The following is a 115343-nucleotide window of genomic DNA, read 5'->3' on the forward strand; positions in this document are numbered from 1 at the left end:
TTGAAAAAAAGGGGATTGAGTTTGAAAGGGTTGCCGGAACAAGCGCAGGAGCGATTACAGCAGCTTTTATTAAAGCTGGTTTTACCAGTGGGGAAATATTTGACCTTTTTGAAGAAATGGACCTTCGCCAGCTTCTCGATCCACGAAGGTCGATGTTTCCGTTTCCTTTTTTAAGATGGCTGACAATGTATAAAAAAATTGGACTTTACAAAGGAAATGAATTTGAAAAGTGGATGGTAGAAACGTTGAAGTCCAAGGGGGTATCTACTTTCGAGGATCTGCCTGCGGGCTCGCTGAGGATGGTGGCATCAGATATTACAAACGGGCGTTTTGTCGTTCTCCCTGACGACCTTCCTCTATACGGGAGAATCCCTGAAAAGTTCTCTGTCGCACGGGCTATTCGGATGAGCTGCAGTATACCCTTCTTCTTTGAGCCGGTTAAAATCTATGATGGTACAGCAAAGCCTTCTTATGTTGTAGATGGCGGTGTACTCAGCAACTTCCCCATGTGGGTTTTTAAGAAAAGAAATCAAAAAAGGCTTACAAGACCGGTTCTTGGCTTTCGCCTGAGCCCGACTCTCGAGGAGGAGAGTGAGAACCCAAGAAAGATTAAAAACGCCATGCAGTTTACCTATGCCATGGTTGAAACGATGCGAACGGCTCATGATCAGCGTTATATCTCAAGAGATCTGGCAAAGGATATCGTATTCATACCTGTAAAGGATGTAAAAACAACAGATTTTGCCCTTACGGATGAGCAGAAACAATCCCTGATTCAGTTAGGGGAGACCAGTACTTTTGATTTTCTGAAACGCTGGAGCAACTAACGTGATTCAAGAATCTGGGTAACCCCTTCTTGTTTATAGAACTTTGTTACAACAAGCAGGAGAGGGACAATGAATGTAATCCACAGCCCGATAATGACGCCCATTGTAAACAGAGGGAGTGGGAGCCACGAGAAAAAAAACGGAGCAAATATTTTAAAAAGCGCGATACCGAAAAGACCGAATGCACTTGCCGTGAGCCGTTTTCTTAGAGTAGCGGAAGGAATACTCATTCGGACTTTAATAAATTCCAGAGAAATACCCACTCCTGCACCGAGGAGGTAACCGGTATGCAGAAGAGCCTGGGTGTTTGGATAAATGACGGCCGTAAGAAAAACTGGGAGGATAATGGAAAAGACCATCACATACCTGTCAGGCATAGAGCCGATCCAGTCAAAGCTTCTGTAAAATGCATAAACAATAAATCCGCCAATGATAATGGCACCTACGATTGAAAACACTGATGCATTTGTAAAAAAGAGAAACGTAATTGAAAACGCGAGTATAGGGGCGACTGATGCTGAAAGTTCGAGTTTGTTCCTTGTAAGCGGTATAAAAAAAGCAAAAAAAGTCATTACTGCCTGCACTGGCAGATGTGTAAGCGGCACCCAGGTGCTGCCGATGATAACGCCTGGAAAGAAGAGCTGAATGATGTTACTTATGGTTACAGAAAAAGCGAGAAGAAAAAAGAGCTGAAATCCGATCGTTTTGTTTACAGCCCAGAAAATAAGTCCGATTAAAACAAGAAAAATGATTTCAAGTTCAGTAACTAAGATGAATTCAGAAGTAAGGTAGGGGAGAGATTCGTTAAAAGGTGTCATCGATTTTCCTCCTGATATGGAAATTTAAGAAGAAAAAGAACCAAGCGTTTAGAATAATGCTCGGTTCTTTTTCTTACTCTTATTTTTCTTTCCCTCAATTACACGAAGCTGAACGTCAGATTGCCGCTTAATAAGCGGTCTCTGGCTCCGCTTTTTTTCCTGCTTTACTTTTCTGCTTTTTGCGGCTTTTAATGACGACGTTCCAGGACTCGGCTGGGCTTTGTGGGCAGTTGCAGCGTACTGCCTGCCATAGCCGGAACCTGAAAGTCTCGGCATAATTACATGTCTGAACAGGAGGAACAGAAGCGTGACAATACCGATGGTTACAAAAATCCCGACAAAGAAACCGGCAGGGTCCGTAACGAGCCTGCTGCCAATGCCGAGTATTGCAAGACCGAACATGACAAGTAACAAGGGATGAAAAGATTGGCGAAGCATAAATCCACCTCCAAGAGCTTTTGTCATTTTACTGTTATCATACGATGCGATCTTCCAGATTATCCTCAGGGAAAGCGTCGTCCCGTTTTCGCATTTCCTCAAACGATGCAATGGCAACTTCGACCTGAGCGTCCTTGGGCTCCTTGGTAGTAAGGAGCTGCAGCCAGAGGCCCGGATAACCCAGCCACTTAAGGGCCGGAATATGACGCACCTTGTTTGTAAGCTGAAGTACTTCATAGGAAGCTCCGAGCACAACAGGGATTAAGGCGATCCGGTACGTAAGGCGTTCCCATAAAGGTTCAGAGGGAACAGCCAGATAAATAAACACACCGACAATTACTGTGAAAAGAATAAAGCTGCTGCCGCAACGGTAGTGAAGTCTGGACTGAGCCTGGACATTCTCAACGGTCAGCGGCTTCTTATTTTCAAAAGCATTAATGACTTTATGTTCAGCTCCGTGATACTGAAACACTCTTCGTATCATCGGAGTGAGGCTGATTAAGTAAATATAAGTCAGAAGGAAGATGAGTTTAATAAACCCTTCAATCAGGTTTTGTGCCACGTGACCTGGTGCCACCGGTCTGAACAATTCTGCAAGGGTTGCAGGGAGAGCAGTGAAAATGAGCTTTCCGAATACGAAAGAAAGAACACCTACCGCCGCAACGCCTAAGATCATCGTCATCTTTGAAGATTGTTCAACCGTTTCGATTTTATCGTCATCTTCCGGATCGACGTCATACCGTTCTGTGGAAAAATTCAGGTGTTTTGTTCCGTTGGCGCTTGCTTCAACAATCGCTGCAACACCTCGCAGGAACGGAATTTTCTTTAGCTTTTCGACCCATGGCCGCTTTTTCTTTTTTACTTCAAAAAAATCAAGGGTATTGTCTTTCCGGCGAATGGCAGTTACAGTTGTATGTTTTCCGCCAAACATAACCCCTTCCATAACAGCCTGGCCGCCGTATGCAGGTGGTTGGTTTTGTTTACTCAATGATGTCACCAGCCTATCTTAACAATTTCTATTCTTTGTAAAGCTATACCTTACTATTCTACATGAAACAGCGGAATACCTCCAATGATCAAATGATTACGTTTAAAAAGCACCGTATTAATCCTGATAAATCCTACTTGTATTATTCCCCTGTACCTGAGAGCATACACTCCTTAAAGAAAACAAAACGTTAAAAGTAATGAAAACGGACATACTAGCGCTTGAGGTGATCAGTATGTCAGAAGACAAAAATAATCAAAAGGAACAGGAACAAAAAGAAGAATCGAATTCTTTTCATGGAATGGTTGCCATGATTGGCTTTTTTGGAGGGGTTTTCTGGAGTATCATAGGGTATCTTTCGTTTACTTTGAACTTTATCCGGGTCGGACCTGCCCTTATCCTGATGCCGTGGGCACTTCCGGACTGGAAGAACGGCTGGCTTGGACAGCTTGTCGGGATTATTGCCATTGGTGTCGTTTCAATCGGGGTTGCGTTTATTTACCGGCTGATTCTTGCTAAAATTAATAAACTCTGGCCGGGAGCTGTTTTTGGCTTTGTTTTATGGGCGCTGGTGTTCGGACTGTTTAACCCGATGTTTCCAGGACTGAAGCCTCTCACACAGCTGGATATCAACACCATCATTACCTCTTTGTGTCTGTACATTTTATATGGAGCTTTTATAGGATACTCTGTGGCATATGAGTATCATGAACGGACTGTGCATGAAGGTGAATCTATTCAAAGCTGAAGACCTATGGTAGAATGTTCCGTGGAACATTCTATTTTTTATCGAAGCATGGGAGGTGTGACAGGCTGATGAAAATTCTCGTTCTTAATGGACCAAATTTAAATCGTCTAGGTTTGCGTGAACCTGACGTTTATGGCTCTAAAACGTTATCAGACCTCCAAGAGCAATTGATTACATATGGTAAGGGAAACAATATATCAGTAGAAGCAAAACAGTCCAACCACGAAGGTGAGCTCATTGAATGGATCCATGAGGCGGCCGGTGAGTTTGACGGCATCATTATCAACCCGGGAGCTTTTACGCATTACAGTTACGCAATTCGTGACGCTATCGCTTCAATTGAAAAGCCGGTTGTTGAAGTTCATATCTCAAACGTCCATGCAAGAGAGAGCTTCAGGCAGGTTTCCGTTACTGCAGCAGTATGTGCAGGACAAATAAGTGGTTTTGGCTTCGAAGGCTACAAAATGGCGCTTGATTATTTTCAGAGGGGGAACAAATCATGACCAGACTTGAAAGCTTAAGAGCAAGATTTTCAGAACAGTCAATTGAAGGCATGTTAATTACGAGTGCAAGCAACAGACGTTATATGACAGGGTTTACAGGATCAGCAGGCGTTGCTCTTGTATCTGAAAAAGAGGCGAAATTTATTACAGATTTCCGCTATGTGGAACAGGCAAACGAGCAGGCAGTCGGATATGAGATCGTTCAGCACACCGGGCCGATCCATGAAGAGGTTGGAAAACAGGCAAAAGCGATGGGAATTTCTGCACTTGGATTCGAAAAAGACCATATGACCTTTGGTACATATGAAACTTACAACGCCGCTAAGGACACCAGATTTATACCTGTCAGCGGGGTAATCGAAAAGCTTCGGATGATTAAAGATGAAGAGGAACTACAAATTATCCGTGAAGCAGTTGAAATCGCAGATGCTGCTTTCTCTCACATCCAAAGTTACATCCGGCCTGGTGTTAAGGAAATTGATGTCTCCAATGAGCTTGAATTTTTCATGAGAAAAAGAGGGGCTGTATCTTCATCCTTTGATATTATTGTGGCGTCAGGATACCGGTCCGCTTTACCTCACGGTGTCGCCAGTGACAAGACGATCGAACGAGGCGAGCTTGTAACACTGGATTTTGGTGCCTATTATAAAGGCTATTGTTCAGATATCACAAGAACTGTCGCTGTAGGGCAGCCGAGTGATGAACTAAAAAAGATTTACAACACGGTTCTGGAAGCTCAGCTTAAAGGGATGGAAGGTATTAAAGCGGGGATTACAGGTATTCAGGCCGATGCTCTTACAAGAGATTACATTAAAGAAAAAGGGTATGGTGAGTACTTCGGGCATTCGACCGGACATGGGTTAGGCCTTGAAGTCCACGAAGGACCAGGCCTGTCATTCAAATCCGACACCGTGCTGGAACCGGGAATGGTTGTTACCGTCGAGCCGGGTATTTATGTAGCCGGTGTTGGTGGAACCCGTATTGAAGATGATACAATCGTAACAGAGGATGGCAATGAATGTTTGTCAAAATCCACAAAAGAGCTGCTGATTTTAGGTGAGTAAAAACTAAAAACACGTTCGATTCAGGAGGAACTAAGAATGATTTCAGTTAACGATTTTAAAACAGGTTTGACGATTGAAGTTGATAACGGTATTTGGACAGTAATTGATTTCCAGCACGTTAAGCCAGGGAAAGGAGCGGCGTTTGTTCGCTCAAAACTTCGTAACCTCCGTAACGGAAGCATCCAGGAAAAAACGTTCCGTGCCGGTGAAAAAGTAGCCAAAGCCCACATGGAAAACCGCAAAATGCAGTACCTGTACTCCAGTGGTGATACACACACTTTCATGGACAACCAGTCTTATGAGCAGCTGGAACTCCAAACAGACCAAATCAAGGAGCAGCTTAAATACCTTAAGGAAAACATGGAAGTAGCCGTTCTTACTTACCAGAGTGAGACGATCGGAGTTGACGTACCTTTATCTGTTCAGCTGGAAGTTACAGAAACAGAACCGGGTATTAAAGGTGATACAGCTTCAGGTGGTACGAAGCCTGCGACACTTGAAACGGGTCTTACTGTTCAGGTTCCTTTCTTCGTAAACGAAGGAGACATTCTTATCATTGATACTCGTGAAGGTAAATACGTTTCAAGAGCATAAACTCAAAAGCGCGTCCGCACATTTTAGTGCGGGCGTTTTTTATATTTATAGCTTTTTGTATAGCTGATCATTCCATTTTTCCGAAGGGGTATTATACGTCCTCTGGTGAAATCATCCGGAAAACGCAATTCCCGAAGCAGTGTCATCCATTTGCTCTAATCTGAGAGGGTATTTCATAAGGCAGCTCTTATGAAATACCCTCTTTTTAACATTCCTCCTCATATTGCAGATTTACATAATTGTTCGGGGGACAGACCCCAAGGTCGGACCCCAAGGTCGACCCCACGGTCCGGGAGGTTCTCTTTTAGGGACAAGGCTCATAGCATAGACCAAGTGGACTTTGACGAGGTGAGTGGATGAAAAGTTGGATTACAGGCATTGAAGCAGCTGTTTTAATCATGGTTTGTCTGCGTATTTTTTCCGGCCTGGCGGAACTCACCGTTGCAGGACTGATTTTTAAATTTAACAGTGTGGAAAAAGCGCTCGTACTCAATGCTGCTCTGGCAGTAATCGGACCGTCGGTGCTGATTTTATCAGTTGCTGTTGGTGTCTACGCCATGGCAGATGATCTTTCGTTTACAAAGATCGCCCTTATCTTCGGAGGGGTTTTACTCATTCTTATTGGTGTGAAAAGCTGACTGTTATGAATATTCACTTGTTTCAAGCATAAATTCAAACTAGTAAAACCTCTTATATGCAGATGGTGAGGTGAAAATGTGGAGCAAGTTCTTACAGTTCTCCCGGGTTCAATCAGAGAACAAATAGAAAGCGTACCCCTTAAGGTTCGTCATTCGATAGAAGAAATCAGAATTAGGGTTCAAAGACCACTGGAGATCCTGACAGCGGACAATGCGTTTCTTCTTCCGTGGGGTTCCGGGAGGCCTTACATCGTAACTGAGGAAGATGGTGCTTTTGTTCTCAGCTATTTAAGCGGGCACTCCGTATACAGGCTCGAAGAAGAATTAAAGAGGGGCTATATCACGATAAGCGGAGGTCACCGTGTCGGTCTGGCAGGGAGGGTTGTCACAGAAAGAGGATTTGTAAAAGGTATTCGGGATATTGGCTCGTTTAATATACGAATCGCCAGACAGACGAAAGGAGCAGCAATTCCGTATCTAAAAAAAATGACCGAGTCAGACAAATGGCTGCACACGCTTATTGTCGGTCCTCCCAAGACTGGGAAAACCACACTGCTAAGGGACATTGCGCGCATCGCAAGTGAAGGGGAAGGATTACGCCTGAAACCTAAAACAGTCGGCATTGTTGATGAACGATCAGAGATTGCCGGTTGTGTAATGGGAGTTCCCCAGCATGATTTTGGAACACGTGTGGACATACTTGACCGGTGCCCTAAAGCGGAGGGGATGATGATGCTTATTCGTTCTATGAGCCCGGACATTATCATTGTTGACGAAATAGGACGGGCTGAAGATACAGAAGCCATTTTGGAAGCCATACATTCCGGTGTAACTGTCATTGCCTCTGTTCATGGTCAAAATCTTGAAGATGTGAGAAAAAGACCTGCTTTAAAGACATTATTTGATCACAGGGCATTTGAGACTGTCATTGAACTTACAGCCATGACAAGGAAGCAGAATCCGAATCCTCCTGTTTTACGGGAGCAAAAGGAATTGAAGGTGAGGGTGAAATGAAGCTGGCGGGAATTTTGCTGGTTATTGCGGCAACAACTGCCATTGGTTGGGAATGGTCAAGAAGGCTCAGGCTCCGCACAAGGCAGTTAAAGGATGTAAGAGTGGCTCTTGAAGCACTGGAAACAGAAATGGTATACGGATTAACCCCTTTACAAGAAGCATGTTACCGGGTGGCAAAGCAAGTGAGAGATCCGGTTGGCCTGCTGTTTCGAACGTTTGCAGATAACCTTGATAAAGAAGAAAAGCTCGCGTCTGAAGTCTGGGGAGAAACGATAAAAAAGATGAGGCTGATACTTGAGTTTAAACAGGGGGAATGGGACGTACTGCTTCAGTTTGGGCAGACACTCGGTCTGCAGGACCTGGAAAATCAGCGTAAGCATTTGCGCCTCGCTTTAAAATATTTGGAACAACAGGAATCAGACGCAAGAGAAAACCAGAAGAAACATGAATCCATGTATAAAAGCCTCGGCTTTTTATGCGGGATCCTGATTGCCCTTATTATGATTTAGCCTGGGGAGGAGTTTAATAATGAATTATGATATCAGCTTGATTTTTCAGATTGCAGGGGTGGGAATTGTCGTAGCCATGATGCACACGGTGTTAAAACAGATGGGCAAGGATGATATGGCACAGTGGGTTACCTTGGTCGCCTTCGTAGTTGTTTTGTACATGGTCGCTTCGGTAGTAGATGATTTGTTCCAGACGATCCGCAGTGTATTCCTCTTCCAAGGTTAGGGGGCGGTTGCCATTGAGATCATTCAAATTGTAGGCCTCGGGTTAATTGCGACATTTCTTGCTCTTGTGGTTAAAGAACAGAAACCGGTATTTGCCTTTTTGCTTACCGTATTTGCCGGAGTTGTCATCTTCATCTTCCTTGTGGGTAAAATCAGCACGATTATAGGGATGCTTGAAGAACTTGCAGACAATGCAAACATCAACCTCGTCTACGTTCAAACGATTTTAAAAATCATTGGAATTGCCTATATTGCTGAGTTCGGTGCCCAGATTGCCAAAGATGCAGGCCAGGGTGCTGTTGCGTCGAAAATTGAACTGGCCGGGAAAGTGCTTATTATGATAATGGCGATCCCGATCATCTCTGTCATTATTGAAACCGTCATTGGGCTGCTGCCTTCATAGAGAGGAGGGAAAGGGATGTTTCGCTGCAAAGGAAATATGCTGAGGATTCTTCTGTTTATTATATGTTTCTCTTTCCTTCTTCCAGGCACTGTGATGGCTGAGGAAGAAACAGAGGAAATGATGAACCAGGAGGAGTTCGTTGAACATCAGCTTGAAAAACTGGGGATTGATGACATCAGAGCTTATTGGGATGAGGTTCTTGAAGAATATGGTGGATTTCTCCCGGAAAGCCATAAAGGGTCACTCCTTGATTTTCTACAGTCAGACAAGCCCTTCTCGATTAAGGAATGGTTATGGGGATTTATAAAATTTTTATTTCATGAAATTATTGTGAACGGAAAACTCCTTGGAACACTTATTCTCCTGGCCATATTCAGTATGATTTTAGCACAGCTCCAACAGGCTTTTGAAAAGCACTCGATCAGCAAAGTTGCCTACGCCATTACTTACATGGTCCTTCTTATTATCGCCTTAAACAGTTTTCACATTGCAATTCAGTTTACTCAGCAGACAATAGAAGCTATGTCCAATTTTATGGTCTCGTTACTGCCGCTTCTGCTGGTTCTTATGGCCAGCACAGGAAGTGTGACATCGGTGGCTTTGTTTCATCCGATGATCCTTTTTCTGGTTCATACCAGCGGCCTCTTTGTTCAATACTTTGTACTTCCGCTGCTTTTTCTGTCAGCCCTTCTGAGTATTGTAAGTACCATGACTGAACATTACAAGGTAACCAATCTTGCCAACCTCCTCCGTAATGTAGCAGTTGGGGGCCTCGGGATTTTCCTGACCATCTTTCTGGGTGTCATTTCCGTCCAGGGGGCAACTGCCGCCGTTGCAGATGGGATTGCGATCAGAACTGCAAAGTTTGTTACAGGAAATTTTGTGCCGGTGGTAGGGAGGATGTTTACAGATGCAGCTGATACTGTAATGGGGGCTTCTGTCCTGGTGAAAAACACAGTTGGAGTGGCAGGACTTGCTATCCTTTTACTGATCTGTATCTTTCCGGCATTGAAGGTGCTGAGCCTGGCATTGATCTATTCATTTGCATCAGCGGTTCTCCAGCCTCTGGGCGGAGGACCGATCATCGCCTCTTTATCAATCATCGGAAAATCTGTCATATATGTGTTTGCAGCCCTATCAGCAGTATGTCTCATGTTCTTTCTGTCAATTACCATCATCATTATCTCTGGAAATTTGTCATTAATGATGCGTTAAAACCCAGGTGAAGGAGGCTCCATATGGCTTATATCACGCAATGGATCACCAATATTATACTGCTGATTTTATTTGCAGCCATTTTGGAGCTGCTTTTGCCAAATTCGAGTCTGCAGCGGTATGTAAAACTCGTAGTAGGTTTGATGGTTCTCATGGTTATGATTCAGCCGATCCTGACTGTATTTAAAACCGACCCTGAAGACTGGTTAAGCTCTGTATCGGAATGGGTGGATGGAGATCTGCCTGATGAAGAAACTTCAATAGAGAGAAAAAAAGTGGAAATAGAAAAGGGAAGACTTGCATATATTTCTGAACAAGTGGCTGTCCAAATGAAGAATGAAGCAAAAGAGCCTTTGAAGCAGCAATTCGGACTCGTGCCACAGGAAGTGACGATTGAACTGGAGGAATTTCAGGAAAATGAAAACATTCTTGCTGGACTGAAAGTGGTACGGGCAGTGCTTGCACCTGCTGGTGAAGAGGCGGAAGAGGAAGTAAACGCAGGTCAGGCAGACGGGATTACACTTGTAGAAACGGTTGTAATCCACCCTGTGGGAGATGGATCTGGTGACGAAAAAGAAGATGCAGCGGTACTGGCAGATGTTCATGAAGTTGATGAGATTACAGCCTTCCTGTCGGTTCAGTGGCAGATCCCAAGTGAAAATATTCTACTGGAGTTGAAAGGAGGAGGGGAAGATGACTGATAAAAAGACGAATTCTACTTGGTTGGACCGATATAAAGATGTTGGGAAATGGAAAAAAGTAAATGTCAAATACTTACTTTTGCTCCTTTTCCTTGGAATCTTCTTTATGATTGTAAGCAATGTGTTTACCGAAAGCGGGGATGATGAATCCATGCTCCCTGTATCAGGGCTGGAGACGGAGAACAAAAGTGAAAAACAAGAGCCGGAAGCAGAACCGGTTTTCAAATCGTCCGGTTCGGATGGACCGCTTTCTATGGGAGACTATGAAGCTCTTTATGAAGCCCAGCTTAAAAAAGCTTTGGAACAGATGATGGGTGTCTCGGAGGTTACCGTATTTGTCAATCTGGCAGAGACAGAAAGACAAGTCTACCAGACCAACATAAATTCAAAAGAACAGACAACAGATGAAACGGATCGTGAAGGAGGAAAAAGACAGGTCCAGGATGTTACGAAAGATGAGCAAGTGGTTATTATACGAAGCGGCGATAAAGAAGAGCCGCTGATCCAGCGGGTGGAAAAGCCCGACGTGAAAGGTGTTCTGATTGTTGCAAAGGGGGTGGATAACATTCAAGTCAAAACCTCGGTTGTCGAAGCAGTCAGCCGTGCACTGGATGTACCATCTCACCGGGTTTCCGTTATGCCGAAAAAAAATGAGGGGGAATTGTAAATGGTATTAAAACGTCAAACAGTGTGGTTACTCACAATGCTAAGTCTGATTATTGTTTTATCGGTTTACTACATTAACATTAACAATCAGGATTTCGCAGGTGTCCCTGAAAACAATGAAGATCAGGCAGTAAATGCAGACAGTGAAGGAGATCTTGAAGAGCAGCTTCTTGATGATGAAAATGTAACCTTTGTTGAAATTGAAGAAGCAGAAAATGTAAACACAGAAAGCACGCTCTACGGATCAATGAGTACAGAAGAGATGTTCGATACGATCCGCCTTCAAAGGCAGGATGCCAGAGGGAAAATGAAAGAAGATTATGTAGCGGTGGTTGCTTCAGCTGATGCAGGTGCTGAAGTACAGAGTCAGGCCTTCGACGGAATTGAGGCACTAGAGGTAATGGCACAGAAAGAAGAAGTACTTGAGACGTTAATTAAAGCAAAAGGGTATGAAGATGCTCTTGTAATCACAGAAGAAGACCAGGTGCGAATTTACGTGAAAGCTGAAGACCTTTCCAAAGAAGAAGCTGTTCAGATAAACAATATGGCATATGAAGAACTGGGTGTATCAAACATCCGCGTAGGATACCAGTCGAACTAATCAATTTTCCCACGAACACTCCAGACGGCATTTTATAAAGAGGGAAGCGGATTCGCTCATTGATGGGAGGACCACACATAAGGCGCAATTTACCTTATGAGTGGTCCTCTTTTTAGCAGCATGCAGAGAAATGCCTGTTTTTCCTTATGGAAATAATGATTTTCTTTTCGTGAAGTGGTATAATTAGCTCTTGGAAATGCTAACATGGAGATGAAGCGTTAATACATAACCGCAATTTAAGGGAGAGATCCAAATGGAATGGTCTGATTTAACAGAAGGTGCCAAAGCCGTCCTGGAACAAACGAGAAACATTAAGAACGATAAAATTCAGATTGTTGAGTTTGATGTAGGATTTGTGCAGGAAGCTGATCCTGAAGAAGGTCTGGAAGATCCGATTTCGATTCAGGAAGATGATTACCATAGCCTGAAGCAGTATACCCAGCAGAATGAATATGGTGAAAAATATCATATGGCACGAAACAAAAATACAGTTAAAATCATTCTTCTTGAAAAAGGTAAGATTCCGGACAACCTGTCTGATATCCCGGTTTTCAGAGAATATAAAATTGAACAGTAACCTTCTTCAACTGAAGAAGGTTTTTCTTCCACAAGAATGACAGCGCTTCCGCCAAGGTGGCGGGCTGGTAATTTAATAACCAGCTGCAGTAAGAGGGACCGGACATTTGCTGTATCTCTTAGAAAATACTTTTCAATTGTAAAAAAGTAAGGTAGCATAAAAATTAGGACTTGCTCATAATACATCCTATAAAAAGAAAGTTTAATATCAACAATCTTTACGAAAAGAGCGACAAGAAAACACAACCTTTAAACATGCAACAAATGAAAAGACAGGAACAAGGAGTGACAATTCATGTTAAAAATTCAAGAAATCCGTGAATTAATTAAACTGATTGACCAGTCGAGCATCGATGAATTCAAGTACGAGCAAAATGGAGAAAAAATCACGATGAGAAAGCAAGTCAAAGGCGCAGGAACAGGGACTGAGACAGTTGTCAGAGAAGTGGCAGCACCACAGGCCCAGCCGGCACCTGCTGTTCAAAGTGAACCTCAAAAAGAGCAGGCTCCATCCCAGCCTAAAGCGGAAGAACCTGAGAAAAAAGAATCCTCGAGAGAAGGACTACATACGATTACATCTCCAATGGTGGGGACTTTTTATGAGGCACCGTCGCCTGACTCTGGTCCGTACGTAAGTGCTGGGGATAAAGTGAAGCCGGATTCTGTTGTTTGTATCGTTGAAGCGATGAAACTGATGAATGAAATTGAAGCTGAAGTGAAAGGTGAAATCGTTGAGGTCCTTGTAGAAAACGGACAGCTGGTGGAGTATGGACAAGAACTCTTCCTGGTGAAACCTGAGTAGGGGATGAGACGGATGATAAAAAAAGTATTAATTGCAAACAGAGGAGAAATAGCAGTTCGAATTATACGAGCGTGTCAGGAGCTGGGGATAGAGACCGTTGCTGTGTTTTCAGAAGCAGACCGGGATGCCCTTCATGTCAGGATGGCGGATGAAGCTTATTGTATAGGACCGACCTCTTCAGCCGCAAGTTATCTTAACTTCACAAATATTATGAGTGTCGCTACACTTACTCAGGTGGATGGTATTCATCCCGGCTACGGATTCCTTGCAGAGAATGCAGATTTTGCTGAGATCTGTTCAGCTTGTAACATTACATTTATCGGCCCGAGCCCGGATGCGATTAACCAGATGGGAACAAAAGATGTAGCCAGAGAAACGATGAAAAAGGCCGGCGTACCGGTCGTTCCGGGTTCAAAGGGAATCATTGAAACAGTGGAAGAAGGCGTTAAGACCGCTGAAGAAATCGGCTACCCTGTCATTATTAAAGCGACTGCCGGTGGCGGCGGGAAGGGGATCCGTGTTGCCAAAAACGAAGGGGAGCTTCGTAAAGGTATTACCGTTACTCAAAATGAAGCGAGAGCGAACTTCGGAAACCCGGGCGTATACCTTGAAAAATACATAGAAGACTTTCGTCATGTAGAAATTCAGGTACTCGCCGACACATTTGGAAACACAATTCACCTTGGAGAACGTGACTGTTCCATTCAACGGCGCCTGCAGAAGCTTGTTGAAGAAACGCCTTCACCTGCCCTGAGTGTGGAAAAACGAGCTGAAATGGGTGAAGCCGCCGTTAAGGCTGCTGAAGCTGTTGATTATGTTGGGGCCGGAACCGTTGAATTTATTTTTGATCACAACACAGGTGATTTCTATTTCATGGAAATGAATACACGTATTCAGGTTGAACACCCTGTTACAGAAATGGTAACCGGGATTGACCTGATTAAAGAACAAATTTTAGTTGCGTCAGGCAGGAAGCTCTCCTATACTCAAGAGGAAGTCACTTTCCGCGGACATTCTATTGAATGCCGTATTAATGCGGAGAATCCGTATAAAAACTTCATGCCTTCCCCGGGCAAAATAGAGATGTATCTGCCGCCGGGAGGATTCGGAGTGAGAGTAGACAGTGCTGCATTTCCGGGATATACAATTACGCCGTTTTATGATTCTATGATCGCCAAAGTTATTACCTATGGCGAGACGCGGGAAGAAGCCGTTACAAAAATGAAACGTGCACTGAGCGAATTTGTGATTGAAGGCGTGGATACGACAATTCCGTTTCATTTGCGGTTAATGAGTCATGAAGTATTTAAAAGCGGAGACTTTAACACAAAATTTTTGGAACACTATTCAATAAAGCCTGAAAGTGACGAGGAGTAATAGCTAGGAGGACGCATAAATGAAAGATAATCACCTGATTGACATGACTGATGACAAAGCGGACCTGGGAAAAGTAGAGATATCTCCTGAAGTAATTGAAGTTATTGCCGGACTTGCTGGATCTGAAATTGAAGGTGTGGCAACGATGAGAGGGAATTTTGCCTCTGGAGTTGCAGAGCGTCTCGGACGTAAGAACAATCACGGTAAAGGCGTAAAGGTTGATCTTCAGGAAGACGGTATTACTGTCGATGTTTTTGTCATTACAAATTACGGTGTATCCATCCCTGATGTTTGTAAAAAAGTGCAGGAGAACATATTCCAGACACTGAAAAATATGACGGCTATTGAGCTGATCGGAGTAAATGTCCACGTTGTAGGTGTTCAGCTTGAGATTGAAAAAAAAGAAGAGCCTAAAAAGGATCAGTAATTTAAAAACCAGAGGGTGAACTCCCTTTGGTTTTTATTTATTGGAAGGGATTGACCATAAAGGCCGGTTTTTACCTTTTGGATCACTTTGAAGCAATGAGCAGGGCCGTTGCAAACCTGCTTATGGACTTTTGAGACCCCCTCTTGGTTACGGGGGCTGTTTTCCCATAAAGATTGTTGCTTTTACTGAAAAAGTTAATGAAGCCGAAGTGCCCGAGATTCCTGTGAAGAGCGTTTGCATTACAGCTTTGGGCACAGTAAACTGCGAAGTGTAACTAGCAGAGGAAGATGAGGGGTATTTTTTGGCAGAAGGCTTGCCGGCGCCGTCCAGGGAAGTGACGGGGCACGTTGGCTGCACCTGCACTATCTCTACTTTAAAGGAAGTGAAAACAGCGTTTTAAAAAAGAGTCAGTCACTGGCAGGACGCTATTATCAGAATATCCTCAATTTGGCGGGAGACTGTATCGTCAGGAGAAGATATGCTATATTTGAAAAGAGAATACAACCCGTACGATGGAAGATAAAGGAGACGTATCAACATGAACAGAAGAGTTGCGCGGATTAAAGCCGTTCAGTCACTATACCAGATAGATATGACAAAGATCGGGCCGGATGAGGCGATAGAAGCTGTGCTGGAAGAAGGAGAAGAACCATCTTCTTTTCTTCACCAACTTGTAGAAGGAACCCTCAACCATCTTGAAGAAATCGACAGTACGTTAAACGGAGCAATGGATCACTGGACTATCAACCGAGTGGCTAATGTGAACCGTGCCATCCTCAGAATGGCTGTTTATGAAATGAAATGGGAAGAAGAGATACCTGTAAGCGTCAGTTTAAATGAAGCAATTGATCTGGCAAAAGGATTCAGTTCAGACGATGAATCCGGAAAGTTCGTAAACGGTGTTCTTTCTAAAATTGCAGGAGAGTTGTAAAACAGGATAAGTGCCGCCTGGATCAGGGCAGACGGCTGTTTAATAAAGAAAAGTATACTGATCAGAATAACGGGGATAAGGGAGAGATCATCATGACTGCTGAATTAATCTCAGGAAAAGAGCTGGCAAAAAACAAACGTGAGAAAATGAAAAAGGTCACTGAAGAGTTAACATCCAAAGGCATTACACCGGGGCTTGCGGTAATCCTGGTGGGGGAAGACCCGGCATCCCAATCCTATGTCCGCGGTAAGCAGCGGGCATGTAATGAGATTGGGATCTACTCGGAACTTGATGAACTCCCTTATGAGACGACAGAAGAAGACCTTCTTGCAAAGGTGAAGGAATTAAATCATGCAGATCACATTCACGGTATACTCGTCCAGCTGCCATTACCGGATCATATTTCTGAAGATGCGGTGATTAATACGATCGCACCGGAAAAAGATGTAGACGGTTTTCATCCGGTAAATATCGGCAGAATGATGATCGGACAAGAGGGCTTTTTGCCATGCACCCCTTTTGGCATTGTAGAGATGATAAAATCAAAAGGGATTAAAATAGAAGGAAAACACACGGTTGTGATTGGACGTAGCAACATTGTCGGCAAGCCTGTAGGACAGCTTCTTCTTAAAGAAAATGCTACTGTTACTTATTGTCATTCACGGACAAAAAATATGCGTGAGTTTACCAGGCAGGCAGATATTCTTATCGTTGCAGTCGGCCGTGAGGGAATGGTGGGCAGCGATTATATTAAACCCGGTGCTGTTGTTATTGATGTCGGTGTTAACAGAACTGAAGAGGGTAATCTCGTAGGAGACGTGAAGTTTGATGAAGCAAAAGAAATTGCCTCATACATTACCCCGGTTCCCGGTGGTGTAGGACCAATGACCATTACAATGCTGCTTCATAATACCATTCTGTCTGCTTCACGCGGGCTTGAATAAGGAGTCCTGGGATGAATAATGATTTTTTATCAGTATCAGGCCTCACAAGGCACATTAAGCGTGTTATAGACGATGAACCGTACCTGCAGAATGTGTGGATTCGTGCAGAAATATCGAACTTTAAAAAACACAGCCGAGGCCATATGTACTTTACGTTAAAGGATGACCAATCGCGCATTCAGAGTGTCATGTTTGCAGGTCATAACCGCTATTTGAAGTTTTTACCTGAAAATGGAATGAATGTTCTTGTCCGTGGAGATGTGAGTGTTTACGAGCCTCATGGACAATACCAGTTCTATGTAAAGGAAATGCAGCCTGATGGTATCGGTAATTTGTACCTGGCTTATGAGGAATTGAAGAAAAAGCTTGAAATGAAAGGCTATTTTCAGGAAGACCGGAAACGTCCTATTCCTTCTGTACCGTCATCAATTGCAGTTATTACTTCCCGTACGGGGGCTGCGGTACGGGATATACTTACAACCTTGAAGAGAAGATTTCCCTACGTTCAGATTACCCTCCTCCCTGTTCTGGTACAAGGTCCGGGAGCTGCCCCGTCTGTGGCAAGAGCAATCCAGCAGGCAGGTGAAGCAGGGTGTTTTGATGTTATCATTGTCGGCCGCGGAGGCGGCTCGATAGAGGAGTTATGGGCATTTAATGAAGAGCTGGTGGCTGATGCAATTTATAACAGTAAGGTGCCTGTCATATCAGCGGTAGGTCACGAAACGGACGTGACCATCAGTGATTTTGTGGCTGATCTGAGAGCCCCGACTCCTACTGCCGCAGCCGAACTTGCGGTTCCGGATCAGAGGGAACTTAAAGAAAAGACAGCACAATACCGTACAAGGCTTATCCGCTCATTAACAGAGCAGGTGGAAGGTCAGAAAAAACAGTTGAAACAATACAATCAGTCTTATGCCTTCCGTTATCCCGGTAAATTGATCGAGCAAAAAGAACAAGAGCTGGACAGAATGATGGAAGCACTTCAAAGAGAGACAGCAAGACTGATAAAATCAAAAGGTGAAAAATACAACTACACTTTGAAAGCACTGCAAAACGTCCACCCTAAACACCGGATTACAAGAGAAAAGGATCATTACCGTATGCTGTACGATCGTTTCATGAAATCCACCCGTGACTACCAGCAGGAAAAACACGAGTCTCTAAAGAAAGTAATGTATAAACTCGATGTACTGAGTCCTTTGAAAATGATGGAGCGTGGCTACAGTCTTGCCTATTCCGAAACCGGTCTGGTGAAAAGTACCGGTCAGGTGAATGAAGGAGATGCACTGCATATCCAGCTGGAAGACGGCAGAGTCTTTGCTGAAGTGACCGGAAAAGACAAAAAGGGAGTAACCATGGATAAGAGAGGTGAAAGAAATGAGTGAAGAAAGAGAACATAAGACATTTGAAGGAGCAATGGAAGAACTGCAGAATGTTGTAGAAAAGCTTGAAGAAGGAAATGTGCCTTTGGAAGAAGCAATTGAGATGTTTAAAGATGGCATGGAACTGTCAAAATACTGTCATGAACGTCTGCAGAAAGTTGAAGCGCAAATGGATAAGATCCTGAATGAAGACGGAGAAATTGAAGTCCTGACTATTGAGGGGGAGAAAAGCGAGTGAGCGTATTATCTTTAGATCTTTTTCTGAAAGAGCAAAGACAAGAGCTTAAACGACGACTCCCGCAATACATTTCGGGTATTGAAGCACCGAAAGTCCTTCTTGATGCTATGGCATATTCCCTGGAAGCTGGTGGGAAACGCCTGCGGCCGGCACTGCTACTGGCTTCCCTTCAGGGCTACGGTGTTACTTTGGAAAAAGGTTATGACGTTGCCTGTGCTGTAGAAATGATACATACATACTCACTCATTCATGACGACCTTCCTGCGATGGATGATGACGATACAAGAAGAGGGAAGCCGACAAGCCATAAAGTATTTGGTGAAGCTATGGCTATCCTTGCCGGTGATGCCCTTCTTACCTTAAGCTTTGAAGTGATCAGTAAGTCAGAAAATCTTGAAGACCATGAAAAAGTAAGGGTTATTCAGCTTCTCTCTTCTTCCGCAGGGCCTGCCGGAATGGTAGGCGGTCAGGTGGCTGATATGGATGCGGAAGATAAACACGGACTCACAGTTGAAGAACTTGAATATATTCACCATCATAAAACAGGTGACTTACTTGCTTTTTCTATCGAAGCAGCCGCAATTCTGGCAAACGCACCTGAAACAGATCAAATACACCTCAGAATGTTTGCGAAAAACCTGGGACTTGCTTTTCAGATCAAGGATGACATTCTTGATATTGAAGGTGACGGTGAAAAGATGGGCAAACCGCTTGGAAGTGATGAAGCAAATCAGAAAAGTACGTATCCTAAACTTCTCGGCCTTGCCGGTGCGAAGGAGAAACTGGATTGGCATATTCAGCAGTCTAAAGAATATTTATCTAAAATAGAACAAAAACATCCTCTGCTTCATGAACTGACGGATTACATTGCGAAAAGGACCCATTAAAACACTCCATGGAATGGATAAAAGCTTCTTTCCTCTTATGGAAATGCCTGTTTTTTCTTGAAAGGGTTGCTCATTGCAGCTGAAAAACGTATCGTGGTATACTATAGATAACCGGGTGGTGCAGTATTCTAGTCGGTTCTCCATTTTCGAAAGCGGGCCTAAAAATCCGCTAAAGGGCACATCGATGAAGTTCCTAGTTTTGGCTTGAGGCGCCCAGCTTTGGGTCAATACTGGGAGTAAAGGTTGTAGGGCGATCCACAATGGCATGTGGGCGAGGACCCTGCAGCCGCGGAGGCCTTTTGTTATTGCTTCCCTGCCCGGGGACAGTGGTGACAGAAGGTATGAACCTGCTTGGCAAGTTTCGGGAACTTGTGAGCAGCGTAGCCTGCCTTGAGTGGACGGCGAGGGGATTATGAATACTAAGATTGTATACTGGTATTATCATATGAAATCGCGTCTGCAAAAGAGGATAGAGGATGGCTAAGAACTGCTGAGGAAAACTCCTAGACTGTTCCACTGGACATTTAAAGGGGATTATAGTGCGTACTAAGTGGTAATCCAGTCTGACGTTTGGTGACAGCGTCAAGACGGATTTAAAGGGAAACCGCCTTAGCGGCGACGCTTCGGTATCCGTTTGGGAAAACCTACTGGACCTAAGACGCAGTTTTTACTCTTTAAGTGACCACTCGGATACATAATTTATATGTTTAACAGGTAAAGTAATAAAGTATCTCCTAAGTATGCTCACTAAAGAGCCGCAGCTTATCCTGCGAACGGGGAAATGATGCAGATTTAAACACCTGCATCACTCAGATACTTAAAGATAGGACCGATGATAAACCAATGAAGGAATCTGTGAAACAATCTTTACAATGGAGTTGGATGATTGCCGTTATCACTTTGGTGTTAGCGGCAATTTTTGCGATTATATCCACCTTGGTTCTCAGTGGAGTTGTCTGGGCTGTCGGTATGATGATGGTGTTTATCATTGTTCTGATTGGGGTAATATTTGATACGATAGGTGTAGCTGCAACCGCTGCCAACGAAAAGCCGTTTCATGCCATGGCTGCCGAGAGACTGGCAGGTGCAAAACAGGCTGTACATATTACGAGAAATGCAGACAAGTTTGCGAACTTCTGTAATGATGTCATCGGGGATATCGCCGGAGTAATCAGTGGAACAGCCTCTGCCTATGTGGTTCTTCAGCTATCTTTTCAATTAGGATACGGAGAGGGATCGAACGTCCAGTTTATTACGAATGTTATTTTTACAAGTGTTGTTGCAGCATTGACTGTAGGCGGAAAATCAGTAGGCAAAACGCTGGCAATTGAATACTCCACTCCGATCATATACCAAGTGGGTAGATTATTTTATTTTTTAGAGGTAAAATTGAATATAACTATTTTCAATCCGAAAAAAAGAAAGAAAAAGGGTAAGAAGAAAAACAAACGAAAGTGAGGGTTTTTCTTGGATCTAACTAAAATTAAAGACCCTGAATTCCTGAAAAATTACAGTAATGAAGATTTAGAGGACCTTGCAAAAGATATCCGGGAATTCCTGATCAGTAAATTGTCTGTTACAGGCGGACATCTCGGCCCGAACCTTGGGGTTGTTGAACTTAGCCTCAAGTTGCACCAGCTCTTTGAAAGTCCGAAAGATAAGTTCCTCTGGGATGTGGGACATCAGGCGTATGTCCATAAGATTCTGACCGGCAGAGCTGATCAGTTCGATACGCTCCGGCAGTATAAAGGTCTGTGCGGTTTTCCAAAGCGTTCTGAAAGTATGCACGATGTATGGGAAACAGGTCACAGTTCCACTTCCTTGTCCGGGGCAATGGGGATGGCAGTGGCAAGAGATCTGAAAGGCACTGATGAAAATGTAGTTGCCATTATCGGCGACGGCGCCCTCACAGGCGGTATGGCTCTTGAAGCACTCAATCATATCGGTCATGAACAAACGGACCTGATTGTGGTCCTCAACGATAATGAAATGTCCATTGCCCCCAACGTAGGAGCTCTTCATAATATGCTGGGGAGAATGCGTACAGCAGGTAAGTATCAAAAGGCGAAGGAAGAGCTTGAGATGCTTATCAAACGGATCCCTGCATTTGGCGGCCGCCTCGCTGCAACTGCTGAACGTGTCAAAGACAGTCTGAAATACCTGCTGGTATCCGGAATGTTTTTTGAAGAAATGGGTTTTACCTATTTAGGACCGGTGGACGGTCACGACCTTGAAGACCTTCATGAAAATATGAAGTATGCAAAAAAGACGAAGGGGCCTGTTCTGGTCCACGTAATAACGAAAAAAGGAAAAGGCTACGAACCGGCAGAACTTGATGCAAAAGGAACCTGGCATGGTCTTGGACCATATAAAATGGAATCAGGAGAAGTTGTTAAGAAACCGGGACCTCCCGGTTACAGTGCTGTATTTGCAAATACACTCAAAAAGGTCGCCCGCCAGGATAAACGTGTTGTAGGAATTACTGCCGCTATGCCGGGGGGAACGAAACTTGATGATTTTGCAAAGGAATTTCCCGACAGGATGTTTGACGTGGGGATTGCCGAGCAACATGCTACTACAATGAGTGCAGGACTTGCCACGCAGGGACTGAAGCCGGTTTTTGCAGTTTATTCCACGTTTTTGCAACGGGGTTATGACCAGCTTGTCCATGACGTATGCAGACAAAACTTAAATGTATTCTTTGCGATTGACCGTTCCGGTCTGGTTGGTGCAGACGGTGAAACTCACCAAGGAGTTTTTGACATTTCCTATCTTCGTCACCTGCCTAACATGACCATTATGATGCCAAAGGATGAAAATGAATTACAGCACCTCATCTATACAGCTGTCACTTATGATGATGGTCCTATCGCTATCCGCTATCCAAGAGGAAATGGATATGGCGTTAAAATGGATCAGGACCTGAAACAGATACCGATTGGCAAATGGGAAGTGCTGAAAGAAGGAAAAGATGTGACCATCCTTACATTCGGTACTATGATTCCAGTGGCAATGGATGCAGCAGAGCGTCTTGAAGCGGAAGGTATACAGGCTGAAATTGTAAACGCCCGCTCGATCAAACCACTCGATGAGGAAATGCTAAGAGAACTGGCTATGAAAAACATGCCGGTTGTGACACTTGAAGAACATGCTCTCATGGGCGGGTTTGGCAGTGCAGTTCTTGAATATTTCCATGACCAGCACTTCCATAACATGACCGTTGACCGTATTGGTATTCCGGATCACTATATCGAGCACGGCAGCGTCTCACAACTTTGGGAGGAAATCGGGTTAACGCCGGCAAATGTAGCAGAGAGGGTAATTAACCTGGTACCCAGAAAAAGACAAAGAGCATAGTATCGGAGAGAATGAACAACTATGGAAAAAAAGCAACGACTCGATATCCTACTGGTTGAAAAAGGGCTGATCGAGACACGTGAAAAAGCAAAGAGGACAATTATGGCCGGGCTTGTGTTTGCGGATGATGAACGGATTGACAAGCCCGGTACAAAAATAAAACCGGATTGTAAACTGGAAGTGAAAGGTCAGACCCTTCCCTACGTCAGCCGGGGAGGGCTGAAACTTGAAGGAGCCATTAAGGCTTTTGACCTTGATCTTGATGGAAAGACAGTCATTGATATTGGATCTTCTACTGGAGGATTCACTGATTGCGCTCTCCAAAATGGTGCCGTCAGGGTTTATGCTGTTGATGTAGGCTACAATCAACTGGCCTGGAAACTGAGACAGGATGAACGGGTAATAGTTATGGAAAGAACCAATTTCCGTTATGCAAAGCCTGAAGATTTCCAGGAAGGACTGCCCCAATTTGCAACCATTGATGTCTCTTTTATCTCCCTGCGCCTGATTCTTCCACCGTTAAAAGAAATTCTTACCAGTGGAGGAGAAGGATCTGCCCTAATTAAGCCTCAGTTTGAAGCAGGCCGTGAAGAAGTAGGGAAAAACGGCATTATCCGTGATTCAAAAGTTCATGAGAAAGTTATACAGGAAATTGTGACATATACTGAAAGTCTCGGCTTGGAAGTTCGGAATGTCATTCCATCTCCTATCCGAGGAGGGGAAGGAAACATTGAGTTCCTCATGCATTTTAGGAAAACGGATGAGCGTTCCTCTTTTTATGGAGACATAAAAAATATTGTAGGTACAGCTCACCAGGAAAAAGCAAAACGTTAATAAACACCGGAGACATCGACCCTGTTGTCTCCTTTTTCTGTGTGGACCCGCCACCAGTTGTGCAAAGCGCTCATTTCAGATAAGATACATATAGAAGGTTATAACTATTAGCCGTTAAGTATATTCATTCAACAGTAAAAACGATGGACCGAAGTGACGGAGGAGAACGTATGAATAAAGGACAGCGACATATTAAAATTCGTGAGATTATTACTAATAATGAAGTGGAAACACAGGATGACCTGGTTGCTTTTCTGCGTAATGCGGGATTTAATGTAACACAGGCAACAGTAAGCCGTGATATTAAAGAGCTTCATCTTGTTAAAGTACCGATGATGGATGGGCGCTATAAGTACAGTCTTCCTGCTGATCAGAGGTTTAACCCTCTTCAAAAACTCAAGCGTGCCCTTATGGACAGCTTTGTCTCGATTGAGCACACGAACAATCTGATTGTAATGAAAACCATGCCCGGTAATGCCAATGCGGTAGGAGCACTTATCGATAATCTTGATTGGAACGAAGTACTAGGAACGATATGCGGTGACGATACAATTCTGATCATCTGCAGGCTGGAGACAGATACAGAACCTGTGAGCGAAAGATTTTTAGACATGCTGTAGAATTTCCTAAAAGGACGTGATTGTCGTTGTTAGTGGAACTATCCATAAAAAATTTCGCTATTATTGATCATGTTACAGTTCCTTTTGAAGAAGGGCTGACGGTGCTGACTGGTGAAACAGGAGCAGGCAAATCCATCATTATAGATGCAATCGGTCTTTTAATCGGAGGCAGAGGTTCTGTCGAGTTTGTAAGACACGGCAGTAAACGTGCTGAGATTGAAGGTCTCTTTTCTGTTTCTTCCTCTCATGACATTAATCCATTAATGCAGGATTTGGGAATTGAAGTTTCTGAAGACGATATGGTTGTTCTCAGAAGAGAAATTACGAGTCAGGGGAAGAGCATTTGCCGTATTAATGGGAAGCTTGTCACACTGGCGAGTTTGCGTCAGATTGGACAGATGCTTGTTGATATTCACGGTCAGCATGAACACCAGCAGCTTTTGCAGGTGGACAAGCATTTATTTTTACTGGACCGCTATGCTGAGAGTAAGATCAAGGATGCGAAGGAAGAGTATAAAACCATTTATGACCGCTTTACTGACACAAAGAAAAATTACACCAAACTTTCGGCTAATGAACAGCAGCAGGCCCAGCGGCTTGATCTTATAAGATATCAGTTGCAGGAAATTGAAAATGCAGGGCTCATACCAAATGAAGATGATGAACTGCAGGCAGAAAAACAAAAGCTTGGAAACAGTGAGCAGCTGTACCAGCGTGTTCATGACAGCCACCAGGCCCTTTATGGTGAAAATAAAGGTTTGGAATGGGTAATGGTTGCTCTGAATCAGATGGATGATGCTAAAGAGCTTGATCCAGAACTGAAAAATCTTCAGGAGACGATAGCAAGCTGCTATTATCTTTTGGAGGAGTCTTCTTTTTCTCTCCGTGATTACGTTGAAAACATTGAATTTAATCCGGAACGCTTAAATGAAATCGAAGCAAGACTTAGTGAGGTTAACACACTCAAGCGTAAGTACGGTGAGAGTGTCAATACAATTCTTGAATACGCATCAAAAATAGAGGAAGAAGTTGAAACCCTTGAAAATAAAGATGAACACCTTCAAAAATGGGCAAATGAACTTGAAGCACTGCAAAAAGACCTTGCTGTAGAAGCAAAGCATTTAACGGAAATAAGAAAGCAGCAGTCGGTTAAATTAACAAAGGATATTCAAAAAGAGCTGAAAGCTCTGTATATGGAGAAAACGAAGTTCGAAGTGATGTTTCATGAAGAGAAAGACAAGGCATTTACGAAGGACGGAGCCGACTATGTAGAGTTTATGGTTGCCACTAACCAGGGGGAGCCGCTTAAACCTCTTGTTAAAGTAGCTTCTGGTGGTGAGATATCACGTATTATTCTTGCCTTGAAAACGATTCTGGCCAGTCACGAGGGTGTGACGGCATTGATTTTTGACGAGGTGGATACAGGCGTCAGCGGCAGAGTTGCGCAGGCAATCGCAGAAAAGATTCACCATATATCAACCGGATCGCAGGTGCTTTGTATCACTCACCTTCCACAAGTGGCAGCCATGGCGGATACTCATCTGTTCATTGCTAAGGGTGAAAAAGAAGGCCGGGTAACTACAGAAGTTACACCACTTGCGGAAAATGAAAAAGTAGAGGAAATCGGCCGGATGATTTCAGGTGTTGAAATTACAGAGCTCACCAGGCAGCATGCAGAAGAGCTGCTCGATCAGGCTGAACAAACAAAAAAGAAACAGGTTTCTTAAAGGAATTATCAATTATACTCATATAAGCGGTGAAGTGAAAGGAACATACCTTTTACTTCACCGTTTTTTACTCAGTGTTGTTTCCATTTGCCCAGGCGCTTAAATGATCTCAGTTAATTAACGAAACCGGTGGTGGAAGAAGATAAACTAACATTTTTTGGCCATAACTCCGGGAATCCCGTAAATACAGGGTTCATAGGTGATTTTCTATATCTTCCTGTTATAAATGATCTTTTTCAAGGCTACATTATAGATACAGCCATGATGGAGGTGCAGGTCGGGAGCGAGGAGAGTGAAAGCGATTTGAAAAATGGAATGATAAAAAAAGCCGTTGGGGCATTTCTCCTTGTTTTGCTGTTCAGCGCTGCGTTTTATCCTCCTCTTCAACAATATGTTGACACGCCGGCAAATGTCTTATTATTTGAATCACAGGAATTTGCCGTAGACACTTCATTAGATGTACTTGCGTCAGATGACTCGATTGACGTATTTTCTCAAGACGATCAAACCACATTAACAGGTGTAAAACCGGGTAACGGAAAAGTTCATTTGGGGGTGGCCGGATTTCCTTTAAAAGCGATGGATGTAACTGTCTTGCCTGAGAAGAAAATTATCCCAGGTGGCCAGTCCATCGGGGTCCGTGTTCACACGCAAGGCGTTCTCGTTGTTGGACATCATCTGATTGATACGGTAAATGGAGCGAAATCACCCGGTGAAAAAGCCGGGGTTGAAGTTGGAGATATGATAACCCGGATGAACGGTAAAGAAATTAAAGATATGAGTGAAATTACCGGAATTGTTCAAGCGTCCGGTAAGGAAGACAAACCAATTCAGCTTGAGGTGAAGCGTGGAGAAGAAACCCTTAAGCGGGAGCTCATGCCTTTAAAAGCGAAAGGTGAGCATTCATACCGTCTCGGACTTTATATCCGGGATTCAGCAGCAGGTGTAGGTACACTGACCTTTTACGATCCGGATTCCAAAAAGTACGGAGCGCTTGGTCACGTGATATCAGACATGGATACAAAAGAACCTATTCATGTGAATGACGGGGAAATTCTATCCTCGAGGGTAACATCCATTGAAAAAGGGCTCAATGGCGAGCCTGGTGAGAAGTTAGCCCGTTTTTCGAGTGAACGTAAAGTGCTGGGGGATATAAATAAAAACAGTGCTTTCGGTATATTCGGAACGCTTAAAGAGCCAATTGCGAATGGCGGTTGGGATGAGCCAATGGAAATAGCGTTATCACATCAGGTAAAAGAAGGACCAGCGGAGATTCTGACTGTAGTAAACGGGGAAGAAGTTAAGAAATTTGGAATTGAAGTTGTAAGCAGTACTGAGCAGAAATTTCCGGCAACTAAAGGAATGGTTATTAAAGTAACGGATCCAGAACTCCTTGAAACAACTGGTGGGATTGTTCAAGGGATGAGTGGAAGCCCGATCATACAGGACAACAAAATAATCGGAGCTGTCACACATGTATTTGTAAATGATCCGACTTCCGGTTATGCATGCCATATTGAGTGGATGCTGCAGGAAGCCGGCGTAGATATATATCAAAACGAAGCTAAGGCGAGCTGATTAATCAGCCCGCCTTTTTTTTACTTCATTTTCTTTTCAATCGTCACCTGAAATGTAGTGATTAAAACAAGTGGGATCAACAGCACAAGAAGAACCGGGAGCTGGGGAAAAACCGATATCATAAGCGGATAGGCGGTCATCACTGCTGCAACTATTGATACGGTCAGCCACATAGCAATATATACATTTTTACATGCTATTCGTATGACCTGTTCCTCTCTTTCATCAGCAGAAAACAGTTCTCCTGGAATAAGTAAGTGTTTCAGTGACCGTTTACCTTTTGGTAAAAGTTTTGAAAACACGAAGGGAACAATGAAACCCAGGGCTAATAAAGCAATCATAGGCATTAGATTCATTTTCATAACCCAGGGGGGCTCAGGACTCTCGGCGATACCCGCAAGCTGCTGACTCGCATTTAACAACTCAAACATTCCCCAGCCAAACAGCGCTAACAAGACTAAATTAAACAAGTAGGTTACGCGTGCAATTTTCATCCTTCATCCCATCCTTTCTTAATTGAAAATACCTCCTCCAGGTTCATGCAGAATACATCACTGATCTTTAGTGCAAGGAGTACTGAAGGCAGGTAATCTCCTTTTTCAATGGCTGCAATTGTTTGCCTTGTTACTCCGGCATCGTCAGCAAGAGCTTGCTGGGTCAGTCTTTTCCTTGCGCGAAGCTCTTTAACACGGTTGTAGAGTTTTTCTTCCATCCGGCATCCCTTCCATCATTTTCTAATTGTTTCCATTGTATACTATGTTTAACTTAATGTAAAGAGTACTTAACATTTTTTCGGTGGGAATACCTTAAAACGAAATATGTTACAATGAATAGAGATTTTTCGACAAACATTCAAGAATAAACAGTGTTTTAATCGAATATAGTCGAAAACAAGAGTATAAGCTTAAAAACGAGAGAAAAGATAAGTTTTTTTAGAAAAAATAAGAAATCAAAAGGAATTGGGTTCTGTTTGTCGAATCTATATTCAAATGAACCGAAATTGTAATGGGGAGGAAAAACATCGTGCAAAATGTAAAAGTGTGTGTAGCGGATGACAATCGTGAACTGGTCATGTTACTAGAAGAATATATTGACTCTCAGGAAGACATGGAAGTAATCGGGAAGGCTTATAATGGACAGGAATGTTTGGATCTGGTCGAGGAAGCTGAGCCGGACGTTCTTATTTTAGATATTATCATGCCTCATTTGGATGGACTGGCAGTTCTCGATAAGATGAACAATCTAAAGCTTTCCAAAAGACCGAACATCATAATGCTTACCGCTTTCGGACAGGAGGACGTTACTAAAAAAGCTGTGGAATTAGGGGCATCATATTATATACTAAAGCCGTTTGACATGGATACACTTATTGGTAAAATCCGTGATGTGAGTGGAAATGCTTCCAGCTACGTGAAGAAGTCTTCAGGCAGTATGCAAGGGATGAGGAAGGAAAACAAGCCCATGAATCTGGATGCCAGTATTACCAGCATTATTCATGAAATCGGTGTTCCTGCTCATATTAAAGGGTATATGTATCTTAGGGAAGCAATTACGATGGTATACAATGACATCGAACTTCTCGGTTCCATTACGAAAGTACTTTATCCCGACATTGCAAAAAAATTCAATACGACAGCAAGCCGTGTAGAACGTGCCATCCGCCATGCAATTGAAGTAGCATGGAGCCGGGGTAATATTGAATCAATCTCCAAAATGTTCGGCTACACAGTCAGTGTAAGCAAGGCAAAACCAACAAATTCTGAATTTATCGCAATGGTTGCTGATAAACTCCGAATCGAACACAAAGTCAGCTGATAGCCAACATGCAGAAATGGCAGAAAGAACGATCAAGGGGCCACACCTCCGGATCGTTCTTTTTTTATTTTCCAAAATCAAGGTTTGAGTGAAAAGAAGTACTTACGTACATACTAACCGTAATTCTCATTTACAGGAGGACATGGCCATGAATGGACCTGTCATCGTCGGGGCCGGATACTACGGTGAAAAAACGAAAGATCTGGTAAGGAATATGCCTGATCGTTCCATTGCCCTTATCAATCATAAGGATATTGACCTTGTTGCAGCCGAATCTCTTATTAAAAAAGAAGTTAAAGCAATTGTCAATGCTGGAGAATCCATGTCCGGCACTTTTTATCATGAGGGTGTGAAGCTGTTATTGGAACACCACATTCCCGTCTATGACCTTAAAACGTCTTCGAGGGATCTCGAATATTCCGGAATTGAAATCATGATTACAGACAGAGAGATTTTCAGGAAAATAAAAGGTCAGTGGACCAGGGCAGGTGAAATCTCGAAGTGGGATTCCACAAAGCTTATGGTGCGTATAGCTGAAAGTTATGACAGACAGATGCACACTTTTACTGCATTTATGGAAAACAGTTTAACCTTTGCCCAAAATGAACTACCACTGTTTATCAAAAGTGTGGAATCCCTTGAGGCAATTCCCGAGCTGGAGGGGAAGCGTGTTATCGTGGTGGCAAGAGGTCCGGGTTATATGAAAGACCTTCTTTACTGGCAGGATATGATAAGAACTCCGAAAACAGTCATTCTTGCAGTGGATGGAGCGGCTGAAGGGGTTTTGGGTGCCGGAGCAGTGCCGGATTTTGTAATCGGTGATATGGATTCCGTTCCTGACGACATTCTTACTCTTTCATCCACGTTTATTGCTCATGCTTATATGAGTGGTGAAAGTCCTGGCTACCTCCGTCTTAAAAAGGCTGGTAAAACTTCAAGTACCTGCAGGTTTCCCGGTGTCAGTGAAGACCTGGCTATTGTTCTTGCAGGTAAATCAGGTGCTGAGCATATCTATACAATAGGCTGTAGAACGGGCTATCTGGAAATGCTTGAAAAAAACCGGCCCGGTATGGGTTCCACCCTTCTGACAAGGTCTTTTCTTGGTGATAAAGTAAGTGATATTAAAGCATCTCATAAGTTTCTTACTTCTGTAGGTCCTTTCTACTCGGGAGGTAAAAGAAAAAGCATACACCGGCTTCTTGAAGAAAAGCTGGAGTGGGAAGGTGAGGGGGGGGAAGGGCGTAGATGAAAGTTGATGTAGTAATTCCTGCTTATAACGAAGAAAAAAATATCGGAGAAACCCTCAGTGCCCTTCGCAATGAGGATTGGGTCAGCAGGATACTGGTCATTGATGATGGAAGTACTGATAAAACTTCCAGAATTGCATTCGACTACACGGATTATGTGTACCGTTTCCATGTTAATCAAGGAAAAGCGCAGGCTGCAATAACAGGGTTAAAACAAACGAAGAGTGATTATGTAATGCTGTTGGATGCTGATTTAAAAAGCACTGCAAAACATGCATTCAATCTTTTACGTCCCTTAAAAATGAACGAGGCTGATGTAACGGTGGCGATGTTACCTCCTGATTCAGCAAACAAAGGTTTCGGGTTTATGAAGAGACGGGCACAAAGAGTCCTTGAACGGCGATTTCAAGTACACATGACAAGCCCTTTATCAGGACAGAGGGCTTTTCACAGAAGGTGGCTGAAGAGTCTTTCTGAAGATGTGAGACACAGCAGATACGGCTTTGAAATGGCATGCAATCTTGATCTTCTTAAAAACGGAGCTGTCATCAAAGAAGTACCTGTAAAAATGGAACATCATGCCTACGGTAAAACCGTGCGGGGAATGATTCACAGGGCAAGACAATGGTATGAAATGGAGCGTATTTTATGGCATCGTACCTCTGGAAACCTATATTAATCCTTATCTTCTACAGTGTAACGAGGCGCATGTTCATAAATAATAAATGGACTGTACCAAATGTCCGTCAAAAGAATGTGCCCTACAATTTCGGCATGGTATTTTTACTCTGGGTAACATTGGAGATTGTTCAGCCCGGGCTTACTTCCATAAACATGCCTGACTACTGTTTTCTCTTCGCCACCTGGATGATCGGCTGGGTCGATGACCGTTTCGGCAAGGCATACCCAAAAGGAATTAAGGGTCATGTTCAATATTGTTTCATGAATCGTACAGTGACGACGGGTCTTATAAAAGCAGGCGGAGGCGCTGTAATTGCCGGCCTTTATTTATCAATGCTGTACAGAGGGGAGAGCATTACCCAGCTCGAGGCCCTTTTTTATCTTCCACTCGTAACCTTGCTTCCCCATGTCGTAAACCTCCTTGACACCCGTCCTTTAAGAGTGATGAAAGCAGCCACACTGATGATAATGGCAGTTATCGTTGTTTCGGCAGGGTTTCCGCAAATAAGCGGACTGGGTATTCTCCTCCTGTTATGGGCCAGGGAAGAAGCTGGAGAGAAGACGATGCTCGGCGATAACGGTGCAATGCTCGTCGGTGCCTACCTGACTATTGCCATTATGCATACAGGCAGTGACGGATTTGTTTTTATCTCAACGATGGTGTGCGGATGCCTTACATTAATTGCTGAGAAGTACTCCATAAGCAAGCTGATCATGAATACCAGAATGTTAAGTGTTATCGATCTTTTTGGGCAAAAAAGATCCACTTCGTAATAAAGACGGCGGCTCATGAAGTGGCATTGATCCCTTGTGAGTCCTGCGTTTTTGTAAAATAGACTCAAAAACGTTACGTGTTAAATTCCACACATTGCACTTTCCACGGGCGGCTCGATCCTCAGCGCTGCGCTTCCGGGGGTCTCCCCCATAGCCATCAAGTTAAGGGATTTAAAAATTTGAAGCAGAAGAAGTCAGGATGTAGCCCGAATGCCCTTCGCTTTCCGCGGGAAGCTGGTGAGCTTCCTCGTGCTTTCGCACTCCGAGGTCTCACCTTTGCTTTTCATCCCGCAGGACTCTACGTATATTTCATCCGTTAAGTTAGTACATTGTTCGGGTTCTCAGCTAAACACGTTCGTTATGTCCCAGCCTCATTTCCTACGATCAGTCAAGCCTAATATCATGTTTTTGCTGTAAAAGATAATGAAGGCGCAGTGCCTGAGACTCCTGGGGCTGTGGGGGCCGGGCAAGACCCCACAGGACGCAATACGAAGAGGCTTTCCGGCACCGCCGCGGAAAGCGAAAGGCACGCAGGCTGCACCTTTAAGGACGTGAAAAAAGCAACAATTTATGCGAAAACAAAGTTTCGGATAAATTGTTGCTTTTTAACATAAAAAATAAAGTAAAAGGCTTTGATCCCTGCTAAGAGGGCTTTAATCATTGAAGAAGCCATTTGAGAGGAAAAATATTTACGAAAAGAGCATCAGGTTAAGACTGTTTTTGAAACCGTGGTGCTACTTTGTTGTTCTTACGGTCCCGATGCAGAATAAATCCTCCAATAAACCATACCCCCAGAATAAGTGCAAGGAGTCCTGCGAAAAATTGCAACAATAAAAAAGGAAAAGGAGGGTTTAATATAGTAAAAACAGTGTCTCTCATTAATTTAATTCCGTAACCTGCGATTAACCCGGGAATAACGAGTACAATCAGGGCCAAAAAACGCTGTATAGTCATAAGATAATTCCTTTCTGTTTTTCGGTAAAACATTAACTATAGTCTTATTTTAAACGAATATTGGCATGTCCGCAAACCTGACAAAAGGTTCATCCGCCAGCCCGGGTTGCGGTATTGTTTCTTGCTTTTACTATGAAAAAAATTGCATAAAGGGTAAACTAATGGGTAGAAGACTGTAAATGGAGGTGTTGCCTGTATGAAACGAATTCTGCTTATCGGAGGTGGAAGGGGAGGTGCTTCATTATTTGATGTACTCTACAATACTGCTTACACAAAAGTTGCAGGAGTTGTAGATATAAATCCGGACAGTCCCGGATGCAGAAAGGCAAGAAACTGCAATATACCGGTTTTTACAGAGTGGGAACAGGCACTTCAGGACCTTGCTCATTTAGATGCCGTCATTGAAGTAACCGATGATTATGCTCTTTACGAACAGGTAAAAAGGAAGCTTGCAGGCAGGCCGGTCTCCATTATACCGAGCTCAGTAGCCTCGATCTTATTTTATCTTATTGAAGAAAAAGAAGAGTTATTATATGAAAAAACACAGCACTTTTCAAAGCTCGAACTAATCCTGGATTCTACACACGATGGAATGATCGCTATCGACCAGAATGAAAAGATCACTTTGATTAATAAGCGTGCAGAAGAGATGTCAGGATTAAACAAAGAAGATATTATGGGCACGGAAATAAGTAAAGTTCTCCCCACAAGTGAACTCCCGAGGGTACTCCATACAGGGAAAACCGAACAAAACCGTCGCCAGATCATTCAGAAAAACAGATCGATTGTTACAACGAGAATGCCGATAAAAGATGGAAACAAGATTATTGGTGCTCTGGGGGTATTTAAAGATATTACGGAAATAGAAGAAATGGCAGAAGAAGTTACAAATCTTAAAAGTGTACAGACAATGCTTGAAGCGATTATTCACTCTTCAGATGATGCCATAAGTGTGGTGAACGAAGAAGGAAAGGGACTTATGATAAACCCTGCCTATACACGCCTCACAGGTCTTACAAAAGAGGAAGTGCTTCATAAACCTGCAACTACGGACATTTCTGAAGGAGAGAGTATGCACCTTCAGGTATTAAAAACAAGAAAGCCGGTCCGCGGTGCGAGAATGAAAGTGGGTCCGAAGAAAAAGGATGTCCTTGTAAACGTAGCCCCTGTAATTGTAGATGGCACATTAAAAGGCAGTGTAGGTGTTATCCATGACTTATCTGAACTGGAAACCCTTAACACTGAGCTTGAGAGAGCAAAGCAGATTATCCGTACTCTTGAAGCTAAATATACATTTGAAGATATTATTGGCCAGTCTGAGGAATTTACCTTTGCCATCGAACAGGCAAAAATGGCTGCCAAAACGCCTGTTACCATTCTCCTGAGAGGGGAATCGGGGACGGGAAAAGAGCTTTTTGCTCATGCGATACATAATGCAAGTGACAGGAAATACAACAAGTTTGTAAGAGTAAACTGTGCTGCGATTTCTGAAAGCCTGCTTGAAAGCGAGTTATTCGGCTACGAGGAAGGGGCTTTTTCAGGAGCCAAACGGGGCGGGAAAAAAGGGTTGTTTGAAGAAGCACATGGCGGGACAATTTTTCTTGATGAGATTGGTGAATTAAAGAGCCAGACTCAGGCAAAACTGCTCCGGGTCCTTCAGGAAAAGGAAGTTGTGAGAGTAGGGAGTACGAAAACCCTTGATATTGATGTCAGGGTAGTGGCGGCTACAAATGTCAATCTTGAGAAAATGATGAACACCCAGGAATTCAGAAGTGACCTCTATTACCGTTTAAACCGGATGCCAATTCAGATTCCTCCCTTAAGAGCTAGAAAAGAAGACCTAGAAAAGCTGTGCAGGCATCTCTTAACTAAATTAAACCAGGACTATGGAAGAAATGTAGAAGGACTTACTGAAGAAGCGGTTGCCCATCTTCAGACGTATCAATGGCCAGGGAATGTACGGGAACTGGAAAACGTTCTGGGGCGTGCAATGATTCATACACACTTCTCAGTCCATTACATTGATAAAGAACATCTGCCCAGGTTCAGCGACCTTAAAACGCAGGAAAATCATACGGAATCGGTTTTTGAAAATGGTGAAATCCTAAGCCTGGCAGAACAAATGAAAGAGAAGGAAAAACAGATTATTGCAGAAGCTTTGTCTGTATGCAACGGCAACAAAACAAAAACGGCTCAGGCCCTCGGGTTATCCATCCGTAATTTATATTATAAGATGGACAAACTATCCATCAAAAGATGATTTTCACACCAAATTGCGTGCAATTACTTGCGTGGTATGAAAAAATTTGCATATACCCACAATTGATTTGTCGATTAACCCCGCGAACTGTAAGCGGTTTCCGTCTTTGGTTAGTTGGCATGGTTTTTGCATTATAATTCAGGTGGATCATCGTCATATATGAAAGGCGGGTTTACGTTGACTTTTGAAGACTTACTTAAAGAAATACAGTCATCTGTCAGAAGTGAAAGAAAAGTAGCAGTAGCACACGCAACAGATGAAGGGTTGTTTTTTGCTGCAAAACAGGCTTTGGAATACGGGATTGCTTCGTTTATTTTTGTCGGTCCATTAGAGCTTATGAAAGATCTCTCAAAACAAACAGGTGTATCCGCAATTGAACGATGTGAATTTATTGACAGTGAAACCGAGCAGGAATCGGCAATGATTGCAGCCGGACTTGTGGGTAAAGGTGACGCTGATGTACTTATGAAAGGCATGGTTGGAACTTCTACGCTCCTAAAAGCTGTTTTGAATAAAGAGAGTGGGCTTCGCACAGGGAATGTTCTATCTCATGTAGCTGCATTTGATCTCCCGGCACGGACCGGACTGTTGTTCGTGACAGATGCTGCTATGAATATTGCACCTGATTTAAAAGAAAAAATTGCGATTACACAAAATGCGGTGGACGTGGCAAAGAGTATCGGTATCAAAACACCGAAAGTAGCTGCGTTGGCGGCTGTGGAAACAGTAAATCCTGCAATGCAGGCTACACTTGATGCTGCAGTACTTACTCAGATGAATAAAAGAGGCCAGATTGCCGGTTGTACGATTGACGGACCTCTTGCCTTTGATATCGCAGTATCACCAGAAGCAGCCCGCCAGAAAAAGGTTCACTCTGACGTAGCGGGGTATGCTGACATTCTGGTGGTGCCTGCTATAGAAACAGGTAATGCTCTCTATAAGTCCCTAACCATCTTTGGAAATGCAGAAGTAGGAGGAATCATTACCGGTGCCAAGGCACCCATTGTCTTAACATCAAGGGCAGATTCAACGGAAAGCAAGCTTCTTTCCATTGCTGTTGCTGTCGGCTCGGCAGGTTGAGCCTTAAAGTGGTTAAAATGTCCAGCCTTTAATGGAATGATCAATAATAAATATTGGAATCCGGGGAGAAAGTGACCGGGAATATGAGGAGGAAGAAAAAATGGAACTATTTAAAGATATGGAAACGTATGATTATGAGCAGGTTGTGGTCTGTCAGGATAAGCAGTCAGGGCTGAAGGCGATTATTGCCATCCACGACACAACGCTCGGACCTGCACTTGGCGGAACACGGATGTGGACGTATGAATCAGAAGAGTATGCTTTTGAAGATGCTCTCAGACTTGCAAGAGGGATGACGTATAAAAATGCAGCGGCCGGCTTAAATCTTGGAGGCGGTAAGACAGTAATTATTGGCGACCCTCGTAAAGATAAAAACGAAGCCATGTTCCGTGCTTTCGGACGGTATATTCAAGGGCTGAACGGCCGCTATATTACAGCAGAGGACGTTGGTACGACCGTAGAAGATATGGATTTAGTCTACCAGGAAACACCGTTTGTCACAGGTATCTCCCCAGCATTCGGTTCTTCGGGCAATCCATCCCCGGTAACGGCTTATGGTGTATATGTGGGTATGAAAGCTGCCGCAAAAGAAGCCTTCGGTACAGACTCCCTTGAAGGAAAAAGAGTGGCAGTCCAGGGTGTTGGTAATGTTGCCTATAACCTTTGCCGTCACCTCCATAAAGAAGGAGCACAACTGATTGTTACAGATATCAATGAAGAGGCTGTAGCAAGAGTGGTTGAGGAGTTTGGAGCAGAGAGTGTAGGCATCAACGATATTTACAGTGTGGACTGTGACATTTATGCACCTTGTGCCCTTGGAGCAACAATTAATGATGGAACCCTTTCACAGCTTAAAGCAAAAGTCATTGCCGGTGCAGCAAACAACCAGCTAAAAGAGACACGGCATGGTGATGCTCTTGAAGAAAAAGGGATGATTTATGCTCCCGATTATGTCATTAACTCCGGTGGCGTTATTAATGTAGCGGATGAACTGAATGGCTATAACCGTGAGCGGGCAATGAAGAAGGTGGAGACCATTTACGATAACATTTCCAAGATCTTTGAAATTGCAAAACGTGATAACATTCCAACTTATGTTGCAGCTGACAGAATGGCAGAAGAGCGTATTGAAACGATGCGTAAGTCAAGAAAGCAGTTCCTGCAAAATAGTATGAGCATCATCAGCCGGGGAAGAAAATAATTACCGGGACGTGACTCACTGAATAAAGAAAAGGTTCCGCCATTTTGGCGGAAAGCTTGGTTTTAACTTGATGGAGGTAAGCGAAGTGGAGAATAGAGAATACCGAATTTTAGCGATCAATCCAGGTTCAACATCTACGAAAATTGGCATCTTTGACAATGAAAGAGCAATCATGGAGGAAACGATTCGTCATGATCGTGATTCATTGGCAAACTATGATTCCATCATCGATCAATATCCATTTCGTAAACAGATGATCTTGGAGACTCTCGATAATCAGGGAATCAATTTATCCAAATTATCTGCCGTCGTAGGCAGAGGGGGGCTTCTCAGGCCTATAGAAGGTGGAACCTACGAAGTGAATGACCTCATGCTGAAGGATTTGCGTGAAGGATACTCCGGACAGCATGCATCCAACCTCGGAGGAATTGTGGCAAATGAAATTGCAAGACAGCTGAACATTCCTTCTTATATTGTCGACCCTGTTGTGGTTGACGAAATGGATGAACTGGCAAAAGTCTCCGGATTTGCTGATTTTGAAAGGAAAAGCATCTTTCATGCACTCAACCAAAAGGCCGTGGCCAGAAAAGCAGCAAAAGAAAAAGGGTGTAAATATGAAGAGATGAATCTCATTGTCGTCCATATGGGCGGAGGCATCACTGTAGGTGCCCATAAAGGTGGACGAGTCATTGATGTAAACAACGGGCTTCACGGGGAAGGACCGTTTTCTCCTGAAAGAGCGGGGACAGTTCCTGCAGGTGATTTAGTTGCTATGTGCTTTAGCGGAGAATATTATTCCGATGAAGTAATGAAAAAAATTGTCGGACAAGGCGGCCTGGTCGGTTACCTCGGGACAAATGACGCCGTTGAAGTGGAGAAGCGGATTGCTTCCGGGGATGACAAGGCGGAGCTTGTGTATCATGCAATGGCCTATCAGATTGCCAAGGAAATTGCAGGTTCAGCAGCAGTTTTAAAAGGTGAAGTAGATGCCATCATTCTTACAGGCGGTCTTGCTTATGGAAAAGATTTTATCCACCGGATTATTGAACGAATTCACTGGATTTCGGATGTTATTGTAAAGCCTGGGGAGAACGAGCTTGAAGCATTGGCAGAAGGAGCTCTCCGGGTGCTCAGAGAAGAAGAAACAGCAAAAGTATATGCTGAAGCGAAAGTGAAAAACACGGCAGATTTCAGCTGAAGAGGAGGAAAAGTATATTATGTCAAAAGATTATGATTTAGTCATTTTAGGGGCCGGGACCGGCGGCTATGTAGCCGCCATCCGCGCAGCCCAGCTCGGTATAAAAGTGGCAATTGTTGAAAAAGGGAAACTGGGCGGGACATGCTTACATAACGGATGTATACCAAGTAAGGCATTACTTCGCAGTGCCGAGGTTTTTCAGACTGTTAAAAAAAGTGCAGATTTTGGTGTGACCGCCGGTGAGCCGGTTCTTGATTTCAGTCAGGTTCAAAAGCGCAAAGAGGGAATTGTTGAACAGCTCTATAAAGGTGTTCAGCATTTAATGAAAAAAGGAAAAATCGATGTATTTAAAGGTCACGGCCGGATTCTTGGTCCTTCGATCTTTTCTCCGTCACCCGGAACGATCAGTGTAGAAAACCTTGATGGAACGGACAATGAAATGCTTGTTCCGAAGAATGTTCTGATAGCGACCGGAAGCCACCCGAAAACGCTTCCGGGTCTTGAGTTAAACGGAACAACCATCATGTCATCCGATGATGCATTAAAACTGGAATCACTTCCCCAGTCAATCACCATTATCGGAGGTGGAGTAATCGGGATAGAGTGGGCATCCATGCTGTCTGATTTCGGAGTAGAAGTTACGGTTCTTGAGTATGCTTCGCACGTTCTGCCTCTTGAAGATGAAGATATTTCAAAAGAAATGAAGCGAGCCTTAAAAAAGAAAAAAATTACGGTTATCACGGATGCCAAGGTTCTTTCCGGTGAGGTTGAAGAGCAGGATGGACAAGTGACTGTCCCTTATGAGCATAAAGGAGAGACGAAGGCAGTGACGAGCGAGAAAGTGCTTGTATCTGTCGGTCGGGCTGCCAACGTTGATGATATCGGTCTTCAAAATACGGATATCCAGGTTGAGAATGGTTACATTGCTGTTAACGAACACTATCAGACAAAAGAATCTCACATTTATGCCATCGGTGATGTAATTGGTGGTCTGCAGCTCGCACATGTAGCTTCACATGAAGGAATAGCAGCTGTTGAGCATATGAATGGCCAGGATGCCCATCCTGTCGATGCTGACATGGTTGCAAAATGCACCTATTCTTCTCCAGAGGTAGCGAACGTAGGCCTTACGGAGAAAGCAGCAAAAGAAAAAGGATACGAAGTAAAAACAGGGACATTTCCTTTTAAAGCTATCGGAAAAGCCCTTGTGTATGGTGACACAACAGGTTTTGTAAAATTTGTGTCCGACGCAAAAACAGACGATTTACTTGGTGTTCATATGATCGGTCCTCATGTAACAGACATGATATCTGAAGCAGCCCTTGCTAAAGTACTTGATGCAGCACACTGGGAAGTGGCAGAAACCATCCACCCCCACCCGAGCCTGTCTGAAGCAATTGGTGAAGCCGCTCTTGCAGTTGATGGGAAGGCCATCCATGGATAAGCAAATGAACGAAAGAATAGAAGGAGGGACTACAATGGCAGAACAGCGCCATGAACAATTAGGATTGTCCAACGAAGATGTATTTGAAATGTATGAGCAGATGCTCCTTGCACGAATGATTGACGAACGAATGTGGTTACTTAACCGGGCAGGTAAGATCCCGTTTGTTATCTCCTGTCAAGGACAGGAAGCGGCCCAGGTTGGAGCTGCCATGGCTTTGAACAGAGAGAAAGATTACGTGCTGCCTTATTACCGTGATATGGGTGTTGTCCTTACATTCGGTATGACGGCAAAAGAACTCATGCTTTCCGGATTCGCGAAAGCAGAGGATCCAAACTCCGGCGGACGCCAGATGCCTGGTCACTTCGGGCAGAAGAAGAACCGGATCGTAACAGGATCTTCTCCGGTTACAACCCAGGTTCCTCATGCAGTAGGTTTCGGCCTGGCTGCAAAAGTGAAAAACCAGGATTTCGTAAGTTTTACCACTTTTGGGGAAGGGTCTTCCAACCAGGGGGACTTCCACGAAGGAATTAACTTTGCAAGTGTTCACGATCTCCCTTGTATTTTCATGTGTGAAAACAATAAATATGCCATTTCTGTTCCTTATGACAAGCAGCTGAGATGTGAAAAAGTATCGGACCGTGCTATCGGATACGGGATTCACGGAGAAACAGTGGACGGTAATGATCCTCTTGCAGTGTATGAAGCAGTGAAAAATGCCCGTGAAAGAGCAGTTCGCGGGGACGGACCTTCTTTAATTGAAACTATTTCCTACCGTTTGACACCACACTCAAGTGATGATGATGACAGTGTGTACCGTGAGCGGTCTGAAGTGGAAGAAGCAAAAAAACTGGATGCCATCTTCACATTTGGCGATTACTTACGTGATGCCGGTATCCTTACTGAAGAGAAAGAAAAAGAACTTAAAGACAGACTGAGAAAAGTGATCGACGAAGCAACAGACTATGCTGAAAAAGCGCCATACGCTGATGCAAAGACGGCATACGATCACGTTTATGGAGGGGAGTGACACGATGGCGGTTAAATCTTACATCGAAGCAATTACATTGGCTATAAAAGAAGAAATGGAAAGAGATGAAAACGTCTTTGTACTGGGAGAAGACGTAGGAAGGCGCGGAGGTGTTTTCCGAGCTACAAACGGACTTTATGAACAATTTGGCGAGTATCGTGTACTTGATACTCCGCTTGCTGAATCTGCCATTGCCGGAGTAGGAATCGGAGCCGCTATGTACGGCATGCGTCCCATTGCCGAAATGCAGTTTGCTGACTTCATCATGCCTGCTGTAAACCAGATTGTTTCAGAGGCTGCCAAAATCCGCTACCGATCAAACAATGACTGGCACTGCCCGATTACGATCCGCGCACCATATGGCGGCGGTGTTCACGGAGCTCTTTATCATTCACAGTCCGTTGAAGCGTTGTTTGCAAATGTTCCGGGATTGAAAATTGTAATGCCTTCAACTCCTTATGATGCAAAAGGTCTTTTAAAAGCTGCGATTCGTGACGATGACCCGGTTCTGTTTTTTGAACACAAACGTGCGTACCGTCTTATTAAAGGGGAAGTACCTGAAGATGACTACACACTGCCGATTGGAAAAGCCGAAGTGAAGCGTGAAGGGGAAGACATTACCGTAATAACTTATGGCCTTTGTGTTCACTTTGCCATGCAGGCTGCTGAAAAACTGGAAAAAGACGGATACAGTGCACACATTCTTGATTTACGGACTGTGTACCCGCTTGATCGTGAAGCAATTGTGGTAGCTGCGAAGAAAACGGGGAAAGTCCTGCTTGTTACAGAAGACAACAAAGAAGGCAGCATCATGAGTGAAGTATCTGCCATTATTTCAGAAGAATGTCTCTTTGATCTTGATGCACCTGTCCGCCGTCTTTGCGGACCTGATGTACCGTCAATGCCTTATGCACCGACGATGGAAAAAGAATTTATGGTCAACCCTGATAAAGTAGAAGCGGCAATGAGGGATTTAGCCGAATTTTAATTGAACTGGAGGTACCAAACCGTGGCAACGAAAATCACAATGCCCCAGCTTGGGGAGAGTGTTACAGAAGGAACAATATCAAAATGGCTGGTCCAGCCGGGCGATCACGTTAATAAATACGATCCGATTGCGGAAGTAATGACAGATAAAGTGAATGCAGAAGTACCGTCTTCTTTTACAGGTACAATTGCAGAACTTGTCGCAGACGAAGATGAAACAATTGAGGTTGGCGGTGTTATCTGTACCATCAGTGTCGAAGGTGAGGAAGCACCGGAGGAAGAAACAAATGATGCACCTGATTCTGAAGCGGGCGGGGAGCCTGAGGCTGAAGAAGAAGGAGATACTTCTAATAAAAAACGTTATTCTCCTGCTGTATTACGCCTTGCTCAGGAGCATGGCATTGACCTTGAACAGGTTACTGGAAGAGGCCGCGGGGGCAGAATTACCCGAAAAGACCTTCAGACGTTAATTGACAGCGGCTCTGTTCCTTCTAAAGATACGGCACCGAAGTCAGCAGAACCGAAGCATCAGACGCAGCAAACTGAAACCGTTTCAGATGCGCCGCAAGCGCCAAAGGCATCGAAAGCACCTGAGCCGGTCGTAAGCGGCCGTGTTGAAGAAATTCCTGTTTCGGGTGTTCGTAAAGCGATTGCCCAAAACATGGTTAAATCCAAGCACGAAGCACCTCATGCTTGGATGATGGTGGAAGTGGATGTCACAAACCTTGTGAAGTACCGAAATAAAGTGAAAAACCAATTTGCAGAGCAGGAAGACATGAAGCTTACATTTTTGCCATTCTTCGTAAAAGCGGTTGTAGATGGACTTAAGAAATACCCGCAGATAAATTCAAGCTGGCAGGGGGATAAAATTCTACGCCACAAAGATGTACACATTTCTCTGGCAGTAGCTACGGAAGATTCATTGTTTGTTCCTGTCATTAAGCATGCAGATGAACAATCCATAAAAGGGCTGGCAAGACAGATTGATACTCTTGCAAGCAAAGTACGGTCCGGCAGCCTGAGCCAGGCTGACATGCAGGGCGGTACATTTACCGTTAACAATACAGGCTCTTTTGGTTCGGTAATGAGCCAGCCAATTATTAACCACCCTCAGGCAGCAATCCTGAGTGTGGAATCAATCGTGAAAAAACCGGTTGTACTGGATAATGATGCGATCGCAGTAAGACATATGGTGAATCTCTGTATGAGCCTTGACCATCGTGTACTAGATGGTCTTATCTGCGGAAATTTCATGGCAGACGTAAAACAAACGCTCGAAACAATGAACGAAGAGAATATCAGCTTATATTAAGTAATAGAAAAGCTGTTAAGAGGAAAACCTCTTGGCAGCTTTTTTGTGTTTTCAAACAATGTTGCACTGTATGGAATAGCATAATCTTGAATTTGATTGGAAAACTATCCATATCCAATTTGCAAGGAAGGTGTTAACGATGAACAGAGTGGTTTCTCTTATGATGATAATTATAATCGCATTTTCACTTATCAGTCCCATGAATACAAGCGCAGAGGAGCCGTCCCCTGCAGTAAAGAGGGACAACCATGAAAATAATGTTTACCATCAGTATTACCTTCGGCACGACGCTCTCAGACCACACTTTAATTTCTACTATGATCTGCTTATTGACAGGTATCAGCCTGAATTGAAAGAAGAATGGCGTCTGATCGTAAATGAGCGCGAGTCTCTGATAAAAAAATACAAAGAACTGAAGAAAGAAGGAAAGCTGAAAGATCACGTACAAAAGGGTGAAGCGTGGAAAGAGAAACACGAAATGGTGCAGGAGAGCTTTCTAAAAGCGGTAAAGGAACGGAATGATGAAGCAATTAAAGACGTTCTTCCAGATCTCCTCGCCTTACAAAAAGAAATGAACGACTATTTAAAGAACCATGTGAAAACAGAACAGTAGTGGATGAAGAGGGAGGAGGAGTCTTCCCTCTTTTTGCTTGGAGTGATTGTGGAAGAGCGCTCTGGAGGTGAAGGAGCTGTTAAAACGTATAAAAAATAATAAAGTCGATAAACCTACATTTACCACCGGTAAAGATGAAATAAATTCCATAGCCCCCAAGGATAACAGAGATAATATTACAAATCATAATTATTACTGTTTACAAATCGTAACAAATCCGATACAATACACTTTGTTAATAAAACGGAATCGTTACGAAAGGGGAAACTTAAATTGAAAAGGGTTAAGGCTGGATTATTATCAACAATGCTCGCTGCATCAGCGTTTTTAGCAGCTTGCGGCGCTGAGGAGGATGCTACAGAGGAACAACAAACGGACGGAGAGGACATTGCAGAGGAAGCGGAAGATCCTCTGCTCATTTATACAACACTTTATCCTTTGGAGGACTTTGCAAAGAAAGTTGGAGGTGAGCAGGTAGAGGTTGAAAATATTGTACCTGTCGGCGCCGATGCTCATACCTTTGAACCAACAGCACAACAAATGATCAGTGTAGCAGATGGAGATCTTTTTGTTTATAACGGTGCAGGATTCGAAGGTTTTGCAAGTTCAATTAAAGATGTTCTTGATGGTGAAAATGTAAAAGTCATTGAGGCCTCAGCCGGAGTGGATCTTATTGATTACGACCATGACCACAATCACGGCCATGAAGAAGATGAACACGGCCACGAGGATGATCACGATCACGGCCATGAGGAAGATGGACACGGTCACGAAGAAGACGATCACGGTCATGAGGAAGATGAGCATGGCCACGAGGATGGGCATGATCACGGTCATGAGGAAGATGGACACGGTCACGAAGAAGACGATCACGGTCATGAGGAAGATGAGCATGGCCACGAGGATGGGCATGATCACGGTCATGGTGATCAGGACCCTCACGTCTGGCTCGACCCTGTCCGTGCGGTAGACCTTGCTGAGAATATTAAAGAGGCACTCATTGAACTTCGTCCGGAGTCTGAAGAGTATTTCACAGAAAACTTTGAGGAACTGGAAAGAGATCTCCTTGAGCTTGATGTAGAGTTTCAGGAAATGAGTGACAACAAAACCAAGGAGACAGTTATTGTGTCTCACGCCGGGTACGGCTACTGGGATGACCGGTACGGCATTCACCAGGTTGGGATCTCAGGATTGTCCCCTAACAATGAGCCTTCAATTCAGCAGGTACAGGAAACAATTACATTTGCTGAAGACAGAGGCATTAATTACATCATGTTTGAACAGAACATTCCAACAAACATCGCTGAAACGGTCAGGGAACAAATCGGAGCAGAAGATCTCTGGCTTCATAACCTGGAAGCACTGACAGAAGAAGATGTGGAAAATGAAGAAGATTACTTCAGTCTGATGAGACGAAACATCGAGGTGCTGGAAACAGCTCTTCACGACTAATAATACACGGCCCGCATTTGTTGCGGGTCTTCTTTTTTAGGAAAATAAACGCAGACACTTGGTAAATCATCCTATACAGTGTAAAATTAAATTCAGGCTATTATAAAGGAGTGTTCACATATGGACTTTCAGCTATTTATGAATGATGTGGTTCAGACAGCACGTAAAGATATGGTTGAGGCAGGCTACGAAGAGCTTACAACCCCCGAGCAGGTAGATGAGGTATTCGGCAAGGGTGGCACAGCATTGGTATTGATAAATTCAGTTTGCGGATGTGCAGGTGGAATTGCCCGCCCTTCAGCTCATTATATGAAGAATTATGAAGTTCAGGCAGATCACTATGTAACTGTTTTTGCGGGCCAGGACCGTGAAGCTACAGCCCGTGCACGTGACTATTTTCAGGGATATGAGCCGTCTTCACCTTCTTTCGCACTCATGAAGGATGGGAAGATACAAACGATGCTTGAGCGTCACGAGATTGAAGGACATGAACCGATTGAAGTTGTTCAGAAGCTTGAGCAGGCTTTTGATACTTACTTCAAAGGGTAATACGAAGGTAAAAGGAGGTGGAAGCCTCCTTTTATTTATGCTATAATTCTCACGTTAGCGATGAGCGTCAAGTATCAGCTGCGAATTGCGTCGACGCAGAAAGCTGCGAAGCATAACTTGCAGAAAAAGAAGCAGGGGTAATTCATATGCGTGCAACGAGCTCACCTGCGTCTCCTCTGCAATGAGCGTTAATGAACAACTCAGTTTAACAGAGCCAACGAAAAAGAAAAGGAGTGTCAGTCATGCAGGAGCTTTACAAAGAAATTCATACATACTTAAACATGGATGAAGAGATTCCATTTGATCAGTTTGATGACTTTTATAAAAGAGTAATTGATAACTTTAATGCAAATGCTGATAAATTTGACGAAGAAGATGTGTGGAGAGGATTGTTCATCTCCGAGAACATCATGTCAAATGCTGATGGACGTGCGAAAGAAGAAAAAGGGACACGCACCAAAAAGTATAAAAAGATGGCACAGCGTCTTAAGCTGTGGGCTCAGAACTTCGCCGGAAGACTTCGTCAAATGGGATACAGCGATGAGCAGATGAACGAACGGTTTGAAAACATGTTTGATGAAGAAGTGTAAAATTTTTCTTTGAAGTGTAAAAATAAATCTTGATTCCTTTCTAGTTTATTGCTATACTTCAATAGTGCAAACGGAACGTGCTTCCGTTTTTGCAGGCGCCCATGGTGAAATGGATATCACACGAGATTTCGGCTCTCGCGTTCTGGGTTCGAATCCTGGTGGGCGCGCCAACTGAACAATACATAAACCTCCGTATATACGGAGGTTTTTCTGTATTATTATTGTGAAATAGTAAACAGACAAATAATTTTTGCATCGTTTAAAAAGGGTATAGATTCCTATACTAAACGATAAATCAGAAAAGAGGGGATTGTGTGTTTCGAATCGGGTACAGAACGCTGAAAACCGCACTTGGAGCTGCTCTGGCTATTGCGGCTGCCCAGTGGTTTCAATTAGACTTCTATGCGTCTGCAGGCATCATCACCGTCCTCTGTATACAAAAGACTAAGAAAAAGTCTTTTCAGATGTCCTGGGCCCGTCTGCTGGCGTGCGTGATCGGCCTCGTCTATGCAGGTGTTGTATTTGAAGTAATGGGATATCATCCACTCAGTGTGGGGCTGTTGCTCTTACTCTTTATTCCGACCACCCTCGTGTTAAAAGTACAGGCTGGTATTGTAACAAGTACCGTAATTATCTTACATATCTATACGCTTAAGGAAATCAGCGGTCCGATAGTAGTAAACGAACTCGCTCTGATTTTGATAGGAATCGGCTGTGCATTGCTTATGAATATATACATGCCCAGTGTGGAAACGGAACTTCTCAGACTCCAGAGTGAACTGGAGGATAAGATCAGAAGGATTCTTCATGAGTTTTCGGTTTACGTAAAAGAAGGCGATAACGCTTGGTCAGGTAAAGAATTGACTGAAGCGGCAGATATTGTCCACCGGGCGAAAAGCATATCCCTTGATAACCTGGAAAATCACGTTTTGAGATACGAAGACCTTTACTATCATTATTTTAAAATGAGGGAAAAGCAGCTTGATATCATTGAACGGATGATGCCATTGTTAACTTCTATTGACATTAAAGTAAAACAGGGGGAAATGATTGCGGATTTTCTTGAAGAACTGAGTGAAGGCGTCCATCCTGAGAATACAGCTCACTTGTTTATTGAGAGGCTTGAAGAGCTGCAGGAGTCTTTTAAAGACATGGCTCTCCCGGAGACAAGAGATGAATTTGAGACCAGGTCGGCTCTTCATCAGCTGATTAAAGAAATTGAGCAATACCTGATTATTAAAAGACAGTTCAAACCCAAAAAAGCCTACGCCATGTTTAAGTGAATACGAAACCGGTTTTAGATGAATAGTAATAAAAAATCGGACCGGGGGCTGGTATTGTGATAAATGTGGTGTTAGCGTGTCTTCTGATTGTCTCGCCGGTCTGGCCGCTGGGAGAAAACCCGCTTCCGGGAGATCCGTACGTGGTTGTGAATAAAGAACGTCATGAACTGGCTTATATATCCGAAGGGGAAATAAAAAGTATTTTTCCTGTTGCCATTGGAAAGGAAGGCGATGATACTCCTGAGGGTGAATTCAACCTGCTTGTAAAAGCAGAGAATCCATACTACCGGAAAAAAGACATTCCGGGCGGAAGTGAAAACAATCCTCTGGGAACAAGGTGGCTCGGTTTTGATGCGTTGAATACGGACGGAAGGATTTATGGTATTCACGGTACGAACAACCCTGAGTCCATCGGCCGCGCGATTACTGCAGGATGCATCAGGATGAATAACGAAGATGTTGAGTTCCTGTTTCAGGAAGTGCCTGTGGGAATGAAAATTCTGGTGATAAACGATTCCAGGACGTTTGAGGAAATTGGTATTGATTACGGGGCAATTGAATAGGAACGAAAGAGAGGCTGCATCCAAAGAAGAACTCTTTGGATGCAGCCTCATTTTATTCCCGATTTATTATTTTTACCACATTGTTGCTCCCATCATTACTGTACCAAGGAACATAATTGCAATCATCATATAAATAATGGCTTTGCGTGCTTTTCGGGGCATAGGTGAATACCTCCTTACAAGAAGTCATATATCATATTTTAATAAAAATATCCGGTTTATACAAGGGGGCATCCAAAGGTACTGGTTATGATAGGAACACATTGAATTTATTGACGAGAAGGAATTAACGGTGTCGAAATCGAAGTATAGTATGTTAGCGCTTTCTTTAACGCGGTTATTGATCTAAGGAGGTCACACACCTATGAAAACAAAAGAGACGTCATATTTTAAGCAGTGGCAGGAAAAGACTGAAAATGAAACAGCGAAAAGACCGGAACGTTCTGAGCGTTTTGAGACATCATCCGCTATACCGGTAGACCGGGTGTATACACCTGATGAACTGACCGGTTCTTATGAAACGGAACTTGGCCTTCCCGGTGAATTTCCATATACGCGGGGAATCCGCCGTACGATGTACAGGGGGCGTCACTGGACGATGCGACAATATGCAGGGTTCGGGTCCGCAAAAGAAACGAACCGACGCTTCAGGTATCTTCTTGAACAAGGTCAGACAGGTCTGAGTGTTGCTTTTGACCTTCCTACTCAGATCGGGTACGATTCCGACGATGCAATGGCCCTTGGAGAAGTTGGGAAGGTCGGTGTTGCCATTGACTCACTGGAGGATATGGAGCAGCTTCTTGAGGGGATTTCCCTCGATAAAGTAAGTACTTCGATGACCATTAATGCCCCGGCAGCTGTCCTTCTGGCTATGTACATGGTTGTAGCAGAAAAGCAGGGAGTGCCGGCTGGAAAAATACAAGGGACCATACAAAATGACATTTTAAAAGAATATATCGCACGGGGGACGTATATTTTCCCACCGAAACCTTCCATGAGACTCATAACTGATATCTTTTCATACTGTGCGGAACATGCGCCTAAATTTAACACAATTTCAATCAGCGGTTACCACATCCGGGAAGCGGGATCGAACGCCGTACAGGAACTGGCCTTTACTATTGCCAATGCGAAAGCCTATGTTGATGCAGCATTGGAGTCCGGGCTTGATGTTGATACATTTGCACCAAGACTTGCCTTTTTCTTTAACGGGCACAACCATTTCTTTGAAGAAGTGGCGAAATTCAGAGCTGCCAGACGGATGTGGGCGAAGATTATGAAAGAAGAGTATGGAGCAAAGAACGAAAAAAGCTGGCAGCTGAGATTTCATACACAAGTGGCAGGATCAACCCTCACTGCCCAGCAGCCGGATAATAATATTGTCCGTGTAGCTCTTCAGGCACTTGCAGCTGTAATGGGCGGTACTCAGAGCCTTCACACAAATGCCAAAGATGAAGCTCTCGCTCTGCCGACTGAAGACTCAGCCAGAATTGCCCTTCGTACACAGCAGATTATTGCAAGCGAAACCGGCGTGGCCGACACGATTGACCCATTGGGAGGCTCTTTTTACGTTGAATCCCTAACCGATGAGATGGAAAAAAGAGCGCAGGAATATATTAAGGAAATTGAAAACAGGGGAGGAGCCGTTGCGGCTGTTGACCAGCAGTATATGCAGCGTGAAATCCGCAGAACGGCTTATGAAACGCAGAAAAAGATTGAGAACGAACAGGAAATAGTGGTCGGGGTAAATAAATACCAGCTCGATGAAGAACCGGAGCCTGAATTACTTGAAGTGGACGAGAGCTTTGTAAGCGATCAGCATAACCGGCTGAATGAGCTCAGGGAAACCCGTGATAATACAAAAGTGAAAAAGGCACTGGAAGAGCTTAAATTTCATGCAGAAGGCAGCGCAAATCTTATGCCTTATATTAAAGAAGCCGTTAGAGAGTACGCAACGGTCGGTGAAATCTGCAATACGTTGCGAGAGGTATTTGGAGAGTATCAAGGATAGGGGCAGAGGAGGTAATTCATATGAGAGAAAAAATAAGAGTATTAATTGCAAAACCGGGACTGGACGGTCATGACAGAGGAGCGCTGGTCATTGCACAGGCATTAAGGGATGCAGGGATGGAGGTTATCTATACAGGGCTTCGCCAGTCACCAAAACAGATTGTCAGAGCAGCCTTGCAGGAAGATGTGGATGCCATTGGTCTTTCATGTTTATCCGGAGCTCATAACGTGTTATTCCCCGAGGTGCTGAAACTTTTAAAAGAAGAACAGGCTGAGGATATTATTGTGTTCGGAGGAGGGGTTATCCCTCATCAGGATGCAAAGAAACTGGAAGAAAACGGGATCAAAAAGATCTTTACACCTGGCACGTCAACGAAAGCTGTAGCCGCTTATATCGAACAGGCGGTCCGGGAAAAGCAGGGGTTATCAAAAGAACTTCTTGCACCGCCGTCAGGAGTTGATCACATCGGTATTGCAGTAAATGATATTGATGAAGCGATGACGTTTTATGCTGATCACCTTCATCTTAAAGCCGAGGCAGTAGTGGAAGTTCCGTCAGAAGGAGTAAGAGTCGCGTTTATTCCGGTTGGGAATACGAAACTGGAGCTTTTGGAACCTTTGGATGAAAAAAGTCCGGTAGCAGCTTTCCTGAAAAAGCGAGGGGAAGGGATTCATCATGTGGCCTTTTCTACAGGGTCACTGGAGGAACGCCTTGTGCAGCTTAAAAAAGAGGGGCTTCCTGTATTAAATGAAATACCCAAAACAGGAGCAGGCGGGTACCCTATTGCCTTTTTACATCCTAAAGCGGCCAACGGTGTACTTGTTGAACTTTGTGATCCGACGAGAAAGGGAGAAGGTGTGAAGTCGTAATGGACATGTATGATAAGATTAACGAACTTTATGATAAACGGCGGGCAATTGAGCTCGGCGGTGGGGACGAACGTATTGAGAAACAGCATGAAAAAGGAAAGCTGACTGCCAGAGAAAGAATCGATCTCCTTCTGGACGAAGGCACATTCGTTGAATTAAACCCCTACATTGAGCACCGGTGCCTGGATTTTGGCATGGAGAAAGGATCGGCTCCCGGAGAAGGTGTTGTTACCGGATACGGGAAAGTTAACGGCCGGCTTATTTTTCTTTTTGCCCAGGATTTTACTGTCTATGGAGGAGCCCTTGGAGAAATGCATGCTAAAAAAATTGCCAGTGCCATGGACCTTGCAGTAAAAAACAAAGCACCTTTTGTCGGCCTGAATGATTCAGGAGGCGCCAGAATTCAAGAAGGGGTACTTTCCCTTGATGGTTACGGGCATGTTTTTTACCGTAACTCTATTTATTCAGGTGTAATCCCTCAGATCAGTGTCATCCTGGGGCCTTGTGCAGGAGGAGCTGTGTACTCTCCTGCCATTACAGATTTTGTCTTTATGGTTGAAAAAACAAGCCAGATGTTTATTACAGGACCGAAAGTCATCCAGACAGTAACAGGAGAGCAGATCAGTGCAGAGGAATTAGGCGGCGCCTCTGTTCACGGCTCGATCAGCGGAAACGCTCATTTTTCCTGCGAGTCGGAACAAGCTGCCCTGAGTCAGGTGAGAGACTTACTCGGTTACTTGCCGCAGCATAATGAAGAGAAGCCTCCACGGCAGGAGCATAATGGTAATAAGGACGATTTTCTCTACGATCTGCCGGATGTGGTACCTTTTGATCCTGCAAGGCCTTATGATGTCAGGAAGGTTCTTGAAATGGTTGTGGATGAAGGGTCTTTTATGGAGGTTCAAAAATCATTTGCCAAAAATGCAGTGGTTGGTTTCGCAAGAATCGACGGCCGCTCAGTCGGTCTCGTTGCAAACCAGCCAAAAGTAATGGCCGGGGGACTGGACATTGACTCTTCTGACAAGATTTCCAGATTCATCAGGATGTGCGACTGTTATAACGTTCCTCTGATCACGTTTGAAGATGTTACAGGATTTTTCCCAGGGGTAAAACAGGAGCATGGCGGTATAATCCGTCACGGTGCAAAAATTCTTTACGCTTACTCGGAGGCAACTGTACCAAAGATTACGGTCATAACGAGAAAAGCGTACGGAGGTGCTTATGTTGCCTTGAACAGTAAAGCCATCGGTGCAGATCTGGTATTTGCCTGGCCGAATGCTGAAATTGCTGTTATGGGGCCTCACGGTGCGGCAAATATTATCTTTGCAAAAGAGATTAACGAAAGTGAACAACCGGAGGAAACAAGACAAAATAAGATTGAGGAGTACAGGGAGAAATTTGCCAACCCATACGTTGCAGCAGCTAATGGAATGGTGGACGATGTCATCGATCCCCGTGAAACAAGGCAGAAACTTATTCAGAGTCTCGAAATGCTTGAAAGAAAATCAGAGGACCGTCCTAAAAAGAAGCACGGGAATATCCCGTTGTAGGACATTTGATGGTTCCTTTGATATACTAAAAATGAAATAAGGCATATTGGAGGCTTTTACATGATTAACAAACAGCGTTTAGTTGATGAGTTTAAAGAGCTGGTTCAAATTGATTCCGAAACAAAATATGAAACAGCAATTGCAAAAGTACTTAAGGAAAAATTCGAGGCTCTCGATGTACACGTGAAAGAAGATGATACTATTTCTGTCACAGGACATGGAGCTGGAAACCTCATCTGCACACTTGAAGGAAAAAGTGATACAGATCCGATTTACTTTACCTCACATATGGATACGGTTGTACCGGGGAAAGGTGTGACTCCCGTTGAGGAAGATGGCTACATAAAATCTGACGGAACTACTATTCTTGGTGCTGATGACAAAGCGGGACTGGCTGCGATGTTTGAAGCAATCCGCGTTCTTGAGGAAAATAACATTGAGCATGGGACAATCCAATTTATTATTACCGTAGGAGAAGAATCCGGTCTTGTAGGGGCAAAAGCTCTTGATCCAACGGATATCATTGCAAAATATGGGTTTGCACTCGACAGTGACGGAGAAGTCGGAAACATTATTATTGCAGCGCCCACACAGGCAAAAGTTAAAGCGACCGTTTACGGAAAAACAGCTCACGCCGGTGTAGCTCCTGAAAAGGGGGTTTCAGCCATCACAATTGCATCCAAAGCGATTGCCCGTATGCCTCTTGGACGTATTGACGAAGAAACGACAGCAAACATTGGGCGTTTTGAAGGTGGAAGCCAGACAAATATTGTCTGTGATCGTGTTGATATCCTTGCAGAAGCACGTTCTCTTGTGGGTCATAAAATGGAAGAACAAGCAGCCAAAATGAAAGCGGCTTTTGAAGAAGCTGCAAATGAAATGGGCGGCAAGGCAGAAGTAGACATCGATGTGATGTATGCAGGTTTTAAACACGAAGACGGCGACGCCATTGTTGAAACGGCGAAGCGTGCTGCAAAAGCTGTGGGGAGAGAACCTAAATTGCTTCAAAGCGGCGGCGGCAGTGATGCCAACATTATTGCAGGTCACGGCGTTCCAACCATTAACCTTGGCGTAGGGTATGAGGAAATTCATACTACCAATGAACGTATGCCGATTGAGGAATTAGTTAAAACGGCCGAACTTGTTGTTGCTCTTATTGAAGAAGCAGCCAGATAAAACAAGGTTAAGAGTGTGGATTCAGTTAAAAGGCAAGAAGAAAGAAGTTGTCTTAAAAGGTCACTGCAGGAGAAAACCCATTCCTGCCGAGCTTTTTAAATGGCTGTTTTTGGAAAAAATGCTCCTTTCGTGAACGGGATAATAAAGCCAGTGCCCGAGACTCCTGGGGGAGTAGGGGGCCAGAAAAGACCCCGCAAAGCTTTAGGAGGCCACTGAAAAAGTCGAAGTCCGATTATAAGGTCACCACTTTAGGGCTCTGATTGCAACATAAAGTGGGTTTTGATTTTTTGATGTGCTAAAAGTCATTGTCGTTATAAAAACAGTATTGATTGGAGCGAATGCGCAACACTACTTCGGGAAAAGCCAGTTCCGGGGAGACCCCGCAAGCGCGCAGCGCTGAGGATCGAGCCGCCCGCGGAAAGTGCAATGAGCGGAAATCAACACCTGACTTTTCTGAGTCTATTTTAAAAAAAGTACTTTTTCAGTGGCCTCGCGAAGCATGAGGGGGCTTGCCAGCACCACCGCAGAAATCGGAGGGCACGTAGGCTTTATGTGTTTAGATCAATAGCAACAAACTATACGAAAGCAGCTTTTTAAATAGAGCAGGGGCTCCACTAATTGCTTCGAGGTTGACTAAAAAGGTAAATTTTACCTTTTTAGTCAACCTCTTTTTGTTATCTTTTTACTATATCGGGTAAACAGTAGAGAACACCTCGTGTGGAGTTGTGCATTTGTGAAAAAGTGTGACATTTTGTGGTATTCGACACGCCATTTGGCGAAATATGGTATTATATTTAAGAATCTTTTCTATATAAACTTTTAGGCTAAGGAGAAGTGACCCCATGACAGTGAGTCGGAATAATCATCTTTTAATGAATTATATCAGAGGCATGGCAAAAACACTGGAAGAAGAATGGCAGACCAGTGCGCGGGATCTAGGTCTCACATTAGCTGAACAACATATTATGTGGATCGTATACTTAGAAGAAAAAGCATCAATTTCAAGAATAGCCAAGGTAGGACTGTGGGACCGTTCCACAGTAATGCAGGTTATTAAACGGCTGGTGGGTAAAGGGTACGTTAAGGTGTTAAAAGACGACAGAGATTTACGGGTCTCATATGTCATTCTGACTGAGGAAGGCAAAGTCAAACGTCAGCAGACACAAAAAGAATCCTTTGAGCTGTTTGATTTCATAGAGGAATACCAAAAGAAAAACCCTGGATTTATGGAGCAGCTGGTATCATTCCACCGGGAAGCGAACCGCCATTTTCATGGTGATGAATTTGTAGACTGGGTAGAAACAACAACGAAGGAGTATGACATTAAAACATCAGCCTCCGGAAAAGCCTGATTTTTTAATTATCGAAGATGCCTATATTCAGAAAAACGGACTCTTAGTGCTGAACCTGTTCAAGTGCTGATTGATGGTGCCAGAGGGAAGTCCCAGGCTTACTTGTACAATATGAGTGCTCAGTGACAGAAATATTATCATTAGGCGTTTATTCTAGAGAGGAAACAAAAAAAGAGCCGACGGCTGCTTATTGAAGCAGTCCGACTGGCTCTATCAGTTCTCCGTATTCCAGAGACTCAAGGATTAACTCCTCAGAATAACCTATCTTATCTGATAGTTGCTCTATAGAGGGTGAAGGCCATTCGTTTTCCGCGTAGTGGGTCACAGTTTCCACAATAAGGTAAAGAACAGAATCATAGATGGTCTGGTTTCGGACAATTTCCGTCATTTTCGATGACCACCTTTCATGTGGGTTTTATCTATCATAACATACTTTACCATTCATGAAAGCCCTAAGCTGTTATTCATAGGATTCAAGACATTCTTTCATTAAATGCAGGGGTGTTTTTTTATGTCCGGGAACTTCCATCATTTGATTTTTTCCGCAGGGAGACGCATGATGGAGGGAGGAGGGAATCACCATGAACCACAACCGGAGGAAAGGCCGCATTATCTTTCATGTGGATATGAACAGCTTCTATGCCTCTGTTGAAGCGGCATATGACCCTGGGCTCAAAGGGAAACCCCTTGCAATTGCCGGAAATGCAAAAGAAAGAAAAGGAATTGTCGTTACGGCAAGCTATGAGGCAAGGGCACAAGGAGTAAAACCTCCAATGCCTTTATGGGAAGCAAAAAAACAGTGTCCTGAACTTGTTGTCCGTAAGCCGGATTTTGAAAAATACAGGAAAGCTTCTCAGGAAATGTTTCGGATATTGTATGAATACACTCCTCTGGTTGAACCGGTTTCCATAGACGAGGGGTACATGGATGTTACCGAAGCAGCGACAAATAACGCACTCTCCCTTGCAAAGTTGATTCAGGAAAGACTGGTGAAAGAATTAAATCTCCCTTCGAGTATCGGGATCGCACCGAATAAATTCCTTGCAAAAATGGCCAGTGATATGAAAAAGCCGATGGGAATAACCGTTTTAAGAAAACGTGAAATTAAAAATATCCTCTGGCCTATGAAAACCCAAGATATGCACGGTATCGGGGAAAAGACGGCAGAGAAATTAGAGAAGTACGGTATTTTTACAATTGGCGACCTTGCACAATCAGATCCTGATCAGTTGAAAGAAAGGCTCGGTATTGGCGGGCTCAGGTTATATGAAAAAGCAAACGGTATTGATCTTCGGCCCGTTGACCCTGATGCTGTAAATGAATTTAAAAGTATTGGCAATTCAACGACAATGCCAGAAGATATCACGGACTCTGCAAAGGTGAGGAAAGTTCTGATGAATCTTGCAGATTCAGTAGCCAGACGGATGAGAAAAAAAGAAGTGTACGCCTGGAATGTTCAGATAACCATTCGTTATCATGATCGAAAAACGATTACACGAAGCAGGAAACTGCAATATCCTGTCCGGTCACACCAGGAGCTGTTTGATGCATCATGGCTTCTTTTCGAGAAATACTGGACCCGTGAACCTGTAAGATTACTCGGTATCACAGCTATGGATCTTGTAGAGAAAGATTATGCCTACAAACAGCTTGATTTGTTCTCGTACAAAAAAGATATTAAAGATCATCAGCTTTCAAGTGCTGTTGATTCGATTCGGGATAAGTTTGGAGAAAGCATTCTTTTAAAAGGTGCCCAGCTGTCTAAAGACAGAAGTGACCAATTAAGGGATCAGAAAAGGAGAGGAACAAGCCTTGAAAAAGACTTTTTAAGAGATAATTTGTTTGATAATGACTAGGGCGATGTAAAAAAAATCCCGTAACTGATGTTGCTCATTGCTTTGAGGTTGATTCAAAAGGTATAAGCCAACCTTTTGAGTCAACCTCTTTTTTATTTTGTTTTCTTCAGAACGAAAGCGGAACTGCCGATATAATGGCTGACAATAAAGAGGTGAACGATAGTATGAATATACATACAGAGGCGGTAAACGGCCAGTCCGGCAGAAATGAAAGGCATGTACAACTCAGCCGTGGAGATATAGTTGAAGCAAAAATTACGGATAGAAAATCTGACAGGGAAGCAGTTGTATCAATCAGAGGGCAGAAGATGACCGCTTCTTTTGACAACGGTGTACCTGCGGCCTCCCGTGCATCAATAGAAATAACCGGGAAAACAGAAGAAGGCATCCGTGTCAGAGTAATTACAGAGGCTGCTTCTTCCCCTTCTTATTCCGGTGGACCATCGGTTGAAAAAACACTGTCAAAACTAGGCATAAAGGATCCGAGCCCGGAATTCAGAGCTGCTGCAGAGCGTTTTTTAAGTGCCGGAGCGGAATTGACAAAAGAGAATGTTAGAGAGCTGCAGCAATACGTGGAGCGTGGGCAGGGGACGGTAACTCAGCGGATGGAAACGATCGATCAGGCTGCAAGGCGACAGCTTGAGCCTGTCCGGTCACATTTACTGGCTTTACATCAATCTCTCCACGAAAGGGCTCTTAATACACAAATACAGGAGATGAAGAATGCTAAAAGCACCACGTCCCGTATAGGCTCATTCGGCGAAATCATTGAAAATCTCCGTTCCAAAATCCGGAGCAGTCAGGCAGTGGATGGTACAATCCAGAACTTAAAAAGAGCACTCCTGGAACAAAATCTGCATGGGAATCACCAACGCAGTATTTCGGAGCTGACTCAACGAATAACCAGTCTGATTCAGAGCGGAAAGGGGCTTGATGCGTTAAGTCTTGTGGATAACCTGGCGAACGTTCTAAATAAGAGCAACAACGTATTTCCAGTTACAGCAGTCGGGCATATGCAGAACGCACTGGTTAATGAACCTAGCTTAAAAGAAGCAGTATCAAAGATCCGGGAGTTGGCACATAGCTCTTTAACAACAGAACAGAGGACTTTTTTGGAAGGTCAGATCATTCAGGCAGAAACGTTTACGGCAAAAGGGCGTGAACTCAAGGCAAGACAGGTTGTAGCAGGCGCCCTGGAGGCGCTCAGCAGCACATCCCTCCCGGCAGAGTCTTCCGGAGCCGGCAGTACGCGTCCTGATCCTGGCCGTTATCTTGACAATGATTTTTTATCCACCCTTCCGGTAACTTCAAAAGACTATGTCGTTACTACTGTATCAGAACGGATGGCTCTTGCCACCGACGATTTTAAACTGATGCAGAGAGATGTTTCGAGACAATTGGACCGGATCGCACATATTACGATGCACGTTCGCACTGCTACACAGGTAAAACCGATGCTGGAAACCGTTATCCATCAGCTTGATAAAGCATTAATGAAAAGTGACTGGCTTCTTTTCGCAGATATGAAGACTGAACGGCGGATGCTGGAAGCGAGCAGTCAGCTTACCCGGGCAAAGGAGCTTATTGCAAGAGGGGAACATCATTCGGCCAGACAGCTCATCAAAGAGGTTCAGCAGACAGTTAACACTCTGAACTTTAAACCTGCGGATACAAAAGTGAAGCATTTTGCTACACAGCAGGCTGAGTGGCATGAGAAACGTCCAGTTCAAGACAGGCTGAATTCCTATGTAAAGGATGCGGCAAGATCTCTTGTCCAAAATGATCATTCCGGCCGGCAGGTGTTTGAAGGAATAAGGCAGCTGGGGTATTCCCGCGAATCAGAAATTGCAAGAATTCTGGCAGCAGGTAAAGGAAATGTAGAAGAGGCAAACCAGAAAAACGTAAGAGGGCTTCTTCTTCAGATGATTAAAAGTGATGAAGAGAGTGGGCGTAATCAGGCGCAACAGGTATTGATGACTTCAACAGGCCAGCAGCTTCTTGCCAGAAGTGACTCACAGCACTCGAACCTTCAGTCCCTGCTTCTGCAGTTACCCGTGCTGCTGGAGGGTCAGACTGAAAATCTGCAGGTGTTTATTAATGGCAGAAATAAATACAATGATCAGCTGGACTGGGAAAACTGCAACCTTTATTTCCTAATGGAAACGAAGAAATTGGGGGAAATAGGGATATCCCTTCAGGTGACTAACAGAACGCTTAACATTACGCTTAAAAATGATCTGCCTGGTTTCAAACACAAGCTTGAACCATTTACAAAAGCCTGCTTAAAACGACTTGAACAAGTAGGGTATACAGCCGGGGATATTCACTTTAAACCCCTTCACGATAAAGATACACCTGCTGTTCCATCTAAAAAAATTACGCCTCAGGCTACTCAGAAAGGGTTTGATTATAAAATATGATCGTCAGCCAGCACTTTAATCAAATTAAACGAAAGAGGACGAATGGACCTTCAGCCGCCGTGGTGCAGTACGATGAATCGGCCGGAGACGCTCCTCTGGTAGTTGCTCAGGGGAAGGGTGAAGTAGCCGGTCAGATTATTGCACTCGCAAAGGAACATGGTATTCCTCTGGAGGAGGATGCCAGCCTCCTGGCGAATCTTCTGGATCTGGACCTGGGGGATCAGGTCCCTCCACAACTATATTCTGTCATGGCTGAAATCCTTCTGCTGATCGAAGAAATCGATCACAGCTATTAATCTCATCGGAGGTGTAACCGATATAAGAAAGAGAAACGTTCTGAAGGGAGAACCCTCCATGATTAGTAATGAAGCCTTATATAAAAAAACGTCCCAGGAAATAACAGCTCTGTTGTACGAGGCGCTGATAAATAACCTAGAAGAAGGAAAAGGAAATATCGAATGTGCTGACTACTTGAAAGCCAACCTTCATCTGCAAAAATCAGCTGACATCCTGCAAAGGCTCGGGGCCGGACTGAACTATGAAGCCGGCATTGTTGCAGATCAGCTTGAGTCCTTATACCAGTACATATCCACTCTCGTCCTTGAAGCGAATCTGAAGAAAGACACCGTGAAAATTGATCATGCACTGTCTATCATAGAAGCAGTTACTGACGCATGGAGTCAGGCGATCGAAAATAATAAGGACACCAGGTCTGCAACAATGAAAAAACAGTCACTTGCCTATGAGCAATCTATCAATTTCAGGGAGAAGATAAAATATGAAAATCAATAACAACATTCAGGCATTGAATGCCTATCGTAACTTGTTTGAAAACCAGACCAAGACATCGAAGAACCTTGAGAAACTTTCATCAGGTCTTCGTATCAACCGGGCTGCAGATGATGCAGCAGGACTTGCCATCTCTGAAAAAATGCGATCCCAGATCCGAGGATTAAAACAAGCAGAACGTAATGCTCTTGACGGCATTTCATTGATCCAGACTGCTGAAGGTGCACTTACAGAAGTACATTCGATGCTGCAGCGAATGAGAGAACTTGCGGTACAGGGGGCCAACGACACAAATACGCCTGAGGACAGAGAACAGATTCAAAAAGAAATTACGCAATTGGTAGAAGAGATAGACAGTATCTCTGAAAAAACCGAATTTAATACCCAGACACTGCTGGATGGAACGACAGAGAACTTTGTTTTTCAGATTGGACCCAATGCGGACCAGACCGTAACGATAAATATTGATGAAATGAACACAGAAAAATTGGGTATAAATCAAATCGATGTAGAAGAAGGGGCAGAGGAGGCAATTACTCTTCTGGATGCAGCAATCAACAAAATTTCAGATTTGCGTTCTGAACTTGGTGCGGTTCAAAACCGGCTCGAACATACCATTAATAATCTCCAGGTGACACACGAAAATCTCACTTCCTCCGAATCGAGGATTCGTGATGCTGATATGGCTTTGGAAATGACGGAGTTTACCCGGAATAACATATTGAATCAATCAGCAACTGCCATGCTGGCACAGGCAAATCAGCTCCCTCAGGGAGTTCTTCAATTACTGCAATAATCTTAGTGGAACCTGGCTGCCTATTGGCGGGAAGCCGGGTTTTCTTTATAATCAAAACAGACAGGAAACCTGGAGGAATGGCAGTGGATATTCAAAGAGTAGCCAGAACAAACATAACCGGAAAAGCAGATATTAAAAAAACAGGTACCGAAGCGAAGGTCACATTTCAGGAAATGATGCAAAAAGGCCGTGATAATCAGGCGTATGAAAAACTCCATCACCTCCTCGAAAAAATTGATGACCAGGGAAAAACCCTCGCCGAGTCCCGTACAGTTGATGAGCTCAGGAAATACAAACAGCTGGTAAAGGCGTTTATGGACGATGCAGTAAAACTCGGTCTCAGCCTTGAAGAAAGAAAAGGATTCAATAGGAGGGGCCGTACGAAAGTGTATAAAATTGTCCGTGAAGTGGACAGGCAACTTCTCGATTTAACCGACACCGTATTGAATGAGCAGAAAAAAGGTCTGAGTGTATTAAGTGCCATAGGGGAAATTAAAGGACTGCTTGTGAGCATTTATGCATAAGGCAGGCACGTAAAACTATATAGATACTCCTTTTCTTTGCACATCCGCTGCTCTTCATTTTATATTAAAGGCTGTTTTCGTAAGAACGGTGGTCTTTTGAGTTAAGAGTGCTGAAGCAGAAAGGCCGGGGGTTCCTCCGGCAAGAGGGGTCAGACCAGCTCTGTGGAGTCTTGTGAGAGGAAGAGGCACTTCCTTGCGGAGGCTTGCCGCGAGTCCGCGAAAGGGAGTGTATTCCGTTTAACGAAGCTGACATTATTATGGGGGCAGAAAACCTCCCAAATTGTATTTCCAGGGTATAGTAAATAAATAGAAACAAAAATGGGGTGAGCTCATGTTTAAAGGGAAATTCTGCTTCGAAACCACCATAGACAAGCCTTTGAATGAAGTTTGGGCTTTTTTTTCAAAAAATACAAACCTGGCAGAGATTACAGGCTTTCCAAAAGTAAAGGTAACGGGGGATCAAGAAGTGTCTAAAGGTGCCAGGGTGAACCTGGAACTGAATTTTGTTGTACTGACCCTTACATGGAAGGCTAGGATCATTGATGAAAAAGAGGGAGCCTTTTTTACTGATGTTGCAGAAAAAGCCCCTTTTCCCTTCAGAATATGGACTCATACACACCGCTTTGTTTCTGAAGGAAGTAAAACGAAAATGGTTGATGAAGTGGAATTCAGCTCCTGGATTCCGGCTCCTATTATAAAACTGATGCTGTACGGAATGTTCTTCGATCGAAAAAAACAGATAAAAAAACACGAGCCTTTATGAGGTTCGTGTTTTTTACTTTTACCCTACCATGATCGTATATATTGCCGGGGAGGCTCCAGTTCCACACCGAGCTCATTTGCGGCTGTTCTTGGCCAGTAAGGATCTCTGAGGAAAGCGCGGCCGATAAAGATGAGATCTGCACGTTTGTTTTGAAGGATTTCCTCTGCCTGGAGCCCGGTGGTTATGAGACCCACAGCCCCGGTAGCAATGTTGGCTTCTTTTTTTATAGTCTCTGCATGACGAATCTGGTAGCCGGGATAGACCTCAATCGGGGTCCGGACAATTCCTCCGGTGCTGCAGTCAATCAGATCAACCCCGAGTTCGGACATCCTTTTTGAGAAAGCAGTGATATCGTCCATACTGTTGCCGTCCTGGTGATACTCATCAGCTGAAATCCGCACGAACAATGGTCCTTCCCACACTGTTTTTACTTGTTCAATTGTTTCTTTAAGAAAACGGAAGCGGTTTTCCCGGTTTCCACCGTATTCATCTGTACGTTTATTTGAAAGAGGAGAAAGAAACTGGCTGATCAGGTACCCATGAGCTGCGTGAAGCTCGATAATATCAAATCCTGCTTTTTTGGCTCTTTCTGCAGCTGTCTTAAAACCATAAATCGTTTCTTTTATTTCTGCTTCAGTCATTTCTTTTGGAATCTTTGATTTTTCATCAAAACCTACAGCTGAAGGAGCAATGGTTTCATCGTCATAGATTGCTTTTCTGCCGGCATGACCAAGCTGAACAGCTGTTTTAGCACCGTGGACTTTGATGGCATCGGTTAGCCTTTTCAACCCTGGAATGTGATCGTCACTCCAGATGGCCAGATCCTGAGGGGAAATTTGCCCCTGGCGTGTGACGGGAGTGGCTTCCGTCATTATAAGACCAGCTTGGCCGATTGCACGGCTGGTGTAGTGGACTATGTGCCAGTCGTTAACCATTCCATCCTCCTGATCGCATGAATACATACACATAGGTGACATAACAATCCGGTTTTTTAACGTGACATTTTTTATTGTGAAAGGGGAAAACAATGCTGTTGTCATAATGACCTCCTGTTATTGTTTCGTGTTACTAAAGATACTTTATCATATCTTTCAGAACGAGGGGAATTGAGAAGGCTTGTTTTTATTTTTGGCGCGGTGAGAGTGAAATAGTAGACCCAAAAAAGAAGCCGGTCCATAAGAGAATTTCTTAAGGACCGGCTTCTTTTACGTATGGCGTCTCCTCGGAACTCACTTTTTCCTCAGGAGTATCGCGCATTGGCTAAGATCAACGCGCTTTTTTAAACAATATTGTCCTTTAAGACGGTATTACTGTAATGGCCGTCAGCTTCTTTTTTTCTGATCGTGGAGATAACCGTTCAGGTAAGCGAGAAGCTTGCTTCTTGTAATAATTCCTAAAAAGGCTCCTTTTTCATCTTCCACACAAATAAAGGGATTGTTTATGGAAAAGGACAGGGCTTTTTCAAACGGTGAATTCTTCTTCACACAGGCAAATGTCGTACTCATGACTTCAGTGACAGTAGTATTATGAAGGCGGTCCGGTTCAATCTTTTCAATACCGATTATGGAGTCGAGGATTTGTGCTTTACTGATTAATCCGCGCAATTTAAATGCCGTATCGAGTACCGGAATAGCTGTATAGCCTGATTTGACGAGCACTAGAAGTGCATGTTCCAGTGAATTATCCGGTTGAACGTGGGCCACTTCTTCTGCCGAAATAATAAAGGATTCGATCGGTTGTTGAAGAATGTGATATTCTTGCAGGTTTTGCATTTTCGCAGCACACTTTCTTTATTTTATTTCTACCATGTATTAAATACCCAGATAAAGGATAACGGTAAACATCTTTATTAATCTTCCCTCTACTATGTTAGTGAAACAGGGAGGAAAAGTCAATGTGTGATGTAAGCGTTTACATTTTAGGTTATGAGAAAATCCGGGAACCGTGCTTGTCTCTGGTTTAATCCCCTTATGGAAGTTCCATACTAGAAACAGGCACCCTAAAGAGGGTCTGGACATTCTTACTGAGGTGAAAATGATGCACAGCAAACAGACTGTCAGATATTTATGTCAAAAATATCCATCAGGGAATGAATATTTCTATAAAGAAGAGATCATTACACATGATACATGGGATAATCTCGATTCACTCGAATGGGGGAGACGCAGACCTGTTTCAAAAGCCACGGTTGAAAAGAGAAAAAAAGAAGGATACAGAGTGATCACGACCGAGGTCAGAAAACCAAAAGGAAAACTCTTTTATTTCCCGGCGGCAAATTTGTCGCAAAAAGAGGATAGGCGGTAGAAAGGGTCGAAATCAACAGGGCATACAAAGATATTTTGTGGAGGGAAACATATGGGGAACTGGCAGACAAAAGAGCAGTTAAAAGATCTAACAATTTCTCTTTGTGAATATGCAAGCGTATCGGGCAGTGAAGAGGAAATCGGAATTATGGAGTTTGTGGATTACCAGTTAAAGAGGCTTGAGTACTTTAAAGAGCATGAGAGTCACCTGCAAACACATTATACAGATGACGGAAGAAAATTTGTTTCTGCTCTTGTAAAAAGCAGAAAGAAAACAAAAAAGACACTTATTATTATGGGTCACCTGGATGTCGTTGATGTAGAGGACTACGGAGAGTGGAAGCATCTGGCTTTCAGGCCGAGAGAGCTCACTGAACAGATGCTTGCCCAAAAAGACAACCTTCCTGCTGATGTGCAGAACGACTTGGAGAAAGGGGAGGAGTGGCTTTTTGGCAGAGGTGTGATGGATATGAAGGCAGGTATCGCACTTTGTATGAGCATGATTGAAAAGGCAGCGGAAGGAGCATTTGAAGGCAACCTTCTGATGCTTGCCGTTCCTGATGAAGAGGTGAACTCTACCGGGATGAGAGCGGCAGTTGGGAAGTTACTCGAAATCAGTGACGAACATGATCTGAAGTACGAGATGGCCTGGAATACAGAGCCTGTTTTTTCAGGGTTTCCGGGAGACGAAAGCCTTTATGTTTACCGGGGCTCTCTTGGAAAAGTACTGCCGGGATTTTACTGCTACGGTGAGGAAGCTCACGTAGCTGAACCGTTTTCCGGCATAAATGGGAATTTTATGACTTCTTATTTAAGTGATGCTTTTGAACTGAATCCTGAACTCACAGAACAAACTGGAAGTCAGAAGACGCCTCCTCCTACGAGTCTTCTGCAAAAGGACTTAAAGAGCGATTATTCTACACAGATTCCTCATACTGCCGTTGTTTTGTTTAACTTATTATTTATGAAAAAGAAAATGAAGGATGTAACGGAGGAACTTCTGGAAGTGGCAGAGAAAGCATCGAAACGAATTATTCAGGCTTATGATGAAAGAGAGCGAGTTTTTGCAAAAAGCCACGACTATGAACCTGAAAAAAAACAGATCCGTATTTTAACGTACGAAGAGTTGTGGCAGCATGCGGTAAATCAGGTCGGGGAAGAAGAGGTAAAGCGGCAAATCTCTTTTATTCAGGCGAATGAAAGTCAGCTTGATGACAGGGATGTTACCATTCATACCGTTCATCACATTGCAGGTTTCTGTAAAGACCTCGCTCCAATGGTTGTGCTGTTTTATGCACCGCCTTTTTATCCTGCTGTTGAATCGGTGGAGCACAGTCTTGTGGACCGGGTAGCCCGAAAAGTGAAACAGGAGGCAGAACAGGTGCAGGATATTAGCGTTACCGATCTCCCATACTTTCCAGGGCTTTCTGACTTAAGCTACCTGCAGCTTCCTGACCGCCGGGACTCTCTGGGAAGCATGCTTAAGAATATGCCCCTGTGGGAAGTAACCTATGATCTTCCCCTTGAAGCAATGGAGAAGCTCAATCTTCCTGTTATGAATTTCGGACCTTTGGGACGCGGTGCCCACAGCTGGACAGAACGACTGCAGGTGACATATTCCTTTGATCATCTCCCGAAAGTAATGGAAAAAGGAATTAAAGAAGTGTTTGCTCAAATGGACTGAAAGTTATAATCATAATAAAAACAGCAACATAGACCACTGCCGCGGTCTGTGTTGCTGTTTTTAATAAAAGTGAAGGAGAAGCGGATCTGCCTTCATGATTGATACAGAGTCCTTAGTGAACATTTAAGACAGCATTCTCCTTATGCTTCACATGTTTTTTTCAATAAAGCAGGCCATAAATACTTCATCATCATATTCACCGTCAATAAGTACCTGGTATTTCTGTACACCTTCTGTAATAAATCCGTATTTTTCGTACAGCTTTTTTGCTACTGTGTTTTGTGCAAAAACAGTCAGGCACACTTTATACAATCCGTTTTGTTCAGCCCACTGGAGCGTATATTCCATGATTTTTTTCCCGAGCCCTTTTCCCTGGGCTTCTTCTGTTAGCCACGTACGGAAAACAGCCGTGTGGCGTTTCATTTTCAGCTCTCCCCGAATGAGGCGGGCAATTCCGTACACGTGACCATCAATTTCAACAACAGTATACATATTATTGTTATCAGCCATTTCCTGAATAAATGCTTGCTCTTCTTCTATAGTACGGACGCGTTCCTTTTGTATGTAACGTCCCTTCTGAATAATTTTTTCCACGTTTGTGATGATGTCAAAAGCATCTTCTTTTTTTGCGGGACGGAGCGTCACAGTTGAACCGTCTTTAGCCTTAAAGGTTACTTCAATCGGGCTATTGTTGTTTTGTGTCATTTTTATCTCCTCCATGCTGCCAAAACTTACTCGGGTCCAGTTCCAGTTCGGTGGGGATCAGTTCAGAAACAGGTACAATAACAACGTTCTTCTCCTGCAGATAATTAAGAGCATCTGATATGCCGTTGAATGTATCTGTACCCTTGATTCCAACATGGCCGATGCCGATGGCTTCCCCATGCTTCTGTGCTTGAGCACAGAGCTTGACCATCTGATTGTACACGTGATTTCTGGAAGACCGGCTGTCGTCCAGAAACGTATCTCTGACACCGTACCGCAGCTGCATTTCTTCTGCTAGTTCAGGGATAACGGACTCACTGCTTGTGCCACTGTCAATAATGTAAAGGTCATTTTCCTTTGCAACTTCAAGTATAGCCTTCATAATCCGCTCATTACCTACGATATTTGAACCCATATGATTGTTCAGACCCTTGGCGTAAGGAACGTCATCAATAGCCATTTGCACACGTTTTTTAACTTCTTCGGTGGAAAGATTTGACGTGATCGGCATTGGACCGAGCCATGAAGCTTTCCCTCTTTTAGGTTCAAGTGGCATATGAACAATTACCTCAAAACCGGACTCGTGGGCTTTTACAGCTTGTTCAGTCGATTCATCCAAGAACGGCATCACAGCAACAGTGATTGGGATATCAGCCTTCAAAAACCGATACACACCACCTGTATTGCCACCGAAATCATCAATAATAATAGCCACCTTTGCCTCCTGATCAGAGGAATTACCGCCTGAAGCTGAAGGAGCCAGAGCAGTAAAAAGGACCGCGAGCGAAAAAATCATAACAAGAAAGTATTTGAGCTGTAAAGGGGTTCGGTTCATCGTGTACTCTCCTTGCCTGACATAATGTAAAACGTATTTGTACACTAGTATAGCCGAGACAGGAAGATATACTTATCTGCCAAACGAAAAAAACGCCGGACCGGCGTTTTACTTTTGATTTGGAAAAGCTGTATTCAACTGACCGCGCAGCATTTTTTTTCTGAGCTGTTCTCTGTTCTCCCCCTGTTTTTCCTGTTTGCGTATTTCAAACGTCTGCATGCCGTCTTCCATTTTGTTTGCGATATCAACAAGGCGTTCTACGTCCATAAACGAGTATTTCCTCGTTCCGCCCTTTGAGCGTTCCGGCCTGATGAGCTTCCGCTGTTCATAGTAACGGATCTGTCTCTCAGACAATCCCGTGAGCTCACTTACAACCCCGATGCTGATGACTTTCTTTTCTTTATAAGAGTTCATCGTATCCCTTCCCTTTGCCGGCATGCTTCTTTGTGATTATTATAGCAGGAAAGAACAAAAATGCCTGGGTTATGTAAGATTATCTGACAGGGGAGTTCGTGAAAGGCCGAACCTGCCTTTCACGAACTCCCCGAAGCGCTGAGTGGAGCCGGTGTATGAGCAGGTAAGGCGCAATTCCCTGCCTGCGCCACCGGAGAAATCTCTCGGGCACTGGGCTGCGCTTTTATTACCTCGTTGACTAAATGCAGCAGTTTTTGGGAAAACAGCGTGATGGAAAGTCAGAAAACTGCGCTCAGACCTTTCAGGGGAGGGGAAATAGAAAAGGCAAAGGCGGCTGCCCTTGCCTGCATCAGTATCATCCGCTGTTATTATTGTCACTGCGGTTTAAACTTTCTTTTAACAGGTCTTTCAGTTCTCTGACTTCTTTTCGAAGTTCCTTTACTTCTTCTTTTGTTTCGTCGATTTCTTCTGTTTCAGCAGCCTCAGCCTTTTCAACGTTGTTGACGATAACACCGATAAAGAGGTTGAAGACAACAAACGTACCTACGAGAACGAAGGAAACGAAGTAAACCCATGACCATGGAAGTTCCTCAAAGATCGGTCTCATTACCTGGCTTGCCCATGATTCGAGAGTTACAACTTGGAACAATGTTAAAAGGGACAGCTGTAACGAGCCGAAATATTCCGGTGATACGTTCTGAAACAACATTGTTCCTGTTACTGCGAATATATAGAAGATAATACTCATTAAAAGCAGAATGTTACCCAGAGCCGGAATGGTCAGGAGCAGTGCATCCACGAGTCTCCGTAAGGAAGGAATGACTGAGATGGCACGAAAGACCCGGAGTACCCTGAGGATTCGCAGAACCGTAACAAAGTACGCACCGGCAAGTAAATAACCGCTTAGTACAATAATGAAGTCAAACCAGTTCCACCCGCTTTTAAAGAAGGTTCCCATCGTTCTGGCGGCAAAGAGACGCAGAAGGATTTCCACTGTAAAAATATACAGAAGAATACGGTCAATCGTCAGAAAGGCAGAGCGGTATTCGGAATAAAGGTGCGGGTATGTTTCAAGACCCACGACAACGGCATTAAATAAAATAAACGTAATGACAACGGCAGTGAAATATTTATGTTCCACGAGTGTGTCAAGTTTTTGTTTCCACTGGGGCATTGGTTTTGACATTCAATTCTCTCCTCGAAAAAAATCGCTAACGAAATAATCCTCTATTATTCTACTAAAATAACATCCAAGATGAAAGCTTTCCTCTGATTTATCATGAATTGTTTTAGACGGATACAGAAAAGATCGCTATACTATTGATGGGAATGAAACAGAAAGTGGTGAAAGCTATGAAACCGTGGAATGAACGTGTAGTTGTAATTACCGGAGCTTCCGGAGGGCTCGGACTTGAAATGGCCAGGCAGGTCGCAGAATATGGAGGGATGCCTGTGATGCTTGCCCGCTCCTACGGCAGGCTCCTGCGTGCGGCATCGGAAATTAAAGAGCAATCGGGCATTGCCCCTTATGTTTATGAACTGGATGTAAGTAATGAAGCGGCAGTCAAAGAGACATTTCATAGTATCTATGCTTCTGTAGGGGCTGTTGATGTTTTGATTAACAATGCAGGCTTCGGAAAGTTTGATCTGTTTGAAAACGCCAGAATGAGTGATATAAAAGAAATGTTTGAAGTAAATGTGTATGGTCTTGTTGCCTGTACACAGGCCGTTTTACCATATATGAAAGAGGCTCGGTCAGGTCACATTATTCATATTGCTTCCCAGGCGGGAAAAATATCCACACCCAAATCGAGTGGGTACGCTGCTACAAAGCATGCCGTCCTCGCTTTTGCCAACAGCCTGAGGATGGAGCTTGAAGGTACAGGAATCCGGATCAGTGCTGTTAACCCCGGACCGGTAAAAACGGATTTCTTTTCCCGGGCTGATGAAACGGGAGAATATGAAAAAAATGTAGAGAAGTATATGCTTGATGCAAAGACAGTGGCCGGGAAGACGTTAAAGCTGATAGATAAACCGAAAAGGGAGCTCAATCTGCCCCGGTGGATGGATGTAGGAACGAGGGTATACCAGGTGTTCCCGGCTCTTATGGAAAAGGCAGCAGCCAGTCAGTTCCGTAAAAAGTAATGGTCTTTCACCCGGAGGTAAAACACTTCTGGGTGAATTTTACTGTTGAAACAAGAACGTATATTCCCCTATAATGAACATACATTATAACGAACGTGTGTTCTTGAGGGGGCGCGAGATGGATATAGAATATGATTCATTACCAAAGCGGACGATCTTTTGTATTGATATGAAAAGTTTTTATGCAAGCTGTGCAGCGGTGGCTCTCGGTCTTGATCCTCTTTCTGCCCATCTGGCGGTTGTCGGGGATACAAACCGGGGCGGGAGTGTCGTACTGGCTGCTACCCCGCCGTTAAAAAGAGATTTTGGCATTAAAACCGGCAACCGGCTTTTTGAAATCCCGGACGATCCAAGGATTCACATTGTGAATGCGACGATGGCTGTCTACCTGCATATCTCCGTTCAGGTAACCGATCTGTTTCACCGTTATGTACCATTGGAGGCGATTCACACATACAGTGTGGATGAAAGCTTCATCGATGCAGGGGGGACGTCAAAGCTGTGGGGGAGTGAATGGGAGCTGGCAGAGGCGGTCCGGAATGACTTGTACAGGCGCTTTGGTCTGACCTGTGCCATCGGAATCGGTGACAATATGCTGCTGTCAAAACTCTGCCTTGATCTTGAAGCGAAAAAACGAGGGGTCGCCAAATGGAGTTATCGGGATGTTGAAACAAAATTGTGGCCCGTATCTCCCCTCTCAAAGATGTGGGGAATCGGAAGCAGAGTGGAGAAAAGGCTGCACCGCATGGGGATCTTTACAGTGGGACAGCTTGCTAATTATTCCCTGGACAAACTCGAGAAGGCATTCGGTGTCATGGGGAACCAGCTTTATTACCATGCAAACGGTGTTGATCTGTCAGAACTCGGTGCCCCGATATTAACCGGTCAGGTCAGTTATGCAAAAGGGCAGATTCTGCTCAGGGATTATAACGATCCCGTAGAGATCAAGAGGGTGCTTCTTGAAATGTGTGAAGAAGTAGCGGCAAGGGCGAGAAGAGAAAAGCGTGTCGGCCAGACGATCAGTCTGGGAATGGGGTATAGTAAGGATGAAGCGGGAGGAGGCTTTCACCGGCAAACGACCCTTCCGGAGCCGACCAACATCACGATGGAAGTGTATGAAGCCTGTGTAAAGATTATGAACCGTTTTCATGACGGCAGTACGGTACGGAAGCTTTCCGTATCAATCTCAAATGTTTACTCCGATGATTCCGTTCAGCTCAGCCTGTTTGAGACGGACCGTCCGAAAAAGCGGGCTCTCGGTTATGCTATGGATGAAATTCGCAGTAAATACGGAGCGAATGCCGTGCTGAGGGCTGTTTCCTATACAGAAGGGGGAACAGCAAGACACCGGAACACACTGGTAGGCGGTCATAAAGCATAAGAGAGCGGCTCACAAGGTGACATCAGACCTTATGAGCCGCTCTCTTTTCGTTTTACTCCCAGTCTGTTTCACCTGTAATACCGGCAATGTCGCACAGAGAAATGGAAATGCTGCGTTTTTCTTCGTTGTGGAGGAGAAGTGTCCCATTTACGGAATCCAATCTTTCGACTGTTCCCGTTAAGGTTGCTTCATTTCCTTGTATGACCGTCGTTATGATGACAGAAACTCGCTTAAAGGAAGCCTGTGAAAGAATGCCGTTCCATTCCTCCAGCAGCTGGGGATCGGGTTCGGGTTTTTGCTCTTTTTCATAACCGGCTTTTAACTCTTTTAACTTCTTTACGTGCTCTGGAAGCATCATGGATGTCCATTTTAATACTCCCCGGTCGTGCAGCATACCTATCCCTCCTAATTAGAACGTATGTTCCCATTTTAGATAAGATGAATCTGAAAAACAAGTGGAGAAAATTTGTAAAATATTTTTTGTTAAAAGGGAAGAAAAGTGAGGCAGAAAGGTGTATAGTAGGGGCTGAGAACTTTTTCTTTGTGATTACATTCACAAAGAAAAAGTTGGAAATACACGTAAAGAAAGAAGGGACAGTCTCAATGATTGTACGAGATCTGGTGGTGTCAGCAGAAGTGATGGAAGAGGAAACAAAGGATGGTATCTTTGTTATTTATGAGCGTTATGAAAATAATGAATGTGAATCCAATGGCCGTTTGTTCACACAAAAAGATTGTGAGCCGGAAGAGAGAGTTGAAATTATGGAAGAGAAGAACGGGGGTTCTCTCAAACACCTCTATTCGTACTCTGTAACAGACTCCATAGAGCCGGTGCTTGTTCAAATCCGCTTGGAACACCCTGAACTGCTTAAGTCATCCAAAGCGGCTCTTATAAGCTGAATGCATTTACGCCTCCAGGCAGTCTGGGGGCTTTTATTATTTGTGGTTTTTTATTTTGGTTGAAGAGCTCAGGATTAAAAGGCGGATTTCACGTTATAATGGACAAAACAGATATGATAGAAAGGAGCGGTTGAACGGTGGTAAAAGTGTTATTTGTGTGTCTTGGAAACATTTGCAGATCTCCTATGGCAGAAGCTGTCTTTAGTGAGAAGGTTAAAAAGGCGGGGCTGGAAGACAGGATAAAAATTGATTCCGCCGGAACAGGGGACTGGCACGTGGGCAATCCTCCCCATGAGGGAACACAGGACATTCTCAGGAAAAACAACATTGGCAGTGACGGGCTGAAGGCACGGCAGGTCAAAGAGAATGATTTAACGGAATACGATTACATCATCGGCATGGATGCAGAGAATATCGGTCATCTCACCAGGATGAAAGGTCTTAAGGACAGTGGTGAGGTTGCGAGGCTCCTCGACTTCACCGAAGACGGGGAAGATGACGTTCCAGACCCTTATTTCACAGGCAACTTTGATTATGTATACGAACTTGTAGAAAAAGGCTGCGAACGCCTCCTGGATTACATTCGTGAAAAAGAAGGCTTACAGTCATAAAAAAAGAGTGTCGGTTAAGGATCAGACTGGCTGAAACCGGATTTGCACACTGCTTCAGAGGACGGCTCATAAGGTGTATTGCCACCTTAATGAGCCGTTCTTTTTTTGGGGCCTGCCTTCCGCCCCGTTGTTTAACTCCGTTTTAAACAGGGAAAAACGATTACATGTATTGGAAGAGAAATGGAGTGAGCGATGATGAAGGACATACAAAAATTCTGGCAGGCAAGAAACTGGATGAAAAGTAATGAAAGCTTTCTTACCACATGGCACGCTCATGTGGGGTATAAATTAGATTTATTCGACAGCTTTGCAGAGGGAGAAAAAGTTGAGGAAGTAGCAGCAAGAGAAGAACTCAACGGCCAACTGCTTCTCAGATGGGTTGAGGTAGGGCTTGAAGTGGGCCATCTGAAAAAAACGATAACGGGAAAGATTAAACCAAAGAAAAAAATGCTTAAATACGTTTCTGCCAAAAGTAAGGATTCAGTCGGCATCCTGCTAAGAGAAATGATGGAGCTTCACATTCCAACACTTATGCAGTATCCCGACCTGATGCAAAACAATGAACAGATTTCATACCTTGAGGACAAGTTCGCCAATGTCGTAGCGGAAACGTCAGCGCTTCTGGAAAAAGCGTCAGTCCCGCCTATGATGAAATGGGTAGGTAAATATAAACCAGGACATATTGTTGACCTCGGGTGCGGTTATGGCGGGTATTTGAAAAAAATCAGGGAAACAGATGAGAAAGTCAGCCTTACCGGAGTGGAAATCAGCTCTGAGGTAGCTGAAGAAGCAGAAGGAAATTTGAGAAACGATAATATTACAATCCTCAACGAAGATCTTGAAGACTATATAAACAAAGGTGAAAAAGTCGACATGGTTATGATCCATAATCTTTTATACTATTATGAACCCAAAGAGAGAGAAGAACTTTTTAAAAAGGTCTCCTCCTTACTGAACAAAGGAGGAACCGTTACCGTAATTTCTCCGTTAACAGATGCAAAACATGGTCAGACATTTGCTGCCGCTTTTAATACCTTTATGTCAGCACATGAAAATCTCTTTCCTCTTCCGACTGAAAAGGAAATTGAATCCCATGGGAAAGCTGCCGGTCTTAAAGTGAAGATGAGTAAGCCGATTATTAAAGAGGGCGGATGGTACCTCCTCGGCCTTCAGAAAAAATAGGCTGTCCCATAAACCAGCATAAAGTGAAAGCCTCTCATATAATTTTTCCAGAGAGTGACTCACAAGGTATAATGCCACCTTGTGAGTCACTCTCTTCTTTTTTGAGCTGACTAGACCAATTCATGTAAACTCACTAATCACATACCGGAAGTGAGATGAAAATGGGCACCCTCTTTCCTTGTGATGAATACGATGTGTTAGACGTTGTCAAAATCCGCTGAACGAAAGAGAGGGAGCGAAATGTGTGGAATTACAGGCTGGGTGGATTTCAGGCGCCCGATTGAGAATGAAAAAGAAACACTGAAAACAATGGCTGACACCCTGTCCAGACGTGGTCCCGATGCTTCACAGGTTTGGGCAGAAGGTCATGCGGGTTTCGGCCATACAAGATTAATCGTTGTCGATCCTGCAGGCGGTCTTCAGCCTATGAGCCGGACGAAAAACAATAATACGTACACCGTCTGCTATAACGGTGAACTTTACAACACCGAAGATATCCGTAAAGAATTAATTAAGGAAGGGTATACTTTTTTGTCCCACTCCGATACGGAAGTTCTACTGACTGCTTTTATTGCATGGGGAGAAAAGTGTGTTGAAAAATTTAATGGAATCTTTGCATTTGCTATATGGAACCAGAAAGAAGAACGTCTGTTTCTTGGCCGTGACCGCCTTGGTGTAAAGCCCCTTTTTTATATGGAGCATCAAACAGGCATTGTTTTCGGTTCCGAACCAAAAGCCATTCTGGCCCATCCTGAAATCGAAGCTGTAATTGATGAAGATGGTTTGCAGGAACTTCTGGCTCTGTGTCCTTCAAGAACACCGGGACATGGTGTATATAAAGGGATGAAGGAGCTGCGGCCTGCTCATTTTTTAAAAATCGACCGCGAAGGCCGGAGAGTAAACAGGTACTGGCAGGTTAAGAGTGAAAAACATACTCAGTCAGCAGATGAAACAGCAGACCACATCCGCTGGCTCTTAAAGGATACGGTGGAGCGTCAGCTTGTGGCGGACGTGCCGGTGTGTACATTTCTCTCGGGAGGAGTGGACTCCAGCGCCCTTACTGCCCTTGCTGCCAATTACTTTAAAGAAAAAGGGCGTGGTACGTTAAGTACCTACTCCATCGACTATGAGGAAAATGATAAATACTTTAAATCGAGTAAATTTCAGCCCAATCCGGATGCGCCGTGGATTAAAGTGATGTCTGATTTCCTTGGATCAAATCATCACGGGTGCGTGATTAATAATGATGTTTTGTTTGATTACCTCACACCTGCAGCAGAAGCCCGGGATTTCCCGGGAATGGCGGACATTGATTCATCGCTTTTGTGGTTTAGTGAGCAGATAAAACAAGATGTGACGGTCGGGCTGTCCGGCGAGTGCGCCGATGAAATTTTCGGGGGCTATCCATGGTTTCATGATGAAGAGACGATCAAAAGGGAGAGCTTTCCCTGGATGCGGTCTGTTCAGGAGAGACAGCAGCTTTTAAGGCCTGCATGGAAGGATAAGCTCCATTTAAACGAGTATGCAGATAAACGCTACACAGATACTGTAATAGAAACACCGCTGCTCGATGGGGAAACAGAACTGGAGCAGAAGCGGAGGGCATTGTTTTATTTGAACATGACTTGGTTTATGACGACGCTTTTGGACCGGAAAGACAGGATGAGTATGGCTGCGAGTCTGGAAGTACGGGTCCCGTTTGCCGATCACCGGCTGGTGGAGTATGTGTGGAACATTCCGTGGGATATGAAGATGTACGGCGGAAGGGAAAAAGGAATCCTTCGAAAAGCATTGGAAGACGTCCTTCCTCACGACATCCTTTACCGTAAGAAAAGTCCATACCCTAAGACCCATCATCCCGTCTACACTGAAAAAGTGACCAGTGCCCTGCAGGGAGTATTAACTCAGGGGGACTCACCACTGTTTGATCTCTTCGAGAAAAGGACCATACGGGAACTGGTGGACAGTAAAGGGTCTTCCTTCAGGACGCCTTATTTCGGTCAGCTTATGAGCGGGCCGCAGCTGATTGCTCATTTATGGCAATTTCATCACTGGCTGATCTCATCAAAGGTCAAAATTCTTTAACGCCTGTTTTGCAGGCGTTTTTTCATTGGCGTAGAAGTAATTGGAAAACCATATAGTTATTACAAGAATCATTATCTTTGCTGTTTTTCCTCTGTGGTGGTATACATAATGTATAAGTTTTGTTTAACCATTATTTAATAAGGGAACAGAAGTTTACAGTAATAATCGAGCGGGGGGAGACCATGCAAAAACAAAAGGTGGCCATTATCGGTGCAGGGCCAGGTGGACTGGCTGCTGCCATGATGTTGTCTTATAGAGGTTTTTCTGTAGACGTATACGAAAAACAACCATACATAGGCGGGAGAACGTCAAGGGTTACAGAGGGGGATTACCACTTTGACCTAGGGCCCACGTTTTTCAGTATGCCTCATATTCTTGAAGAAGTTTTTGAAGCTTCAGGACGTAATTTACACGATTACGTTGAACTTAAAGAGCTGGAAACAATGTATGAACTGATGTTTGACGATCTGACCATTCATGCCACAAGAAACCGGGAAAAAATGAAAAAACATATTGAGGATTTGTTTCCGGGGTGCGGCGGACGCTATGAGCAGTTCATGATTGATACGAAAAAGAAAATGAACAAGCTTATGCCTATGCTGCAGAATCAGCATGGAAGCCTGCTGGATTATGTGAGACTTAGAAGCCTGAAGGCACTCCCTGAGCTTGAGGCAGGTCGTTCTCTTTATGACGTACTGGGCCGTTATTTTGACGATGAAAGGCTGAAGCTTTCTTTTACGTTTCAGTCAAAATATCTGGGGATGTCACCATGGGAGTGTCCCGGCGCCTTCAGTATTCTCTCCTATATGGAGCATGAGTGGGGGGTTTTTCACCCTGTCGGCGGACTGAATCGTCTTACTCAGGCAATGGCAGAGGTTGTAAAGGAGAATGGGGGGAGAATTCACACAGGACTGGGTGTAAAAAAGCTTATTGTTGATAAGAAGCAGGTAACGGGGCTGAGGCTCGATAACGGAGAGGTTATTGAAGCGGATGACGTAGTCATGAATGCGGACTTTGCAAGAGGAATGACCACCCTGTTTGAAGAAAGACAGGTAAAAAAATACTCAAAAAAAGTTATAGAAAAGAAAAAGTACTCGTGTTCTACATTTATGATTTATGCAGGGGTAAAAAAAACAGTGAACCTCGGTCACCACACGATTCTTTTTTCAAATGACTATAAAAACAATGTAGAAGAAATTACAAAAACAAAGAAGCTCTCACAGGATCCTTCCATTTATGTGCAGCACGCATCACAAACAGATCCGACTCTGGCACCGGAGGGGAAATCAGCCCTTTATATTCTTGCGCCGGTCCCGAACAATTTCAGCGGCATTGAATGGGAGAAAGAAAAGGACAAATTCCGGGACCTCATCTGGAATCTAGTAGAAGAAAAGACCGGACAAAAGCTTAGAGACTCTGTTGAGGTTGAAAAAATTCTTACACCCTTTGACTGGGAACACGATAAGCAAGTTTATAAAGGGGCAACATTCAACCTGGCTCACAACCTGGGTCAGATGATGTATTTCAGACCGCATAATCAGTTTGAAGAAGTTGACAGGCTTTGGCTTGTAGGAGGGGGGACCCATCCGGGAAGCGGACTTCCAACGATATTTGAATCAGCGAGAATTACGTCCAATGCAATAACAAAGAAATACCATAAGGCGGGGATGCACGTATGAAAACAGCAATTATCGGCGGCGGAATTGGCGGACTCGTTACGGCTTTGTATCTTTCAAAAGATGGACATGATGTCACCATCTATGAAAAAGAACATCAAGCAGGCGGGCGTCTTGCTTTTGTTGAGAGAGACGGCTTCAAAGTAGATAAAGGGCCTACTATTGTACTTCTGCCTGATATGATCCGGACGATTTTGGCCGAGACAGGTGTTAATCCCGAAATTGTACAGATGGAACGTATCGATCCTTTGTATCCGATTCATTTTTCTGATGGAACGACATTTACAAAATGGAGTGATACAACAGAACAGTTAAAAGAAATCAGGTCGGTATTCCCCGGTGAGGAAGAAGGATTTTTGCAATACATGAAAGATATGAAGGAGCGCTTTGAAAAAGGAAAACCTGCTTTCATGGACAGGGACTTCAGAGACCGGAAATCCTTTTTTTCCAGAACAAACATGAAAACACTGATTAAACTGAAAGCCTATCAGTCAGTGAAGGTCCAGTCAAAACAGTACTTTTCCAATAAAAAAATGCAGGAAGCTTTTTCCCTTCAAACACTGTATATCGGAGGGTCCCCTGAGGAGACACCGGCCATTTACTCTCTTGTTCCTTTCAGTGAACACTATCACGGTATCTGGTATGTAAAGGGAGGATATGCGTCCCTTGTTAATGTAATTACGAAAGAACTTATAAAGCGGGGAGTTAAGGTCGAAACAAATGCTCTTGTGTCAGAAATAGAAACTACTCAGAAACAGGCTTCAGCCGTGAAGGTGAACGGAAAACGTGAAGCGTTTGATTCTTTTATTATCAACGGTGATTTTCCGGTGGCAAGGACTCTCGTAAAAGAAAAGAAACGCCGTTCATTTGCTCCTTCTTCCGGATGTCTGCTTCTTTATTTCGGACTGAAAGGAGAGCTGCGTACCGACCATGTTCACCAGTTTTTTATGGGGAAAGAACTTGATCAAAATATGAAAGAGATATTTGAGAGACGTACTCTTCCGGAAGACCCTTCTTTTTACGTTTTCTCTCCCTCAAAAATTGATCCCACTCTTGCACCGGATGGTCACAGCAGTGCTTACGTTCTTGTGCCTGTTCCAAGCGGAGATCATATTACGCAAAAAGATTACGAGGATTACGCTGATAAAATTACAGGGTTAATAGAAAGCCGCATGGATCCCGAATTAAAAGAGAAGGTGGTGTGGAAAGAAATAAGAACGCCTAACGACGCCATGCAGGAAGGGCTGTTTGATGGAGGGTCTTTCGGTCTTGCTCCGTCTCTTTTTCAATCTGGTGTATTCAGGCCCCAGCTTCAGCCGTTTTCATATGAAAACGTGTATGCCGTAGGAGCTTCTATTCACCCGGGAGGAGGCGTTCCGATTGTCATGCAGGGAGCAAAGCTGCTTGCAGAAGCGATACGCGAAAAAGAAAGCAGAGCCAGCACACTCGCATAAAAGGCGTATGAAGAAATTCTTTAATTTTTTCGTGCTACTATTAAATGAAAATAGGAAACTGACAAAGAATGGAGGAGGATTATGCTCTCAGTAAATGAAGCTTACGGACAGTGCCATACTGTGATTAAGTATCATTCGAAAACCTTCGCTAAGGCGTTTGGTCATCTGCCGTTAAAAAAGAGGAATGCTGTATGGGCTGTTTATGCTTTTTGCAGAACAGCAGATGATATTGTTGATGAAGGTACCCGCCCTGCCCAGGAACTAACAGTATTTAAAGATCAGCTGCACTCGTTTGCTGAGGGAAAACTTCCGGAAGATAATTACTTGTGGATCGCTCTTAGTCATACGTTTACCACCTTTGACATGGATCTTCAGCCCTTTTACGACATGATTGAAGGGCAGCATATGGATCTTGTGAAAAAGACTTACCACAGCCTTGATGAGGTCAAACACTATTCTTATCACGTTGCGAGTACAGTAGGGCTGATGCTTCTTCCGATCCTTGCACCTGAGAAGAAAGACCGTTTAAGAGAAGGGGCGATATCACTTGGTATTGCGATGCAGCTTACGAATATTCTCCGGGATATCGGTGAGGACCTTGAGAGAGGGCGAATCTACCTGCCTGAACAGGTAATGTCCGATAATGGTTATGATACGAACATGCTCCAACGGGGTGAGGTAAACCAGGCATTTATTGATACATGGGAAGCTGTGGCATTTGAGGCTGAGCACTTTTATAAAAAAGGACTTGCGTCGTTAAAGGACTACCCCCTTGATTCCCGCCTGCCCGTAAAGGCAGCGGCTCTTTTTTACAGGGAGATACTCACTTCGGTACGCAACAATAAGTATGAAGTTTTTCACGAAAAAGCATTTGTCTCCCAGGAAGAAAAAGAGAAGATTCTTGACACCATGGTTAAGGGATAATAAATAAGTAGATTTCCGCCACGGCACTGGCAGAGGAAGAAGGAGCATAGTGAGGAGGCTCTCGAACTTGCAATGAGCACAAATCAACATAAACCATTAACAGATCAAATTTTCAAAAAGGAAATGATCATAATTAAAAGGGTGTCACCAAAATCACTTTTGGGACACCTTCTTTATTATTTACCCAGCTCTCTTATAAGTGAGTCAGCAGCGTTCATTCCACTCAGTATAACCATAGGAGATCCTCCTCCTGGGTGCGTGCTTCCCCCTGCAAAGAACAGGTTGGACAGATCGGCACTCTGGTTATACGGACGCAGGAAGGTATCTGATCTGCGGTTGGACGCTATACCGTAAAGTGAACCCCGGAACGCATAAAAACGGTTAGCAATGTCTTCTGGTGTGACTGTTTTTTTCGACTCTAAAAAAGGCCGGATGTCAATTCCATGTTCCCTCAAACGGTCAAAAATCAATGTCTCATACTCTTTTGTATCAACAGTCATGAGTCCTTTTTTTGTGAGAGGTGGTGCATTTACAAGAATGAACAGGTTGTCCCCGTCAGGAGATCGCAGGGGGTCTGTTTTTGAAGAAGTGCAGATGTAAATAGTCGGATCCTTCGCAAATGACTGGTGTGTAAAGATGGATTCGAATTCGCCTTTGTAATCATCATTGAAGAAAACGTGATGATGGTGGAGGTCGAATCGCTTTCTGACTGCGACCATCATGACAAAGGCGGAAACAGATGGTGAGAATCGTTCCATTTTTTTATTTGAAAGGCCCGGCCTTACCCGTTCATCCAGAAGAGAGGGAACCTGGGTAAGTAAATCCCCGTTCATAACAGCCCCGTCTGCTTTATAGAAGTGATCTTCTTTCGTCACAACACCGGTAACACGGTGACTGCTCGTTTCAATTCTCTCAATTTCAGTTCCTGTCAGGATCGTTACCCCAAGCTTCCTGGCTGCTTTTGTGAGTCCTTTTGCGATCTCCACATTGCCCCCTTTTGTATAATAGACCCCATCATTCAATTCAAGGTGGCCGATCAGAGCAAAGGTAGCAGGAGAACGATAAGGAGAAGAACCAATATAAGTGGCATACCGGTTGAAGGCCTGAATAATTCTGCCATCTGAAAAAAACTGACGATGAAAGGCATCAAGGCTTCTGAGTGGCTTAACGCTCATCAGGGCCTTTGCAAGAGGGAGGGACATATAGTCTTTCCAGGATGAAAAAGTCCTTTTCAGAAAATGAGTGTCAGCCAGTTCATACAGGTGTGACACTTCTTTTAAATAGGAACGATATCCTTTGGCGCTTTTTGGATCAAGACCCGCGAGTTCTTCTTCCATTCGTTCAGGGTCTGATGAAAAGCAGAATGATGATCCATCGGGAAAAGCATTTTTAGTGTGGGTAGTAAGGCGCTCAAAGGTAAAGTAATCGTCAGGGCTTTCTCCTGCTTCTTGCAGCACGTTTTGAAAAACATGAGGCATGGTAATCGTGTTGGGACCGAAGTCAAAAGTATAGGTACCGAGACGCACATCGTGAAGTTTCCCGCCTGTGTGGTCGTTTTTCTCAAAAAGCAGTACCTGGTGCCCCCTGCTCTGCAGACGGATTGATGCTGCAAGCCCTCCTAGGCCTCCCCCGATAACGGCAATTGTTTTCTTCTTACTCATTTATAAACCCTTCCTTTCCAGCTGAACCCTTTTTTAAACAGCCCAAGATAGGCAGAATACCAGAGCAGGATTACGGTCACAAAAGCAGATGCGGGCATTAGAAGGGCAATCCATTTTTTTTGGCCGGTTGCAAAATCCACAACGGCTTTTTGCAGAACTCCAAGGAGGAAGGGAATAAAATATACGGCAGGAAGTGTGCCTGTAATCCCAAGGACTGCCCAATACAATGGAACGATATAAACAGCGGTATAGAGAATTGTCAGTAAAAGCACGAGTAAGAGGGAACGTCCCAGACCGGGAAACATATTTTTAGAGAAGCCTTCCCATACTTCTTGGTCTGAATTATACATATCGCAGGTCACGTGAGAAGTAATATTTGCAAGTTTCACCCGGTATCCCGACTTCTTCAGCTCCCGGGAGATATGAACGTCCTCCACAAGGGAATCCTTGACGGAACGGTGGCCTCCGATGTGGTCATAAGACTCTCGCCTGAACATCATAAATGCCCCGTGAGCAGCTGTAGCAGGAGGGTATACAGTGAGGTTTGCAAGAAGAACAGGCAGATGAAAGTGTACAACAAAATGCTGCATGGGTACTAGTAAATGACCGAGGATTCCTTTCACCGGGCAGCGGGGAAATCCAGTAATAAGCCCTGTTCCTGGTTCAAAAGACATGACCATAGATTCAATGGTCCCGGGAGCAAGCGTTACATCAGCGTCCATAAATAAAGCATATTCAGAATTACCGTGTCTCGAAAGCTGATAACAGGCATGGACCTTACCTACCCACCCATCAGGGAGATGCCCTCCATTAAGGAGATGAAAGCGGGTGTCTCCTGATGTGAGTTCTTCAATAAGAGTGCCGGTTTTATCAGTAGACCCATCATCAAGAAGGTAAATCGTTAATTCAGGGTACGATAGCTTCTTCAGGTTGCTGATGAGGACTGGTACGTTTCTTTCTTCGTTTCTGAGCGGAACATAAATATTCACTGAAGGCCAGGGAGTACTTTGTTTCGCAGAACCGGGTTGGATGCTTTTTATCTTTGGAAGGGAGAGGGTATTAAGCAATGTGAAAGCCAGACTCAATACCAGTATCGTTATGACAAACGTAAGCATTAGTTTTCTTCCCTTCCCGTTAAACACACAGCTTTTTTCTTGAAACGGTGGTACCACTTCTCTCCGATGGTGATGCTTCCATCCACAAATACGTCGAAGTGCTCCGTTTTCCCGTTCACTACCTGTCTCTTTACTGCGTCGAGCTGTATGGTCATTGCTTCCTCGAGCTGACGTGTGGCTGCCTGGCGGTTTTTGTCATCTCCGATTGATACTGACTTTCCGATATGGATAAAAAACTCAGGATGCTGCTCGTGGAAAAGGGTGTGGTAAAACGTAATAGGAACCACTTCGCAGTTTCGTGCTTTCTGAATTAAGTAACTCGTCCCGTGCTGAAAGGTAAAGGGACGTTCATCTACGTGGCGTTCTTCCCCCTGAGGGAAAACGAACAGGGCTTTTCCTTCATCCAGAAGTGAAGATGCACGTGTAAGAGATCGGAGTACGGAAGTATAAGATGATGAATTGACAGGAAAAGCCCCCAGTTTCATGAAGAACGGAAACTTCTTAAGCCCATCTTCACTCATAAGAGCATAGCCGTCCTGTTTTAACAGGTACCTGTTCAGCTGGAATAACACAAGACTGTCCCACCATGAGCTGTGGTTAATATAAAAGAGAACCCCCCTTTTATGAGAGGAGGGCACCCAGTCATTTTTTACTTTTATGGTGTGAAAGTGCTTTGACAGAAGTCTTTTATTGTATAAAGAAAAGAGCGCTTCAAATAATGGTTTTTTCTTCACGTGGAATGCCTCCGTTCCGGCTTTTGCGAAGGGAAAAATCGATTGAATAAATAACGAGCAAACACACCGATGAAACGGCTGAAGCAAGGAAAAGTCCGTTCACAAGAGCTACGATTATGAACATGAGCGTCATGAGAAGATACAGCCAGCGCATGTTCCGGGACCAGTCGGACCGGGCTGTTGTCCGCCAGACTCCATTCTTGCGTCCTAAAAGGAAAATAACAGTATGGAGAACAAAAGACAGTACAAACCATCCCAGGTAATTAGAAAAAGGAATCCCGTAATAGAAACCGTCATCAAGCCAGACCCAGTATTCTTTTACATCGTAAGCAACAGGGTCAATAATCAAATCTATACCTACTGCAATAAGGGATGCGTACAAAGTATAGACAGCAAAGGCGAATCTGCCTGCAACTTCCCCCAGAGGCTTTGCAAGGACGTGGGAAGTACCTATGACCATCAGCCAGGCAAAGCCGATCGTAACAGGAACCCCGATTAATTTCGGACCGAAGTCTGTTTTATAAACGTAGTCACCAAAGAACAGTCCTGTCGCTACTCCAAACGACTCCATAATCATGGACAGTGAGAAAACGACGCCGATAAAAATGAGTCCCAGGACCTTGTTATATGTACGGTAAAAAAACACCGCTGCCAAAAGACCGCTCGTAATTAAAAATACGACATTTGCCCATTCTAACCATGGAGGGACCAAGTCAAAACTCAGTAAAAATACGCCACAAATGTACCAGATAATAAAAAAGCGGAATAAATACGTGTCAAAGCGCATCGTGCAACCCCCTTTTAAAAGCTCGGCTTGTATACGTTCAGGAGAAACCCATAAACGCTAACAGAGAGCCTGTAAGAAAAAGTATATCGGAAAAGGAAAAAGGTGTACAACAATTTGATAGTTTTTGTATAACGAAAATCCTGTCATTGTTTATAAAATGACGAGACTTGCAGTAGCGGGGCTCAGGTTGTACCAGCACGAGGAGGTTTGCGGCACTGCGTCAGTTAAGGAAGGCAAGCAGATATCTTAAGCAGGAAAATGCACAAAGAAAAAAATACAAAAAACGTATCAATCAGCGTCTGCCTTGATGTATATACAGGGTTTCAGTTACGATGATACAGGTATACATTGAAGATAAAGGAGATCATAATGAATAAAATTCGATTAATAGCTACAGATATGGACGGAACATTATTAAACAGTGAACGAAAAATTCCGCAGGCAAACATTGAGGCCATCCGCTATGCCGAATCACAAGGAGTGACAGTAGCCGTAGCTACGGGAAGGGACTTCACAGAAGCGGTGGAACCATTAAAAGAAGCAGGGCTCCGCCTGCCCCTCATTTGCGTAAATGGTGCGGAAATGAGAAACACAAACGGGGATATCTTATCACAGGTTCCTCTCGGCTATAAGCTTTATAACAAGATGGCTCCTATACTGAAGGAAGAGGATGTCTATTACGAAGTTTATACAACTAAAGGGTCATTTACAGCAGATCCGCAAAAAGGACTCGACATTGTTGTGAATATCATGATGAGTACAGGAGAATTCTCATCCTACGATGAAGTGATGCGGGTTGCCGAAGAGCGCTTTCAGGAAGGAGCAGTCAATGTCGTCAGAAATTACGAAGAAATTCTGACTGATGACGTGAAACTGTATAAACTTCTGGCTTTTTCAGAGAACAATGAGAACCGGTTAAGAGCAAAGGAACGGCTTTTGAATCTAGGGGACATTACTGTAAGTGCTTCTGCATCTGAAAACCTTGAGATTACCCACAGAAATGCAACCAAGGGGTTTGCTCTTAAAAACCTTGCCGAACGGCTTGAGGTTTCAATGGAGAACACGATGGCTATCGGTGATAATCTTAACGATCTCTCCATGCTCGAAATGGCAGGTACTGCTGTGGCTATGGAAAACGGAGAAGAGGAAGTAAAGGAGATAAGCCATTTCGTGACGTTACAAAATACAGAGAACGGTGTGGCAGAGGCTATTTACCGGGTGCTCGGAAAATAAACGTTCTATATAAAACCCCCGGAGGCTCAAATGAGCATCCGGGGGTTTTGAGTCAGGCAGCTTCTGCTTTGGAAACGCTTTTTGCGTTCTTTACCACCCGCAAGTCTTTCAGGTGATAGGAACCGAGAAAAGCACCGACAAGGACATAACCGAGAGCAAAGTCAACAGCCGCCCCAATCCCGATCTCAGGGGCATGCATAAGACCGAAGAAGCTGAGCACTGCAGCAGCGAAGGAAAATAAAGCCGCCCCTTTGAATCGGTGGTCGATGATACATACGGTTATGGACCCGAGTAAAATACCGGTAAACATAGCTCCTTCACCCAGTGGAACAATTCCTGGGGACAACTCATTTAAAACAGTTCCGGCTTCATTATTAAAACGGGTCATTAAGTAATTAGCAAAGTAGGGAAGCATGGCAATCGCAACAGCAGGATAATACTTCTGTTTGTTTTTCCCAAATGCAGTCGACACCATGGAAATACCTACGAATACAAGAATTGGTGCTACTACAGCGACAGGAATGATAGCAGATAAAGCGGCAATGATACCAAATGAAGCGGCGATAAAGAACACAGCTGCGTTTAGAATACTGTATCCTCTTCCTGCGTTCATCCACTTGGCGCCTACGGTGGCAATATAGACCGTTGTAGGAAACAAGCCGCCAAACAAAGCACCGAGCATTGTACCTGCTCCATCAACAGCCTGACACTCCGCTACATTATAGGAATCTCCTTCAGCCTTCATCGCTTCTACGTTATTCATGGTTTCAATGGCATTATAAATGGTGATAGGAAGTAATACAGCCAGTAGTGCAATCATGCCGCCAAATAAGTAAGCGAATCCTTCAAATACAGCAAGAGACGGAAGAATCGGATAAAAACCGAGATGAGATGCCCCTTCAGCTACAACACCCCATTCAGCGTAGCCTAATGAAAAGGCCAGACCGGTACCGACGACAACAGCAAAAAGTGAGGCGGGAATCTTAAATGGCAGACTTACCTTACCCACAATTCCCAGCAGAATGACCGCAAGAACAAACAGTCCGACTACCGGCATTTCCAACGTGTTAAACAGCATTTCACCGGCAATAAACGTAAGAGCCACACCGGCAAGGGCGCCGAGCATGGCGGCTCTTGGCAGTGTCCGCTGAAGCCATCTGCCGGTAAAGCTGGCGAGAACCTCAATCAGACCGCTGATAAAACAGGCAGCAAGTGCAATTTTCCATGCCAGCTCCGGATCCCCGGTAAAGGCGTTGGCTGGAAGTAAAACGCCAAACAAAAACACAAACATGACAGGTGTACTGATTCCATATGAGAGGGCTGTAACATTCGTCCTGCCTTCTTTCTGTGCCAGGCGGTTGGCCATATAAGCATAATAGAGATTACCGAATATTACGGCTACAGCAGCACCGGGAATCACTTTTCCAAAAACGAGTGAAGCAGGAAAACCCATGCCGAGCATGGTCACAGAGATAATGACGAAGTTAGCCAGGTTATTCTGAAATAAGGCAAAGAAAGCGTCAGTATCTTCTTTTTTGAACCATGGATAATTAACAGTTTGTTGCTTCATGGGACTCAGCCTCCTCATTTTTCACAAAAGTTACTTTATTTTCTGATAAGGAAGCAATACGTGCGAGGGATTCGACGCGCAGTCCCGCACCGGTAAGGAGCGTTCTTCCCGGCTGAAAAGATTTTTCAATTACAATGCCGACTCCGGCAATGGAGGCACCTGCATCCTGAACGATCGAGGCAAGGCCGAGGGCTGCCTGACCGTTTGCAAGGAAATCATCGATAATGAGTACGTTATCGGTTTTCGTCAGTTTGTCTTTTGAGACACTGATTGTCTGGTATTTCTCTTTTGTAAAGGAGTAAACATCAGCAGAATAAAGGTTATCCTGCATGGTGAGTGATTTTTGTTTTCGTGCAAAAACCAGAGGACATTTTAACTCAAGGGCTGTCATCAGAGAAGGGGCGATGCCCGATGATTCTATAGTAAGTATTTTTGTAATGCCTGCTTCTTCAAAGCGGGCAGCAAACTCCCGGCCGATTTCACTCATGAGTTCCGGATCAATCCCGTGGTTTAAAAACGCATCCACCTTAAGTACTCCATCAGACAGGACGACCCCTTGATCTTCGATGACTTGTTTTAACAGTTTCATTATGACTCCTCCTCATTAGTGGGTTATAAAGACAAAGGCTTTGTTAAACTCAGGTGTTGATTTCAGCTCGTTGCACTCCCTTTCTACGAGGTGCCGCGCATTCGCTGCAATCAACATTGTTATTAAATCAACAATGATCTTTAACACAGCAAAGACAAAAAAGCCCGGTGCATGCCTTACTTGTTTGTACAAGTGAAAGGCGCACCGGGCTGGGGCGTTTTAGCTGCTTCAAAATAGACACATAGCTATACGGAATTCCGGGTATAGTAAGGTAGTCCATTATCCAAGCTGACCTTTTCACTCGTAGTCAAACAATTTACGGTTGTTTGGTAGAGACTTGTGAGCCATATTCTCACCGTTATACGAGTATTTTTTTAACGAATGATCTGATTATAGCACAGCTTTTTCGAGAAAAAAACCTTTATTTCCGAACTTAATTATCACTTATCTTTTGTTTGTTCGTGTTTTGCTGTGATGGTAAGAGGTGGATGCGATAGGAACCGAGAAAAAACATTTTACAACACGGGTACTTATCGTTTAAACTATATCATTGCGTGGAACATGTACATACAAATGAAAAATCATGAAAGAAAGGTGATTCAAATGCTGAAGAAATTATTTGGTCTTGATAAGAAAGAGGAGAAAAAACCTGAGGTTCAAATGCCTGAAGCTGACGGGAAGGATGTTGTAGTCTCTCCGATTACAGGAAAAGCCGTATCTCTGTCCGAAGTACCTGACCCGACATTTGCAGAAAAAATGATGGGTGACGGAATTGCCATCCAGCCAAGCGAAGGTACGGTAGTTTCCCCGGTTCACGGTGAAATTGTTCAGCTATTCCCTACTAAGCATGCCGTAGGACTTCGTACAGTAAACGGTGTTGAAATTCTCATTCACATCGGAATTGAAACAGTAAATATGCAGGGGGAAGGTTTTGAAGCTTTCGTAAAAGAAGGGGATAAAGTAGCAGCCGGAGATAAGCTTATTACGTTTGATATGGACCTTGTAAACGAAAAGGCCGAAAGCACGATTACACCGATCATCATTACAAACGGCGATGCTGTCAGTGAACTGCAAAAAGAAGAGAACATTGATGTAACAAAAGGTGAAACATCGATCCTTACCATTACTGTTAAGTAAATACCATTAAAAAAACACCCTGCAATGAGGGTGTTTTTTTAATGGTGAAACTACCGGAAACTCGGATAAACATAAGGAGAATCCGGCTCATCAACTTCAGTCAGCTCGGCATTTGAAATGACCGGAAGACGGTATCCGTTGTACTCACCAGCTTCAATTGTCCCGTATGCATGAATCCAGGTGTCTTCTTCGATGTCTTTCGCTTCATCCGAGTCAATGAGTGTTCCATAAACTCCGGCGTCGGCTGTACAGCAGGTCATGGAAAAACGGGCTGCCACCAGCTGATTGTCATCAAAGTCAGGCTCACGGTAAGCAAAGCCGATCATTTCAATTTCCTTGCCGATGAATTTCTCTAAATGAACGTCCATAACTGTCATAATATCCAGGTAGTTCTCTTCTGTCACCGTGATCACATCTTCATGTTCAAGACGCTCTGCCAGCTCCACATAATACTGATCGAAGCCCTCCTGATCATAAAAATCTTCTATAGTATAATGTTCGTCAAGTTCATCGGTGTTTTCACCATCATCCTGACTGCCTTCCTCCAACTCTTCCATATAGGCATCAGGATCTTCAAGATAAGCTTCGGCCCGGCTCGGCTCACCTGATTCTTCTGCTTGATCAGAAGGGGGGGAAGCAGCTGAAACGGCAGGTGAATTCCCGCTTCCCAGAGTCATACCGCGGTTTTGAGCAGCAGAGCTGTCCAAGCTTCTGTCCGGAAGAACAAAACCAAGGAGAACAGGAAGGATAAAGACACTGTAAATAGCCAGTTTTACAAAAGGCGGACCTGGAATTTTATGGTCGTGCCCGCAACTGCAGGAAGCCCCATGCTCGTGATCGTGCTCTTTACGGGTACTTCGGAAAATTTGTATTGTACCAAGGAGAAAGAACGTCACAAGGGCAAAATAAACAAAGGGCATCATCTTGGGTGCAATATAATAAATGATGTTGCCGCTTATTGTAAGCCAGAGCATAAGCAGCGCAAAGCCGATTAAAATAATACCCTGGATGAAAGCATGAAATGAAGCATCATATTGTTTCATTAAATCTGAACCTCCACTTTACATATTAAAACCATTGATACCAGTTTGGCAGAATAAACTGATTTAGAAGAATAATGGCAGCAAATACTACGATCGTCACAATGATCATAAAGGCAATAACGAACTTCGCCCGGAAATAAGCGAACAGCATAAAGGTATTTTTTAAATCAAGCATCGGGCCATAAACCAGGAACCCGATTAGAGAGGCTGTGGTGAAGTTTTGACCGAATGAAGCAGCTACAAATGCGTCCGCTTCTGAACACAAGGATAAAAGATAGGCAAATCCCATCATGACAAGTACTGAAGAGTACTCGTTTGCACCGATTGTCTGCAGAACCTGGCGGTCAAGAAAGGTCTGAAACAAGGCTGCGATAAGTGCTCCGAGAATTAAGTATTTTCCCATCAGGAAAAACTCATCCACAGCATGATAAACGGTTTCTTTCACTCTGTTCATGAAACTCGGTTTCCCAGAATGATGGTTATGTACCACAGGTGAGTGGTCTTCCTGTTTCTTTGCACGAAGCTGGTAACTGTTGCGGAACAGCATGTAGAGAATCGCACCGATAATAATGGATAGAACAAATGCCAGGGACATTCTCGAAAGAAGTACCGGATGTGTCCAGTCTGATCCAAATGCAAAAAAGGTTGAAGCAAAAACGATCGGGTTCAAAATCGGTGCAGCAACAAGGAAAACGACGCCTACGTGAAGAGGCATTCCTTTTTTAACCAGTCTTGCCACAACCGGAACGATTGCACATTCACAAAGAGGGAAGATGGCGCCGAGAACAGCTGCCGGAAATAAAGCCCCCAGAGCATTTTTAGGAAGGTAACGCTTAATGGTTTCTTCTGATACATAAATCTGTATAAGGGCAGAAACGAAAACACCGAGTAAGATAAATGGGATTGCTTCTAAAACAATACTTAGAAAGATGGTATTTACATTGACCCACGCAGCCGGCAGATCTTGAATATACTGTGTATTACTGAGGCGGTCACTAAAGAGAAAGAGGAATAAAAAGAGAAGCAAAAGCCCCATTCCAATTAAATCCTTTCCCCAGGACCTTACCTGTTTTGGTTCCATATCCGACTCTCCTGTTCGATTATATGACTGGTAAAACAAATTATGAGAATAGTAAAACCAACACTGAGAATTATTCTAGCAGAGCCCTGTATGAAGGTAAATGGCTCTATTTAATTTTAATAGAAAAGAAACAAAGAGAGGGCGGCTCATAAGGTTGCATTCTACCTCATGAGTCACCCTCAGAATACGTTTTATTTTTATTCTACATCCATAACGGTTCCCGGATCCAACATGAAAAAGACAAGTGCTGCTACTACGAAACAATATACTGCAAAGTAAACCAGCTTGCTTCGTTTAATAAATTCGATCAGCCAAACAATGCCGATCCAGGAAAAAATGAACGTTATCACAAAGGATACGATAAGGGGCATGACCCCGATCTGATTAATAAAGCCCGTGGAAAGTTCGTCAAGGGCGAGAACACTTGAACCGAGAATTACAGGTATCGCCAATAAAAAGGAGTAACGGACAGCTGTTTCCCGTTTTAAACCAAGAAGCAAAGAGACTACTAAAGTCGATCCTGATCTGGATATACCCGGGATAACGGCAAGGGTTTGTCCGAGACCGACAATGATAGAATCGAGGAATGTCATATCCTTCTCAGAGCGGTTTCCGTATTTATGAAACCGTTCAATAAAGATCAGTGCAAAGCCCGTAACAGTCAGGGCGCCTGCAATAAAGGCGGGTGTTTTAATAGAATCGGCAACGAAATCAGAGAGAAAATATCCAAATCCCCCTGTAATAAATGTGGCAATGATAATATAAAGACCGAAGAAAAACGAAACGCGATTCTCTTCAGAGCGGTTACTCAGATAGCCGAAAAACCCTGTAATTACATTCCAAAGGTCTTTTCTGAAAAAAAGAATAACAGCCAGCACAGATGCAATGTGCAAGTAGATCTCAAATGCAAGCCCCGGGAATGTGTATCCGAACACAAGCTGGGTAATAACAATGTGTGCGGTGCTGGAAACAGGCAGAAATTCAGTAATTCCTTGAACAATACCGAAAATAATAGCTTCAACAATAGACATACAAGACTTCCCTCCATGAGTAAGTAAACACTGTTATTTATTCTAGCAGAAACCTGAGGTGTTGAGTACGTTTTTTCATGTGAAAGTACTATATAATAACACCGGACTTACCTCAGATGAAATGACGTACAGCAGAAATGGAAGCTGCTATCCCCTGCGGGTGGAAAGACCATTTAGAAACAGATGGGTCCATAAACCGGCTGCGGACACTTGAAGGTAAACCATAACCAGTTTTCACAGTACTTTTTACAAAACGGTTTTATTTTAGTACAGAGGAAGGAGGAAATCATTGAATTTTGTGTGAAAAAAGTCAGGGATATTTCGTTAATTTACAATTAACGCTATACTAAAGCAAGGATAGAAAAGGGGGATTGAGCAATGAAAGGAAAGCATCTTTCAAGCGTGCTGATTCTAACAGCTGCGATGCTCGTTGCTGCCTATGTGGTATATGATCACCGTTCAGATACACAAGGCAATGATCCTTTGGACGAATACCTGGAGAATGAAGGTATTGACGTTGCAGATGAAGGTGAAGTACCTGATTATGAAGAAGTTGATGAAACAGGTGTAAGGCCTGGAATGCTTCTTAAAGATATATCACTGCCGGTTTGGGATGAGGAAGAAAAAATGAGCATCTCAGACTTCAGAGGAGACTATGTAGTATTGAATATTTGGGCAACGTGGTGTCCCCCATGTCGTGAAGAAATGCCTGAACTCATTAAGTTTCAGGAAGATTATGGAGATGATGGTGTTCAGGTTGTTGGTATAAACAATACAACTCAGGAACCAAATGAAGAAACGGTCGGCAGGTTTATTGATGAATTTAATATTTCATTTCCTACCCTGATGGCGAGGAATAATGAAGTGACTCTCGATTATCAGGTAATTGCCATGCCTCTTACGTATATTCTCGATCCGGATGGACGGATTATTATTCGTCATACAGGCTATCTTGACTACGGGGTTTTGGAAGAGTTCCTGGGCGAAGCAAAAGAGAAATATGAAGAGAAGGGGGAAGCATCTGACTAGAGTAAACAGGTGTTGCTTTCTATGCAAAAATAGTTGAGGGCGGCTCTTAAGGTATTAATTCCTTCCTTATGAGCGCCCTCTTTTTATTTTCTGTGGTTTTCGTAATAACTCAATTTGGTTACTTCCTTAAGTTCTTCAATTGTCTGTCCTGTTAAATCAGCTTGTTTTGAAGCGAGCAGATTCTTTTTCAGCTGGCTGCTGTCAGACGCACCGGGTACGGTACAGGCTACTGTTTCCGCAGAAAGAACGTAGCGCAGGGCCACCTCATTTAATGGCATATCTTTCTCCTCTGCGATTTGTTCAAGCTTCCTTATAGTTTTGATAAGCTCGTCCTTTTCATAGGATAAATAGCCTTTTTCCGATATCTTATCGTTGTAGCGTGAAGTTAAGAGTCCTTTGGCCACAGGCCCCCTGGCAATAACAGAAACATCGTTTTCCTTAAGAAGAGAAAACCATTCTTCCGGACGTCTGTCTAGGAGACTGTACTGCATCATTACGCTTACGATGTTTGAACGGCTAAGGTACTCTTTAATCACATTGGGTCTGATGGATGAGATTCCGTAGTACCGGATGGTTCCTTCCCGGACTAATTCCTCAAAAGCTTCTATTGTCTCATCAATAGGGTCCTCAATCGTTCCTCCGTGTAATTGATACAGGTCAAGATAATCCGTTCCCAGCCGTTGGAGGCTTTTCTTGACAGCTTTTTTCAAGTGTTCTTTGGATGGATTCCATCTCCACCCGTCAATTCCTTCGCCCCATTCGTTCCCGCCTTTGGAAGCAAGGATAACGTTCTCCCGCTTTCCTTTAAGTGCTCTCCCAACGGATTCCTCGTTTGCTCCGAATTCATAGAGGTCTGCTGTGTCAAAATAATTGACACCTTTATCAATCGCTTCATGGATGATTCTTTCGTTTTCATTATCGTTACCGGAAAGGGACATACACCCAAACCCGATCTCTGTCACATATAGATCAGACAAGCCGATTCTGTTCGTTTTCACAGTTTATCCTCCTTCTGCGGTCATTCTGTTCTCTTTCTTTCTGGTATAGAATACCACACAAAACACCCTTTAAAACATCGGTCACTAACCTTGGTATGAACAGAAAACAGAGTGAATACGCTGATGTAAGGAGGGGGGAGCAGAATGCTTCGGATTGAGACAGTAACCGTTCTCGATGTGATTGAAGAGACGATGGATATTCAGAAACTAGCCGTAGACGGAGGGGGCGGCTATGCCATTTTATATGCAGCATTCTTTCCTTATGTATCAAAAGGTGACAAGGTTAAAATAAATGTCACGGCGAGTGACCTGAAGCTTGGTACAGGTGGTCTTGATATTGTATCGAGTATTGAAGAAAGAGTGTCCTTTTCAGTGGGTGATACCAGGGGGCACATAATTAAAGGGAGATACCTGCCCACTCAGCACAGTATGCTCACAGTGGAATCTCCTGAACAGAAAGATCAGTTTATCTTTTATGAAAAACTAAACCTGCATTGGAAGCCAATATTGCTTTGTGAACTTCACAGTATGCTTCCGGTTGTGCAGGCAATGTATCATCATGAAAAACAGGAAGGGAAGCTGGTTGCGGTTATCGACGATTCAGCGGCTCTTGCTTTACCCGTAAGCGGGCATCTGCAAAAGATAAAAGAGGATCGAAATGTAACGACAATATCTATCGGGCAGGCCTTTGGCGGGGATTTCGAGGCTATAAATCTTTTAACTGCCCTTCAATTTGCCATGCATCATTACCCTGAAGCGCTCATTGTCGTCACAGTAGGACCGGGGGTGGTTGGCTCGGGTACCCGATACGGGTTCAGCGGAATCAGAATGGCTGAGTGGGCCAACCTTATAGGGAAAAGTAAGGGTGTTCCAGTCTGGACACCTCGGCTTTCAGAAAGTGACAGGAGAGAAAGGCACCAGGGCCTGTCCCATCACACAAAGACGGCACTTATGGAATTCACTTATGCCAAAAGTGTGCTGCCGGTACCGGCCGGAGAATTGGCTGACCGGTACATAAAGGCAGATTGCAGGGAACTCAGCAGCGAGCCTCATATAAAGGTTGAGAGTATCTGTGAGAGAAAAGTGAAAGCACTGGTGGAAAAAGCGCTGGCAGAAGTATCGCAGATTCGGTCAATGGGCCGCTCATATGAAGAAGACAGGTTGTTTTTTACCGGCGTGGGAACGGCACTATATTGGATCCTTGAGAACGATCAGGGTTGGGAGTCCCTTTGGTAATCCATTGTTCAACTGTTTCATGCTGAGAAGAAAGCTTCTTCAGGTAGGCTTTTACCTGCCATACCTTACCGGCAACGACGAAACCATTTTCTTTCAAATATACATGCATGGTTTATCTCTCCTTTTTATGGCAACGTTAGTTTGGTATGCTTAACACTATGAAAAACTCTTAAAAAAGAGAACTGTAAAAGAAGGAGTGTGTATAGTGGGAGATCATTTGCAGGAAAAGACATTAAACAAAGAAAAGATATTTGAAGGCCGTATCATTGAACTTAGTGTTCATGATGTAGCTTTACCAAACGGGAAAGAGAGTAAACGTGAGATTATAAATCATCCTGGGGCTGTTGCGGTACTTGCTGTAACAAAAGAGAATAAACTTGTTCTTGTAAACCAGTTCCGCAAAGCCCTTGAAAAAACAATTGCGGAGATCCCAGCCGGAAAGCTTGAAGCCGGTGAAGATCCAAAGCAGTGTGCTTTTCGGGAGCTTGAAGAAGAAACCGGATATGCTGCAGAGTCAATGGAAAAGATTGCTTCATTTTATACTTCCCCTGGATTTGCCGATGAAATCGTTTATTTATATGAAGCCAAAGAGTTACAGTCAGGAGAAGTAAAAACGGATGAGGATGAGTTCGTTGAAAAGATTGAAGTTACTTTGGATGAGGCACTTGAGATGATAAAAACAGAGGCTGTTCATGATGCGAAGACAATTCTGGCCATTCAGCACTGGCTTTTGAAAAAGCAGGGTTAACACCTGTGTTGATTGACGCAGGTTTGCTGTATTCCAAGAGCGTGATCCAGAGAGTCTCCTGAAGGGCTGGAGCGGAAATCAACATACACATCCTCCTGCGATGTTCAAAACGAGCCTGATTCCTGATGTAAGTGTCCCTTATTTCATGTCATAGAGTGCAAAGTAGATTCATAGAGTAACAATGAGTCACTGAGCCGATGACACATTATGAAGGGGCGAATCAGATGAACCGGATGAAAGGCGGTTTTAGAAGAGCAATTCTGATCCATATCGAAGAGAATCGTTCCATTTATGTATTCTCCATCGTACTGCTTATGATGGGTGTGATTTTTGGAGCTGTAATTGTAAACAGTTTAACGACTGGACAGAAAAATGACCTGTTTACGTATTTGAGCCAGTTTTTCGGACAGGTTGAAAAGGGAGAGCTGGCATCATCTGAGGAAGCATTTACCCAGACGTTTGCCCATTACAGCAAATACCTGGGCTTAATGTGGTTTTTAGGATTGTCTGTTATCGGTTTGCCGATTATTCTCATTCTCCTTTTTCTAAAGGGACTTGTTATCGGTTTTACAGTTGGTTTTCTTGTAAGCCAGATGGGCTTTGACGGATTTATTCTGGCATTTGCGGCTATCTTCCCTCAAAACCTGATTCTCGTGCCTGTTTTTATTATCACAGCGACGGTATCAATTTCATTCAGCCTGAAGATTTGCAGACAGATTATAAGAAAAGGGTACGAACCTATATTTCAGCACTTTACAGCTTACTCACTTTTTTTATTGTTCACAGGGGCAGTCGTTACTCTGATGAGTGTTTATGAAGCCTATGTTTCCCCTGTACTTTTGAAGTCAGTTGTACAATGGCTTTTATAAGTTGCTGTATTAAAGGATATTGTTGTCTTAAAAAAGAGTTGATTTTGGAGCGAATGAGCGACGCTCCTGCGGGAAAAGCGAGTTCGGGGGGAGACCCCATAGCCGTCAAGTTTAGAAGGCTTGGCGGCTTCTTTGTTTTCTTACCAAAATTCTAAGATACACTCCAAAAGCTTACTGCTTGCTTATTAAACTGCTCATTTAGCCATGAGGTGATATACGGACACCTTCTTTCGATAACTTTCTAAATAAGTCATGAAGCGTATCGTTCCCCACAGAACATGTGTAAAAGCACTAAGATAAGAATGTAAAAGAGGATGTAGCCGGAATGTTCAAGACTCCTGCGGGAGCAATGAGCGTTTACATCACGAATAAGCTACGAGTTGCTTCGACGCAGAAAGCTGCGAAGCATAACTGGCAGAGGAAGAAGCAGTGGTGCTTCCTCTGCCGACGCCCCCGCGGAAAGCGAAGGGGATTCCGGCTACATCCTGACTTCTTCTGCTTCAAATTCTTAAATCCCTTAACTTGACGGCTATTGGGGGAGATCCCGAAAGCGCAATGAGACATATTAACTCATACTTACTAACAGAACAATATAAGTAAAAGGCGATAATTATTATTATTTAACAGTAACTCTAATTGTGAGTTTGTAACAATTCTTATTTGACACCTTTTTTTAGCCGGGAGTATAATAGAGTAGGAAACGGCAGATTAAAGGGGCGTTAAATATGGAGCAACGTATTGAACGAATAAAAAAACAACTGCACTCTCAAAGCTACAAGCTTACACCGCAGCGTGAAGCAACCGTAAGGGTTCTGCTTGAACATGAAGAGGATCACCTCAGTGCGGAGAATGTATATCTGCTTGTTAAAGAGAAGTCCCCTGAAATTGGTCTTGCTACGGTTTATCGAACCCTGGAATTACTGACTGAACTTAAAGTGGTGGACAAAATAAACTTTGGAGACGGAGTATCAAGATACGACCTTCGTAAAGAAGGGGCAACACATTTTCACCATCATCTCGTCTGTATTGACTGTGGGTCAGTGGATGAAATACAGGAAGACCTTCTGGGAGATGTGGAGAAAATAGTAGAACGCAGGTGGAACTTTGTGATCAAAGATCACCGGCTTACGTTTCACGGTATCTGCCACCGCTGTAACAGCAAAGGAAAACCCGAAAGTGAGTAAAAAAGCGTTAAAGCAACGAGCGTTGTGACTGCTTCTTCTGACAGGTTGTTACTGGAGCAGCTCAGACAGCCGTTGCTTTATTCTTTTTTACTGTTTCTGCTCTTAAATTGAATATACATAACAACATACCCAGTATAAAAAGTTCTCCTGCCGGCATATTCTTTTAACAGGCTCATTAACGAAGCCTGTTCTGTTGCAATTATTTGGAAACAGTTTAAGGGGAGAATGTGAGGTGTGTTGAAATGTCATTTATACGGTCACTGTGGGAAACGCTTTGTGTGTTTGTATTGTTTATGGGGTGCACGCTTATTTTTTACTATGGTATTATATGGGTGAGTGATGAGTACGAAAGGTACCATCGGTTTGATGAGCCAAAAGGAAGGGCAGTTAAAGTCATTGGTCAGGTTCAGGAAGATTCAATTTATAAAGAAGCACTGGACAGGCTGCGTATTTTTTATCTTCATGGAGAATAAATGAGAGGAGGCAGAGTGCAAAATGGAGCAGGCTTTGAAAGAATACCTCCACTACCTCGTAGTTGAAAAAGGGTTGTCGCAAAACACACTGGAGGCTTATAGAAGAGATATCTCCAACTACCTTCATTATCTAAAACATGTAGAACAGCTGGACAATGTTGAGAAGGTTCACCGGACAAATATTGTATCCTTTTTATTTCATTTGAAAGAAAAAGGCAAGGCTTCTACCACTGTTTCAAGGCAGCTGTCGTCACTGAGGTCCTTTCACCAGTTTATGATAAGGGAAGGGCTTGCAACTCATGATCCCAGTACATTAATAGATATGCCAAAAGCAGAGAAGCGTCTTCCAAAAGTATTGAATATGGAAGAGGTAGAAGCGCTTCTTGAGGCACCGGACGGGTCATCACCCCTTGGCTTGCGAAATAAAGCTATGCTGGAAATGCTCTATGCCACGGGACTCCGGGTTACTGAACTCTGTTCAATGAATCTGAGCGATCTTCATTTACAAATGGGCTTTGTAAGGTGTATCGGTAAAGGAAATAAAGAAAGAATCATTCCTCTGGGCAGGACTGCTTCCGATGTACTTAAGGCATACTTACAATCCAGCAGGCCGGTACTTGTAAAAAAACAGCGTCATGATGTATTGTTTGTGAATCATCATGGGAGACAGATGTCCAGACAGGGGTTTTGGAAAGTGCTCAAGTCCCTCGCATCAGAAGCAAAAATAGAAAAAGAGCTGACGCCTCACACCCTTCGGCATTCCTTCGCTACCCATCTTCTTGAGAACGGTGCCGATCTTCGTGCTGTTCAGGAGATGCTGGGGCATGCGGATATATCTACGACACAGATCTATACACACGTAACGAAAACGAGATTAAAAGATGTTTATGCAGACTTCCATCCAAGAGCGTAAAAGAGAGGAGTTGGAAGATTTGCACAATTGTGAGGTCTGACTTCAGACATGGTGATTTGACAATTTGAAACAATACCTTTCCTGAAAAAGGGTATAATTAAAAGATGAAAAACGTGACTACATAAGGAGGATTTGCAGCATGAAAAGTAAGCGCTTTAAGAGGATTTTTGTAGTGGTAATGGATTCAGTAGGGATAGGAGAAGCCCCGGATGCCGCAAAGTTTAATGATACGGGAGCCAATACTCTCGGTCATATCGCTGAAAGAATGAACGGGTTAAATATGCCGAATATGGGAGCACTCGGCCTTTCAAATATTAGAGAAATACCAGGAATAGAAAAAGCGGATACGCCTTCTGCGTATTACGGTCTTATGGAAGAGGCATCAAACGGAAAAGATACTATGACCGGACATTGGGAGATAATGGGCCTTCGCATTGAACAACCATTCCGCACCTTTCCCGATGGTTTTCCAAAAGAATTAATAGATGAATTGGAAGCAAAAACAGGAAGGAAAATCGTAGGGAACAAACCAGCTTCCGGTACTGAGATTCTCGATGAATTAGGGGAGCGCCACATGAACACGGGGGATTTGATTGTTTATACCTCTGCCGATTCTGTCCTGCAAATTGCTGCCCATGAGGATATCGTTCCTTTAGAGGAGCTTTACCGCATCTGTAAGATTGCCCGTGAATTGACTCTCGATGAAAAATACATGGTAGGCCGTATCATTGCAAGACCTTTCCTTGGTAAAGCAGGGAACTGGGAACGTACTTCGAACCGTCATGATTATGCTTTAAAGCCATTCGGCAGAACGGTCATGAACGAACTGGAGGACGGCGGGTTTGACTCCATTGCAATTGGGAAAATTTCTGATATTTATGATGGAGAGGGAATTACAAAATCCCTGCGCACAACATCGAATATGGACGGTATGGACAAGCTTGTTCAAACAACAAAAATGGATTTCACAGGTGTCAGCTTTTTAAATCTTGTTGACTTTGATGCAAAGTTCGGTCATAGAAGAGATCCGATCGGTTACGGCGAAGCTCTCGAAGAGTATGATCAAAGGCTTCCTGAACTTCTGCAGGAGCTTAAGGAAGAGGACCTGTTAATCATTACAGCTGACCATGGAAATGATCCGGTTCACCCGGGTACAGACCATACCAGAGAATATGTACCGCTTCTTTGCTATAACAAACGCTTCAGTAAAGGAGAGCGGCTGGACGACAGAAAAACCTTTGCTGATGTAGGAGCTACCATTGCAGATAACTTCGGTGTGAAAATGCCTGAACATGGCAAAAGCTTTTTAAATGACTTGAAATAAGAGAGGACTGTGTTTTTATGACTAATGCACTCATTGAAGCGAAACAATTTATTGAAGGTAAACTAACGAAAAAGCCACAAGTCGGCCTTATTTTAGGTTCGGGTCTTGGCGTACTTGCAGATGAAATTCAAGAAGCAGTGACTGTCCCCTACAGTGATATACCAGGGTTCCCGACCTCAACTGTTGCCGGACATAAAGGTCAGCTTGTCATCGGTACTCTGAATGGAAAAAGTGTTGTTGCCATGCAGGGCCGTTTTCATTTTTACGAAGGCTACGATATGAGCCTTGTTACTCTTCCGGTGAGAGTGATGAAAGCCATCGGTGTTACAGACTTGATTGTGACAAATGCAGCAGGGGGGGTAAATGAATCGTATGAGCCTGGTGATCTGATGCTCATCGAGGACCACATCAATAATTTTGGAACAAATCCATTAATTGGTCCGAATGATGAAGAAATGGGACCGAGATTTCCTGATATGAGTGAAGCTTATACGAAAGATCACTTATCTCTTGCCACAGAGACTGCAAAAGAGCTTGGGGTTAATGTGCAAAAGGGTGTGTATGTAGGGAATACCGGCCCTTGTTACGAAACTCCTGCTGAAGTCCGTATGCTCCGTGCAATGGGAGGCGACGCAGTAGGAATGAGTACAGTCCCCGAAGTAATCGTTGCCCGCCACAGCGGACTTAAGGTTCTTGGGATTTCATGTATTTCCAATATGGCAGCAGGGATACTCGATCAGCCGTTGCATCACGATGAAGTGATTGAAACAACGGAAAAAGTAAAAGCAAACTTCCTGGCCTTAGTAAAAGAAATTGTCGGTAAAATGTAGAATTTCTAATGATATGAGGATGGTGGCTTACTATGAGAATGGTTGATTTAATAGAGAAAAAGCGTGATGGTCATGAACTGACACAAGAGGAAATCACCTTCATTATTGACGGTTATGTAAAAGATGACATTCCAGATTACCAAATGAGCGCCTTTTCCATGGCTGTTTTTTTCAGAGGTATGACTGATGAGGAGAGTGCGTTCCTCACAGACGCTATTGTTCATTCCGGTGAGACCATTGACCTCTCAGCCATTGATGGAATTAAAGTGGATAAACACAGCACCGGTGGTGTAGGGGATACGACTACACTTGTCCTGGCACCTCTTGTCGCCAGTGTTGGTGTACCGGTGGCGAAAATGAGTGGACGGGGTCTGGGTCATACCGGTGGCACCATTGATAAACTGGAAGCCATCCCAGGGTTCAGTGTTGAGATTACAAACGATACGTTTATTGACCTGGTAAACAGGAATAAAGTAGCCGTAATCGGACAGACAGCAGATTTAACGCCTGCTGACAAAAAACTTTATTCCCTGCGTGATGTAACAGCAACGGTAAATTCGATTCCTCTTATTGCAAGTTCTATTATGAGTAAAAAGCTTGCTTCAGGTGCGGATGCAATCGTGCTGGATGTTAAGACGGGTTCAGGTGCCTTTATGAAAAAGCTGGACGATGCAAAAGAGCTTGCGAGAACGATGGTGAAAATCGGAAACGACCTGGGGCGCAGCACGTCCGCTGTCATTTCTGATATGAGCCAGCCTCTTGGACAAGCAATCGGAAATGCACTTGAGGTTAAAGAAGCAATTCTGACACTGAAAGGCGAGGGTCCGAAAGACCTGACCGACCTTTGTCTTGCACTTGGAAGTCATATGGTTGTCCTGGCAGGGAAAGCAAAAGACGATGAGGAAGCAAAGGAGATGCTTAAAGGTGCTATTAAAGACGGCTCTGCCCTGGAACACTTTAAGCTCTTTGCCAAGTCCCAGCATGGGGACCCTGAAGTGATTGCCGACCCGGATAAGCTTCCAAAAGCGAATTTCATTTTTGATGTAAAAGCAAAGGCAGACGGTATTGTTTCTGCCATTACCGCGGATAAAATCGGAACCGCTGCTATGATTCTCGGAGCGGGACGGGCAACGAAAACATCTGAGATTGACCTGGCTGTGGGTCTCGTTCTCAACAAAAAGATCGGAGACCATGTTACAAAAGGAGAGTCTCTTGTAACCATTCACAGCAATCAGGAAAATGTGGACGATTGTATGAACCGGATTTATGAATCATATACCATTTCAACTGATGAAGTAAGTGCACCTCCACTTATTTATGACGTGATAAAAAAATAGGCTGCTCTGAAAAAGAAATCAAACCCAACTTCATTGAACGGAATACGCTCCCTTTCCGCTGGGGCGCCGGTGCAAAGAAAGCACCCCTGAAATCTGGATGCTTGCCGGCACCGCCGCGGAAAGCAAAGGGAACGCAGGCTGCATCCGCACTTTTTGTACTCTAAAGGCAGTAAAAATAGCAACAATCTGCGCGAAAAAAAGCTAAAAAATAAGAACATCAAAGTCTGCCGGCGTTTATGGCAGACTTTTTCTTTTCTTTGGCTGGTGAAGGGCATTCTCAACCTTTTATCGATTATCTTAGCTTCGTTGAGAAATGAGAGGATAAAGATAACCTGGCAAAAAAAGACCACATGTTCTTTTAATACGCCATTACCTGCACCTTTTTAGAATCGTAAAGTACGAAGGCTTCTTCTGCGTTTAAAGTATAAAGCAGGGTAACTGGGGCAGAATGGTAAAGAAAATGTGGTGTCTCTCTTTTCTGTATGGGAGCGCCTTCATTCGTACAGAACACTTTGGAGGGATATCATGATGAAACAAAGTTTAAGGATTTTACTTGCATTAATTATTCTGATGGCATTAATGACAAGCATAATGACTCCTGCCTCTGCCCGTGAAGGTGGCGTAAAACTTGCTGATGATGCCAGCTCGGCAATCTTAATTGAGCGAGATACAGGAAAAATAATGTTTGAAAAAAACAGTAATGAAAAACTCCCCCCTGCTTCCATGACGAAGATTATGACGATGCTTCTTATTATGGAAGCAATCGATAATGGGAAGATAACGTTAGATGAAAAAGTCCGCACAAGTGAACGTGCTGCATCAATGGGCGGATCCCAAATTTTTCTGGAGCCGGGTGAAGAAATGACCGTTGATGAAATGCTGAAAGGCATTGCCATCGCTTCAGGGAATGATGCTTCTGTAGCCATGGCTGAACACCTTGCAGGTTCTGAGGACGAGTTTGTAAACATGATGAATGACAAAGCAAAAGAACTGGGATTAAAGGATACAAACTTTGTGAATTCAAACGGGTTACCGGTAGCAGACCACTACACTACGGCACATGACATGGCTATGATGTCCCGGGAACTTCTGAAATACGAATCAATTACCGATTATACAAGCCTTTATGAAGATTACCTCCGAGCAGACAGCGATAAAAAATTCTGGCTCGTAAATACAAATAAGCTTGTAAAATTTTATCCTGGTGTTGACGGCCTTAAAACAGGATTTACAAGAGAGGCAAAATACTGTCTTACCGCCACCGCGAATAAAAAGGATATGCGGGTAATTGCTGTTGTGATGGGGGCTTCGACACCTAAAGACAGGAACCGTCAGGTTACAGAGATGCTTGATTATGCATACAGTCAGTACCAGGTGCATAAGCAGTATGACCGGGGAACGGTCATTGCCCAGGTAAAAGTAAATAAAGGCGCAAAAAATAAAGTAGATGCTGTAACCGCTGAGAATGTATCCATGCTTACAAAAAAAGGAGAGTCCCTTGAAGGTGCAACTGAAGAGGTCGTCTGGAATGAAGATGTGAAAGCGCCATTAAAAGAAGGACAAACCGTAGGAACGCTGAAGGTAAAACTGGACGAAAAAGTACTTTCGGAAGTCTCTCTTGTACTTTCAGAAGATGTAGATGAAGCTTCTTTATGGCAGTTTATAAAACGGACAGCATCTATTATGGGTGGAAAAAGAGAGTCATGATTGGTCGTTAATTTAAATACTTTGACGAAGTTGCACTAGTTTTGTTTCTGTGAAGGATTACAGGAATATAAGATCGAAATTCCCTTTACGTGTATTCCGAGAGATGCAAGCCTTAATGCGGAATTCATAAACCTTAAGGCAAGGAGTGGAGGGGCAGTGAGCTTACTGATTGATTTAGAAAAAAAGGAAAATGTCCTTTGTGTAAGACTGGAAGGTGAGCTTGATCATCATACAGCAAAAAAGCTAAAGGAACGGGTTGACCAGGCTATGAAAGAACATCACCTGACACACATGCTGTTAAATTTAGAACAGTTAACTTTCATGGACAGTTCCGGGCTTGGCGTCATTCTGGGCAGGTATAAGTTCATTCAGACATTGGGAGGAGAAATGGTTGTATGTTCTATCTCTCCGCAGATTAAACGATTGTTTGACATGTCCGGACTGTTTAAAATCATACGGTTGGAAACTGACGAGGATCGTGCATTATCCATGCTGGGGGTGGCGTCATGAAAAACATCATGAAGTTGGCATTTAGTGCAATCAGTGAAAATGAATCCTTTGCGAGGGTGGCAGTCGGAGCCTTTATTGCGAAGCTCGATCCGACTATGGATGAGCTTACTGAAATTAAAACCGTCGTCAGTGAGGCGGTAACGAATGCGATTATTCACGGTTATCCCAATGAAGATAATGGAATGGTAAAAATTGAAGCAGAGCTCACTGATGACACTGTCCGCATTATGATTCAGGACGAAGGTGTGGGAATGAGTAATGTTGAGGAAGCAAGACAGCCTCTTTACACATCAAAGCCTGAACTTGAACGAAGCGGCATGGGCTTTACGATTATGGAGAATTTTATGGACGATGTAGAAATCCGTTCAGAGCCGATGGTCGGTACTACGGTACGTCTCACAAAGCGCCTTTCTAAACAAAAGGCCATGTGTAATTAGGGGTATGCTATGGAAGTAAATGTTAAACAAAAGAAAGAGGTGTATCTGAAGGACGAGGAGCTGAAGCGCCTTATCGCTGAAGCACAAGAGGGAAACCAACAATCAAGAGATCGCATCGTGAGTTCCAATACCCGCCTCGTCTGGTCGGTAGTGCAGCGGTTTTTAAACCGCGGATATGAACCGGATGACTTGTTTCAGATAGGCTGTATCGGTCTGATCAAATCCGTAGACAAATTTGATCTGAGTTACGATGTGAAGTTTTCGACTTATGCAGTACCAATGATTATTGGTGAAATTCAGCGTTTCCTAAGGGATGACGGAACTGTTAAAGTAAGTCGTTCAATTAAGGAAAGCGCTAATAAAATCCGGAAAATGAAAGAAGAGCTTACAAAAACACTAGGACGGGTTCCTACCGTCAACGAAATTGCAAAGAGTCTTGATATGTCTCCTGAGGATGTTGTGTTTGCACAGGAAGCAAGCAGGAATCTGACATCGATTCACGAGACTGTCTATGAAAATGACGGCGATCCTATTACGCTCCTTGATCAAATATCAGACCAGAACGAAGGAAAGTGGTTTGATAAAATTGCATTAAAGGACGTAATCGAAAAGCTGGAAGAACGGGAAAGGCTCATTGTTTATCTGAGATATTATAAGGACCAGACGCAGTCTGAAGTTGCTGAGCGCCTGGGTATCTCACAGGTTCAGGTATCAAGGCTTGAAAAGAAAATATTAAAGCAATTAAAAGACCAACTGGGTGATTAAACTCAGTTGGTTTTTTGTGGTGCGTTCTCGCATATCCTGGCTTTTTATTCTTGAAAAGGATGATGGATTATGGACGAGGCGTGTGGCGTAATCTAAACGTAGAATATTAGTCGTTAATTGTAGAAAAGGTCGCTGTAAGTGCAAAATTTAGTGAATTAATTGTAGAAGTGAATGGTGTAAATGTAAATATGCGGGGCAGCACCTGGGGAAAGTCATACAAGCGGGTTTTGGATCTCATCGTTTCCCATCACCCAGTTGAATCCCGCCTTTCTATAAAGTGTGAGACGTGTCAGGCATGAAATGCATGATCCGGATTCTTTTATCTCATACTAAGATAAACAAAGTGAAAGAGAGGGTGGGGTAAATGGACGAGAGAGTCTATATACGGTTAAAAGCACGTGTAAGAGCCCCAAAGCCCGAGACTCTTATGTTAAAAGATATAGCCCAGCTCATTGCAGATGAACAGATGCTCAGGAATCTTGAGATTATCCCTGTAAATAAGGCTGTGGAAAAAGATCAGGAGAGTCCTATCGTCATTGATTCCATGAAAATTGTAGAACTGATACTGAGTGCGTGCCCAAACGCTGATGTTCAAGTAGTGGGGCCAGTCCAGACCATCGTCTGGCATGATGTAAAAAAACAACCGATGAAGCCTCTTATGTTCAGTCTGGTCTGGTTTCTGCTGTTTGTAGGATCAGCACTGGCAATTATGAATTTTCATGAAGATGTAAGTATGTCAGGTGTTCATAAAAAACTTTACAGAGTGATTACAGGTACAGAAGTGGATCATCCATTGTGGCTTCAGATTCCGTATTCCTTTGGACTGGGGCTGGGAATGATCCTGTTTTTTAACCATTTGTTCCGTAAGCGCATCAACGATGAGCCAAGCCCGCTGGAGATGGAAATGTTTAATTATGAGGACAACATTGACCGCTATGTAGCTCTGAATCACCGCCGTGAAGACAAGAGGAAACAGGAGAATAAAAAGTGATTGACCCGATTGTTACAATTCTTGTCGGTCTTGCAGGGGGGATTGCTGTCGGGAGTGGTCTTGTGGCTTTCCTGACAGTTCTCGGTATCATTCCGCGACTTGCCCAGCTGACAAATACAAGCAGGCTTGTTACCAAGTACGAAAGTGCTGTCATCATAGGAGCGCTCAGCGGTGCATGGATGAGTCTCGGTGACCCCGGACTGAGTCTGCTTCCGGCTGTGGCATCTCCGGTAGGCCTCGCAGCGGGGATGTTTGTAGGACTTCTTGCAGCAGCGCTTACAGAGGTTCTGAATGTATTCCCGATTCTGGCAAAAAGAGTGGGGGTGGCAGAGAGGATATCATGGTTGCTTTTTGCTATTGTCCTTGGCAAAATAACGGGCTCTCTGTTTCACTGGTTATACTTTTATCCTATGAGGTGATGGTTCATGAAATCGGCTGAACAAATAAGAAAAGACCGTTTCGAAGAACGGAGAAAGAAGCTCATCTCAAAGACAACATGGATAAAAAACTGCCTGATTGCATTTGCTGTCGGAGGAATCCTTGCTGCTTTTGGTCAATGGCTGTTTAACCGGTATATCGTGTGGTTCGGTCTGACAGAAAGAGAAGCGGTTAACCCAGTCCTGGCTACATTTATTTTTCTTTCCTGTTTACTTACGGGGATTGGTATTTTTGACAAGCTGAGTGAAAAATGGGGAGCAGGCCTTATTGTTCCGGTAACAGGTTTTGCAAATTCAGTTACAAGCAGTGGAATGGAATCGAGAGCAGAAGGAATCGTATTCGGTGTTACAGGCAATATGTTCCGCATTGCAGGAGTCGTGCTTGTATTTGGTGTTGTTTCTGCGTATCTTGTTTCCTTCATAAGAGTTCTGATTGAAACGCTAATTCGTTAACGGGGGAATCAAAGTGAAAGACATTAAACAGACCTGGGTATTTGACAGCCCCGTATATATTGAATCCTGCGCAAGTGTATCGGGGCCTATGGAAAAATCAGGTCCTGTCGGCCGTTTTCTTGATAAGTCCTTTGAAGATTTGTACTGCGGCGAAAGTACCTGGGAAAAAGCTGAAAGAGCGTTGATGAAAGAAGCAGTATCACTCTGTCTGAGTAAAGAAAGTATACAGAAAGAAGAAGTGGGGCTGTTTATTGCCGGGGACCTGCTCAACCAAAACGTAACAAGCCATTACACAGCACGTGAATATCCGTGGCCGTATTTAGGCATGTTCAGTGCCTGTGCAACGTCAATGGAAGGGATCGCGATTGCATCTATGTGTGTACATTCTGGAATGGTCCAAAGAAGTCTTACTGCAGTTTCCAGCCATTATGGTGCAGTGGAGAGGCAGTTCAGACTGCCTTTGGAACATGTGAAGCAACGGCCGAAAACCGCTATGAGAACGGTGACCGGAGCAGGTGCTGCTGTTATATCGGGGAAGAAGAGTCCGATTGCTGTCCGTTCTGTAACCATTGGCAAAGTAGTGGACTGGGGATTGAGAGATCCTCTTGACATGGGTCAGGCAATGGCACCTGCTGCTTTCGACACATTAAAAAAACATTTAAACGATACAGGAAAGACTGAAGAAGACTACGATCTTATCATTACGGGAGATCTTAGTATGTTCGGCTCCCGGCAGTTCCTTGAGTTGTGCGAAGAGGATGGACTGTACATAACAGACCGGTATCTGGATGGCGGGAATACGGTATACGGGTATCATCCTGAAGGATATGCGGGAGGAAGCGGCGCCGGTTGCAGCGCTCTTGTTCTTTACGGATACGTGTTCAGGAGGATGCGTAAGGAACATTGGAAAAAAGTGCTCTGTATAGCAACAGGAGCGTTGTTTAACCCTTTAACGATAAGACAGAAAGAAACGATCCCCTGTATTGCTCATGCAGTGGAGTTTGAACTGACAGCCGGTTTGGAGGAATAATACTTATGGAGTACGTCTTCGCATTTTTAGTCGGAGGATTCTTTTGTCTTACTGGTCAGCTATTTATGGATATTGGCAAATGGTCCCCGGCTCACATTATGGGCGGATTCGTTGTGGGCGGGGCGCTAATGGACGGGTTTCATTTATATGATAAGCTGATTGACTTAGCTGGCATGGGTGCTATTCTCCCAATTTCAAGCTTTGGACATTTCCTTGTTCACGGGGCAATGACAGAAGCAGAAAGATACGGATTTTTAGGAATAGGGATGGGTATTTTTGAAGTAACGTCTGCAGGTGTATCTACAGCCATATTGTTTGGTTTTCTTGCGAGTATCATCTTCAAGCCGAAGGGGTGACTGTCAGGATGGAAAAGAAAAAGCGGGTTATATTAATCACTGACGGTGATACGTCAGCAAGGATGGCCGTTGAAGCGGCTTCAAGGAAATTAAATTGTTGCTGTATATCCAAATCCGGCGGAAACCCAAGTCCACTGAGCGGGGAGGAGCTGGTGGAACTCGTTATGGAATGCCCGGACGATCCTGTGGTGGTGTTATTTGATGATTGCGGCTATCCGGAAGAAGGTCCGGGTGAGAAGGCCATGATAACGATTTGCAACCATCCTGACATTACTATTCTTGGTGCCCTTGCAGTTGCCTCGCAATCCTATTCCCATGAGTGGGCAAAGGTGCATTTTTCACTTGACAGAAATGGAGATCTTACGGAATACGGTGTTGATAAAGACGGCATAATTGATACAGAAATAAGGCGTATACGGGGAGATACTGTTTATATATTGGACCAGATTGACATTCCTATTGTTATTGGTATTGGAGATCTTGGAAAAATGGGGGGCCGTGATTCTGCAGAAAAAGGGGCACCGATTACGACACAGGCTATACAAACCATCCTGGAAAGGAGCCAGAGCGAATGACAGATTCTCATCAAGATGAAACAAAACAAAATCATCCTTTGTCACGAAACATCCTGGATAATGAAAGAAGAATGAAAGAACGTGTCGGGATCGGTAAAAGCTTTGATGTAGGAGTACGTAAACTACATATTTTAGACAAAGAAGTCCAGTTTTATTTTGTCAACGGTCTCTGTGACACCCAATATATCATTGAACTCCTAAGAGAATTAATGTTTATTGATGTTGCCGACCGTAAAAAAAGAAACGTCCGGGATCAAATTGAAAATCATCTTGCCCATATGCAGGTTGAATATGCAGATACTCTTGATGATGCCATTCGCCAAATGCTATCGGGACTTATATCCATTTTTATTGATGGTGAAGCACAAGCTATTATTGTGGACGTTCGAAGTTATCCTGGCAGAGGGCCGGAAGAACCGGACCTTGAAAAAGTCGTAAGGGGAAGCCGTGACGGATACACAGAAAATATCATTCAAAACACCGCACTTACAAGAAGAAGAATCAGAGACGAACGCTTAAGAAACGAAATTCTTCAAGTGGGAAGACGTTCAAAGACCGACATCAGCCTCTGTTATCTGGAAGGGGTTGTTGATAAAGATCTGGTGGGTGTCGTAAAAAAAGAGCTTGAAGGAATCGATATTGATGGACTGACAATGTCAGATAAGCTCGTAGAGGAATTTATCGTCAAACAGGGCAATAACCCCTTTCCTCTCGTTCGTTACACCGAAAGACCTGACGTTGCAGCTACTCACATTCTGGAGGGACATCTTGTCATTATCGTAGATGCCTCTCCGAGTGCCATGATTCTTCCTACGACGTTTTTTCATCACGTCCAGCATGCAGAGGAATACCGGCAGGCAGCATTTGTCGGAACATTCTTGAGGTGGGTCCGGTTTGCTGGAATAGCGTTCTCGTTATTTATTCTGCCGTTATGGCTTCTGATGGTAGTAGAACCGAGTCTTCTGCCCCCGGGGTATGAGTACATCGGTCCCGATGAAACAACCAATGTTCCAATCTTCCTCCAAATCATCCTTGCAGAACTTGGGATAGAACTCCTCAGGATGGCGGCCATACATACGCCGTCCCCTCTGGCTACTGCTTTGGGGCTTGTGGCTGCTCTGCTCATCGGGGAAATTGCTATAGAAGTAGGGCTCTTTGTGCCTGAAGTTATCCTTTATGTTGCAGTCGGAGCCATCGGGATGTTTGCAACACCAAGCTATGAACTGAGTATTGCTCTTCGTATTATGAGGCTTGGTCTCCTTGTTGCTGTTGTACTGTTTAAAGTGCAGGGCTTTGTGATCGGGACGACGGCGTTGTTCCTTGCTCTTGCATCAATAAAGTCTTTGAATGTTCCATATATGTGGCCATTCCTTCCGTTTTACCCAAAAGCCCTTGCAGATGTCATGATGCGTCAGGCCGTACCGATGAAAATGAAACGTCCAAGTATTGTTCATCCGAAAGATCCGGTCAAACAGGCCAAAAGCAAGACATAGCAGAGAACTCCGGGGCGGATCCGCGCTCCGGAATTTTTTGTGGAAATAAGTTGCCGTACTGAGAAAAGTGTGTTAAAGTCTTGACTAATGAATGCCCAAATGGTATAAATGTTTCTATAATTTCATATTCTCATGTAAGTCATGAGGTAGAGGAGCAAAGCGAAAGAGTACACTGTCAGAGTGCTGGGGCACTAAGACGGCGGTGGAAAGGTCAATTTGCCGAAGAAGGATAATAACTCCAGTGTTTATCTTTCTGGGGTATTGCCGAACAGGCAATACACTGTCACTGCAACTGTAGTGGAGCACTATCCGGATGATAAGAGGGTTTATTTTAACCATCCCAAGGTAATTAGTGCAGCCATGCATTAATTGCCTTTTTTATTATTCAGGACAATTCTTTTGAAAACAGCCCCAAATGGAGTATGAAATCTTGCTTGAGGTCTTTTTCGACTGAATATCTCTACTGTGTTCACAACGAAGCTGAATTTCGATGGATGAAGGGTTATAACACCCTTCCTGGTTTTTTTTTTAGTAATAGCTTTAATTTAAAAGTCCAGTACGGTTATTGAGGGGAGACTGAGGATGACTACAAGAAACCATGATGTAAACAGTAAAGGGAATCTGACAATCAATGGTGTTGACACCACATATCTGGCGGAAAAGTACGGTACGCCATTATATGTCTATGATGTGGAAGATATCTGCATCCGTGCAAATGCCTTTAAAGAGGCTTTTGAAAAGGAAGGGATTCAGTACCAGGTTGCTTATGCAAGTAAAGCATTCAGTTGTGTGGCTATTGTGCAGCTGATGGATGAGCTCGGGTTAAGTCTTGATGTTGTGTCCGGGGGGGAGCTTTACACTGCTCTGGAAGCTGGCTTTCCTCCTGAACGCATTCATTTTCATGGAAACAACAAATCACCAGATGAAATAGAAATGGCTGTCAAAGCGGGAATAGGCTGCTTTGTTGTCGATAACTTTCATGAACTGACGTGGCTTACGGGTATAACACAGACCCTTGAAACTTCCATGAAAGTACTGCTTCGTATAACGCCAGGAGTCGAAGCTCATACCCACGAGTATATCAGTACAGGTCAGGAAGATTCAAAATTCGGCTTTGATATTACAAGCGGGCAGGCAGAAAAAGCCATCGCCCAGGTCCTGGATGAGGACCGTCTTGAACTCCTTGGGGTTCACTGTCACATCGGGTCTCAGATCTTTGAGACTAGTGGCTTTGTTTCAGCAGTCGATGAAATATTCAACCACTTGCAGGAGTGGAGAGAAAATACAGGCTTTACACCTGAAGTTGTGAATTTAGGTGGAGGTTTTGGAATTCGTTATAACGAGGATGATACACCTCTGCCCCTCGGTCATTATGTTGAGGCTATGGTCAGGTCTGTAAAAGAGCATGCAGAAGCGAAAGATTTTCCTATACCTGAAATATGGATTGAACCTGGCCGTGCACTCGTAGGGGAGGCCGGCACAACCCTTTATACTGTTGGGTCCCGCAAATCAATTCCAGGTGTGAGAGATTACGTATCCGTGGACGGAGGGATGACCGACAACCTGCGCCCGGCTCTTTATCAGGCAAAGTACGACGCGATTGTAGCGAATAAGGCACAGAAGGAAAAGACGGAGACAGTTTCGATTGCCGGTAAGTGCTGCGAGTCCGGGGATATGCTTATCTGGGATGTAGACACACCTGTCCTTGAACAAGGAGATATTCTTGCTGTCCCATCTACAGGGGCGTATGGTTATTCCATGGCAAATAACTATAACCGTATTCAGAGGCCGGCTGTGGTATTTCTTAATAACAAAAGCGATCAGTGTGTGATCGAACGGGAAACCTATGCTAACATGACGCGTTTGGACAGACCGTGGAAAAAAACAGAAGCAAAAACAAAGGTGTACAGCTGATTAGGAGTCCTGGGCAGCATCGTGAAAGTGGAACCAAGAAACCAGGCTGGCTGTCCGTATGTGGAGATCCTCCCGTTACGGACAGCTTCTTTTCTTTTTACAGAGATTTATAGTAAAATGAAAATGATCGGTACATACATTACCTTCAGAGAGGACGTTTTATAATGAAAAAAGGAACGATCGTATTAGACAATGGAAACAAACTTGCTCTTGAATTTTATCCTGAGGCAGCGCCAGGCACAGTAGCTAACTTTGAAAAACTTGCAAATGAAGGGTTTTACGATGGCCTTACTTTTCACCGTGTAATCCCTGGATTTGTTGCTCAAGGCGGCTGTCCGATTGGAAACGGGACTGGCGGAAGTAAAGAGACAATTAAATGTGAAACCGAAGGAAATCCTCATAAACACGTACAGGGCACCCTTTCAATGGCTCATGCCGGGAAAGATACAGGGAGCAGCCAGTTCTTTATCGTTCACGAACCTCAGCCGCACCTTGATGGTGTGCACACTGTTTTTGGTCAGGTAACTGAAGGCATCGAGGCAGTTCTTGACATTAAAGCCGGCGATGTTATGCAGGAAGTCCGGGTTTTCGACGAAGAATAGAACACGGATAAAAAAAAGCGGTCCTCAAGTTTGCAGGATCGCTTTTTTTGTCCGGTTTTGTAAACGCTTACGATCAACGAA

The 115343-nt window shown here is 43.9% G+C and carries 120 protein-coding genes, 1 tRNA gene and 2 riboswitches (1 of these 123 cut by a window edge); of the genes, 95 read left to right on the forward strand and 26 right to left on the reverse strand.

Going from position 1 to position 115343, the window contains the following annotated elements:
- A protein-coding gene (locus tag EBO34_RS03110) for a patatin-like phospholipase family protein (protein ID WP_122896485.1) crosses the window boundary here: on the forward strand, window positions 1-827 show its 3' portion. Its footprint begins 70 nt before the window's first position; 827 of the gene's 897 nt are visible here — the last part of the coding sequence; its start codon lies off the left edge, out of view; it ends in the stop codon at window positions 825-827.
- On the opposite strand, the gene EBO34_RS03115 is transcribed toward EBO34_RS03110, so the two are convergent.
- The 3 genes from EBO34_RS03115 to EBO34_RS03125 are packed head-to-tail and all read right to left on the reverse strand — an operon-like array spanning window position 824 to window position 3026.
- Window positions 824-1645, reverse strand: a complete 822-nt coding sequence (locus EBO34_RS03115; protein ID WP_122896486.1) for a hypothetical protein — start codon at window positions 1643-1645, stop codon at window positions 824-826. The two genes, EBO34_RS03110 and EBO34_RS03115, sit on opposite strands and share 4 nt — an antisense overlap.
- 48 nt (window positions 1646-1693) lie before the next feature.
- The gene (locus tag EBO34_RS03120) at window positions 1694-2083 is read right to left on the reverse strand and encodes an SA1362 family protein (protein ID WP_122896487.1); all 390 of its coding nucleotides are present in this window, start codon (window positions 2081-2083) and stop codon (window positions 1694-1696) included.
- 37 nt (window positions 2084-2120) lie between these two features.
- Window positions 2121-3026, reverse strand: a complete 906-nt coding sequence (locus EBO34_RS03125; protein WP_429699428.1) for a DUF1385 domain-containing protein — start codon at window positions 3024-3026, stop codon at window positions 2121-2123.
- Between the two features lie 280 nt (window positions 3027-3306).
- Between EBO34_RS03125 and EBO34_RS03130 the strand changes: the two genes are divergently transcribed.
- The 28 genes from EBO34_RS03130 (at window position 3307) to spoIVB (ending at window position 27632) form a co-directional block, all read left to right on the forward strand.
- Window positions 3307-3819: a YqhR family membrane protein gene (locus tag EBO34_RS03130; RefSeq protein ID WP_122896489.1), complete on the forward strand. Its 513-nt coding sequence runs from the start codon at window positions 3307-3309 to the stop codon at window positions 3817-3819.
- A 65-nt stretch (window positions 3820-3884) separates the two neighbouring features.
- The gene (aroQ, locus tag EBO34_RS03135) at window positions 3885-4322 is read left to right on the forward strand and encodes a type II 3-dehydroquinate dehydratase (protein WP_122898479.1); all 438 of its coding nucleotides are present in this window, start codon (window positions 3885-3887) and stop codon (window positions 4320-4322) included.
- Window positions 4319-5386 carry a M24 family metallopeptidase gene (locus EBO34_RS03140; protein WP_122896490.1) on the forward strand — a complete coding sequence of 356 codons (1068 nt, stop codon included), beginning with the start codon at window positions 4319-4321 and terminating at the stop codon, window positions 5384-5386. The genes aroQ and EBO34_RS03140 overlap by 4 nt, the downstream gene beginning before the upstream one ends.
- Before the next feature lie 36 nt (window positions 5387-5422).
- Complete coding sequence (gene efp / locus EBO34_RS03145) at window positions 5423-5980, forward strand: elongation factor P (RefSeq protein WP_122896491.1); 558 nt, start codon at window positions 5423-5425, stop codon at window positions 5978-5980.
- A 356-nt stretch (window positions 5981-6336) separates the two neighbouring features.
- Window positions 6337-6618, forward strand: coding sequence for a YqhV family protein (locus EBO34_RS03150; RefSeq protein ID WP_122896492.1), 282 nt, complete (start codon window positions 6337-6339; stop codon window positions 6616-6618).
- 78 nt (window positions 6619-6696) lie between these two features.
- Window positions 6697-7632 (forward strand): stage III sporulation protein AA, encoded by a 936-nt coding sequence (gene spoIIIAA / locus EBO34_RS03155; RefSeq protein WP_122896493.1) that lies wholly within the window; start codon window positions 6697-6699, stop codon window positions 7630-7632.
- On the forward strand, window positions 7629-8141 hold the full coding sequence (gene spoIIIAB / locus EBO34_RS03160; protein WP_122896494.1) for a stage III sporulation protein SpoIIIAB: 513 nt from the start codon (window positions 7629-7631) through the stop codon (window positions 8139-8141). The genes spoIIIAA and spoIIIAB overlap by 4 nt, the downstream gene beginning before the upstream one ends.
- A gap of 19 nt (window positions 8142-8160) precedes the next feature.
- On the forward strand, window positions 8161-8367 hold the full coding sequence (spoIIIAC, locus tag EBO34_RS03165; protein WP_122896495.1) for a stage III sporulation protein AC: 207 nt from the start codon (window positions 8161-8163) through the stop codon (window positions 8365-8367).
- Between the two features lie 12 nt (window positions 8368-8379).
- Window positions 8380-8769, forward strand: coding sequence for a stage III sporulation protein AD (gene spoIIIAD, locus EBO34_RS03170; protein ID WP_122896496.1), 390 nt, complete (start codon window positions 8380-8382; stop codon window positions 8767-8769).
- Between the two features lie 15 nt (window positions 8770-8784).
- Window positions 8785-9984: a stage III sporulation protein AE gene (gene spoIIIAE, locus EBO34_RS03175; protein WP_249413983.1), complete on the forward strand. Its 1200-nt coding sequence runs from the start codon at window positions 8785-8787 to the stop codon at window positions 9982-9984.
- A gap of 23 nt (window positions 9985-10007) precedes the next feature.
- Complete coding sequence (gene spoIIIAF, locus EBO34_RS03180; RefSeq protein ID WP_122896497.1) at window positions 10008-10685, forward strand: stage III sporulation protein AF; 678 nt, start codon at window positions 10008-10010, stop codon at window positions 10683-10685.
- Window positions 10678-11352 (forward strand): stage III sporulation protein AG, encoded by a 675-nt coding sequence (gene spoIIIAG, locus EBO34_RS03185; protein WP_122896498.1) that lies wholly within the window; start codon window positions 10678-10680, stop codon window positions 11350-11352. Before spoIIIAF ends, spoIIIAG begins: the two co-directional genes overlap by 8 nt.
- Window positions 11353-11952, forward strand: coding sequence for a SpoIIIAH-like family protein (locus EBO34_RS03190; RefSeq protein WP_122896499.1), 600 nt, complete (start codon window positions 11353-11355; stop codon window positions 11950-11952).
- A gap of 253 nt (window positions 11953-12205) precedes the next feature.
- Window positions 12206-12529, forward strand: a complete 324-nt coding sequence (locus EBO34_RS03195; RefSeq protein WP_122896500.1) for a hypothetical protein — start codon at window positions 12206-12208, stop codon at window positions 12527-12529.
- A 294-nt stretch (window positions 12530-12823) separates the two neighbouring features.
- Window positions 12824-13330, forward strand: coding sequence for an acetyl-CoA carboxylase biotin carboxyl carrier protein (accB, locus tag EBO34_RS03200; RefSeq protein WP_122896501.1), 507 nt, complete (start codon window positions 12824-12826; stop codon window positions 13328-13330).
- Between the two features lie 12 nt (window positions 13331-13342).
- Window positions 13343-14707, forward strand: a complete 1365-nt coding sequence (gene accC, locus EBO34_RS03205) for an acetyl-CoA carboxylase biotin carboxylase subunit (protein WP_122896502.1) — start codon at window positions 13343-13345, stop codon at window positions 14705-14707.
- Window positions 14708-14726: 19 nt separating this feature from the next.
- Complete coding sequence (locus tag EBO34_RS03210; protein WP_122896503.1) at window positions 14727-15134, forward strand: Asp23/Gls24 family envelope stress response protein; 408 nt, start codon at window positions 14727-14729, stop codon at window positions 15132-15134.
- A gap of 538 nt (window positions 15135-15672) precedes the next feature.
- Entirely contained in the window at window positions 15673-16065 is a 393-nt protein-coding gene (gene nusB, locus EBO34_RS03215) for a transcription antitermination factor NusB (protein ID WP_122896504.1), read from the forward strand.
- Between the two features lie 92 nt (window positions 16066-16157).
- On the forward strand, window positions 16158-17009 hold the full coding sequence (folD, locus tag EBO34_RS03220; RefSeq protein WP_122896505.1) for a bifunctional methylenetetrahydrofolate dehydrogenase/methenyltetrahydrofolate cyclohydrolase FolD: 852 nt from the start codon (window positions 16158-16160) through the stop codon (window positions 17007-17009).
- An 11-nt stretch (window positions 17010-17020) separates the two neighbouring features.
- Window positions 17021-18394 carry an exodeoxyribonuclease VII large subunit gene (gene xseA / locus EBO34_RS03225; RefSeq protein ID WP_122896506.1) on the forward strand — a complete coding sequence of 458 codons (1374 nt, stop codon included), beginning with the start codon at window positions 17021-17023 and terminating at the stop codon, window positions 18392-18394.
- The gene (xseB, locus tag EBO34_RS03230) at window positions 18387-18629 is read left to right on the forward strand and encodes an exodeoxyribonuclease VII small subunit (protein ID WP_122896507.1); all 243 of its coding nucleotides are present in this window, start codon (window positions 18387-18389) and stop codon (window positions 18627-18629) included. The genes xseA and xseB overlap by 8 nt, the downstream gene beginning before the upstream one ends.
- Complete coding sequence (locus tag EBO34_RS03235) at window positions 18626-19516, forward strand: polyprenyl synthetase family protein (protein WP_122896508.1); 891 nt, start codon at window positions 18626-18628, stop codon at window positions 19514-19516. Before xseB ends, EBO34_RS03235 begins: the two co-directional genes overlap by 4 nt.
- Before the next feature lie 843 nt (window positions 19517-20359).
- On the forward strand, window positions 20360-20974 hold the full coding sequence (locus tag EBO34_RS03240) for a hypothetical protein (protein WP_122896509.1): 615 nt from the start codon (window positions 20360-20362) through the stop codon (window positions 20972-20974).
- A 9-nt stretch (window positions 20975-20983) separates the two neighbouring features.
- The gene (dxs, locus tag EBO34_RS03245) at window positions 20984-22873 is read left to right on the forward strand and encodes a 1-deoxy-D-xylulose-5-phosphate synthase (RefSeq protein WP_122896510.1); all 1890 of its coding nucleotides are present in this window, start codon (window positions 20984-20986) and stop codon (window positions 22871-22873) included.
- 21 nt (window positions 22874-22894) lie between these two features.
- Window positions 22895-23707 (forward strand): TlyA family RNA methyltransferase, encoded by an 813-nt coding sequence (locus EBO34_RS03250; RefSeq protein WP_122896511.1) that lies wholly within the window; start codon window positions 22895-22897, stop codon window positions 23705-23707.
- Between the two features lie 170 nt (window positions 23708-23877).
- Entirely contained in the window at window positions 23878-24327 is a 450-nt protein-coding gene (gene ahrC / locus EBO34_RS03255) for a transcriptional regulator AhrC/ArgR (RefSeq protein WP_122896512.1), read from the forward strand.
- Window positions 24328-24353: 26 nt separating this feature from the next.
- On the forward strand, window positions 24354-26054 hold the full coding sequence (gene recN, locus EBO34_RS03260) for a DNA repair protein RecN (RefSeq protein WP_122896513.1): 1701 nt from the start codon (window positions 24354-24356) through the stop codon (window positions 26052-26054).
- A 303-nt stretch (window positions 26055-26357) separates the two neighbouring features.
- The gene (spoIVB, locus tag EBO34_RS03265; RefSeq protein ID WP_122898483.1) at window positions 26358-27632 is read left to right on the forward strand and encodes a SpoIVB peptidase; all 1275 of its coding nucleotides are present in this window, start codon (window positions 26358-26360) and stop codon (window positions 27630-27632) included.
- Between the two features lie 20 nt (window positions 27633-27652).
- Here the strand turns inward: spoIVB and EBO34_RS03270 are convergent, their stop codons facing one another.
- Complete coding sequence (locus EBO34_RS03270; protein WP_122896514.1) at window positions 27653-28126, reverse strand: hypothetical protein; 474 nt, start codon at window positions 28124-28126, stop codon at window positions 27653-27655.
- Window positions 28123-28344: a helix-turn-helix transcriptional regulator gene (locus EBO34_RS03275; protein WP_122896515.1), complete on the reverse strand. Its 222-nt coding sequence runs from the start codon at window positions 28342-28344 to the stop codon at window positions 28123-28125. The genes EBO34_RS03270 and EBO34_RS03275 overlap by 4 nt, the downstream gene beginning before the upstream one ends.
- 311 nt (window positions 28345-28655) lie before the next feature.
- Here EBO34_RS03275 and spo0A point away from each other — a divergent pair, with 311 nt between their 5' ends.
- The 4 genes from spo0A to EBO34_RS03295 all read left to right on the forward strand — a co-directional run bounded on the left by spo0A (window position 28656) and on the right by EBO34_RS03295 (window position 32149).
- Window positions 28656-29447 carry a sporulation transcription factor Spo0A gene (gene spo0A / locus EBO34_RS03280; RefSeq protein ID WP_122896516.1) on the forward strand — a complete coding sequence of 264 codons (792 nt, stop codon included), beginning with the start codon at window positions 28656-28658 and terminating at the stop codon, window positions 29445-29447.
- 148 nt (window positions 29448-29595) lie between these two features.
- Complete coding sequence (steA, locus tag EBO34_RS03285) at window positions 29596-30696, forward strand: putative cytokinetic ring protein SteA (protein WP_122896517.1); 1101 nt, start codon at window positions 29596-29598, stop codon at window positions 30694-30696.
- Complete coding sequence (locus EBO34_RS03290) at window positions 30693-31373, forward strand: glycosyltransferase family 2 protein (RefSeq protein ID WP_122896518.1); 681 nt, start codon at window positions 30693-30695, stop codon at window positions 31371-31373. The genes steA and EBO34_RS03290 overlap by 4 nt, the downstream gene beginning before the upstream one ends.
- Entirely contained in the window at window positions 31343-32149 is an 807-nt protein-coding gene (locus EBO34_RS03295) for a hypothetical protein (protein WP_122896519.1), read from the forward strand. The genes EBO34_RS03290 and EBO34_RS03295 overlap by 31 nt, the downstream gene beginning before the upstream one ends.
- 708 nt (window positions 32150-32857) lie before the next feature.
- Here EBO34_RS03295 and EBO34_RS03300 read toward each other — a convergent pair.
- Window positions 32858-33097, reverse strand: a complete 240-nt coding sequence (locus EBO34_RS03300; protein WP_122898485.1) for a DUF2627 domain-containing protein — start codon at window positions 33095-33097, stop codon at window positions 32858-32860.
- Window positions 33098-33299: 202 nt separating this feature from the next.
- On the opposite strand from EBO34_RS03300, the gene EBO34_RS03305 reads away from it, so the two are divergent.
- The 15 genes from EBO34_RS03305 (at window position 33300) to EBO34_RS03380 (ending at window position 48665) form a co-directional block, all read left to right on the forward strand.
- Entirely contained in the window at window positions 33300-35363 is a 2064-nt protein-coding gene (locus EBO34_RS03305; protein ID WP_122896520.1) for a sigma-54 interaction domain-containing protein, read from the forward strand.
- A 177-nt stretch (window positions 35364-35540) separates the two neighbouring features.
- The gene (locus EBO34_RS03310) at window positions 35541-36443 is read left to right on the forward strand and encodes a bifunctional enoyl-CoA hydratase/phosphate acetyltransferase (RefSeq protein WP_249413984.1); all 903 of its coding nucleotides are present in this window, start codon (window positions 35541-35543) and stop codon (window positions 36441-36443) included.
- A gap of 100 nt (window positions 36444-36543) precedes the next feature.
- The gene (bcd, locus tag EBO34_RS03315; protein WP_122896522.1) at window positions 36544-37644 is read left to right on the forward strand and encodes a branched-chain amino acid dehydrogenase; all 1101 of its coding nucleotides are present in this window, start codon (window positions 36544-36546) and stop codon (window positions 37642-37644) included.
- A 70-nt stretch (window positions 37645-37714) separates the two neighbouring features.
- Window positions 37715-38842, forward strand: a complete 1128-nt coding sequence (gene buk, locus EBO34_RS03320; protein WP_429699412.1) for a butyrate kinase — start codon at window positions 37715-37717, stop codon at window positions 38840-38842.
- Between the two features lie 19 nt (window positions 38843-38861).
- Window positions 38862-40286, forward strand: coding sequence for a dihydrolipoyl dehydrogenase (lpdA, locus tag EBO34_RS03325; protein WP_122896524.1), 1425 nt, complete (start codon window positions 38862-38864; stop codon window positions 40284-40286).
- Between the two features lie 34 nt (window positions 40287-40320).
- Window positions 40321-41316 (forward strand): thiamine pyrophosphate-dependent dehydrogenase E1 component subunit alpha, encoded by a 996-nt coding sequence (locus EBO34_RS03330; protein ID WP_122896525.1) that lies wholly within the window; start codon window positions 40321-40323, stop codon window positions 41314-41316.
- 4 nt (window positions 41317-41320) lie between these two features.
- Entirely contained in the window at window positions 41321-42304 is a 984-nt protein-coding gene (locus EBO34_RS03335; protein ID WP_122896526.1) for an alpha-ketoacid dehydrogenase subunit beta, read from the forward strand.
- A 21-nt stretch (window positions 42305-42325) separates the two neighbouring features.
- Window positions 42326-43615, forward strand: coding sequence for a dihydrolipoamide acetyltransferase family protein (locus EBO34_RS03340; RefSeq protein WP_429699413.1), 1290 nt, complete (start codon window positions 42326-42328; stop codon window positions 43613-43615).
- Window positions 43616-43754: 139 nt separating this feature from the next.
- Complete coding sequence (locus EBO34_RS03345; RefSeq protein WP_122896527.1) at window positions 43755-44228, forward strand: hypothetical protein; 474 nt, start codon at window positions 43755-43757, stop codon at window positions 44226-44228.
- Between the two features lie 273 nt (window positions 44229-44501).
- Window positions 44502-45680: a metal ABC transporter solute-binding protein, Zn/Mn family gene (locus EBO34_RS03355; RefSeq protein WP_249413985.1), complete on the forward strand. Its 1179-nt coding sequence runs from the start codon at window positions 44502-44504 to the stop codon at window positions 45678-45680.
- A gap of 120 nt (window positions 45681-45800) precedes the next feature.
- Entirely contained in the window at window positions 45801-46229 is a 429-nt protein-coding gene (locus tag EBO34_RS03360) for a BrxA/BrxB family bacilliredoxin (protein ID WP_122896529.1), read from the forward strand.
- A 242-nt stretch (window positions 46230-46471) separates the two neighbouring features.
- Window positions 46472-46819: a hypothetical protein gene (locus tag EBO34_RS03365; protein ID WP_122896530.1), complete on the forward strand. Its 348-nt coding sequence runs from the start codon at window positions 46472-46474 to the stop codon at window positions 46817-46819.
- A 95-nt stretch (window positions 46820-46914) separates the two neighbouring features.
- A tRNA-Arg gene (locus EBO34_RS03370) sits at window positions 46915-46989 on the forward strand.
- Between the two features lie 144 nt (window positions 46990-47133).
- Window positions 47134-48102, forward strand: a complete 969-nt coding sequence (locus tag EBO34_RS03375) for an aromatic acid exporter family protein (RefSeq protein ID WP_122896531.1) — start codon at window positions 47134-47136, stop codon at window positions 48100-48102.
- Between the two features lie 56 nt (window positions 48103-48158).
- Entirely contained in the window at window positions 48159-48665 is a 507-nt protein-coding gene (locus EBO34_RS03380; protein WP_122896532.1) for a L,D-transpeptidase, read from the forward strand.
- Window positions 48666-48737: 72 nt separating this feature from the next.
- Here the strand turns inward: EBO34_RS03380 and prli42 are convergent, their stop codons facing one another.
- Window positions 48738-48827 (reverse strand): stressosome-associated protein Prli42, encoded by a 90-nt coding sequence (gene prli42, locus EBO34_RS20540; protein ID WP_156906528.1) that lies wholly within the window; start codon window positions 48825-48827, stop codon window positions 48738-48740.
- 202 nt (window positions 48828-49029) lie between these two features.
- On the opposite strand from prli42, the gene EBO34_RS03385 reads away from it, so the two are divergent.
- From EBO34_RS03385 to EBO34_RS03405, 5 genes are all read left to right on the forward strand, one after another.
- Window positions 49030-50676 (forward strand): acyl-CoA mutase large subunit family protein, encoded by a 1647-nt coding sequence (locus EBO34_RS03385; RefSeq protein ID WP_122896533.1) that lies wholly within the window; start codon window positions 49030-49032, stop codon window positions 50674-50676.
- Between the two features lie 20 nt (window positions 50677-50696).
- Complete coding sequence (gene mce, locus EBO34_RS03390; protein WP_122896534.1) at window positions 50697-51545, forward strand: methylmalonyl-CoA epimerase; 849 nt, start codon at window positions 50697-50699, stop codon at window positions 51543-51545.
- Window positions 51545-53095: an acyl-CoA carboxylase subunit beta gene (locus EBO34_RS03395; RefSeq protein WP_122896535.1), complete on the forward strand. Its 1551-nt coding sequence runs from the start codon at window positions 51545-51547 to the stop codon at window positions 53093-53095. The genes mce and EBO34_RS03395 overlap by 1 nt, the downstream gene beginning before the upstream one ends.
- Before the next feature lie 60 nt (window positions 53096-53155).
- Window positions 53156-54271, forward strand: a complete 1116-nt coding sequence (locus EBO34_RS03400; protein ID WP_122896536.1) for a M20/M25/M40 family metallo-hydrolase — start codon at window positions 53156-53158, stop codon at window positions 54269-54271.
- Between the two features lie 842 nt (window positions 54272-55113).
- Complete coding sequence (locus EBO34_RS03405; protein WP_122896537.1) at window positions 55114-55623, forward strand: MarR family transcriptional regulator; 510 nt, start codon at window positions 55114-55116, stop codon at window positions 55621-55623.
- A gap of 187 nt (window positions 55624-55810) precedes the next feature.
- Here the strand turns inward: EBO34_RS03405 and EBO34_RS03410 are convergent, their stop codons facing one another.
- Window positions 55811-56011 carry a hypothetical protein gene (locus tag EBO34_RS03410; protein WP_122896538.1) on the reverse strand — a complete coding sequence of 67 codons (201 nt, stop codon included), beginning with the start codon at window positions 56009-56011 and terminating at the stop codon, window positions 55811-55813.
- Between the two features lie 193 nt (window positions 56012-56204).
- Between EBO34_RS03410 and EBO34_RS03415 the strand changes: the two genes are divergently transcribed.
- The 7 genes from EBO34_RS03415 to EBO34_RS03445 all read left to right on the forward strand — a co-directional run bounded on the left by EBO34_RS03415 (window position 56205) and on the right by EBO34_RS03445 (window position 62771).
- Window positions 56205-57479, forward strand: a complete 1275-nt coding sequence (locus EBO34_RS03415) for a DNA polymerase IV (protein WP_122896539.1) — start codon at window positions 56205-56207, stop codon at window positions 57477-57479.
- Window positions 57480-57643: 164 nt separating this feature from the next.
- Entirely contained in the window at window positions 57644-59899 is a 2256-nt protein-coding gene (locus EBO34_RS03420) for a hypothetical protein (RefSeq protein ID WP_122896540.1), read from the forward strand.
- Window positions 59896-60195 carry an EscU/YscU/HrcU family type III secretion system export apparatus switch protein gene (locus tag EBO34_RS03425; RefSeq protein ID WP_183163690.1) on the forward strand — a complete coding sequence of 100 codons (300 nt, stop codon included), beginning with the start codon at window positions 59896-59898 and terminating at the stop codon, window positions 60193-60195. Before EBO34_RS03420 ends, EBO34_RS03425 begins: the two co-directional genes overlap by 4 nt.
- 58 nt (window positions 60196-60253) lie before the next feature.
- Window positions 60254-60691 carry a flagellar export chaperone FliS gene (gene fliS, locus EBO34_RS03430; protein WP_122896541.1) on the forward strand — a complete coding sequence of 146 codons (438 nt, stop codon included), beginning with the start codon at window positions 60254-60256 and terminating at the stop codon, window positions 60689-60691.
- On the forward strand, window positions 60678-61484 hold the full coding sequence (locus EBO34_RS03435; RefSeq protein WP_122896542.1) for a flagellin N-terminal helical domain-containing protein: 807 nt from the start codon (window positions 60678-60680) through the stop codon (window positions 61482-61484). Before fliS ends, EBO34_RS03435 begins: the two co-directional genes overlap by 14 nt.
- 83 nt (window positions 61485-61567) lie before the next feature.
- On the forward strand, window positions 61568-62008 hold the full coding sequence (locus EBO34_RS03440; RefSeq protein WP_122896543.1) for a YaaR family protein: 441 nt from the start codon (window positions 61568-61570) through the stop codon (window positions 62006-62008).
- Between the two features lie 331 nt (window positions 62009-62339).
- Window positions 62340-62771: an SRPBCC family protein gene (locus tag EBO34_RS03445; RefSeq protein WP_122896544.1), complete on the forward strand. Its 432-nt coding sequence runs from the start codon at window positions 62340-62342 to the stop codon at window positions 62769-62771.
- A 23-nt stretch (window positions 62772-62794) separates the two neighbouring features.
- Here EBO34_RS03445 and namA read toward each other — a convergent pair whose 3' ends face one another.
- Together namA and cbpB are read right to left on the reverse strand one after the other, a co-directional pair.
- Complete coding sequence (gene namA, locus EBO34_RS03450; protein ID WP_122896545.1) at window positions 62795-63811, reverse strand: NADPH dehydrogenase NamA; 1017 nt, start codon at window positions 63809-63811, stop codon at window positions 62795-62797.
- Window positions 63812-64093: 282 nt separating this feature from the next.
- Complete coding sequence (gene cbpB / locus EBO34_RS03455; RefSeq protein WP_122896546.1) at window positions 64094-64543, reverse strand: cyclic-di-AMP-binding protein CbpB; 450 nt, start codon at window positions 64541-64543, stop codon at window positions 64094-64096.
- Between the two features lie 583 nt (window positions 64544-65126).
- Between cbpB and EBO34_RS03465 the strand changes: the two genes are divergently transcribed.
- Window positions 65127-66758, forward strand: coding sequence for a M20/M25/M40 family metallo-hydrolase (locus EBO34_RS03465; RefSeq protein WP_122896548.1), 1632 nt, complete (start codon window positions 65127-65129; stop codon window positions 66756-66758).
- 147 nt (window positions 66759-66905) lie between these two features.
- Here EBO34_RS03465 and EBO34_RS03470 read toward each other — a convergent pair whose 3' ends face one another.
- The 4 genes from EBO34_RS03470 to EBO34_RS03485 all read right to left on the reverse strand — a co-directional run bounded on the left by EBO34_RS03470 (window position 66906) and on the right by EBO34_RS03485 (window position 69898).
- The gene (locus EBO34_RS03470; RefSeq protein WP_122896549.1) at window positions 66906-67463 is read right to left on the reverse strand and encodes a GNAT family N-acetyltransferase; all 558 of its coding nucleotides are present in this window, start codon (window positions 67461-67463) and stop codon (window positions 66906-66908) included.
- Window positions 67444-68298 (reverse strand): divergent polysaccharide deacetylase family protein, encoded by an 855-nt coding sequence (locus tag EBO34_RS03475; RefSeq protein WP_249413986.1) that lies wholly within the window; start codon window positions 68296-68298, stop codon window positions 67444-67446. Before EBO34_RS03475 ends, EBO34_RS03470 begins: the two co-directional genes overlap by 20 nt.
- Before the next feature lie 108 nt (window positions 68299-68406).
- A complete protein-coding gene (locus EBO34_RS03480; protein ID WP_122896550.1) occupies window positions 68407-68712 on the reverse strand; it encodes a MerR family transcriptional regulator in 306 nt (101 codons plus the stop codon).
- Between the two features lie 355 nt (window positions 68713-69067).
- Window positions 69068-69898, reverse strand: coding sequence for an ion transporter (locus tag EBO34_RS03485; protein ID WP_249413987.1), 831 nt, complete (start codon window positions 69896-69898; stop codon window positions 69068-69070).
- Window positions 69899-70065: 167 nt separating this feature from the next.
- Between EBO34_RS03485 and EBO34_RS03490 the strand changes: the two genes are divergently transcribed.
- Window positions 70066-70857 (forward strand): SDR family NAD(P)-dependent oxidoreductase, encoded by a 792-nt coding sequence (locus tag EBO34_RS03490; RefSeq protein WP_122896551.1) that lies wholly within the window; start codon window positions 70066-70068, stop codon window positions 70855-70857.
- A gap of 118 nt (window positions 70858-70975) precedes the next feature.
- Window positions 70976-72238: a Y-family DNA polymerase gene (locus tag EBO34_RS03495; RefSeq protein ID WP_122896552.1), complete on the forward strand. Its 1263-nt coding sequence runs from the start codon at window positions 70976-70978 to the stop codon at window positions 72236-72238.
- A 52-nt stretch (window positions 72239-72290) separates the two neighbouring features.
- Here EBO34_RS03495 and EBO34_RS03500 read toward each other — a convergent pair whose 3' ends face one another.
- Entirely contained in the window at window positions 72291-72632 is a 342-nt protein-coding gene (locus EBO34_RS03500) for a YolD-like family protein (protein ID WP_122896553.1), read from the reverse strand.
- A gap of 209 nt (window positions 72633-72841) precedes the next feature.
- Here EBO34_RS03500 and EBO34_RS20445 point away from each other — a divergent pair, with 209 nt between their 5' ends.
- The 7 genes from EBO34_RS20445 to EBO34_RS03535 all read left to right on the forward strand — a co-directional run bounded on the left by EBO34_RS20445 (window position 72842) and on the right by EBO34_RS03535 (window position 81070).
- Window positions 72842-73138, forward strand: coding sequence for a hypothetical protein (locus EBO34_RS20445; protein WP_142996766.1), 297 nt, complete (start codon window positions 72842-72844; stop codon window positions 73136-73138).
- Window positions 73139-73275: 137 nt separating this feature from the next.
- Window positions 73276-73749 (forward strand): low molecular weight protein-tyrosine-phosphatase, encoded by a 474-nt coding sequence (locus EBO34_RS03510; protein ID WP_122896555.1) that lies wholly within the window; start codon window positions 73276-73278, stop codon window positions 73747-73749.
- A 195-nt stretch (window positions 73750-73944) separates the two neighbouring features.
- Window positions 73945-74931 (forward strand): class I SAM-dependent methyltransferase, encoded by a 987-nt coding sequence (locus EBO34_RS03515; RefSeq protein WP_249413988.1) that lies wholly within the window; start codon window positions 73945-73947, stop codon window positions 74929-74931.
- 240 nt (window positions 74932-75171) lie between these two features.
- Window positions 75172-77016, forward strand: a complete 1845-nt coding sequence (gene asnB / locus EBO34_RS03520) for an asparagine synthase (glutamine-hydrolyzing) (protein ID WP_122896557.1) — start codon at window positions 75172-75174, stop codon at window positions 77014-77016.
- Window positions 77017-77198: 182 nt separating this feature from the next.
- A complete protein-coding gene (locus tag EBO34_RS03525; protein ID WP_122896558.1) occupies window positions 77199-78695 on the forward strand; it encodes a phytoene desaturase family protein in 1497 nt (498 codons plus the stop codon).
- Window positions 78692-80146 carry a phytoene desaturase family protein gene (locus EBO34_RS03530; protein ID WP_122896559.1) on the forward strand — a complete coding sequence of 485 codons (1455 nt, stop codon included), beginning with the start codon at window positions 78692-78694 and terminating at the stop codon, window positions 80144-80146. Before EBO34_RS03525 ends, EBO34_RS03530 begins: the two co-directional genes overlap by 4 nt.
- Before the next feature lie 81 nt (window positions 80147-80227).
- Complete coding sequence (locus EBO34_RS03535) at window positions 80228-81070, forward strand: phytoene/squalene synthase family protein (RefSeq protein WP_122896560.1); 843 nt, start codon at window positions 80228-80230, stop codon at window positions 81068-81070.
- 176 nt (window positions 81071-81246) lie between these two features.
- Here the strand turns inward: EBO34_RS03535 and EBO34_RS03540 are convergent, their stop codons facing one another.
- The 4 genes from EBO34_RS03540 to EBO34_RS03555 are packed head-to-tail and all read right to left on the reverse strand — an operon-like array spanning window position 81247 to window position 85367.
- Window positions 81247-82731 (reverse strand): phytoene desaturase family protein, encoded by a 1485-nt coding sequence (locus EBO34_RS03540; protein WP_122896561.1) that lies wholly within the window; start codon window positions 82729-82731, stop codon window positions 81247-81249.
- The gene (locus tag EBO34_RS03545) at window positions 82728-83846 is read right to left on the reverse strand and encodes a glycosyltransferase family 2 protein (protein ID WP_122896562.1); all 1119 of its coding nucleotides are present in this window, start codon (window positions 83844-83846) and stop codon (window positions 82728-82730) included. The genes EBO34_RS03540 and EBO34_RS03545 overlap by 4 nt, the downstream gene beginning before the upstream one ends.
- The gene (locus EBO34_RS03550) at window positions 83846-84580 is read right to left on the reverse strand and encodes a lysophospholipid acyltransferase family protein (protein ID WP_183163691.1); all 735 of its coding nucleotides are present in this window, start codon (window positions 84578-84580) and stop codon (window positions 83846-83848) included. Before EBO34_RS03550 ends, EBO34_RS03545 begins: the two co-directional genes overlap by 1 nt.
- A complete protein-coding gene (locus tag EBO34_RS03555; protein WP_122896564.1) occupies window positions 84558-85367 on the reverse strand; it encodes a carotenoid biosynthesis protein in 810 nt (269 codons plus the stop codon). The genes EBO34_RS03550 and EBO34_RS03555 overlap by 23 nt, the downstream gene beginning before the upstream one ends.
- A gap of 369 nt (window positions 85368-85736) precedes the next feature.
- Between EBO34_RS03555 and EBO34_RS03560 the strand changes: the two genes are divergently transcribed.
- Entirely contained in the window at window positions 85737-86600 is an 864-nt protein-coding gene (locus EBO34_RS03560) for a Cof-type HAD-IIB family hydrolase (RefSeq protein ID WP_236785009.1), read from the forward strand.
- A 52-nt stretch (window positions 86601-86652) separates the two neighbouring features.
- Here EBO34_RS03560 and EBO34_RS03565 read toward each other — a convergent pair whose 3' ends face one another.
- Window positions 86653-88170: an NCS2 family permease gene (locus tag EBO34_RS03565; protein WP_122896565.1), complete on the reverse strand. Its 1518-nt coding sequence runs from the start codon at window positions 88168-88170 to the stop codon at window positions 86653-86655.
- Window positions 88151-88759, reverse strand: a complete 609-nt coding sequence (locus EBO34_RS03570; RefSeq protein ID WP_122896566.1) for a xanthine phosphoribosyltransferase — start codon at window positions 88757-88759, stop codon at window positions 88151-88153. Before EBO34_RS03570 ends, EBO34_RS03565 begins: the two co-directional genes overlap by 20 nt.
- Window positions 88760-89043: 284 nt before the next feature.
- Window positions 89044-89145: riboswitch (purine riboswitch) on the reverse strand.
- Between the two features lie 217 nt (window positions 89146-89362).
- Here EBO34_RS03570 and EBO34_RS03575 point away from each other — a divergent pair.
- Window positions 89363-89896: a PTS sugar transporter subunit IIA gene (locus tag EBO34_RS03575; RefSeq protein ID WP_122896567.1), complete on the forward strand. Its 534-nt coding sequence runs from the start codon at window positions 89363-89365 to the stop codon at window positions 89894-89896.
- A 50-nt stretch (window positions 89897-89946) separates the two neighbouring features.
- Here the strand turns inward: EBO34_RS03575 and EBO34_RS03580 are convergent, their stop codons facing one another.
- From EBO34_RS03580 to EBO34_RS03590, 3 genes are all read right to left on the reverse strand, one after another.
- The gene (locus EBO34_RS03580; RefSeq protein WP_122896568.1) at window positions 89947-90939 is read right to left on the reverse strand and encodes a TIGR03943 family putative permease subunit; all 993 of its coding nucleotides are present in this window, start codon (window positions 90937-90939) and stop codon (window positions 89947-89949) included.
- A 25-nt stretch (window positions 90940-90964) separates the two neighbouring features.
- Entirely contained in the window at window positions 90965-92020 is a 1056-nt protein-coding gene (locus EBO34_RS03585) for a permease (RefSeq protein WP_122896569.1), read from the reverse strand.
- 197 nt (window positions 92021-92217) lie between these two features.
- Window positions 92218-93051 carry an undecaprenyl-diphosphate phosphatase gene (locus EBO34_RS03590; RefSeq protein ID WP_122896570.1) on the reverse strand — a complete coding sequence of 278 codons (834 nt, stop codon included), beginning with the start codon at window positions 93049-93051 and terminating at the stop codon, window positions 92218-92220.
- Between the two features lie 378 nt (window positions 93052-93429).
- Here EBO34_RS03590 and EBO34_RS03595 point away from each other — a divergent pair, with 378 nt between their 5' ends.
- Window positions 93430-94080, forward strand: a complete 651-nt coding sequence (locus EBO34_RS03595) for a TlpA disulfide reductase family protein (RefSeq protein ID WP_122896571.1) — start codon at window positions 93430-93432, stop codon at window positions 94078-94080.
- Between the two features lie 83 nt (window positions 94081-94163).
- On the opposite strand, the gene EBO34_RS03600 is transcribed toward EBO34_RS03595, so the two are convergent.
- Window positions 94164-95078, reverse strand: coding sequence for an aldo/keto reductase (locus tag EBO34_RS03600; protein ID WP_122896572.1), 915 nt, complete (start codon window positions 95076-95078; stop codon window positions 94164-94166).
- A gap of 144 nt (window positions 95079-95222) precedes the next feature.
- Between EBO34_RS03600 and EBO34_RS03605 the strand changes: the two genes are divergently transcribed.
- On the forward strand, window positions 95223-96314 hold the full coding sequence (locus tag EBO34_RS03605; RefSeq protein ID WP_122896573.1) for a DUF3866 family protein: 1092 nt from the start codon (window positions 95223-95225) through the stop codon (window positions 96312-96314).
- Here EBO34_RS03605 and mciZ read toward each other — a convergent pair.
- On the reverse strand, window positions 96247-96423 hold the full coding sequence (gene mciZ / locus EBO34_RS21185) for a Z-ring formation inhibitor MciZ (protein WP_122896574.1): 177 nt from the start codon (window positions 96421-96423) through the stop codon (window positions 96247-96249). The genes EBO34_RS03605 and mciZ overlap by 68 nt on opposite strands.
- Before the next feature lie 96 nt (window positions 96424-96519).
- Here mciZ and EBO34_RS03615 point away from each other — a divergent pair, with 96 nt between their 5' ends.
- The 21 genes from EBO34_RS03615 to EBO34_RS03715 all read left to right on the forward strand — a co-directional run bounded on the left by EBO34_RS03615 (window position 96520) and on the right by EBO34_RS03715 (window position 115262).
- Window positions 96520-97062 carry an NUDIX hydrolase gene (locus tag EBO34_RS03615; RefSeq protein WP_122896575.1) on the forward strand — a complete coding sequence of 181 codons (543 nt, stop codon included), beginning with the start codon at window positions 96520-96522 and terminating at the stop codon, window positions 97060-97062.
- 197 nt (window positions 97063-97259) lie between these two features.
- Window positions 97260-97931: a stage II sporulation protein M gene (gene spoIIM, locus EBO34_RS03620; RefSeq protein WP_429699414.1), complete on the forward strand. Its 672-nt coding sequence runs from the start codon at window positions 97260-97262 to the stop codon at window positions 97929-97931.
- A 725-nt stretch (window positions 97932-98656) separates the two neighbouring features.
- Window positions 98657-99115 carry a ferric iron uptake transcriptional regulator gene (gene fur, locus EBO34_RS03625; RefSeq protein WP_122896577.1) on the forward strand — a complete coding sequence of 153 codons (459 nt, stop codon included), beginning with the start codon at window positions 98657-98659 and terminating at the stop codon, window positions 99113-99115.
- Window positions 99116-99357: 242 nt separating this feature from the next.
- On the forward strand, window positions 99358-99588 hold the full coding sequence (locus tag EBO34_RS03630) for a YqzK family protein (RefSeq protein WP_122896578.1): 231 nt from the start codon (window positions 99358-99360) through the stop codon (window positions 99586-99588).
- Between the two features lie 22 nt (window positions 99589-99610).
- Complete coding sequence (gene xerD / locus EBO34_RS03635; protein WP_122896579.1) at window positions 99611-100501, forward strand: site-specific tyrosine recombinase XerD; 891 nt, start codon at window positions 99611-99613, stop codon at window positions 100499-100501.
- A gap of 139 nt (window positions 100502-100640) precedes the next feature.
- Complete coding sequence (gene deoB, locus EBO34_RS03640; protein ID WP_122896580.1) at window positions 100641-101825, forward strand: phosphopentomutase; 1185 nt, start codon at window positions 100641-100643, stop codon at window positions 101823-101825.
- A 17-nt stretch (window positions 101826-101842) separates the two neighbouring features.
- Complete coding sequence (locus tag EBO34_RS03645) at window positions 101843-102655, forward strand: purine-nucleoside phosphorylase (RefSeq protein ID WP_122896581.1); 813 nt, start codon at window positions 101843-101845, stop codon at window positions 102653-102655.
- Window positions 102656-102687: 32 nt separating this feature from the next.
- Complete coding sequence (locus EBO34_RS03650) at window positions 102688-103992, forward strand: pyrimidine-nucleoside phosphorylase (RefSeq protein ID WP_122896582.1); 1305 nt, start codon at window positions 102688-102690, stop codon at window positions 103990-103992.
- A gap of 528 nt (window positions 103993-104520) precedes the next feature.
- Complete coding sequence (locus EBO34_RS03655) at window positions 104521-105699, forward strand: D-alanyl-D-alanine carboxypeptidase family protein (RefSeq protein WP_122898500.1); 1179 nt, start codon at window positions 104521-104523, stop codon at window positions 105697-105699.
- A 156-nt stretch (window positions 105700-105855) separates the two neighbouring features.
- Window positions 105856-106209 (forward strand): anti-sigma F factor antagonist, encoded by a 354-nt coding sequence (spoIIAA, locus tag EBO34_RS03660; RefSeq protein ID WP_122896583.1) that lies wholly within the window; start codon window positions 105856-105858, stop codon window positions 106207-106209.
- On the forward strand, window positions 106206-106646 hold the full coding sequence (gene spoIIAB, locus EBO34_RS03665; protein WP_122896584.1) for an anti-sigma F factor: 441 nt from the start codon (window positions 106206-106208) through the stop codon (window positions 106644-106646). The genes spoIIAA and spoIIAB overlap by 4 nt, the downstream gene beginning before the upstream one ends.
- Window positions 106647-106655: 9 nt before the next feature.
- The gene (gene sigF, locus EBO34_RS03670) at window positions 106656-107411 is read left to right on the forward strand and encodes an RNA polymerase sporulation sigma factor SigF (protein WP_122896585.1); all 756 of its coding nucleotides are present in this window, start codon (window positions 106656-106658) and stop codon (window positions 107409-107411) included.
- A gap of 364 nt (window positions 107412-107775) precedes the next feature.
- Window positions 107776-108402, forward strand: coding sequence for a stage V sporulation protein AA (locus EBO34_RS03675; RefSeq protein ID WP_122896586.1), 627 nt, complete (start codon window positions 107776-107778; stop codon window positions 108400-108402).
- Window positions 108399-108821, forward strand: coding sequence for a stage V sporulation protein AB (locus EBO34_RS03680; protein WP_122896587.1), 423 nt, complete (start codon window positions 108399-108401; stop codon window positions 108819-108821). The genes EBO34_RS03675 and EBO34_RS03680 overlap by 4 nt, the downstream gene beginning before the upstream one ends.
- Window positions 108822-108827: 6 nt before the next feature.
- Entirely contained in the window at window positions 108828-109292 is a 465-nt protein-coding gene (gene spoVAC / locus EBO34_RS03685; protein WP_122896588.1) for a stage V sporulation protein AC, read from the forward strand.
- 13 nt (window positions 109293-109305) lie between these two features.
- Entirely contained in the window at window positions 109306-110322 is a 1017-nt protein-coding gene (gene spoVAD / locus EBO34_RS03690) for a stage V sporulation protein AD (RefSeq protein ID WP_122896589.1), read from the forward strand.
- Between the two features lie 5 nt (window positions 110323-110327).
- Window positions 110328-110678: a stage V sporulation protein AE gene (spoVAE, locus tag EBO34_RS03695; RefSeq protein WP_122896590.1), complete on the forward strand. Its 351-nt coding sequence runs from the start codon at window positions 110328-110330 to the stop codon at window positions 110676-110678.
- A gap of 8 nt (window positions 110679-110686) precedes the next feature.
- On the forward strand, window positions 110687-111253 hold the full coding sequence (spoVAEA, locus tag EBO34_RS03700) for a stage V sporulation protein SpoVABEA (RefSeq protein WP_122896591.1): 567 nt from the start codon (window positions 110687-110689) through the stop codon (window positions 111251-111253).
- Entirely contained in the window at window positions 111250-112746 is a 1497-nt protein-coding gene (locus EBO34_RS03705; RefSeq protein ID WP_122896592.1) for a spore germination protein, read from the forward strand. The genes spoVAEA and EBO34_RS03705 overlap by 4 nt, the downstream gene beginning before the upstream one ends.
- 139 nt (window positions 112747-112885) lie before the next feature.
- A riboswitch (Lysine riboswitch) is annotated at window positions 112886-113062 on the forward strand.
- Between the two features lie 266 nt (window positions 113063-113328).
- Complete coding sequence (lysA, locus tag EBO34_RS03710; RefSeq protein ID WP_122896593.1) at window positions 113329-114660, forward strand: diaminopimelate decarboxylase; 1332 nt, start codon at window positions 113329-113331, stop codon at window positions 114658-114660.
- Between the two features lie 164 nt (window positions 114661-114824).
- The gene (locus EBO34_RS03715; RefSeq protein WP_122896594.1) at window positions 114825-115262 is read left to right on the forward strand and encodes a peptidylprolyl isomerase; all 438 of its coding nucleotides are present in this window, start codon (window positions 114825-114827) and stop codon (window positions 115260-115262) included.
- The last annotated feature ends 81 nt before the right edge of the window (window positions 115263-115343 follow it).

The sequence above is a fragment of the Alteribacter keqinensis genome (assembly GCF_003710255.1).
Lineage (GTDB): Bacteria > Bacillota > Bacilli > Bacillales > Salisediminibacteriaceae > Alteribacter > Alteribacter keqinensis.

What these genes read in the sequence shown, in the direction of transcription:
- EBO34_RS03115 (WP_122896486.1), bottom strand. Translation starts at nt 1,645, where the DNA reads ATGACACCTTTTAACGAATCTCTCCCCTACCTTACTTCTGAATTCATC.
- EBO34_RS03120 (WP_122896487.1), bottom strand. Translation starts at nt 2,083, where the DNA reads ATGCTTCGCCAATCTTTTCATCCCTTGTTACTTGTCATGTTCGGTCTT.
- EBO34_RS03125 (WP_429699428.1), bottom strand. Translation starts at nt 3,026, where the DNA reads ATGGAAGGGGTTATGTTTGGCGGAAAACATACAACTGTAACTGCCATT.
- EBO34_RS03130 (WP_122896489.1), top strand. Translation starts at nt 3,307, where the DNA reads ATGTCAGAAGACAAAAATAATCAAAAGGAACAGGAACAAAAAGAAGAA.
- EBO34_RS03140 (WP_122896490.1), top strand. Translation starts at nt 4,319, where the DNA reads ATGACCAGACTTGAAAGCTTAAGAGCAAGATTTTCAGAACAGTCAATT.
- efp (WP_122896491.1), top strand. Translation starts at nt 5,423, where the DNA reads ATGATTTCAGTTAACGATTTTAAAACAGGTTTGACGATTGAAGTTGAT.
- EBO34_RS03150 (WP_122896492.1), top strand. Translation starts at nt 6,337, where the DNA reads ATGAAAAGTTGGATTACAGGCATTGAAGCAGCTGTTTTAATCATGGTT.
- spoIIIAB (WP_122896494.1), top strand. Translation starts at nt 7,629, where the DNA reads ATGAAGCTGGCGGGAATTTTGCTGGTTATTGCGGCAACAACTGCCATT.
- spoIIIAC (WP_122896495.1), top strand. Translation starts at nt 8,161, where the DNA reads ATGAATTATGATATCAGCTTGATTTTTCAGATTGCAGGGGTGGGAATT.
- spoIIIAE (WP_249413983.1), top strand. Translation starts at nt 8,785, where the DNA reads ATGTTTCGCTGCAAAGGAAATATGCTGAGGATTCTTCTGTTTATTATA.
- spoIIIAF (WP_122896497.1), top strand. Translation starts at nt 10,008, where the DNA reads ATGGCTTATATCACGCAATGGATCACCAATATTATACTGCTGATTTTA.
- spoIIIAG (WP_122896498.1), top strand. Translation starts at nt 10,678, where the DNA reads ATGACTGATAAAAAGACGAATTCTACTTGGTTGGACCGATATAAAGAT.
- EBO34_RS03190 (WP_122896499.1), top strand. Translation starts at nt 11,353, where the DNA reads ATGGTATTAAAACGTCAAACAGTGTGGTTACTCACAATGCTAAGTCTG.
- EBO34_RS03195 (WP_122896500.1), top strand. Translation starts at nt 12,206, where the DNA reads ATGGAATGGTCTGATTTAACAGAAGGTGCCAAAGCCGTCCTGGAACAA.
- accB (WP_122896501.1), top strand. Translation starts at nt 12,824, where the DNA reads ATGTTAAAAATTCAAGAAATCCGTGAATTAATTAAACTGATTGACCAG.
- accC (WP_122896502.1), top strand. Translation starts at nt 13,343, where the DNA reads ATGATAAAAAAAGTATTAATTGCAAACAGAGGAGAAATAGCAGTTCGA.
- EBO34_RS03210 (WP_122896503.1), top strand. Translation starts at nt 14,727, where the DNA reads ATGAAAGATAATCACCTGATTGACATGACTGATGACAAAGCGGACCTG.
- nusB (WP_122896504.1), top strand. Translation starts at nt 15,673, where the DNA reads ATGAACAGAAGAGTTGCGCGGATTAAAGCCGTTCAGTCACTATACCAG.
- folD (WP_122896505.1), top strand. Translation starts at nt 16,158, where the DNA reads ATGACTGCTGAATTAATCTCAGGAAAAGAGCTGGCAAAAAACAAACGT.
- xseA (WP_122896506.1), top strand. Translation starts at nt 17,021, where the DNA reads ATGAATAATGATTTTTTATCAGTATCAGGCCTCACAAGGCACATTAAG.
- xseB (WP_122896507.1), top strand. Translation starts at nt 18,387, where the DNA reads ATGAGTGAAGAAAGAGAACATAAGACATTTGAAGGAGCAATGGAAGAA.
- EBO34_RS03240 (WP_122896509.1), top strand. Translation starts at nt 20,360, where the DNA reads ATGAAGGAATCTGTGAAACAATCTTTACAATGGAGTTGGATGATTGCC.
- EBO34_RS03250 (WP_122896511.1), top strand. Translation starts at nt 22,895, where the DNA reads ATGGAAAAAAAGCAACGACTCGATATCCTACTGGTTGAAAAAGGGCTG.
- ahrC (WP_122896512.1), top strand. Translation starts at nt 23,878, where the DNA reads ATGAATAAAGGACAGCGACATATTAAAATTCGTGAGATTATTACTAAT.
- EBO34_RS03270 (WP_122896514.1), bottom strand. Translation starts at nt 28,126, where the DNA reads ATGAAAATTGCACGCGTAACCTACTTGTTTAATTTAGTCTTGTTAGCG.
- EBO34_RS03275 (WP_122896515.1), bottom strand. Translation starts at nt 28,344, where the DNA reads ATGGAAGAAAAACTCTACAACCGTGTTAAAGAGCTTCGCGCAAGGAAA.
- steA (WP_122896517.1), top strand. Translation starts at nt 29,596, where the DNA reads ATGAATGGACCTGTCATCGTCGGGGCCGGATACTACGGTGAAAAAACG.
- EBO34_RS03290 (WP_122896518.1), top strand. Translation starts at nt 30,693, where the DNA reads ATGAAAGTTGATGTAGTAATTCCTGCTTATAACGAAGAAAAAAATATC.
- EBO34_RS03295 (WP_122896519.1), top strand. Translation starts at nt 31,343, where the DNA reads ATGGCATCGTACCTCTGGAAACCTATATTAATCCTTATCTTCTACAGT.
- EBO34_RS03305 (WP_122896520.1), top strand. Translation starts at nt 33,300, where the DNA reads ATGAAACGAATTCTGCTTATCGGAGGTGGAAGGGGAGGTGCTTCATTA.
- bcd (WP_122896522.1), top strand. Translation starts at nt 36,544, where the DNA reads ATGGAACTATTTAAAGATATGGAAACGTATGATTATGAGCAGGTTGTG.
- buk (WP_429699412.1), top strand. Translation starts at nt 37,715, where the DNA reads ATGGAGGTAAGCGAAGTGGAGAATAGAGAATACCGAATTTTAGCGATC.
- lpdA (WP_122896524.1), top strand. Translation starts at nt 38,862, where the DNA reads ATGTCAAAAGATTATGATTTAGTCATTTTAGGGGCCGGGACCGGCGGC.
- EBO34_RS03330 (WP_122896525.1), top strand. Translation starts at nt 40,321, where the DNA reads ATGGCAGAACAGCGCCATGAACAATTAGGATTGTCCAACGAAGATGTA.
- EBO34_RS03335 (WP_122896526.1), top strand. Translation starts at nt 41,321, where the DNA reads ATGGCGGTTAAATCTTACATCGAAGCAATTACATTGGCTATAAAAGAA.
- EBO34_RS03345 (WP_122896527.1), top strand. Translation starts at nt 43,755, where the DNA reads ATGAACAGAGTGGTTTCTCTTATGATGATAATTATAATCGCATTTTCA.
- EBO34_RS03360 (WP_122896529.1), top strand. Translation starts at nt 45,801, where the DNA reads ATGGACTTTCAGCTATTTATGAATGATGTGGTTCAGACAGCACGTAAA.
- EBO34_RS03365 (WP_122896530.1), top strand. Translation starts at nt 46,472, where the DNA reads ATGCAGGAGCTTTACAAAGAAATTCATACATACTTAAACATGGATGAA.
- prli42 (WP_156906528.1), bottom strand. Translation starts at nt 48,827, where the DNA reads ATGCCCCGAAAAGCACGCAAAGCCATTATTTATATGATGATTGCAATT.
- EBO34_RS03385 (WP_122896533.1), top strand. Translation starts at nt 49,030, where the DNA reads ATGAAAACAAAAGAGACGTCATATTTTAAGCAGTGGCAGGAAAAGACT.
- mce (WP_122896534.1), top strand. Translation starts at nt 50,697, where the DNA reads ATGAGAGAAAAAATAAGAGTATTAATTGCAAAACCGGGACTGGACGGT.
- EBO34_RS03395 (WP_122896535.1), top strand. Translation starts at nt 51,545, where the DNA reads ATGGACATGTATGATAAGATTAACGAACTTTATGATAAACGGCGGGCA.
- EBO34_RS03400 (WP_122896536.1), top strand. Translation starts at nt 53,156, where the DNA reads ATGATTAACAAACAGCGTTTAGTTGATGAGTTTAAAGAGCTGGTTCAA.
- EBO34_RS03405 (WP_122896537.1), top strand. Translation starts at nt 55,114, where the DNA reads ATGACAGTGAGTCGGAATAATCATCTTTTAATGAATTATATCAGAGGC.
- EBO34_RS03410 (WP_122896538.1), bottom strand. Translation starts at nt 56,011, where the DNA reads ATGACGGAAATTGTCCGAAACCAGACCATCTATGATTCTGTTCTTTAC.
- EBO34_RS03415 (WP_122896539.1), top strand. Translation starts at nt 56,205, where the DNA reads ATGAACCACAACCGGAGGAAAGGCCGCATTATCTTTCATGTGGATATG.
- EBO34_RS03420 (WP_122896540.1), top strand. Translation starts at nt 57,644, where the DNA reads ATGAATATACATACAGAGGCGGTAAACGGCCAGTCCGGCAGAAATGAA.
- EBO34_RS03425 (WP_183163690.1), top strand. Translation starts at nt 59,896, where the DNA reads ATGATCGTCAGCCAGCACTTTAATCAAATTAAACGAAAGAGGACGAAT.
- fliS (WP_122896541.1), top strand. Translation starts at nt 60,254, where the DNA reads ATGATTAGTAATGAAGCCTTATATAAAAAAACGTCCCAGGAAATAACA.
- EBO34_RS03435 (WP_122896542.1), top strand. Translation starts at nt 60,678, where the DNA reads ATGAAAATCAATAACAACATTCAGGCATTGAATGCCTATCGTAACTTG.
- EBO34_RS03445 (WP_122896544.1), top strand. Translation starts at nt 62,340, where the DNA reads ATGTTTAAAGGGAAATTCTGCTTCGAAACCACCATAGACAAGCCTTTG.
- namA (WP_122896545.1), bottom strand. Translation starts at nt 63,811, where the DNA reads ATGACAACAGCATTGTTTTCCCCTTTCACAATAAAAAATGTCACGTTA.
- cbpB (WP_122896546.1), bottom strand. Translation starts at nt 64,543, where the DNA reads ATGCAAAACCTGCAAGAATATCACATTCTTCAACAACCGATCGAATCC.
- EBO34_RS03465 (WP_122896548.1), top strand. Translation starts at nt 65,127, where the DNA reads ATGGGGAACTGGCAGACAAAAGAGCAGTTAAAAGATCTAACAATTTCT.
- EBO34_RS03470 (WP_122896549.1), bottom strand. Translation starts at nt 67,463, where the DNA reads ATGACACAAAACAACAATAGCCCGATTGAAGTAACCTTTAAGGCTAAA.
- EBO34_RS03475 (WP_249413986.1), bottom strand. Translation starts at nt 68,298, where the DNA reads ATGAACCGAACCCCTTTACAGCTCAAATACTTTCTTGTTATGATTTTT.
- EBO34_RS03480 (WP_122896550.1), bottom strand. Translation starts at nt 68,712, where the DNA reads ATGAACTCTTATAAAGAAAAGAAAGTCATCAGCATCGGGGTTGTAAGT.
- EBO34_RS03485 (WP_249413987.1), bottom strand. Translation starts at nt 69,898, where the DNA reads ATGTCAAAACCAATGCCCCAGTGGAAACAAAAACTTGACACACTCGTG.
- EBO34_RS03490 (WP_122896551.1), top strand. Translation starts at nt 70,066, where the DNA reads ATGAAACCGTGGAATGAACGTGTAGTTGTAATTACCGGAGCTTCCGGA.
- EBO34_RS03495 (WP_122896552.1), top strand. Translation starts at nt 70,976, where the DNA reads ATGGATATAGAATATGATTCATTACCAAAGCGGACGATCTTTTGTATT.
- EBO34_RS03500 (WP_122896553.1), bottom strand. Translation starts at nt 72,632, where the DNA reads ATGCTGCACGACCGGGGAGTATTAAAATGGACATCCATGATGCTTCCA.
- EBO34_RS20445 (WP_142996766.1), top strand. Translation starts at nt 72,842, where the DNA reads ATGATTGTACGAGATCTGGTGGTGTCAGCAGAAGTGATGGAAGAGGAA.
- EBO34_RS03515 (WP_249413988.1), top strand. Translation starts at nt 73,945, where the DNA reads ATGAAGGACATACAAAAATTCTGGCAGGCAAGAAACTGGATGAAAAGT.
- asnB (WP_122896557.1), top strand. Translation starts at nt 75,172, where the DNA reads ATGTGTGGAATTACAGGCTGGGTGGATTTCAGGCGCCCGATTGAGAAT.
- EBO34_RS03525 (WP_122896558.1), top strand. Translation starts at nt 77,199, where the DNA reads ATGCAAAAACAAAAGGTGGCCATTATCGGTGCAGGGCCAGGTGGACTG.
- EBO34_RS03530 (WP_122896559.1), top strand. Translation starts at nt 78,692, where the DNA reads ATGAAAACAGCAATTATCGGCGGCGGAATTGGCGGACTCGTTACGGCT.
- EBO34_RS03535 (WP_122896560.1), top strand. Translation starts at nt 80,228, where the DNA reads ATGCTCTCAGTAAATGAAGCTTACGGACAGTGCCATACTGTGATTAAG.
- EBO34_RS03540 (WP_122896561.1), bottom strand. Translation starts at nt 82,731, where the DNA reads ATGAGTAAGAAGAAAACAATTGCCGTTATCGGGGGAGGCCTAGGAGGG.
- EBO34_RS03545 (WP_122896562.1), bottom strand. Translation starts at nt 83,846, where the DNA reads ATGCTTACGTTTGTCATAACGATACTGGTATTGAGTCTGGCTTTCACA.
- EBO34_RS03555 (WP_122896564.1), bottom strand. Translation starts at nt 85,367, where the DNA reads ATGCGCTTTGACACGTATTTATTCCGCTTTTTTATTATCTGGTACATT.
- EBO34_RS03560 (WP_236785009.1), top strand. Translation starts at nt 85,737, where the DNA reads ATGAATAAAATTCGATTAATAGCTACAGATATGGACGGAACATTATTA.
- EBO34_RS03565 (WP_122896565.1), bottom strand. Translation starts at nt 88,170, where the DNA reads ATGAAGCAACAAACTGTTAATTATCCATGGTTCAAAAAAGAAGATACT.
- EBO34_RS03570 (WP_122896566.1), bottom strand. Translation starts at nt 88,759, where the DNA reads ATGAAACTGTTAAAACAAGTCATCGAAGATCAAGGGGTCGTCCTGTCT.
- EBO34_RS03575 (WP_122896567.1), top strand. Translation starts at nt 89,363, where the DNA reads ATGCTGAAGAAATTATTTGGTCTTGATAAGAAAGAGGAGAAAAAACCT.
- EBO34_RS03580 (WP_122896568.1), bottom strand. Translation starts at nt 90,939, where the DNA reads ATGAAACAATATGATGCTTCATTTCATGCTTTCATCCAGGGTATTATT.
- EBO34_RS03585 (WP_122896569.1), bottom strand. Translation starts at nt 92,020, where the DNA reads ATGGAACCAAAACAGGTAAGGTCCTGGGGAAAGGATTTAATTGGAATG.
- EBO34_RS03590 (WP_122896570.1), bottom strand. Translation starts at nt 93,051, where the DNA reads ATGTCTATTGTTGAAGCTATTATTTTCGGTATTGTTCAAGGAATTACT.
- EBO34_RS03595 (WP_122896571.1), top strand. Translation starts at nt 93,430, where the DNA reads ATGAAAGGAAAGCATCTTTCAAGCGTGCTGATTCTAACAGCTGCGATG.
- EBO34_RS03605 (WP_122896573.1), top strand. Translation starts at nt 95,223, where the DNA reads ATGCTTCGGATTGAGACAGTAACCGTTCTCGATGTGATTGAAGAGACG.
- mciZ (WP_122896574.1), bottom strand. Translation starts at nt 96,423, where the DNA reads ATGCATGTATATTTGAAAGAAAATGGTTTCGTCGTTGCCGGTAAGGTA.
- spoIIM (WP_429699414.1), top strand. Translation starts at nt 97,260, where the DNA reads ATGACACATTATGAAGGGGCGAATCAGATGAACCGGATGAAAGGCGGT.
- fur (WP_122896577.1), top strand. Translation starts at nt 98,657, where the DNA reads ATGGAGCAACGTATTGAACGAATAAAAAAACAACTGCACTCTCAAAGC.
- EBO34_RS03630 (WP_122896578.1), top strand. Translation starts at nt 99,358, where the DNA reads ATGTCATTTATACGGTCACTGTGGGAAACGCTTTGTGTGTTTGTATTG.
- xerD (WP_122896579.1), top strand. Translation starts at nt 99,611, where the DNA reads ATGGAGCAGGCTTTGAAAGAATACCTCCACTACCTCGTAGTTGAAAAA.
- deoB (WP_122896580.1), top strand. Translation starts at nt 100,641, where the DNA reads ATGAAAAGTAAGCGCTTTAAGAGGATTTTTGTAGTGGTAATGGATTCA.
- EBO34_RS03645 (WP_122896581.1), top strand. Translation starts at nt 101,843, where the DNA reads ATGACTAATGCACTCATTGAAGCGAAACAATTTATTGAAGGTAAACTA.
- EBO34_RS03650 (WP_122896582.1), top strand. Translation starts at nt 102,688, where the DNA reads ATGAGAATGGTTGATTTAATAGAGAAAAAGCGTGATGGTCATGAACTG.
- EBO34_RS03655 (WP_122898500.1), top strand. Translation starts at nt 104,521, where the DNA reads ATGAAACAAAGTTTAAGGATTTTACTTGCATTAATTATTCTGATGGCA.
- spoIIAB (WP_122896584.1), top strand. Translation starts at nt 106,206, where the DNA reads ATGAAAAACATCATGAAGTTGGCATTTAGTGCAATCAGTGAAAATGAA.
- sigF (WP_122896585.1), top strand. Translation starts at nt 106,656, where the DNA reads ATGGAAGTAAATGTTAAACAAAAGAAAGAGGTGTATCTGAAGGACGAG.
- EBO34_RS03675 (WP_122896586.1), top strand. Translation starts at nt 107,776, where the DNA reads ATGGACGAGAGAGTCTATATACGGTTAAAAGCACGTGTAAGAGCCCCA.
- spoVAC (WP_122896588.1), top strand. Translation starts at nt 108,828, where the DNA reads ATGAAATCGGCTGAACAAATAAGAAAAGACCGTTTCGAAGAACGGAGA.
- spoVAE (WP_122896590.1), top strand. Translation starts at nt 110,328, where the DNA reads ATGGAGTACGTCTTCGCATTTTTAGTCGGAGGATTCTTTTGTCTTACT.
- spoVAEA (WP_122896591.1), top strand. Translation starts at nt 110,687, where the DNA reads ATGGAAAAGAAAAAGCGGGTTATATTAATCACTGACGGTGATACGTCA.
- EBO34_RS03705 (WP_122896592.1), top strand. Translation starts at nt 111,250, where the DNA reads ATGACAGATTCTCATCAAGATGAAACAAAACAAAATCATCCTTTGTCA.
- lysA (WP_122896593.1), top strand. Translation starts at nt 113,329, where the DNA reads ATGACTACAAGAAACCATGATGTAAACAGTAAAGGGAATCTGACAATC.
- EBO34_RS03715 (WP_122896594.1), top strand. Translation starts at nt 114,825, where the DNA reads ATGAAAAAAGGAACGATCGTATTAGACAATGGAAACAAACTTGCTCTT.